The 101383-nt window shown below is 61.3% G+C and carries 101 protein-coding genes and 7 pseudogenes (1 of these 108 running past the window's edge); 55 read left to right on the top strand and 53 right to left on the bottom strand.

Features of this window, described 5'->3' with window-relative positions:
- The 5 genes and pseudogenes from blh to NKJ40_RS01390 form a co-directional block, all read left to right on the top strand.
- Nucleotides 1-743: the 3' portion of a bifunctional sulfur transferase/dioxygenase Blh gene (blh, locus tag NKJ40_RS01370; protein WP_352464090.1), read on the top strand. Its footprint begins 553 nt before the window's first position; only the last 743 of its 1296 coding nucleotides appear in the window; its start codon lies beyond the left edge, outside the window; the stop codon is at nt 741-743.
- Between the two features lie 26 nt (nt 744-769).
- On the top strand, nt 770-1081 hold the full coding sequence (gene bigR / locus NKJ40_RS01375) for a sulfite-sensing transcriptional repressor BigR (RefSeq protein ID WP_352464265.1): 312 nt from the start codon (nt 770-772) through the stop codon (nt 1079-1081).
- The gene (locus NKJ40_RS01380; protein ID WP_352464092.1) at nt 1078-1488 is read left to right on the top strand and encodes a YeeE/YedE family protein; all 411 of its coding nucleotides are present in this window, start codon (nt 1078-1080) and stop codon (nt 1486-1488) included. The genes bigR and NKJ40_RS01380 overlap by 4 nt, the downstream gene beginning before the upstream one ends.
- A 20-nt stretch (nt 1489-1508) precedes the next feature.
- Nucleotides 1509-1915 (top strand): annotated as a pseudogene (locus tag NKJ40_RS01385) (DUF6691 family protein).
- Entirely contained in the window at nt 1912-2694 is a 783-nt protein-coding gene (locus NKJ40_RS01390; RefSeq protein WP_352464093.1) for a sulfite exporter TauE/SafE family protein, read from the top strand. The pseudogene NKJ40_RS01385 and the gene NKJ40_RS01390 overlap by 4 nt, the downstream one beginning before the upstream one ends.
- A gap of 415 nt (nt 2695-3109) precedes the next feature.
- On the opposite strand, the pseudogene NKJ40_RS01395 reads toward NKJ40_RS01390, so the two are convergent.
- The 9 genes and pseudogenes from NKJ40_RS01395 to NKJ40_RS01435 all read right to left on the bottom strand — a co-directional run.
- Nucleotides 3110-3314, bottom strand: a pseudogene (locus tag NKJ40_RS01395) (hypothetical protein); the annotation flags it as partial.
- Nucleotides 3315-3494: 180 nt separating this feature from the next.
- Nucleotides 3495-4187, bottom strand: coding sequence for an amino acid ABC transporter permease (locus tag NKJ40_RS01400; protein WP_352464095.1), 693 nt, complete (start codon nt 4185-4187; stop codon nt 3495-3497).
- Nucleotides 4188-4205: 18 nt separating this feature from the next.
- Entirely contained in the window at nt 4206-4922 is a 717-nt protein-coding gene (locus tag NKJ40_RS01405) for an amino acid ABC transporter permease (protein ID WP_352464096.1), read from the bottom strand.
- 69 nt (nt 4923-4991) lie between these two features.
- Entirely contained in the window at nt 4992-5819 is an 828-nt protein-coding gene (locus tag NKJ40_RS01410; protein ID WP_352464098.1) for a transporter substrate-binding domain-containing protein, read from the bottom strand.
- Nucleotides 5820-5843: 24 nt separating this feature from the next.
- On the bottom strand, nt 5844-6584 hold the full coding sequence (locus tag NKJ40_RS01415) for an amino acid ABC transporter ATP-binding protein (protein WP_352464100.1): 741 nt from the start codon (nt 6582-6584) through the stop codon (nt 5844-5846).
- Nucleotides 6585-6638: 54 nt separating this feature from the next.
- Nucleotides 6639-7202: a peroxidase-related enzyme gene (locus NKJ40_RS01420; RefSeq protein ID WP_352464102.1), complete on the bottom strand. Its 564-nt coding sequence runs from the start codon at nt 7200-7202 to the stop codon at nt 6639-6641.
- Nucleotides 7199-7678: a CMD domain-containing protein gene (locus NKJ40_RS01425; protein WP_352464104.1), complete on the bottom strand. Its 480-nt coding sequence runs from the start codon at nt 7676-7678 to the stop codon at nt 7199-7201. The genes NKJ40_RS01420 and NKJ40_RS01425 overlap by 4 nt, the downstream gene beginning before the upstream one ends.
- On the bottom strand, nt 7678-9147 hold the full coding sequence (locus tag NKJ40_RS01430; protein ID WP_352464106.1) for an NAD(P)-binding domain-containing protein: 1470 nt from the start codon (nt 9145-9147) through the stop codon (nt 7678-7680). The genes NKJ40_RS01425 and NKJ40_RS01430 overlap by 1 nt, the downstream gene beginning before the upstream one ends.
- Nucleotides 9144-10127: a LysR family transcriptional regulator gene (locus tag NKJ40_RS01435; protein WP_352464267.1), complete on the bottom strand. Its 984-nt coding sequence runs from the start codon at nt 10125-10127 to the stop codon at nt 9144-9146. The genes NKJ40_RS01430 and NKJ40_RS01435 overlap by 4 nt, the downstream gene beginning before the upstream one ends.
- Before the next feature lie 11 nt (nt 10128-10138).
- Between NKJ40_RS01435 and NKJ40_RS01440 the strand changes: the two genes are divergently transcribed.
- The 7 genes from NKJ40_RS01440 to NKJ40_RS01470 all read left to right on the top strand — a co-directional run bounded on the left by NKJ40_RS01440 (nt 10139) and on the right by NKJ40_RS01470 (nt 18031).
- Entirely contained in the window at nt 10139-10354 is a 216-nt protein-coding gene (locus tag NKJ40_RS01440) for a hypothetical protein (protein WP_352464107.1), read from the top strand.
- Nucleotides 10345-11415: an NAD/NADP octopine/nopaline dehydrogenase family protein gene (locus tag NKJ40_RS01445; RefSeq protein WP_352464109.1), complete on the top strand. Its 1071-nt coding sequence runs from the start codon at nt 10345-10347 to the stop codon at nt 11413-11415. The genes NKJ40_RS01440 and NKJ40_RS01445 overlap by 10 nt, the downstream gene beginning before the upstream one ends.
- Nucleotides 11416-12120: 705 nt before the next feature.
- Complete coding sequence (locus NKJ40_RS01450; protein WP_352464111.1) at nt 12121-12969, top strand: aminoglycoside phosphotransferase family protein; 849 nt, start codon at nt 12121-12123, stop codon at nt 12967-12969.
- Between the two features lie 433 nt (nt 12970-13402).
- Nucleotides 13403-14401 carry a LacI family DNA-binding transcriptional regulator gene (locus NKJ40_RS01455; RefSeq protein ID WP_352464112.1) on the top strand — a complete coding sequence of 333 codons (999 nt, stop codon included), beginning with the start codon at nt 13403-13405 and terminating at the stop codon, nt 14399-14401.
- Nucleotides 14398-15915, top strand: a complete 1518-nt coding sequence (locus NKJ40_RS01460; RefSeq protein WP_352464114.1) for a sugar ABC transporter ATP-binding protein — start codon at nt 14398-14400, stop codon at nt 15913-15915. Before NKJ40_RS01455 ends, NKJ40_RS01460 begins: the two co-directional genes overlap by 4 nt.
- Nucleotides 15915-16964, top strand: coding sequence for an ABC transporter permease (locus NKJ40_RS01465; protein WP_352464116.1), 1050 nt, complete (start codon nt 15915-15917; stop codon nt 16962-16964). The genes NKJ40_RS01460 and NKJ40_RS01465 overlap by 1 nt, the downstream gene beginning before the upstream one ends.
- A 77-nt stretch (nt 16965-17041) precedes the next feature.
- The gene (locus NKJ40_RS01470) at nt 17042-18031 is read left to right on the top strand and encodes a substrate-binding domain-containing protein (protein WP_352464118.1); all 990 of its coding nucleotides are present in this window, start codon (nt 17042-17044) and stop codon (nt 18029-18031) included.
- On the opposite strand, the gene NKJ40_RS01475 is transcribed toward NKJ40_RS01470, so the two are convergent.
- The gene (locus NKJ40_RS01475; RefSeq protein WP_352464119.1) at nt 17994-18422 is read right to left on the bottom strand and encodes a dihydrofolate reductase family protein; all 429 of its coding nucleotides are present in this window, start codon (nt 18420-18422) and stop codon (nt 17994-17996) included. The genes NKJ40_RS01470 and NKJ40_RS01475 overlap by 38 nt on opposite strands.
- A gap of 293 nt (nt 18423-18715) precedes the next feature.
- On the opposite strand from NKJ40_RS01475, the gene NKJ40_RS01480 reads away from it, so the two are divergent.
- The gene (locus tag NKJ40_RS01480; protein ID WP_352464121.1) at nt 18716-19105 is read left to right on the top strand and encodes an antitoxin Xre/MbcA/ParS toxin-binding domain-containing protein; all 390 of its coding nucleotides are present in this window, start codon (nt 18716-18718) and stop codon (nt 19103-19105) included.
- On the top strand, nt 19102-19620 hold the full coding sequence (locus NKJ40_RS01485; protein ID WP_352464123.1) for an RES family NAD+ phosphorylase: 519 nt from the start codon (nt 19102-19104) through the stop codon (nt 19618-19620). The genes NKJ40_RS01480 and NKJ40_RS01485 overlap by 4 nt, the downstream gene beginning before the upstream one ends.
- A 121-nt stretch (nt 19621-19741) precedes the next feature.
- On the opposite strand, the pseudogene NKJ40_RS01490 reads toward NKJ40_RS01485, so the two are convergent.
- Nucleotides 19742-19921: pseudogene (locus NKJ40_RS01490) on the bottom strand (integrase); the annotation flags it as partial.
- A gap of 311 nt (nt 19922-20232) precedes the next feature.
- On the opposite strand from NKJ40_RS01490, the gene NKJ40_RS01495 reads away from it, so the two are divergent.
- The 5 genes from NKJ40_RS01495 (at nt 20233) to NKJ40_RS01515 (ending at nt 24987) form a co-directional block, all read left to right on the top strand.
- Nucleotides 20233-21501, top strand: coding sequence for an amino acid ABC transporter substrate-binding protein (locus NKJ40_RS01495; protein WP_352464125.1), 1269 nt, complete (start codon nt 20233-20235; stop codon nt 21499-21501).
- Nucleotides 21502-21663: 162 nt separating this feature from the next.
- Entirely contained in the window at nt 21664-22536 is an 873-nt protein-coding gene (locus NKJ40_RS01500; RefSeq protein ID WP_352464127.1) for a branched-chain amino acid ABC transporter permease, read from the top strand.
- An 8-nt stretch (nt 22537-22544) separates the two neighbouring features.
- The gene (locus tag NKJ40_RS01505) at nt 22545-23531 is read left to right on the top strand and encodes a branched-chain amino acid ABC transporter permease (RefSeq protein ID WP_352464129.1); all 987 of its coding nucleotides are present in this window, start codon (nt 22545-22547) and stop codon (nt 23529-23531) included.
- Nucleotides 23528-24274, top strand: a complete 747-nt coding sequence (locus NKJ40_RS01510) for an ABC transporter ATP-binding protein (protein ID WP_352464131.1) — start codon at nt 23528-23530, stop codon at nt 24272-24274. The genes NKJ40_RS01505 and NKJ40_RS01510 overlap by 4 nt, the downstream gene beginning before the upstream one ends.
- Nucleotides 24271-24987, top strand: a complete 717-nt coding sequence (locus NKJ40_RS01515; RefSeq protein ID WP_352464133.1) for an ABC transporter ATP-binding protein — start codon at nt 24271-24273, stop codon at nt 24985-24987. Before NKJ40_RS01510 ends, NKJ40_RS01515 begins: the two co-directional genes overlap by 4 nt.
- Before the next feature lie 237 nt (nt 24988-25224).
- Here NKJ40_RS01515 and NKJ40_RS01520 read toward each other — a convergent pair whose 3' ends face one another.
- Nucleotides 25225-25635 (bottom strand): helix-turn-helix transcriptional regulator, encoded by a 411-nt coding sequence (locus NKJ40_RS01520; protein WP_352464135.1) that lies wholly within the window; start codon nt 25633-25635, stop codon nt 25225-25227.
- On the opposite strand from NKJ40_RS01520, the gene NKJ40_RS01525 reads away from it, so the two are divergent.
- The 6 genes and pseudogenes from NKJ40_RS01525 to NKJ40_RS31855 all read left to right on the top strand — a co-directional run.
- Nucleotides 25598-26053 (top strand): SRPBCC family protein, encoded by a 456-nt coding sequence (locus NKJ40_RS01525; protein WP_352464137.1) that lies wholly within the window; start codon nt 25598-25600, stop codon nt 26051-26053. The two genes, NKJ40_RS01520 and NKJ40_RS01525, sit on opposite strands and share 38 nt — an antisense overlap.
- Before the next feature lie 204 nt (nt 26054-26257).
- A complete protein-coding gene (locus NKJ40_RS01530; protein WP_352464139.1) occupies nt 26258-27316 on the top strand; it encodes an adenylate/guanylate cyclase domain-containing protein in 1059 nt (352 codons plus the stop codon).
- A gap of 860 nt (nt 27317-28176) precedes the next feature.
- Nucleotides 28177-28605, top strand: coding sequence for an SgcJ/EcaC family oxidoreductase (locus NKJ40_RS01535; protein WP_352464141.1), 429 nt, complete (start codon nt 28177-28179; stop codon nt 28603-28605).
- Nucleotides 28606-28675: 70 nt separating this feature from the next.
- Complete coding sequence (locus NKJ40_RS01540) at nt 28676-28894, top strand: hypothetical protein (protein WP_502903675.1); 219 nt, start codon at nt 28676-28678, stop codon at nt 28892-28894.
- 611 nt (nt 28895-29505) lie between these two features.
- A complete protein-coding gene (locus tag NKJ40_RS01545) occupies nt 29506-31251 on the top strand; it encodes an adenylate/guanylate cyclase domain-containing protein (RefSeq protein WP_352464143.1) in 1746 nt (581 codons plus the stop codon).
- Nucleotides 31252-31413: 162 nt separating this feature from the next.
- Nucleotides 31414-31551, top strand: a pseudogene (locus NKJ40_RS31855) (integrase); the annotation flags it as partial.
- Nucleotides 31552-31730: 179 nt separating this feature from the next.
- Here NKJ40_RS31855 and NKJ40_RS01550 read toward each other — a convergent pair.
- Together NKJ40_RS01550 and NKJ40_RS01555 are read right to left on the bottom strand one after the other, a co-directional pair.
- Nucleotides 31731-31880, bottom strand: coding sequence for a hypothetical protein (locus NKJ40_RS01550; protein WP_352464145.1), 150 nt, complete (start codon nt 31878-31880; stop codon nt 31731-31733).
- 26 nt (nt 31881-31906) lie between these two features.
- Nucleotides 31907-32062, bottom strand: coding sequence for a hypothetical protein (locus NKJ40_RS01555; RefSeq protein ID WP_352464147.1), 156 nt, complete (start codon nt 32060-32062; stop codon nt 31907-31909).
- 175 nt (nt 32063-32237) lie between these two features.
- Between NKJ40_RS01555 and NKJ40_RS01560 the strand changes: the two genes are divergently transcribed.
- From NKJ40_RS01560 to NKJ40_RS01575, 4 genes and pseudogenes are all read left to right on the top strand, one after another.
- A complete protein-coding gene (locus tag NKJ40_RS01560) occupies nt 32238-32960 on the top strand; it encodes an SDR family NAD(P)-dependent oxidoreductase (RefSeq protein WP_352464149.1) in 723 nt (240 codons plus the stop codon).
- Nucleotides 32957-34093 carry an S-adenosylmethionine:tRNA ribosyltransferase-isomerase gene (locus tag NKJ40_RS01565; protein WP_352464150.1) on the top strand — a complete coding sequence of 379 codons (1137 nt, stop codon included), beginning with the start codon at nt 32957-32959 and terminating at the stop codon, nt 34091-34093. Before NKJ40_RS01560 ends, NKJ40_RS01565 begins: the two co-directional genes overlap by 4 nt.
- 445 nt (nt 34094-34538) lie before the next feature.
- Nucleotides 34539-34886 carry an AbrB/MazE/SpoVT family DNA-binding domain-containing protein gene (locus NKJ40_RS01570; RefSeq protein ID WP_502903676.1) on the top strand — a complete coding sequence of 116 codons (348 nt, stop codon included), beginning with the start codon at nt 34539-34541 and terminating at the stop codon, nt 34884-34886.
- A 115-nt stretch (nt 34887-35001) separates the two neighbouring features.
- A pseudogene (locus NKJ40_RS01575) lies at nt 35002-35487 on the top strand (ABC transporter ATP-binding protein); the annotation flags it as partial.
- A 167-nt stretch (nt 35488-35654) separates the two neighbouring features.
- Here the strand turns inward: NKJ40_RS01575 and NKJ40_RS01580 are convergent.
- The gene (locus NKJ40_RS01580; protein WP_352464151.1) at nt 35655-36533 is read right to left on the bottom strand and encodes a GNAT family N-acetyltransferase; all 879 of its coding nucleotides are present in this window, start codon (nt 36531-36533) and stop codon (nt 35655-35657) included.
- Nucleotides 36534-36775: 242 nt separating this feature from the next.
- Here NKJ40_RS01580 and argE point away from each other — a divergent pair, with 242 nt between their 5' ends.
- The 5 genes from argE to NKJ40_RS01605 all read left to right on the top strand — a co-directional run bounded on the left by argE (nt 36776) and on the right by NKJ40_RS01605 (nt 41923).
- Nucleotides 36776-37900 carry an acetylornithine deacetylase gene (gene argE / locus NKJ40_RS01585; RefSeq protein WP_352464271.1) on the top strand — a complete coding sequence of 375 codons (1125 nt, stop codon included), beginning with the start codon at nt 36776-36778 and terminating at the stop codon, nt 37898-37900.
- Between the two features lie 17 nt (nt 37901-37917).
- Nucleotides 37918-38841 carry a 2-hydroxyacid dehydrogenase gene (locus tag NKJ40_RS01590; RefSeq protein ID WP_352464273.1) on the top strand — a complete coding sequence of 308 codons (924 nt, stop codon included), beginning with the start codon at nt 37918-37920 and terminating at the stop codon, nt 38839-38841.
- Between the two features lie 14 nt (nt 38842-38855).
- Nucleotides 38856-39212 (top strand): cupin domain-containing protein, encoded by a 357-nt coding sequence (locus tag NKJ40_RS01595; RefSeq protein WP_352464152.1) that lies wholly within the window; start codon nt 38856-38858, stop codon nt 39210-39212.
- A 173-nt stretch (nt 39213-39385) separates the two neighbouring features.
- Nucleotides 39386-40429: a tartrate dehydrogenase gene (locus NKJ40_RS01600; protein WP_352464153.1), complete on the top strand. Its 1044-nt coding sequence runs from the start codon at nt 39386-39388 to the stop codon at nt 40427-40429.
- Nucleotides 40430-40447: 18 nt separating this feature from the next.
- Nucleotides 40448-41923 carry an NAD-dependent succinate-semialdehyde dehydrogenase gene (locus NKJ40_RS01605; RefSeq protein WP_352464154.1) on the top strand — a complete coding sequence of 492 codons (1476 nt, stop codon included), beginning with the start codon at nt 40448-40450 and terminating at the stop codon, nt 41921-41923.
- 151 nt (nt 41924-42074) lie between these two features.
- On the opposite strand, the gene NKJ40_RS01610 is transcribed toward NKJ40_RS01605, so the two are convergent.
- Nucleotides 42075-42764 carry a haloacid dehalogenase type II gene (locus NKJ40_RS01610; protein ID WP_352464155.1) on the bottom strand — a complete coding sequence of 230 codons (690 nt, stop codon included), beginning with the start codon at nt 42762-42764 and terminating at the stop codon, nt 42075-42077.
- A 426-nt stretch (nt 42765-43190) separates the two neighbouring features.
- On the opposite strand from NKJ40_RS01610, the gene NKJ40_RS01615 reads away from it, so the two are divergent.
- Complete coding sequence (locus NKJ40_RS01615; RefSeq protein WP_352464156.1) at nt 43191-44567, top strand: aspartate aminotransferase family protein; 1377 nt, start codon at nt 43191-43193, stop codon at nt 44565-44567.
- A 450-nt stretch (nt 44568-45017) separates the two neighbouring features.
- On the opposite strand, the gene NKJ40_RS01620 is transcribed toward NKJ40_RS01615, so the two are convergent.
- From NKJ40_RS01620 to NKJ40_RS01670, 11 genes are all read right to left on the bottom strand, one after another.
- Nucleotides 45018-45353 carry an HVO_A0114 family putative DNA-binding protein gene (locus NKJ40_RS01620; protein WP_352464157.1) on the bottom strand — a complete coding sequence of 112 codons (336 nt, stop codon included), beginning with the start codon at nt 45351-45353 and terminating at the stop codon, nt 45018-45020.
- Nucleotides 45307-45846 carry a ribonuclease toxin HepT-like protein gene (locus tag NKJ40_RS01625; RefSeq protein ID WP_352464158.1) on the bottom strand — a complete coding sequence of 180 codons (540 nt, stop codon included), beginning with the start codon at nt 45844-45846 and terminating at the stop codon, nt 45307-45309. Before NKJ40_RS01625 ends, NKJ40_RS01620 begins: the two co-directional genes overlap by 47 nt.
- Complete coding sequence (locus tag NKJ40_RS01630; RefSeq protein ID WP_352464160.1) at nt 45833-46153, bottom strand: nucleotidyltransferase domain-containing protein; 321 nt, start codon at nt 46151-46153, stop codon at nt 45833-45835. Before NKJ40_RS01630 ends, NKJ40_RS01625 begins: the two co-directional genes overlap by 14 nt.
- A 307-nt stretch (nt 46154-46460) precedes the next feature.
- Complete coding sequence (locus tag NKJ40_RS01635; RefSeq protein ID WP_023718597.1) at nt 46461-46937, bottom strand: Lrp/AsnC family transcriptional regulator; 477 nt, start codon at nt 46935-46937, stop codon at nt 46461-46463.
- Between the two features lie 10 nt (nt 46938-46947).
- Nucleotides 46948-48021: a tartrate dehydrogenase gene (locus tag NKJ40_RS01640; RefSeq protein ID WP_352464162.1), complete on the bottom strand. Its 1074-nt coding sequence runs from the start codon at nt 48019-48021 to the stop codon at nt 46948-46950.
- 83 nt (nt 48022-48104) lie between these two features.
- Nucleotides 48105-49430: an NAD(P)/FAD-dependent oxidoreductase gene (locus tag NKJ40_RS01645; protein ID WP_352464164.1), complete on the bottom strand. Its 1326-nt coding sequence runs from the start codon at nt 49428-49430 to the stop codon at nt 48105-48107.
- A gap of 203 nt (nt 49431-49633) precedes the next feature.
- The gene (locus NKJ40_RS01650; RefSeq protein WP_352464165.1) at nt 49634-50959 is read right to left on the bottom strand and encodes an NAD(P)/FAD-dependent oxidoreductase; all 1326 of its coding nucleotides are present in this window, start codon (nt 50957-50959) and stop codon (nt 49634-49636) included.
- Between the two features lie 18 nt (nt 50960-50977).
- Nucleotides 50978-51697, bottom strand: coding sequence for a cupin domain-containing protein (locus NKJ40_RS01655; RefSeq protein WP_352464167.1), 720 nt, complete (start codon nt 51695-51697; stop codon nt 50978-50980).
- Between the two features lie 60 nt (nt 51698-51757).
- On the bottom strand, nt 51758-52822 hold the full coding sequence (locus NKJ40_RS01660; protein ID WP_352464168.1) for a cupin domain-containing protein: 1065 nt from the start codon (nt 52820-52822) through the stop codon (nt 51758-51760).
- A 21-nt stretch (nt 52823-52843) separates the two neighbouring features.
- Nucleotides 52844-53836 carry a 4-hydroxythreonine-4-phosphate dehydrogenase PdxA gene (pdxA, locus tag NKJ40_RS01665; RefSeq protein WP_352464170.1) on the bottom strand — a complete coding sequence of 331 codons (993 nt, stop codon included), beginning with the start codon at nt 53834-53836 and terminating at the stop codon, nt 52844-52846.
- Complete coding sequence (locus NKJ40_RS01670) at nt 53833-54885, bottom strand: four-carbon acid sugar kinase family protein (RefSeq protein WP_352464172.1); 1053 nt, start codon at nt 54883-54885, stop codon at nt 53833-53835. The genes pdxA and NKJ40_RS01670 overlap by 4 nt, the downstream gene beginning before the upstream one ends.
- Here NKJ40_RS01670 and NKJ40_RS01675 point away from each other — a divergent pair.
- The 6 genes from NKJ40_RS01675 (at nt 54884) to NKJ40_RS01700 (ending at nt 63182) form a co-directional block, all read left to right on the top strand.
- Nucleotides 54884-55846 carry a LysR family transcriptional regulator gene (locus tag NKJ40_RS01675; RefSeq protein ID WP_352464173.1) on the top strand — a complete coding sequence of 321 codons (963 nt, stop codon included), beginning with the start codon at nt 54884-54886 and terminating at the stop codon, nt 55844-55846. The genes NKJ40_RS01670 and NKJ40_RS01675 overlap by 2 nt on opposite strands.
- Before the next feature lie 667 nt (nt 55847-56513).
- The gene (locus tag NKJ40_RS01680) at nt 56514-58178 is read left to right on the top strand and encodes an ABC transporter ATP-binding protein (RefSeq protein ID WP_352464174.1); all 1665 of its coding nucleotides are present in this window, start codon (nt 56514-56516) and stop codon (nt 58176-58178) included.
- Between the two features lie 23 nt (nt 58179-58201).
- Entirely contained in the window at nt 58202-59872 is a 1671-nt protein-coding gene (locus NKJ40_RS01685; RefSeq protein WP_352464176.1) for a peptide ABC transporter substrate-binding protein, read from the top strand.
- 84 nt (nt 59873-59956) lie between these two features.
- A complete protein-coding gene (locus NKJ40_RS01690) occupies nt 59957-60907 on the top strand; it encodes an ABC transporter permease (protein ID WP_352464178.1) in 951 nt (316 codons plus the stop codon).
- Between the two features lie 32 nt (nt 60908-60939).
- Nucleotides 60940-61818 (top strand): ABC transporter permease, encoded by an 879-nt coding sequence (locus NKJ40_RS01695; RefSeq protein ID WP_352464180.1) that lies wholly within the window; start codon nt 60940-60942, stop codon nt 61816-61818.
- A gap of 32 nt (nt 61819-61850) precedes the next feature.
- Nucleotides 61851-63182, top strand: coding sequence for an NAD(P)/FAD-dependent oxidoreductase (locus NKJ40_RS01700; RefSeq protein WP_502903677.1), 1332 nt, complete (start codon nt 61851-61853; stop codon nt 63180-63182).
- Nucleotides 63183-63383: 201 nt separating this feature from the next.
- Here the strand turns inward: NKJ40_RS01700 and NKJ40_RS01705 are convergent, their stop codons facing one another.
- Nucleotides 63384-64322 carry an ornithine cyclodeaminase family protein gene (locus NKJ40_RS01705; RefSeq protein WP_352464182.1) on the bottom strand — a complete coding sequence of 313 codons (939 nt, stop codon included), beginning with the start codon at nt 64320-64322 and terminating at the stop codon, nt 63384-63386.
- Nucleotides 64323-64343: 21 nt separating this feature from the next.
- Between NKJ40_RS01705 and NKJ40_RS01710 the strand changes: the two genes are divergently transcribed.
- From NKJ40_RS01710 to fghA, 6 genes are all read left to right on the top strand, one after another.
- Nucleotides 64344-65498 carry a GNAT family N-acetyltransferase gene (locus tag NKJ40_RS01710; RefSeq protein WP_352464184.1) on the top strand — a complete coding sequence of 385 codons (1155 nt, stop codon included), beginning with the start codon at nt 64344-64346 and terminating at the stop codon, nt 65496-65498.
- A gap of 11 nt (nt 65499-65509) precedes the next feature.
- On the top strand, nt 65510-66688 hold the full coding sequence (locus NKJ40_RS01715) for an alanine racemase (RefSeq protein ID WP_352464185.1): 1179 nt from the start codon (nt 65510-65512) through the stop codon (nt 66686-66688).
- A 55-nt stretch (nt 66689-66743) separates the two neighbouring features.
- On the top strand, nt 66744-68018 hold the full coding sequence (locus tag NKJ40_RS01720) for an NAD(P)/FAD-dependent oxidoreductase (protein ID WP_352464187.1): 1275 nt from the start codon (nt 66744-66746) through the stop codon (nt 68016-68018).
- Complete coding sequence (locus NKJ40_RS01725; RefSeq protein WP_352464189.1) at nt 68015-69469, top strand: aldehyde dehydrogenase family protein; 1455 nt, start codon at nt 68015-68017, stop codon at nt 69467-69469. The genes NKJ40_RS01720 and NKJ40_RS01725 overlap by 4 nt, the downstream gene beginning before the upstream one ends.
- 281 nt (nt 69470-69750) lie before the next feature.
- A complete protein-coding gene (locus tag NKJ40_RS01730) occupies nt 69751-69969 on the top strand; it encodes a hypothetical protein (protein WP_352464190.1) in 219 nt (72 codons plus the stop codon).
- Nucleotides 69970-70400: 431 nt separating this feature from the next.
- The gene (fghA, locus tag NKJ40_RS01735; RefSeq protein WP_352464192.1) at nt 70401-71252 is read left to right on the top strand and encodes an S-formylglutathione hydrolase; all 852 of its coding nucleotides are present in this window, start codon (nt 70401-70403) and stop codon (nt 71250-71252) included.
- Between the two features lie 21 nt (nt 71253-71273).
- Here the strand turns inward: fghA and pqqE are convergent, their stop codons facing one another.
- From pqqE to NKJ40_RS01770, 7 genes are all read right to left on the bottom strand, one after another.
- A complete protein-coding gene (gene pqqE / locus NKJ40_RS01740; protein ID WP_352464194.1) occupies nt 71274-72395 on the bottom strand; it encodes a pyrroloquinoline quinone biosynthesis protein PqqE in 1122 nt (373 codons plus the stop codon).
- Nucleotides 72392-72688, bottom strand: a complete 297-nt coding sequence (gene pqqD / locus NKJ40_RS01745; protein WP_352464196.1) for a pyrroloquinoline quinone biosynthesis peptide chaperone PqqD — start codon at nt 72686-72688, stop codon at nt 72392-72394. Before pqqD ends, pqqE begins: the two co-directional genes overlap by 4 nt.
- Nucleotides 72685-73443, bottom strand: a complete 759-nt coding sequence (gene pqqC / locus NKJ40_RS01750; RefSeq protein ID WP_352464198.1) for a pyrroloquinoline-quinone synthase PqqC — start codon at nt 73441-73443, stop codon at nt 72685-72687. The genes pqqD and pqqC overlap by 4 nt, the downstream gene beginning before the upstream one ends.
- Nucleotides 73440-74378, bottom strand: coding sequence for a pyrroloquinoline quinone biosynthesis protein PqqB (gene pqqB / locus NKJ40_RS01755; RefSeq protein WP_352464200.1), 939 nt, complete (start codon nt 74376-74378; stop codon nt 73440-73442). Before pqqB ends, pqqC begins: the two co-directional genes overlap by 4 nt.
- A gap of 462 nt (nt 74379-74840) precedes the next feature.
- On the bottom strand, nt 74841-75704 hold the full coding sequence (locus tag NKJ40_RS01760; RefSeq protein WP_352464202.1) for a substrate-binding domain-containing protein: 864 nt from the start codon (nt 75702-75704) through the stop codon (nt 74841-74843).
- A gap of 1 nt (nt 75705) precedes the next feature.
- A complete protein-coding gene (locus NKJ40_RS01765; protein ID WP_352464204.1) occupies nt 75706-76230 on the bottom strand; it encodes a c-type cytochrome, methanol metabolism-related in 525 nt (174 codons plus the stop codon).
- Nucleotides 76231-76385: 155 nt separating this feature from the next.
- On the bottom strand, nt 76386-78287 hold the full coding sequence (locus NKJ40_RS01770) for a methanol/ethanol family PQQ-dependent dehydrogenase (protein ID WP_292654917.1): 1902 nt from the start codon (nt 78285-78287) through the stop codon (nt 76386-76388).
- Nucleotides 78288-78957: 670 nt separating this feature from the next.
- Here NKJ40_RS01770 and NKJ40_RS01775 point away from each other — a divergent pair.
- Entirely contained in the window at nt 78958-79308 is a 351-nt protein-coding gene (locus NKJ40_RS01775) for a hypothetical protein (RefSeq protein ID WP_292655032.1), read from the top strand.
- Nucleotides 79309-79443: 135 nt separating this feature from the next.
- On the opposite strand, the gene NKJ40_RS01780 is transcribed toward NKJ40_RS01775, so the two are convergent.
- A complete protein-coding gene (locus NKJ40_RS01780) occupies nt 79444-79839 on the bottom strand; it encodes a hypothetical protein (protein WP_352464206.1) in 396 nt (131 codons plus the stop codon).
- Nucleotides 79840-80288: 449 nt separating this feature from the next.
- On the opposite strand from NKJ40_RS01780, the pseudogene NKJ40_RS01785 reads away from it, so the two are divergent.
- Nucleotides 80289-80414: pseudogene (locus NKJ40_RS01785) on the top strand (c-type cytochrome); the annotation flags it as partial.
- Between the two features lie 66 nt (nt 80415-80480).
- On the opposite strand, the gene gph reads toward NKJ40_RS01785, so the two are convergent.
- The 10 genes from gph to NKJ40_RS01835 all read right to left on the bottom strand — a co-directional run bounded on the left by gph (nt 80481) and on the right by NKJ40_RS01835 (nt 90455).
- A complete protein-coding gene (gph, locus tag NKJ40_RS01790; RefSeq protein WP_352464208.1) occupies nt 80481-81182 on the bottom strand; it encodes a phosphoglycolate phosphatase in 702 nt (233 codons plus the stop codon).
- The gene (locus tag NKJ40_RS01795; RefSeq protein ID WP_352464210.1) at nt 81179-81736 is read right to left on the bottom strand and encodes a thioredoxin family protein; all 558 of its coding nucleotides are present in this window, start codon (nt 81734-81736) and stop codon (nt 81179-81181) included. The genes gph and NKJ40_RS01795 overlap by 4 nt, the downstream gene beginning before the upstream one ends.
- Before the next feature lie 22 nt (nt 81737-81758).
- Nucleotides 81759-82445: a ribulose-phosphate 3-epimerase gene (rpe, locus tag NKJ40_RS01800; protein ID WP_352464212.1), complete on the bottom strand. Its 687-nt coding sequence runs from the start codon at nt 82443-82445 to the stop codon at nt 81759-81761.
- 63 nt (nt 82446-82508) lie between these two features.
- Complete coding sequence (cbbX, locus tag NKJ40_RS01805; protein WP_352464214.1) at nt 82509-83447, bottom strand: CbbX protein; 939 nt, start codon at nt 83445-83447, stop codon at nt 82509-82511.
- Between the two features lie 8 nt (nt 83448-83455).
- On the bottom strand, nt 83456-83890 hold the full coding sequence (locus NKJ40_RS01810; RefSeq protein WP_352464216.1) for a ribulose bisphosphate carboxylase small subunit: 435 nt from the start codon (nt 83888-83890) through the stop codon (nt 83456-83458).
- Nucleotides 83891-83908: 18 nt separating this feature from the next.
- Nucleotides 83909-85402 (bottom strand): ribulose-bisphosphate carboxylase large subunit, encoded by a 1494-nt coding sequence (locus tag NKJ40_RS01815; RefSeq protein ID WP_502903678.1) that lies wholly within the window; start codon nt 85400-85402, stop codon nt 83909-83911.
- 21 nt (nt 85403-85423) lie between these two features.
- The gene (fba, locus tag NKJ40_RS01820; RefSeq protein ID WP_352464218.1) at nt 85424-86503 is read right to left on the bottom strand and encodes a class II fructose-bisphosphate aldolase; all 1080 of its coding nucleotides are present in this window, start codon (nt 86501-86503) and stop codon (nt 85424-85426) included.
- Between the two features lie 10 nt (nt 86504-86513).
- The gene (tkt, locus tag NKJ40_RS01825; RefSeq protein WP_352464220.1) at nt 86514-88520 is read right to left on the bottom strand and encodes a transketolase; all 2007 of its coding nucleotides are present in this window, start codon (nt 88518-88520) and stop codon (nt 86514-86516) included.
- A gap of 10 nt (nt 88521-88530) precedes the next feature.
- A complete protein-coding gene (locus tag NKJ40_RS01830) occupies nt 88531-89403 on the bottom strand; it encodes a phosphoribulokinase (protein WP_254819812.1) in 873 nt (290 codons plus the stop codon).
- Between the two features lie 5 nt (nt 89404-89408).
- Nucleotides 89409-90455, bottom strand: a complete 1047-nt coding sequence (locus tag NKJ40_RS01835; RefSeq protein WP_352464222.1) for a class 1 fructose-bisphosphatase — start codon at nt 90453-90455, stop codon at nt 89409-89411.
- A gap of 123 nt (nt 90456-90578) precedes the next feature.
- Between NKJ40_RS01835 and NKJ40_RS01840 the strand changes: the two genes are divergently transcribed.
- Nucleotides 90579-91538 (top strand): LysR family transcriptional regulator, encoded by a 960-nt coding sequence (locus NKJ40_RS01840; RefSeq protein WP_352464224.1) that lies wholly within the window; start codon nt 90579-90581, stop codon nt 91536-91538.
- Nucleotides 91539-91750: 212 nt separating this feature from the next.
- Here the strand turns inward: NKJ40_RS01840 and NKJ40_RS01845 are convergent, their stop codons facing one another.
- A complete protein-coding gene (locus NKJ40_RS01845) occupies nt 91751-92209 on the bottom strand; it encodes a nuclear transport factor 2 family protein (RefSeq protein ID WP_352464226.1) in 459 nt (152 codons plus the stop codon).
- A gap of 346 nt (nt 92210-92555) precedes the next feature.
- Complete coding sequence (locus NKJ40_RS01850; protein WP_352464228.1) at nt 92556-92918, bottom strand: hypothetical protein; 363 nt, start codon at nt 92916-92918, stop codon at nt 92556-92558.
- Nucleotides 92919-92999: 81 nt separating this feature from the next.
- Here NKJ40_RS01850 and NKJ40_RS01855 point away from each other — a divergent pair, with 81 nt between their 5' ends.
- The 4 genes from NKJ40_RS01855 (at nt 93000) to NKJ40_RS01870 (ending at nt 96302) form a co-directional block, all read left to right on the top strand.
- Complete coding sequence (locus NKJ40_RS01855; protein WP_352464230.1) at nt 93000-93578, top strand: TetR/AcrR family transcriptional regulator; 579 nt, start codon at nt 93000-93002, stop codon at nt 93576-93578.
- 45 nt (nt 93579-93623) lie between these two features.
- Nucleotides 93624-94928, top strand: a complete 1305-nt coding sequence (gene fabF, locus NKJ40_RS01860) for a beta-ketoacyl-ACP synthase II (protein ID WP_352464232.1) — start codon at nt 93624-93626, stop codon at nt 94926-94928.
- 63 nt (nt 94929-94991) lie between these two features.
- Nucleotides 94992-95807 (top strand): oxidoreductase, encoded by an 816-nt coding sequence (locus tag NKJ40_RS01865; RefSeq protein WP_352464234.1) that lies wholly within the window; start codon nt 94992-94994, stop codon nt 95805-95807.
- 294 nt (nt 95808-96101) lie between these two features.
- A complete protein-coding gene (locus tag NKJ40_RS01870; protein ID WP_023678847.1) occupies nt 96102-96302 on the top strand; it encodes a hypothetical protein in 201 nt (66 codons plus the stop codon).
- Between the two features lie 27 nt (nt 96303-96329).
- Here NKJ40_RS01870 and NKJ40_RS01875 read toward each other — a convergent pair whose 3' ends face one another.
- From NKJ40_RS01875 to NKJ40_RS01895, 5 genes are all read right to left on the bottom strand, one after another.
- Nucleotides 96330-96959: a hypothetical protein gene (locus NKJ40_RS01875; protein ID WP_352464236.1), complete on the bottom strand. Its 630-nt coding sequence runs from the start codon at nt 96957-96959 to the stop codon at nt 96330-96332.
- Nucleotides 96959-97819 carry a lanthanide ABC transporter permease protein PedC gene (locus tag NKJ40_RS01880; protein WP_292655027.1) on the bottom strand — a complete coding sequence of 287 codons (861 nt, stop codon included), beginning with the start codon at nt 97817-97819 and terminating at the stop codon, nt 96959-96961. Before NKJ40_RS01880 ends, NKJ40_RS01875 begins: the two co-directional genes overlap by 1 nt.
- Before the next feature lie 11 nt (nt 97820-97830).
- On the bottom strand, nt 97831-98619 hold the full coding sequence (locus NKJ40_RS01885) for a lanthanide ABC transporter ATP-binding protein PedB/LutE (protein WP_352464238.1): 789 nt from the start codon (nt 98617-98619) through the stop codon (nt 97831-97833).
- 98 nt (nt 98620-98717) lie between these two features.
- Entirely contained in the window at nt 98718-99689 is a 972-nt protein-coding gene (locus tag NKJ40_RS01890; RefSeq protein WP_352464240.1) for a YVTN family beta-propeller repeat protein, read from the bottom strand.
- Between the two features lie 21 nt (nt 99690-99710).
- The gene (locus tag NKJ40_RS01895; protein ID WP_502903679.1) at nt 99711-100886 is read right to left on the bottom strand and encodes an ABC transporter substrate-binding protein; all 1176 of its coding nucleotides are present in this window, start codon (nt 100884-100886) and stop codon (nt 99711-99713) included.
- 330 nt (nt 100887-101216) lie between these two features.
- Between NKJ40_RS01895 and NKJ40_RS01900 the strand changes: the two are divergent.
- A pseudogene (locus tag NKJ40_RS01900) lies at nt 101217-101383 on the top strand (S-(hydroxymethyl)glutathione dehydrogenase); the annotation flags it as partial.

Here is a 101383-nt window from a genome sequence, read left to right on the forward strand (position 1 = left end):
CGACCACAACATCCAACGCCGATGCGATGCTTGATTATATTGCCGAAAAGGGACTGTCCGTTGAATGGATTCTCGATAGCCATCCTCATGCCGATCACTTTTCTGCTGCGCAGTACCTGAAGGGGAAGACCGGCGCGCCAACTGCGATAGGAGCGAGGGTCGTCGACGTCCAACGTTTGTGGCAAGGCATCTACAACCGACCTGAACTTCACACAGACGGCTCGCAGTGGGACAGGCTGTTTTCGGATGGAGACACTTTCAAGGTCGGTTCAATCGAGGCGCGCGTAATGTTCTCGCCCGGTCACACCCTAGCCTCGATCACCTATGTGATCGGTGATGCGACCTTTGTTCACGACACCATCTTCATGCCCGACAGCGGAACGGCTCGCGCTGATTTCCCTGGTGGTGACGCTCGCACGCTGTGGAGATCGATCCAGGCCATTCTGACGCTTCCAGACGAAACGCGGTTGTTTACTGGGCACGACTACCAGCCAGGCGGACGCGAACCCAAGTGGGAAAGCACGGTCGGCACTCAGAAGCGTACCAATGCACATCTGGCCGACATGACCGAAGAGGGCTTCGCCGCACTGCGTCAAGAGCGAGACCGTATGCTGCCTATGCCGAAGCTGATCCTCCATGCCTTGCAGGTCAACATCCGGGCTGGGCGTTTGCCGGAGCCGGAAGCAAACGGTAAGCGCTACCTAAAATTTCCCCTCAACGCATTGGGAGAAGCAGTGTGGTGAGCGAAATCCTTATCGATGAAGCCGAAATGGAGATGTCGCTTGCCGCAATGGAATCCCGCGCCGGCGAAGTTGCAGCTCTTCTAAAGACACTGGCGCATCCAATGCGACTGATGCTCGTCTGCACCCTTGTTAAAGGAGAGCATTCGGTTAGCCAATTGGAAGATGAGCTCAACATCCATCAACCAAACCTATCCCAGCAGCTGACAGTGTTGCGGGACGCCAAAATTGTGGAAACCCGGCGCGACGGAAAACAGATCTTCTACCGGTTGACCGCCGAGAAGGCTGCTCAATTGGTTTCGGCGCTCTACACGATCTTCTGTTCGGACGGTCCGTCATGACCTCTTATCTTCCTTCGCTTTTGGGCGGGGCTCTGATCGGGCTTTCGTCTATGATGCTCTTGATCCTGAACGGTAGAATTGCCGGCATCAGCGGGATTGTTGGCGGGTTGCTCCAAGGCAACAATAGGTGGACAAACGCTGCCTTCGTCGTCGGGTTGCTGCTTGGTCCGGTCGGTTATTTCCTAACTTTTCATCATTGGCCGACCGCAACCATCACTGCGTCACTGCCGCTGGTTATGATAGCTGGTTTTCTGGTCGGTTTCGGATCCCGCATGGGTTCGGGTTGCACCAGTGGTCACGGAATAATGGGGCTGGCGCGGCTATCGCCGCGGTCAATTGTCGCCGTTGTGACGTTCCTTCTGAGCGGCGCTCTAGCCGTCGCGCTTCTCCACGGAGCAGTCTTGTGAGACACGCTAAATTACAGGTCATGGCGGCCCTGGCCGCGGGCACCATCTTTGGCTACGGTCTGGCGTTGTCGGGTATGCTTGATCCTGTCCGTGTACAGGGCTTTCTCGACGTCTCTGGCGCGTGGGATCCGAGCCTCGCATTCGTGTTGGGCGGCGCCGTTGCAGTTGCAACGGGAGGCACAGCCTGGATGGGGCAGATGTCACGACCATTTCTGGCGGAGACCTTCCATTTGCCTGTCAGTTCGCGGATTGACGCCCCCCTGGTTCTAGGTTCGGCGATTTTCGGCCTTGGATGGGGACTGGGCGGTTCTGTCCTGGCCCTGCGGTAGCTTCGTTGTCTCTGGGATTATCGCCGGTACTTTTCGTAGCCTTAATGCTGGCGGGGATGGTTGCTCATGACCGCTGCTTTGTCCGAAGAGCATCATGACAGGTACTTTGTTTTCTGCTGTGGGCTCAGGGAGTCTGGTGGGCTTCACTCTTGGTATGGTCGGAGGCGGCGGATCGATCCTTGCCACGCCGCTCCTGCTCTATGTTGTCGGTGTCGCTCAGCCGCATATTGCCATCGGCACGGGCGCCCTGGCGGTGGCCGCCAACGCATTGGCGAACTTTGGAGGCCATGCCCTCAAGGGGCACGTCTGGTGGCGTTGTGCTATCGTATTTGCAGGACTGGGCTCGGTTGGGGCGCTCGCAGGTTCGACCTTGGGAAAGTCAATCGACGGGACGCATCTGCTTTTCTTTTTTGGGCTGCTTATGCTTGTGGTCGGCGCACTGATGCTTCGCCCGCGGCGCCGTTCTTCGACAGCAGGCCGACCTGTCGATGCCAAGATGTGTGCGATGACTGCTGCAGTCGCCGCCGTCGCCGGTGCGGCCTCTGGCTTCTTCGGAATTGGCGGCGGCTTCCTCATCGTTCCCGGATTGATCCTGGCGACCGGAATGCCGACGATCAATGCAATCGGCACGTCTTTGCTTGCCGTCGCAGCTTTCGGCCTCGCGACGGCCTTCAACTACGCCCTGTCGGGAATGGTCGACTGGCAACTGGCCGCAGAATTTATTGGAGGCGGCATTGGCGGCGGGTTGATCGGCATGTTTGTGGCGACACGCCTCGCTTCGTACAAGAACATGCTCAATCGGATCTTTGCCGTACTTGTAATTGTCGTCGCGGGCTATGTTCTCCACAGGAGTGTCGGTCAACTGGCAGGCGGATAGTTTAGAGTTGCAGCTTGATAGATTCGCCGATCGGAGGTGAGGTTTTTTCGCCTCGTGCGTTCATCACCCGGTCTTTGCTAGTAATGTATGCCCTGCAGCATGAGCCCAGAGACCAAGTAGTCTGTGGTCACGGCCGTCACTGTCCGACGCGCCGCGTCCCGAACGGTCCCCAAATGACATTGGCTGGTGCCGATACTGATCGCCTCCGCCACCTGGCTTTCGTTCGGCGAGTATTCCTACGGGCCTTTCGGGAAGCGACAGTATGATCCTGCCGGAACATGAACGACGGGCAGCCGTGCAGACAGAACTGGCCAATCACCCTATCCGTCGAATTGTGGCTCCTCGTCGGCCTACGCATCGAACGAAGCGACCGCTGCGAGCTGGCCTCGACCCCGGCAGCGCGTCGAGCGCGACTTCAGGCAGCGCCGGCCATTTCCCCGGGCAGTTCGCCTCCGCGGACATTGACCTGCAGCGCATGCAAAATGAGCTTTGGCATCGGCAATGTCCTGTCGCGGGCCTCTCGAAGCTTGATGAAGTCCTGCTGCGATTGGCCGGCGACATGCGCATTTTTTGCTTTTTGTTGTTCCACTGCTCTCCCACAGTGACCCGCGCCCGCCCGGCGTTGCTGGCCGTCGAGCAAGCCCTCGGCCGCAGCTTGCGCCAGGGTTCGGAGTCGTCGTTTACATGAGCCCGCAGATCCTTTGCAGACACGCCCGATGCTCGTCGTCAGTTGTTTGCAGGCCGTACTGCGCGGTGAATTCCCCCGACCTCGATGCTTTAGAATTCCGAGGAGGTTCCGCTCAGGTCCGCACCCTCAGCGCCCGCTCCAGCCTGTCGGCAATCTGTGTGACGATATAGGCAATCACCATGTAGATCACGACGGCAATGACGAAGGCTTCGAGGTAGTAGTAGTTCAGCGCGGCGGTCAACTGGGACTGGGCGAAGATATCGACAACCTCGATGGCGAATCCGAGCGAAAGCGCCTTCATGATGACCATCATCGAGGTTGTCAGGTCGGGAATTGCCGTGAGGGCCACCTGGGGAAATAGGATACGTCGGAACAGTTGGCCGCCCGTATAGCCCAGCGAATGGGCTGCGTCCGACTGACCGGTATCGAAGGCGTTGAGGGCTCCTTTGATGATCTCCGCTTGGAACGCCGCAACACAACCGGTGACTGCAATGACAAGGATTACCCAATTGGGCGTTTCGTGGGCGTTGAAGTTGATCCCGAGCAACGAGAGCAGGAACTGGAGTGCCGGGGGCAGACCGAAATAGGCGAGGAAAATCACGATCACCATCGGAACGCCCTTGAAGACGACCTTATAGGCCATGATGAGCTCTCGCAGCACGGGGATCCGCCTATATTCGACGAGCGCAAAAAGGCTGCCGACGATCGTGGACAGGATGAAAATCGTGAAAGCCATGCCGAGCGTCACGGGTACGGCGCCCAGAATTTCCTGCGAGTCCTGGAGCAGAATTTCGGTATCAAACATGGTCGGATTACCCTTTCGTCACACGCTCGCGACGGCCGCGTTCTTGATCTGAGCTGTTGTCGTCGCCTCTGGCGCTTGCATTGGTGAGCGGAGCTCGAAGAAGCGCACGACGAGCCACGCGACAAGGCACATCAGCGAATAGATGACCGCCAGCACCAGGTAGGTTTCGAACTGGTACTGGTTATAGTCGCGCTCCATGATCAAGTGCGCGGTCGCCATTACGTCCGCAGCCCCGATGTACATGACCAGCGCAACGTTATGGATCAGGTAGATGATGGAGTTTCCATAGCCCGGCAATGCGAAGTGCACCGCTTGCGGGCCGACTACGCGGGTGATCTTCTGTCGGAAGGTATATCCCAGACTGTCGGCCGCATCATGCTGGCCGCGATCGACGGCCAGGTATGCAGGTCGCATGACTTCCGACAGATACCCTCCATGATAGAGGCTCAGCCCCACCATCGCAGCGATCGTTGCAGAAATAAAATCCTCGGCGCCGAACAGGATCACCAACAAGGGCAGCCCGTAGAACGCGACGAACAACTGCAGGACGACGGGAACACTCCGGGCATAGGACACGTAGAGGTCAGTCAGATGACTGATCACCGGTATCCTCCGAACCCGGAGTGTTGTCGCGACGAGAGCCAAGCAAAAGCCCACGACCATAGCGGTAAAGGTGATGGCGAGCGTTAGCGGCAACGCCGAGAGCAGCTCGGGAATCATAGCAGAAACATCCACTTTGAAACGCTCCTTCTTTCAATTCAGCCTTACCGCTGGCTATCGCTACATCTTTGGGGAAATGTCCTGTTACTTCATGTATTTGACGATGTCCTCGCCGAACCATTTCTGCGAGAGTTTTTCGATCGTGCCATCGTCTTTTAATTCCTTGAGAACCTTGTTCACGTCGTCGGCTAAAACCTTGTTTTCGTCCGACCTGTGAATCAGCATGTAGGTGTTGTTGCTGAAGACCGGATCGGACGCCACAATATCGAGCTTCTTTTCCTCGATGACGGTCTGCTCACCGAGATTCGAAGGCAGAACAAGCGCGTCGAATTTGCCGTTCTGAACTTCGTCCAGTCGGTTCGGATAGGGAATACCGGCGCTAGATGCCGTTACATCAAGCTTGTATTGTGGATTTTCTTTTTGCCAGTTCATAATGAACTTGTATGTTCCACCGCCGGCCGTGGTCGGAACGATTCTCTTGCCGACCAGGTCCTTCATTTCCTTTATGCCGCTGCCTTTTTTGCTATAGATCTTCATCAGGCTGGCGCCCATGGGGTTTTCCGGAATGAAGAACTGCTTGGCGCGCTCAGGCGACTTGTAGTAGCCACCGACCGCGATGTCGTATTTGCCCGTGGCCAGGCCGGTTTCCTGCGCGATATCCGAAACACCTTCCATTTCAAACTTGTACTGCGGGAGCTTTGCGTTGATCGCTCTCAGAAGATCGGGCTCATAGCCTTGCGGCTCGACGCCGATCGCGCCCCATGCCAGCGGCTTGGATTCGGCAGACGTCGCGATCTTGATCGTGCGAACGGTCTGACCATAGCTGATCCCTGCGGTTGCAAGGGCAATTGCGATGCCGCCGGCAACAGCCAGGGCAGCGCGACGGGAGAAACTGGATGTGATTGCAGACATTTCTTTGGTTCCCTTCTTGTTGAGCTATTGAAAAGCGAGTTCTGACTGCAGGAATTGAGCAAGTCGTGGGCTGGATGGCGCATCGAAGATCTCAGTTGGACTGCCATCGGCGGCAATCACGCCACGATCCATGAAGACGATCCGGTTCGAGATGTTCTTTGCGAATTGCATCTCGTGGGTCACAAGCAGCGAAGTGATCCCTGACGACGTGACATCCTTGATCACCTTCAGAACTTCACCGACGAGTTCAGGATCCAGCGATGACGTGGGCTCATCGAAGAGCATCACGTCGGGACGAACCGCCAGCGCACGCGCGATGCCGGTGCGTTGGAGCTGGCCGCCCGACAGCTGGGACGGATAGCTGTCCCGCTTCGCTGAGAGGCCGACCCGGTCAAGCTCTCGCAGCGCGATTTCACGCGCCTCGTCCGCGGACTTGCGCTGCACGACGACAAGCGGATCCATCACGTTCTGGAGGACTGTCATGTTCTTGAAGACATTGAATTGCTGAAAGACCATCGCTGTTCGAAGCCGGATCGCCTGGACAGCGGTCTTGTCGGCGCGCTGGTAGTCCATCCGAATCTGGTCGAACGCGATGGTTCCGGACGACGGCTTGGCCAGGTAGTTGATGCATTTCAGCAGCGTGGTCTTGCCGGTGCCGCTGGGGCCGATGATCGACACCACGTCACCCCGCTTTACCGAGAGATTGACGCCGTTCAGGACCTGCGTGCTTCCGTAGGACAGCCTTATATCTTTGAGTTCAAGCATTTCTGGTTAGCCCTTCAGAGTGTGGGACGGACTGCCTTGACATGTGGGTCATCATCATCCGCTCTCCGCGTGGCCGAGAACGTGCATCAGCCGGTTTGCCCAGCCGAAGATCGCTATGGCGTGGATCAGGTCGATGATCTCAGCATCATTCATGCCGACGGCACGCAGCGAGGCGATGTCGTCCACCGTTGCTTCCGACGGCGCCGCCGACAGACGGCGGGCAAAGCTGTAGATTGCTGCATCGCGCAGCCCAAGCTTTTCGGGTTTGTCGAGGTAGAGCGCGGTGACCACTTCGTCGCTCTTGGTCAGCTCTGCATGGCGGCGGGCGTGAACCACGGCGCAGAATTTGCAGCCATTGACGATCGAGGCACCCAATGCGCCAAGTTCGCGGTCGGGACGGGCAAGCCCGCCTTCGACATACATGATCGCGTTGAACAAGACGGTGCGGGCAAGATAACTCTCGGGATCATGCACAAGGGTGCGCACATATTCCGAAACTTTCTTGGCCGACGGCGTTACCTTCATCGCTTCGAGTTGTTCCGGCGTGGCCTCGGATAGCTCGACCGGTGCGATGTAGGGACGCCAATTCAGCGGCTTCAGGCGAACCGAGGAAATCATGCCGATCTCATCAATCGCAGGCCGGTCGCAACCCGCGTCTGGAAGTTTACGAAAGCAATCAGTTCGGAGAGCGCGACGATCTGAGGATTGTTCAGTCCGGCCGCGGCGAGGAGGGCGATGTGGTTCGCCTCCGCCTTTTTCGGCGTAAGGGTGATCAGGTCAACATGACGGACGATGGTCGCCAGGGGTTCATTCAAATCCGTTTCCCCCCGAGCCAAGGCCAGAAGCGGCTCCGTCGGACCAAGCTGGGCCAGCTGCACATCATAGTCGGCCATCAGGACGGGATCATCATTCAGAGCCGCCATGCGACGGGCCAGAGCAACCCGCAGGTTCGGGGCCAGCCCCTGATCGTTTGCCGGCTGTAGGACGGAGAGGCGACATTCCTCGCCCCCTTGCACGAATTCGGGCCGAAACCGCCGCGCGGTGAAAAGAGCATCATTCGGGGAAATCCCCGCGGCCTTGTCCATGGCGTCCATCACAGCGCGGCCTCCTTATGCAGCAAAGGTGTTGAATCGACCCATTCGTCGCCCAGAAGCTCGGGCGTGTCGTAGGCGATCAGATTGGCGAAGTGGCTTTCGACATCTTCGGCAAACAGCGACGCGGCAATGCCGCGGACCAGACGGTCGGCCCCGGCACTGACGGCTGGGATATCGCCGGAGACCTTGCCGTGTGTCAGCATGGCGGCGTCATTGAAGCAGTGAATATGCGCCAGCATCAGACAGGAACCGGGAACACGTTCGCGGAACTCGAAGGCGGGACCGAGGTCCGGCGCCTCCACCATGCCTGCGCGCGGCGGCCCCATATCCGGCGTATATCGACCATCCGACCAGGTGCGGATGTGTGGGGCGAGTGCTGCAAATTCCGGGCGGTCGCTGAAGTCGTTCGAAAAGCCGGTTGCCGCGATCAGGAAGTCGTAACGCATCGGTCCCTGCGTGGTTTCGACCAGCAGGCCTCCCGCATCTTCCTTCACCGCAACTATGCCGCAGTCGAGAAAGAACCGGGCATTCGAGTGGCGATACACGCGAAGCGTCGATGAACGCGGCGGCGGTGTCTGGGTCGAGGCGGTATAGTCGAAGAATTTCCACTTCCAGGCATCGGGCAGGTGGTAGATGCCGAGGACGACACCCTGGCTACCTATGCCGGTCAGCTTGTTGATGCGCGGCATTTCCTTGCGCCGGATTAACATGTCGACAGAGCCGGCACCCGCTTCGAGTGCCGTTGCGGCATTGTCCATGGACGAGGCACCAGCGCCGATAACCGCTACACGCTTACCTTTCAGCGCGTCGAAATCGATGTCGTCGGCAGAATGGGCCCAATAGGCGCGATCGATGCCCCTGAGGAAATCGGGCACGGCAAAACCGCCGAGACCGGACCGACCGGTGGCCAGAACGAGGCGACGGGTGAGAACCCGGCCGGCTTCCGCGCCCTCGATATCGATTGCAATCAGATCACCAACGGCTGCGACGCCGGTCATGCGTACACTGTTGCGCACCGGCAGACCAAGAACCTTCCGGTACCAGACCAGGTAGTCCATCCACTGGCCCTTGGGGATTTTGTCCAGCGACTGCCAGGCCTCAGGTCCCCATTGTGCCGTAAACCAGGCGCGGAACGTGAGCTGCGGCAGCCCGAGCGACGGACCGTGGAGGGTCTTCGGCGAGCGCAGCGTCTGCATACGCGCAAACGTTACCCATGGTCCTTCGAGCCCGGCCGGAGCCGCATCGTAGGCAACGACATTGGTTATCCCGGTCAGCACAAGCTTTGCCGTGGCAGCAAGTCCGCACATGCCGGCGCCGATCACTACGACGTCACGGACTGGGGCGCCATCGTGCGTGCGCTTGGGGACCCAAGGCTTGGCGGGCAGCTCGAGAAAGTCGAGATCCTGCGCGAGCTGGGCTTCCAGCGCGGCAAGGCCGCTCGAAGCTGCCGGGGTGGGAATATGCTTCATATTCCCGTCCCGTTATTTGTGCCCGAGGCGGGATCGGTGACCAATTGGCCGGCCAAAGCTGGATCGAGTTTCCTGAAACCGGCAATTGACCGTTCAGCCACCGCTTCGACCGCATCCATCAGCGCCTGCGCAACTGGACGGAGGGGACGGTTTGCGGCAGCCACAACACCCCAATAAAAGAGAACGGTTACGTCGAGAGGGCGAATGACGACACCGGGCAGGGGAACGCCATAGGCGGTGAGGGGATCGATGACAGCCGCTACCCCAGTCTGACGCACGATCTGCAAGGCGCCATAGGCAGTATTGGTCCGGATCACTGGGCCAGTGTCGATGCCGCGAGACGCCAGCGCTTTGGCGACATGCAACTGAAAACGCAGTGGATTGAGCAGCGTGGCGACGCGGCGACCGGCAAAACCCGAAAGCGGCACGACATCAAGTTCAGCCAGCGGATCGTCCTCCCGCACGGCAGCCACGTCAGGCGCCGAGTACAGCCGCAGGACATCCAGACCGGGCGTATCGAGCGGCAGGCTTGAAAATCCGATCTCGGCGCGTCCGCTGCGCACTTCCTGGGCGACGATCGAAGGAAGAAATTGCCCGAGATGCGTCTCGTGCGGAAGCTCGGCACCTTGGAGCTCAGCTAGGGCCGTCGGGATCAAGCCGGTCCCGATCGCAGAGGTTGTGACAATCTGCAGGATCCGTCCCCTGCCGGCGGCGATCATTTTGGCTCGCGCTGCGAGTTCGGTGAAGGACATCAGCAGGCGCCGCGCTTCCTCTTCAAAGGCGACTCCCTCTTCAGACAGCTGCACCCGTCGACCGATCCGATGCAGCAATTCGAAGCCAAGCTCGGCCTCGAGATCCTGAATGGTGCGCGTCACCGCAGGCTGGGAGCGCCCGAGCATGTCAGCCGCCTTGGTGATGCTGCCGCTGGCAGCAACCGCAAGGAAGGTCTGAAGGTCTCGGGTTTCCATGCTCTCCTTCATGCGCAATCCGTATGATTGACATCGTCTCATTCGTTTTTGATATATGTCAAGCGGAAACCAATGTTCGTTACGGCTTTTGCATTTGGCCGGCTTCAGAGCCGGAATCCCTGGCGGAGGCGGACGAGGACGGCAGACGCGGGCTCCAACCTGATGAAAAACTTTCAGGTGACGACGGCAAGAATTCTCAAACCACAAAGCCTGCAACAGGAGGAATATTATGCGCGTGAGTATTCTGGGCGCCGGAGCAGTTGCTTATGGCCTTGCCGCCTATTTGGCAGGATCGGGACATTCGCCAATGCTTTGGTCACCCTCGGGACACCGCACCAGGGCTTTGGCTACTGGCGAATTGTTAAAAGCGACGGGGGATATCGCGGCGACGGTACCGGTGCGCATTGCCAAGGATTGCAAAGACGCCATTGTCAACGCGGACGTGGTGGTGATTGCGCTTCCGGCTTACGGCCACAAGATGGTGATGGATGCGGCGGTCCCTCACCTGGCTGATGGAATTCCCGTCATCATCAGTTCGCATTGTTCCTTCGCGGCGCTGTATCTCTCCAAGCGGTTAGCCGAGCGCAAGGTCAGGTTGCCGATCGTTGTTTGGGGCACGACGCTCCTATCTGGCCGCCAGCTCGGACCAACTGAAGTCCATGTCACCACCATTCGCCAGAAGCTTGATGTTGCGACGCTGCCTTTCAGTTGCCAGGATCAAGGACACGAACTTTGCACGACCGTGTTCGGCGATCGTTTTGTCAACCGCGACGGGATGCTTGCGATCGCACTTAGCAACCTCAATCCGCAAAACCATCTAGGAATTGCCCTTCTTAATCTGACACGCATGGAAAAGGCCGAGCAATGGAGCCAGGGGGGAAATGTCACTCCTGCCGTCGGCCGCCTTATCGAGGCTCTGGATGCCGAGCGGTTGGCCATCGCTGCCCATTTCGGCATCGCCGTTCGCACCGTCAAAGAGCATTTTTCATTATCGTTCCATGTTCCGATGGGAACGGTTTCGGAGATGAACCAGGAGATGGACCGCCAAGGCCGCGGCGGCTTTGGCCCGACAACCATCGAAAGCCGCTACATTCTCGAGGATGTCCCGTTCGGATTGCTGTCGACCGTACTATTGGGCAAGATTAGCGGGAATCCGGCGATACTCCACGAGTCTGGAGTTTCGATATTATCGGCGGCCTATGGTCGCGACCTCAAGGAAGATAATGATATTCTTCCTGCCCTTGGGATCGAAGGGTTATCAGACGTGGACCTCGCGAACCTTTCGCGTGAGGGATTCTAGACCGGGTGAATTGGTAAATGCCCACCTCAGCCAGGAAGAAATCCGCAACTTACGGATAATGTCGATGTTGCCGGCCGGGCCGCTGAGCCTAGTCGTGCGCAGTACGGTTTGAGGCCCACTGGTTTGGCGCTCAACGAGCAGTCCTTGGATATGATGGTCTGCTCACGGAAGCCGCGAGTAGTATGTTAAGATGCCTCGTGGTTTCTCTGAATGTCTCCCGTACGGCGGGCCAACTTATTCGAAATCTGAGCACTTCAGTTGGACCTCCTGCCGGGCTGATTCGGCGTGTCGCTATAGTTCCGACTAATTCCTGGTTTCCTGCACCAAAGTTTGGCATTTGCAACATCTGCCACGGAAAGCGGATGGACAAGCCGCTTGCCCGAAGGAGACGCCGGCTGCCAAGACGCCGTCAGCAAAAAGGAAGGGAAGGGGTGAAATTGCGCGTTCCCTCCGCCAATGAAGACGGCCTGAAGAAGTTCCCACCAGGGCCGCAACATGAAGCGGCCGCTTCCGTCCCCATACCGGCCGGGCGACAATGCGCGCGTTGCAGACATATTGGGATCTGACTGCGAAGACTAGAAAGCGGACATTGTTCCGTCCAATTGCTACAACGAACAACTATTTGCCCTTCATACCGAGCTCGGCAGGACACGAACTCATGATGCATGACGATCAAGTGAATATCGACATCGATATCGCCGCCAGTTGATCCGCGATCAATTTCCCCAGTACCGTCATGAGGACCTCACCACAGTCACATCGTCGGGAACCGTCAATGCGATCTTCCGCGTTGGCTCGAAGATCACTGCCCGGTTCCCGCTGAGGGCGATGAATCCGACCGAATGCGCCGATATGCTTCGGTCAGAGGCCGCTGCTATTGTTGAAATTGGGGAACATTGCTTGTTTCCGACGCCTCAACCAATTGGGCTCGGCGAGCCAGGTCCTCACTATCCAATGCCATGGGCATTACAAACGTGGATCGAAGGCGAGGTTGCCACGCCGCACGGGCTAATTGGTTCTTCGGCGTTCGCGCTAGACCTTGCACACCTCGTGGCATCGTTGCGCCAAGCGGACACACGGGGCCGACGCTTCGACGGGCAAGGACGTGGTGGACATCTCTCGGATCATGACGATTGGATGAGTGTTTGCTTTGAAAACAGCGAGGGTCTTCTTGATGTGGCTCGACTGCGCAATTTGTGGACTCGCTTCCGGGAGTTGCCATCCGCTGGGTCTGTCGTGATGAGTCATAGGGACCTTATCCCAGCAAACCTTCTCGTGCAGGGCGGGCGTCTTGTCGGAGTGCTTGATGGCGGCAGTTTCGGGCCAGCCGACCCGTCGCTGGATTTAGTAGCCGCGTGGCATCTTCTAGACCGCGAGCGAAGGGCGACCTTTCGGCGCGTCCTTCAAGTTGAAGATCTTTGGTGGAAGCGCGGTGTCGCTTGGGCATTCCAGCAGGCAATGGGTCTCGTCTGGTATTACCATCGCACCAACCCCGCAATGAGTGCGCTGGGGTGCAGCACGATCTCTCGCATTCTCGATGACCCGGACATCTGAATCGAGCAGACGGTCACCGGGTGGAGTACAATGCGGCTGCGGCCGGCAGGTCGATAACCGATGTTCGCGTCTTCCTACGAGGAGTCTCTGGGAACTAGGGTAGGTGGGTCGTCTCCTGGCCAGATCGGGCTCTGTAAGTCGCCCATCGTAAGGGTCGCCAGTGTCGACTTCCCCACCCTTCCAAGACATTCGCACGAAACCAAGCAGCTTCCAAAGCAGCCGATGAGGTGACCGCCGCTCCGGTTTCCCTTAACAGCGTCATTGGACAATCACCTGGAACGGCCGCTGATCTCGTTTGCGGCATGTTGAGCATCGAAACGATTGCGCAAACGTTTCGATTGCATTATCGTTTCGCCTAATCGCCAATCAGAACAAGAGCGGATGGGAAACACAGTGAGGGAGGAGCGCTTGCGAGCACCCCATTCGAGCCGCCATGCCGACAATGGCTGAAGTGGCGCGCCGCGCGGGCGTGTCGGTTTCGACCGTGTCGCATGTCGTCAACCGCACCCGTTTTGTATCGCCCGAGAAGGCGAAGCTCATCAACGACGTGATTGCCTCGATGGGCTATCAGCCTAATGAACTGGCGCGCTCTCTCAAGGTCTCGACGACCAACAGCGTCGGCCTGGCAATCTCGGCAATTTCCAATCCCTATTTCACCGACATCATCTGCGCAGTGGAGGCCGAGTGCGCGCGTCTCGGCCTCATGGTTTTCCTGTCCGACACCCAGGACGACCCGGATCGCGAGCTTTCGGTAGTTCGTGCGTTCCATCAGCGGCGGGTCGACGGCGTCATTCTGGCGCCATCGGGCGCGCCGCAGCGAGCGATCGACTATCTGGCCGAGAAGAAGCTGCCCTGCGTCTTGATAGACCGCTTGGCCGACGAGCGCTTCGACCAGATCGGCGTTGAAAACCATTCGGCAATGCGAGCCCTTATCGATCACGTCGCCTCCTTCGGCCACAAGCGGATCGGCTTCGTCGCTGGCCAGCCGGGCTTGGCGACGACCCGCGAACGCGTCGAGGCGTTCCGGTCTTCCCTGGCCGCCAACGGACTTGACTGCCTGCCGCGCTATTTGTCGGTCGGGAACGTAGACACCGCGTCCGCGACAGCATCGACCCGCGTCATACTGTCTTTGCCGTCGCCGCCCACGGCCTTGGTCACCGGCAACAACATGACGACGATCGGAGCAGTCCGCGCGATCCGCGAAATGGGCCTGGCGATACCGGGCGATCTTTCGCTTGCCGGCTTCGACGACTTCGAGTGGGCCGATTGTTTCGAGCCGCGGCTGACGCTGGTGGCGCAGCCTTGCGCCGAGATCGGCCGGCAGGCGGCCGCTTTGCTCAGCGCTCGTATCGCATCCTCCGCGACGGAGCCGCGCACCGTCCGACTCCAAGCCACGCTTCATGCCCGCCAATCCTGCGCGAGGCCGAGATGAGCGCGCCGCTGCTTTCGGTCACCGGCGCGGTCAAGCGCTTCGGTGGTGTCCAGGCTCTGCTCGCCGTCGACTTCGAGCTCAGGGCCGGTGAAATCCACGCCCTTCTCGGTGAGAACGGCGCCGGCAAATCGACATTGATGAACCTGTTGTCGGGCGTCTATGCGGCGGACGAAGGCACGATTGAGATCGACGGCAAGCCAGTGCGCTTCAGCAATCCGCGCGAAGCGCAGGGTGCCGGCATTGCCACCATCTTCCAGGAGCTCGATCTCGTACCGACGCTCGATGTGGCGTCGAACCTCTTCCTGGGCCGCGAGTTAATGCGCCCGGGCGGCTTGCTCGATGTGGCGGCGATGCGCCGCGAGGCCCACAGGCGGCTGGAAGCGATCGGACTCGCCATTGACCCGGCACGACTGGTCGCCGATCTCTCGATCGGCCAGCGCCAGGTGGTGGCGATCGTCAAGGCGCTGTCCTACGCGTCGCGCGTGCTGATCATGGACGAGCCGACGGCGGCCCTGACGGTGGGCGAGGTCGAAAGGCTGTTCGACATCATGCGCAAGCTCGCCGCCAGCGGCATCGGCATCGTCTATATCTCGCATCGGCTGGAGGAAGTGCCCGAGATCGCAGACCGGGTGACGGTGATGCGCGACGGGCGCGTCGCCGGCGTCACCGAGCCGCACGCGCCGCAAGCCGAGTTGGTGCGGCTGCTGGTCGGGCGTCCGCTCGACGAGCTTTATCCCCAGCGCGCTAAAGCAGTCGGCCGGGCACTGCTCAGCTTGCGCGATGCAAGCTTCCGGCTGGCGCGCGACAGTGCCGGCTGGCAGGCCCCGACAGGGCTTTCGCTCGATGTGCATGAAGGGGAGATCGTCGGACTGGCCGGCATCATGGGGGCAGGGCGGACCGAACTTCTCAGCGCGCTTTACGGCACCGGCCTCTCCGGCCACTGGGAGGGCTGTGTCGCCCTCGACGGCCGTCAGGTGAAGCTCAATTCGATCAGGGCGGCGCGAGCGGCCGGCATCGCCTTCGTCACGGACGACCGTCGCGGCAGCGGCCTAATGCTGAGGATGGCTGTCGGCCTCAACCTGGTCATGTCGGTGATCCGCCGCCTCTCGCCGGCCGGACTGATGTCGCCGGGCCGGCAGGCGGAGGCGGTGAAGCAATCCTTCGGTCAGTTCGACATCCGGCCGAAGAACCCCGACATCGCCGTCGGCGCGCTTTCGGGTGGCAACCAGCAGAAGGTGGTATTGGCTAAGGAAATCTTAGGCAATCCGCGTCTGCTGCTGCTCGACGAACCGACGCGCGGCGTCGATGTCGGTGCCAAAGGCGAGATCTATGCGCGGCTGAGGCAACTGGCCGCTCAAGGGTTGGGCATTCTGGTCGCCTCCAGCGAAATGCCTGAGCTGATCGGCCTATGCGACCGCATCGTGGTGCTGCGCCAAGGGCGCAATGTGGCGGAATTCATCGGCGGCGTCGACGAGCACACGGTGCTGGCCGCAGCAAACGGCAAGGAGGCCTAATGTCTGACGAGACGACTTCGGTTGCAGGCGGCCCGTTGGCGGCAGCACCCGTGCATCGCGATCCGCTCGCTTTGGTCGTGCGCTTCCAGAGCTTGATCGGCCTGGTGCTGGTGGCGATCGGCGGCGTCATCTTCTCGCCGAGGCGCCATGGCGAGATCCTGTTTCTTGCGCCCGACAACATGGCCAACATCGTGCGCGCGGTGTCTGAGACCGGCATTATCGCAATCGGCATGACCTTCGTCATCATCACCGCCGGCATCGACCTCTCAGTGGGCGCCGTGCTCGGTCTCTCCAGCGTGGTTACCGCAACGATGATGATCTCCGGCGGCTTCGGGCTTATCCCGACCGTCCTCGCCGTGCTGGTAATGGGCACCGTCTTCGGCATGATCCAGGGCATGATTTCCAGCCGCTTTCGCCTCGAGCCGTTCATTGTCACGCTCGCCGGCCTGCAGGCGGCGCGGGGGCTCGCGCTGGTCGTTTCGGGCAACCAGTACATCAACATTTCCTATGGCGACGGTCCCGGCCTGGCGCCACCTGTTTTCGCGGTGCTGGGCGAGCGTCTGTTCAACAACACCGTGCCGGTGGCGACCATTGTCTTCATCGTCTTCGCCGCCATTGCCACCTTGGTACTGAACACGACGCGCTTCGGCCGCTATGTCTTTGCCGTCGGCGGCAACGAGCGGGCGGCGCGTATTTCCGGCGTGCCGGTCTCGGTGGTCAAGATGTCAGTTTATGCCATCACCGGCTTTGCCGCCGCCCTTGCCGGCATCGTTCATGCCGGCCAGTTCAATTTCGGCAGCGCCAATGACGGCATGGGCTATGAGCTCACGGCAATCGCAGCAGTGGTCATTGGCGGGACAAGCCTGTTCGGTGGGGCCGGCTCTATGGTCGGCACCGTCGCCGGGACTATCATGCTCGGCGCGCTCGCCAACATCCTTCAGCTCAACAACATTACCCCGGCCATGCAGTTGCTCGCGACCGCCGCGATCATCGTGCTGGCGGCAGTGCTTCAATCCCTTGTTCGCCGCCGCGAGGGTTTGGGCAGATAGCAGGCAGACGGCGAGCAAGTGGAAGGCGTTAAAAACCAAGGTCTGGCCGCAGCGGCCCCAAAAGGAGGAGAGAGAGCATGAGAACCATAGAACGAGGATCGTGGCGTGCCTGGCGGCTTGGACTGCTCGCCGGCACGTGCCTGTGCATGGCGGGCACCGCAGAGGCCGCCGACCCTATGGTCAAGGCCTGCGCCAAGGACGGCCAGTTCATCATTGGCTTTTCGCAGGCAAACAACGCCGAGCCCTACCGCCAGCATGTCAATGACGAACTGAGCGCGGCGGTCAAGGAAGTGTCTCAGTTCACGCTGCAGATCGCCGATGGCGCCGGCAACGTCAACACCCAGACATCGCAGGTCGACAACTTCATCACTCAAAAAGTCGATCTGCTCTTGATCTCGCCCTTCGAGGCAGCGCCCCTGACCCCGGCGGTGAAGCGCGCCATGGATGCCGGCATTCCTGTGATCGAGCTAGACCGCAAGACGGTAGGCGACCCAGGTAAAGACTACACCGCCTTCATCGGCGGCGACAATTACAAGATCGCGCTCGAAGCGGGCAAATACACCGCAAAGACCCTGCTCCCGGAAGGCGGCGAGGCAGCGGTGCTTGAAGGCCTGCCAAGTTCGACGCCGGCGGTGGAGCGACTCAACGGCTTCAAGGATGGTGTGAAGGAAAATGACAAGATCCAGGTGGTGGCCGAGCAGGCCGCCGACTGGGTGCCCGACAAAGCTCAGACCGCTTTTTCTGCCATGCTGCAAGCGCACCCCGACATCAAGGTGCTCTACGCCTCGAACGACATGATGGCAGCCGGCGCGCTGCTTGCAGCCAAGGGCGCGGGCAAGCAGGTCAAGATTATCGGCACCGACGGCCTGCCGGGCCCAGCCGGTGGCATCGAGGCCGTGGCCAAGGGCGACTGGGCGGCAACCTTCACCTACCCGACCGGCGCCAAGGAGGCGATCGAGATGTCGAAGAAGATTCTGCTTGATTGTGCTTCGTCGGTGGAGCCGACGGTGACGGTGGCCACGACCGCGATCACGCCAGAGAATGCCAAGCAGTTGATGGGGAAATGAGTTCAGAGCAAAAGTTGACAGGACAAGGCCCCCGTGAGGGGCCTTGTTGCGTATTGGGAGACGCCATGCAGCGCACGCACCGTGCCGAAGAGCCTGCCGATTCATCGCCTGGGAAATTAGCTAGTCTGATGGAAGGGTGGCACGCGCCGAATGAATAAGTTGTCCATGAGTAGATAGATTGCCGGCAACCGGACTTTCGCCAGGGCTCACGCCGGCCGATAGATCTGCGCCACCGCGCCCCCGGAAATGCCTTCGAGCTTGTCAGCTTGAGAGACATCGGCGCGGCGACTTCGGAGAACAGCGGCAGGCCTTTGCCCAGCGCCACGGGCACCACCATCAGGGCGAGCTGGTCGACCAGTCCCTGAGCGGCGAGACTGCGGGCAAAGCTCACTCCGCCGTGCGCGATGATCGGCTTGCCCTCTTGGGCTTTTCAACTTCCCGATTTCCTCCGCCATGTCACCGCTCGCCACATAGGCCTCCGCCCAACTTTCACCACCGGGCTGCAACTCCGCAAGCTGTCCTGTTCCCGCATTGACGGCGCGCGCCTCATCCAGCGCTGCCGTCGTGTTCGGAGCTGTGCAAAGACCGGTTCTCGGGGCGCCATGCGCTTGGAGCTTGAAACCAGTCGAAAAGCGCCATATGTTTTGCACAGTAAATGCGGCTGCTAATATGACAAGGAACTCCATGGGGCAGGTCCTCAAGAAATCCGTGCAGAAGGAACCCCTGGTTTTGTCCTATATGGACCGGGCCGGGAAAATTGCCGTTGACCAGGTGGCCGACAGCTTTGGAATGTCCAAGGCTCAGTTGGCTCAGACGGCCGGGCTTGCCCGCGAAACCCTCTATCGGCTGGAGCGCAGCCGAACGGCCAAGACGCAGGGCCGTCTGCGCGAGATGCTCGAGATCATCAGCCGCGTGACGGATTGGGCGGGAGGCAAGGAACAGGCCATGGCCTGGTACCGAGCCCAGCCGCTGCCGGCATTCGGTGGACGGACCGCCGAAGCCCTCGTGAAGGACGGCAAGGCCGCTGCTATTCGCGACTACCTCGATCACATGGCCTTGGGTGGCTTTGCTTGAGGTTTGTCGGAACCTGCTACCGGGCGCATCATCCACGTTGGGCATTCAAGCCGAGTTCCGGTGATGGAGCGGCGATCAGGGGCGCTCGATTCAATCCCAAAGGTGTGCCCGCGCTATATCTGGCGCTGACCGTCATGACAGCTGTCAAGGAAGCCAACCAGGGCTTCGCGCATCGCATCGACCCCTGCGTGCTGTGCTCTTATGAGGTGGACTGCGAGGACATCACTGATCTGACAACCGAGCGGGGGAGGGGAGAATCTTTTGTCACGCTTGCGGACATGGGCAGCGCCTGGGCCACGGCTCTCAGCAACGGAGAGCGACCTGCATCCTGGTCCATCCATGACCGGCTGCGGCCTGAAGGCATCGCTGGAATTCTGGTGCCGAGTTTTGCTCCGGGCGCGGAGACGGAAGACCGCAATCTGGTGCTATGGTACTGGGGCCCCGATCTTCCGCACAAAGTGAACGTGTTCGATCCGAGCGGTCGGTTGCCGAAAGACCAGCTGTCCTGGCGATGAAACAGGCCTGGAGGCTCCGGGGCTGCCCGAATGGCAGAAACCAGTCTGTTGGCGCTCAGGGTGAAGGCGTTCGCGCGAACCTGAGCGGCGGAATAACGGCAGAGGAGGGGTTTTTTGCCTCGAGGTCGGAAGCCCTGGTCAGGTTGATGCGGAAGCGATGTCTGCGGCGCTGACAGCGGCGGGTCATCTCCGAGGAGGTATGGCCGAGCTGTTTTTGCACATCGCGTTCGTCGACCTCGGCCGACGAGGCGAGGTCAGCGCGCAGCGAGTGGCCGGCGAATTTGACGATGCGGGCTGGCTCCCACGCCCTGCATCGCCAGCGACCGATCGGGAGCACCTGCTGCTCTGTCTAGGTGCAGAATAGGAGCCGCGTCTACAACTGCTCGCGGCGCCAATGGCGCCCAAAAGGCATTCGTCGACGAAGCTGGTGCACGACGAGGCATTGAGCATCCACGGCCTGCGGCGCCTCTACGCGTTGGTGACCCGAAGCCGCCTTACGCATCGCCTGTTGACCCAGGCATATCTTCTCTGTCCGCACAAAAGGCATACAGTGGTATAAACAAGAGATATCGTCGGTTTCCAATCTGATAACCGGATGAAGGGAGTTGAGTGATGTTCACGAACAGCAAACGTTTTTCGCGCCGTCGGTTCCTCGGCGTCAGCGCCGGCGCCCTCGCAGCCGGCCCGTTGGGCCCGTTTGTGCGAGCGGCACGCGCGCAGGTGACGACATTCAAGGCCGGCGTTATCACCTCGCTGTCGGGCGAGAACATCCTCGGCGGCAACCTGACCAAACGCGGTTACGACCTATGGGCCGAGGCCATCAACGCCAAGGGTGGGGTTGAAGTCGCCGGCGAGCGCTTCAAGGTCGACATGTTCTACGGTGACGACCAAAGCAACCCCGCGACCGGCGCCGATGCCGCCGAGCGCCTGATCGTCCAGAACGAGGTCGACGTGTTATTCGGCCCCTACACCAGCGGCTCGACTATCGCCGTGCAGCCGATCTGCCAGAAGTACCAGGTGCCGATGATTTCCGGCTCCGCGGAATCGCCAAACGTCTGGAAGGCCAAGCCGGAATTCAACTTCGGCATCATCCCGGCCGTGGACACCACTGCGGGCAAATCGCTGGCCGTGCTGGCGAAACTGTCTAACCCTATGGCCAAGACGATTGCTGTGATCGGCGTCAACGAACCCTTCTCGAAGGAAACCGGCGAAGGTTTTCGCGACGGGGCCAAGGAGGCCGGATTGGAAGTCGTCGCCTACGAATTGGTGCCGGCCTCGGGCGACCTTACCCCCGTCATCTCCAAGATCGCAGCGCTTAATCCCGATATCGTCGCCGTCGGCGGCCATGAGGAGCCGCTGATCAATGTCGTCAAGACGTCCAAGTCGCTGAATTTCCGGCCCAAGGCGCTGATAATGCACTATGGCGTCACCGACCCGGCCTTCGCCCAGGCGCTCGCCACGGACGCCGACGGCACCTGCGGCGTCTCCGTGTGGCTGCCGTCAGTTCCATATAAGGACGACCTCTTCGGCACCGCAAAGGAGTTTGCCGAGATGGCGCAAAAGAAGTCCGGGCACGAGCCCGACTATACCGAAGCGGCCTGCGCGGCCAGCGGTCTCGTTTTCGGCGATGCCGTCAAGCGGCTTGGCAAGAAGCCGGGGCTCACGCCTGAAGACAGGGTGGCTCTTAAGGACGCGATAGCCGCGACCGACATCCAGACCTTCTACGGACCGATCAAGTTCGAGAAGGAAGGCATCCACTACCACGACAACGTCCAGCCGGTGCCGGTGCTGATCCAGATTCAGGGTGGCAAGACCGTAGCGGTGGGGCCGAAAGAGGCCGCGGCAGCGGACCTCACCTACCCGCTGCCAGCTTGGAAATAGCCGGTTCTGGGCAGGGTGCGGGCGGGCCTCGTCGCCATCACCCTTGCCCGGCGCAATGACGGTGGTTGCGCGTGCTCGGAAAATGACGGACCATGCTATCGTGTGTACGGCCGCTTTGCCGCGGCACTCCGCTCTTTCGTTGGCTGACGGACGGTTCCCGCGTTGGATCTATTCCTACAGACCTTGCTGAACGGCCTTCTGATCGGCGGCGTTATCGCCACTTTTACGATCGGTTTCCAGCTCGCTTTCGGCGTGCTGCACGTCATCGATTTCGCGGTGGGCGGCTGGGTCGTGCTGGGCGGCTATCTCGGCTACTACATGGGTGCCGGACTGGGTGTCGACGGATTCCTGGCGATCCCGGTGGCCTTCGTGCTGTTCGGCGCCATCGGCTATCTGATCGGGCCGATCCTCTACAATGTCCGCAACAGCCGCACGGCGCGGCCGGAATTGATGGCGCTTGCGTTGACCTTCGGCCTGTTCACGCTGCTGCGCGGCGGCATGCTGACCGCGTGGGGCTTCAATACCCACAGCGTGCCGACCGTGTTGAGCGGCGAGAGCCTCGCCGTCGGGCCCGTGACGGTGCCACTGATCCGCGTGGCCGCGGCGGTCTTCGCGATCGCCATCGCCGGCGGACTGTTCCTGTTCCTCTACCGCACCCGCTATGGGTTGGCGATCAGAGCGACGGCTGAAAACCGGCAGAACGCCGCACTGATGGGCGTCAACATCCGCCGCCTCAGCGCCACTGTTTACGGGCTCTACGCAGGCATCACTGCCATGGCCGGCGTACTAATGGGTGCAATCTTTTCAGTGAACCCGGAAGTCGGCCTGCGCTATACTCTGTTCGCATTTTTCGTGGCTGTGCTTGCCGGCTTGGGCTCCGTCGGCGGTGCCCTCGTCGCCGCGCTGCTGCTCGGCGTCATCGAAGCCTTCGTCGCGACCTATGTCGGGTCGAGCTATTCGCTGCTGGCGATCTTCGGCACCCTATTCCTCGTCCTTCTCGTGTCTCCGCGCGGGATCCTGCGGCACGGCTTGTGAGGCGGGACATGAAGCCAAGCTGGGCCGGCCTCCTCCTGCTGATCGCCGTGATCGTTGTGCTGGCGCTGCTGCCGATGCTGGTCAACAACTACTGGCTGCGCATTGCCACTGGCGCGCTGATGTGGGCGGGGCTGGCCTGCTCTTGGAACATGCTCGGCGGCTATGCCGGCTACATCAATTTCGGGCATTCGGCCTTCTTCGGGCTCGGCGCCTATGTTACGGCGCTGCTGATGGGCGACAGGCTCGCCTGGCCCTTCTTCGCCACCCTCCCGGCCGGTATCGTGGTGACGGCGCTGTTTGCCATCATCATCGGCGCGCCGACGCTACGCCTGCGCGGCGCCTATTTCGCCATAGCCACCTGGGCCTTCGCCGAGGTGCTCATACAGTTCGCCTCGGTGATGGACTTCACCGGCGGCATTGGCGGCGTTGGGCTGCCGCCCTTTCTTGACGAGCGCTTCTTCTACTTCGCCATGTTCGGCGCGGCTGCGCTCACCTATCTTATTACGTGGGCGCTGTTCGAGCGCTCGCGTTTCGGGCTGAAGGTCAAGGCGCTGCGCGATCATGAGCCGGCGGCCGAGGCTATCGGTATCAACACTTCGCTGGTCAAGCTGCAGACCTTCGTGCTCAGTGCCGTCACCGCCTCGGTATTCGGCGCGATCTTCGCCTACTGGGTCACGTTCATCAATCCGAAAAGCGTCTTCGGCGGCGACATCACCGATCAGATGGTGGTGATGGTGCTGCTGGGCGGGCTGGGCAGCTTGTGGGGGCCGGCATTGGGCGGTGTGGCGCTCTTTGTCGTAAACCGCATCATCTGGATGTACTGGGGTGACACCGCCTTCTATATCGCCATATTGGGCGCGGCCATCGTGCTGGTGGTGCTGTTCCTGCCGAACGGCATCGCCGGCATGTTTTCGAGGCGCGTGGCCAAGTCTGGCGCCGTGCTGGACAAGGCGGTCGGCAATCTTGTCGGCGGCGGCCCGGGACGGCCCAGTTGAGCGCCGCCGAGGGCAAAACGGCTGGCACCGGCGAGCCTATTCTCGTCGTGCGCGAACTCCACTGCCATTTCGGCGGCATCAAGGCCGTCAACGGTGTCTCCCTTGACGTCGGTCGGCGCGAGATCGCCGGCCTGATCGGACCTAACGGGTCTGGCAAGTCGACTCTGTTCAACCTAATATCGGGCACGGTGACGCCGGATCGTGGCCAGATCCGCTTCGACGGTCACGAAATCGGCGGCCGAAAGGCTCACGCGATCGCGCGGCTGGGGCTTGCTCGCACCTTCCAGATTCCGGCCATGTTCGACAATATGAGCGTCACCGAAAACCTGCTGGCGGCTGCGGCCGAGGGCCACTGGCAGGGCGCGCGCGAACGGGCGGCCGATACGCTGGCGCTGCTCAAGCTGGAGCATGTCGCAGACAACCGCGCATCCGATCTTTCGGGCGGCCAGCAGAAACTGCTGGAGTTCGGGCGCGTTGTGATGCGCCAGGCCTCGCTCATTCTGCTCGACGAGGTGACAGCGGGCGTGCATCCCACCATCCGCAGGATCATCGTGGATGCCATCGCGCGGCTGCGCGAGCGCGGCACCACAGTCCTGGTCATCGAGCACGACATGGAAATGGTGCGAAACGTGTGCGACCGCATCATCGTCATGGATGCAGGCCGTGTCGTGGCCACGGGGCCTTTCAACGACATCGTTCGCAATTCGGAGGTTATGCAGACCTATCTGGGGCGGCCGCAATGAGCACCACGCTCATCGCCGACAACATCGTTACCGGCTACGGCAGGCAGGAGATCGTCCATGGCGTCTCGCTGAGCGCGGAAGCTGGCAAGATTACCTGCATCTTCGGGCCGAACGGCAGTGGCAAGTCGACCCTGCTCAAGGCCATTGTCGGCGCGCTGCCGGTGTGGAGCGGCACGGCGAGCCTGGGCGAATCAACACTTTCCAACCTTGCCGTCCATGAAGTGGTGCGCCAAGGGCTGGTGTTGATGCCGCAGGGCGGCGGTGTGTTTCCGCGCCTGACAGTGATGGAGAATTTGCGCATGGGTGGCTACGCCATCGCGGACCGGCGGATAGTCGAGCAGCGCATCGAGGCGCTGATCGAGCAATATCCCTCTTTGGCACGGCGGCGCCGTACCGCGGCCGGTTCGCTTTCGGGCGGCGAGCAGGCAATGCTTGCGCTGGCGCGGGCGCTGGTTTCGGAACCGCGCTTCATTCTGCTGGACGAGCCTTCCGCCGGATTGTCGCCGGCCATGGTCATCGAGACGCTCGAACGCATTACCACCCTCACCGCGCACGGCATCGGCATTGTGATGGTGGAGCAGAACATCCGCGAGGCGATGCCGATTGCGGACAAGCTTTACATCCTGGCGGCCGGCGAAAAGCGCTTCGAAGGGACGCGTCGGGACGTGCGCGACGACCGGCAGATCATGGAAATCTATATGGGGGGAGCGTGAGAGAAGCGGTCGACACCCCAGCGCGAGTTGCAAGTGCCAAATCTCGCTTGGCGGTTAATTGTAAGAAGGCGGTGATTGAGGGCGCAGCAAACCGTACCGCCACAAGCCAGGGGCCGCTTCGGGCAAACTCCCCAATCTCACGTCGGAACTATGGGGAATTTCACCCACGGCCGCGTTGCATTCAGACAAGCTTGTGCTCGTAGGCCCAATCGGCTGCGGCGGTGCGCGAGGAGACGTCTAGCTTGTTAAAGATTTGCAGAGGTGCCGGTCGATGGTCTTTCCGCTGAGGCAGAGCTCATGAGCGATCACCTTATTCGACCTGCCGGTCGCCACCAGCCGCAGCACGTGCAGCTCGCGTGGCGTCAGGCCGAAACCAATCTCCGGTGATGCAACTGATGTCTGAGAATCGATCCTCGGGATATCGGATGCGGCACCCAACGCTTCGAACGCCTCCCGAAGCGGAGCGCATGCACCGCGGCCGTGATCGGCGAGTGCCCATGGGAATCTCGCCACACTTGTCACTCCAGTGTCGATGTCCGATCCTATTCTATCGCACGAGCAGCCAACTGGTTTACAATTGCTCCAACTGTCGCAACTATGGAGGAAGCCGATGCAAGAGGCCCTCGTCGTCCGCCGCGAGACACACATCCCGGCGCCCCCCGCTGCGCTGTTTGCCCTCCTGACCGATCCGGAGAAGATCCTGCGCTGGATGGGAACGGAGGCGCAGCTCGAGCCGCAGCCCGGCGGGCTCTATCTCGTCAATGTTACCGGGGCACGCGTCGCTCGCGGCTCCTTCCGGGAGGTGGTGCCGGTGCACCGTCTGGCATACAGCTTCGGCTGGGAAGAGAGCGATGAGGTGCCGCCGGGATCGAGCCTGGTCGAGATCGATCTGATCGAGCAGCCGGACGGAACGCTGCTGCGCCTGACCCACACCGGCCTGCCCAATGCCGAGCAATGCGCCGGCCATGCGGAGGGCTGGGCTCATTACCTCGGCAGGCTGGGCGAGGTTGCAGCCGGGCGTGATCCCGGCCCGGATCCCAAATACGGCCACACGGGCAGGGGGTGAGGGCCTTCCGCGCGCGATATCGCCGCCCGTGAGCCCGTTGCAATTTGACGGCGGACGCCGGCTCGCAGGGCGGGTCGAACGCGGCGCCATCGAGGATCGGACCGTACCAGCGCCCGGGGGCGGGGGGAGGATAGATCGGCGGGCCGGCTGCGCATCGTCACGGCGCGGATGACAGGCCGGGCGCGGTGGCCGCATAATCGCGCCATGGATCTGCCCGCGCCTCTCGCCTGGCTGGTGGACGAGGCCGGCGCCTCGGCCGCCCCCGACCGGTTTCTGGCCGAGCTCGGCGGCCGACTTCTGGCTGACGGCCTGCCGCTGGCCGGCGGCGCGCTGACGCTCGCGGTGCCGCATCCCATCATCACCCGCCGCACCTGGCTTTGGCGGGCGGAGACCGGGGCGGTGATCGAGGCGCTGAGCTTCGCCGGCGGTCCGCTCGGCCAGGCCGGGCGCGACTGGCTGGCGAGGCTCGGCCCGGTGCAGGAGGGCCCGGTTGGCCGGGCGCCGGATAGTCCGGTGCTGGGCTGGGCCGGAACCCGGCCGTTCGGCCCCGCCGAGTCTGCCCGGCTGCGCCAGGCCGCGCGCTTCGCCGCGGCGCCCCTTGCCGCACTTGCGGCGCGGGCGGCGCTGACAGCGCTGCTCGAGGCTTATCTCGGCCGGCGCAGTGCCGCCCGGGTGCAGGGCGGTGCCCTGCGCCGCGGCACCGGAGAAACCATTCACGCCGCGCTGCTCTATGCCGACCTGCGCGGCTTCACCGCCCTGTCCGAGGCAACCGAGCCCGCGGCGGTGATCGCCGTGCTCGACGCCTGGTTCGACCGCGTCGCCGGTGCGGTGCACGCCTTCGGGGGCGAAGTGCTGAAATTCATCGGCGACGGCATGCTGGCGATTTTCCCAGTCACCGCTGCGCCGGCCGAGGCCTGCGAGGCGGCGCTGCGCGCCGTCGTCGCCGCCCGCGCCGGCATGGCCCATCTCGATGCGGGGCGGCAGGCGCAAGGCCTGCCGCGGCTGCCGTTCGGCGCGGCGCTGCATCTCGGCGAGATGCTGTGGGGCAATATCGGCGCGGTCGACCGGCTGGATTTCACCGCCATCGGCCCCGCGGTCAACCTGGTCAGCCGGCTGGAGGGGCTCTGCCGACCGCTCGGCCGCTCGGTGCTGATCTCGGGCGCGGTCGCCGCCGAGACCACCACACCGCTGGTGCCGCTGGGCGAACACGTGCTGCGCGGCATCGCGGCGCCCTGCACCGTCTTCACCCTGCCGGATGCGTAATCGCGGTCCTGCGGGGCGGCAGCGTCAACCGCAGATTTCGTTAGCTTGATTTTGGCCATCTAATCGTCTCCGAACGTCCATTGCTCCGGGCTACTGCCGCGTGCGTGCTAGGAGAAAAGGTCGAAGGCTCAAGAACGCAAGCTAAGTCATTGCATCGCAGTGGCTTTTCGCATTTTTACTTGCAAATGGCGGACATGAACTTAGACGAAATTGGCGGGCTCTCAGTCGGCTTCCGCCCCCTTCGGCGTCTTCATCCGGTACGGTTTCATCAAAGATGACCGACCAGACAACATCCATCAGCCTGCAGCGCCTCGACGCCATGATCGTCGCTTGGGGGGAAGGCCGGACTGGCGCCCTGAGCATTTGTGGCGCAACTGCGACCCATGGCATGTGCATGGAATGGCGCGAAGACACCGTCCTCGGGCAAGGTGCGGCAATGCTATCAAGTCACGATGATAGTCATCAATTCGCCCTTCTGCCGTGCAGACTTTGGTCTTCCGCTTGATTGGCGCGAACGCGACTTCCTATTCCAAGCGCGCTCGAATGCTTAGGCTCAGGTTTAAGGTGGCGGCGCATTGCGGTCTGGGCAATCAAGGGTTGAGCCTTCCTCACATGGAGAAGGCTGATCGCCAACGCCGCCATAACGTTCAACGAGTTTTGCGAATCCGTAGGCGAAGGCGGAAAGAAGCGCCAGGATAACCACTATTCGGATGGCCATAGGGGATCGTAACAGGATCCCACATTGGATGTCGCAATTCCTCCGCTGCCGGTAGTGCGTCAGTTTGAAATTTGACCTTTGCCGTGTCGCATCCGGTCCCGGCTCCTATATGCTTAGCGGAGGTACGCAGGAGACGTGGGTCATGAGCGTGACGTCTGGTAAGCCCGAGCATGTCGCTACCGCTTTTGCGAACGCTTGGAACCGGCATGACATGGATGAGTTTGCGTCTCTGTTCGTTTCCGATGCTAATTTCGTTAACGTGGTAGGTGTTTGGTGGAAGAACCGATCCGAGATCGAAGCGGCGCACCGAGCCACCCATGATACCATGTTTCGGGATAGCCGATTAGAAGGCGATATCTCGTCGGTTGTGGAATTGGCTCCGGGGCTTGCTGCTGTTCATTACACTTGGACCCTTACGGGAGCATTTGCTCCTGACGGGTCCCCGGCCGGGGTTAGGAAAGGCATATTGCTTCTGATTGCCCAAGAAGGGCAGTCGGGATGGCGAATCAAGGTGGGTCAGAACACGGATATTGTTCCAGGCGCAATCGCGCCAGCCGGCTCAAAAGGCTAGCTCGCGCCAACCGGAGGCGGAACAGGGCGTCCACCAGCGAGTCTGACCACCAATACGTATGCGTGTCGGAATGCCGAATTCGACTGCTTTGATCCTCATCACCGAGGCCGTCAGCGCCACGCGTGCCGAATTCCTGGTCTTCGCCAAGGCCCATGGCGCCATGGACCTGAGGGTACCGGCCGAGGTGCGCGTCGTTGCGAAAGTGCCTGTCCTCAGCTCAGGCAAGCTCGATTACTCCGCCGCGACCAAAATGGTGAGCGGCGACGACATGAAAACCCGAGCGGCTTGACATAGCCGACTGAGGAAGTCGGCCTGTTTGCCCAATCACATGCAACTAAGGTCGTCTTGGCTCAAAGGTAGCCTTTGGCCGAGGTCGGTTCTGAATTGAAGCCGGCCTACATCTATCATGAAGTGAACGGCAGTTTTGCGCTTCAATATCGGCCGCAGAGGCGGATTTTGCTTTCGCCCAAAGCAGACATCGCAGCTGACCATGCTGAAGGTCGCGCTCGCACCACCTGCCGACCTCAGCACCTCTAAGCGCAAACGTCTGGTGTGATGCACCGATGCGCGCCCGTAGGGCATCTCGCTGTTACATCGCCGTGACAAAAGCACCGCCACAGTGGCGTCAACCGGTTACACAGGGCAGGAAATATCTCCGGCCTTCTGGGAGTGACGTGTCCGCGTCTCCAGAGGCTGCGTGGGCGCGGCGACTGGAACGCTCCACGCCTCGCAAGTGGGATAGCGAAATCTCGTGAAGGCAAGGTCAAGCTGCGTTCTCCGTTCTGTATCGGCAACGGCCGGCGACTGGGAAAGATAGATACGATGCACGTGGCGCGTCGGGAAGTTGGCAGGACACAGACGCGGGGCGGCCCCCGTGCAGGCGCTTGGCTGAGCGGTGCAATGACCACGCAGCGCCACCTCGCAGCGATCCTGGCTAGCGACGTGGTCGGTTATTCGCGCCTGACGGAGCGCGACGAGCGCGGCACGCTCGAGCGGCTGAAGATCTACCGCAAGGACCTCCTCGAACCGCTGGTCTCCGTGCACCAGGGTCGGATCGTCAAGCTCACCGGCGACGGCATGCTGTGCGAGTTCGCGAGCGTCGTTAACGCGGTGACCTCGGCGATGGCGATCCAGCAGGCCCTGGCAGAACACGAGGCGGAGATGCCCGAGGAAGAGCGGATTCGCTTGCGCATCGGCGTCAATCTCGGCGACGTGGTCTGCGAGGAGGACGGCGACCTCTACGGTGACGGGGTCAACATCGCCGCCCGACTCGAAAGCATCGCCGATCCCGGCACCGTGGTCGTCTCGGGCACCGCCTACGACCACCTTCAGGGCAAGCTCGATTGCGGCTTCACGCCGCTCGGCAACCTGCGCCTCAAGAACATCGAGCGGCCCGTGCGCGCCTACCGCGTCGACACCGACGCCAGCGCCTCGGTGGCTGCACCGCCTCCGCTGCCCGAGAAACCCTCGATCGCGGTTCTGCCTTTCACCAATATGAGCGGCGACCCCGACCAGGAATACTTCGCCGACGGGCTGGTGGAGGACATCATCACGGGATTGAGCCGGGTGAACTCGTTCTTCGTGATCGCCCGCAACTCGTCCTTCACCTACAAGGGCCGGGCGGTGGACCTGCGCCAGGTCGGGCGCGAGCTGGGCGTCCGCTACGTGCTAGAAGGCAGCATCCGCAGAGCAGGATCGCGGGTGCGCATCAGTGGGCAGTTGGTGGACGCGATCAGCGGACACCATGTCTGGACCAACCGCTTCGAGGGCGACGTGAGCGACATCTTCGACCTGCAAGACAAGGTGACCGAGAGCGTCGTCGGCGCAGTCGAACCGAGCATCCGGCTGCAGGAGATCAAGCAGGCGCGCATGAAGCCGACCGAGTACATCAGCGCCTACGACCTCTACCTTCGCGCGCTGCCGCGCTTCTACAGCATGACGCGCGAAGGCTTTGCCGACGTGCGCCGGCTCACCAACGAGGCGCTCAGCATCGACCCTGGCTTCACCTTGGCGAAGGCACTCGGCGCCTATATCCGCAGCCTATCCGTGAGCCAGTGCTGGCACGAGCCGGACGATGTCCGAGTCGCCGCGCGCATGGCGCGAGAGGTACTGGCGGAAGCGCGCGACGATTCCACGACCCTACGCTTCGCCGCGCAGGTGATTGCCTACAGCGCGAAGGACTACGAGATGGCGCTGCGCACGATCGAACGATCCCTGCTGCTCAACCCCAATTCGGCGCAGGGCCATACGGGCAGCGGCTGGGTGAACGCACATTCCAGCCGCCCGCTCGTCGCCATTGAGCACTTTCACAGGGCAATGCGGCTGAGCCCGGTCGACCCCGAGAAGGGCATCGCGCTCTCCGGCATCGGGATGAGCTACCTGATGCTCGAGCGCTACGAGGAAGCGCTGGCATGGGGAGAACGCGCGCTGCACGAGATGCCGAACTACGGCTCCTCGCACCGGGTGGTGATCATGGCGCTGGTCAAACTCAACCGGCTGGACGAGGCGCAGGCGGCGGCGCGGCGGCTTATGAAGGCGTTCCCGACCTACACGCTCACCCTGCAGAGACAGATCAACCCGTGGCTGGACGAGGTGTTCGCCGAGCGTTACGTCGAGGCGCTGGGCATCTCCGGCGTGCCGGAGTGATCGTCGCGGTTGCAAAGATGCCCGGCGAGGCGACGTTCCCTTGACCCGCGTCGCTTCTGGAAGGCCAGTTCTCTGGCGGCTTGTCTTAGGACTGAGCGCGTAGAGCAGCCGTGAACAGCCGGCGAGCTCTCTGTTGAATTCGCGTCGAACTTTCGGTTTCGATCCGCTTCTTATAAGGCAAGAGGCAACCTCCGGGCGGTTCAGATCCTGCTTGGGCACACCGAGATCGAGAATACGGTTCGCCATCCGGATGTCGAGGTCGGGGACGCGCTCACACTCGCCGAGGGAACCGAGATCTGATCACGATGGCCTCTCGACTTCGCCGAGAGGCCATCGTGTTCTGAAAAGCCACCGCTCAGTTACGGGGCTGGATTTCAGCAGTGCGCCGCATCACAGCCGTTCGGTAGGGAAGACGGTCATCCCGAAAGCCGCCGGTCCACTGTCGCCCATCAAAAGCGGAACCATGCGGCGTTGAGGCGCTAGGCGAGTTTGCGCCTCGTCTCGGCCGTTGCGACGAGCTCTGCCACTTCCTGAAAGCGCACGCTAACGGCGATCACAAGCCAGATCCGGCCGAGCACCCAGAAGGAAAGCGCCGACCGGAGCAGCAGCCAGAGATGCGGTGTTGGCATTTTCAGGCCCCCTGAATTCGGCCCGGCTAAGTTTGATGGAAAAGTTCGAACAGGCGCCAGGCATTGATCGGCAGCAGCATCAGTTCCAACAGGCTCAGGGATAAGCTGCCGATGGAGGCGCCATAGGCAAAGCACAAACAGCTCAGCACCGCCGTGATGTGCAGCCACAGCATGGCTTTCATTGAGTAGGTGAGAACGGCGAAGAACCTCCGAGGAAGTCGATCGTCTCGGGCCGACAAGGCGAAGGTGCGCCGCGATACGTGAGTCTGGTCGGCATCGATCCACGGAATGAATGCTTGACCTCAAGTTAACTTCAGCTTGTACCAATGGGTTGTACGGATTGAAGGAGTATCGTCAATGCTGATCAACATTGATCTTCAGGGACTTCGTGTAGCAGTCACCGGCGGCACGTCCGGCCTAGGACTGGCGCTTGTCCGGCAACTTGCCAGAGAAGGTGCGTTCGTCGCCTTCGTTGCTCGCACTGCCGCGAACGTCGAACGCATCGCTGACGAGACGGGCGCACATGGCATTGTCGGCGACGTCGGCAAAAAGGACGACATCTACCCGATCGCGTTGCAGGTCACCGCGAGCCTAGGCGGGCTCGACGTTCTGATCAACAATGCGTCGAGCCTCGGGCCCGTTCCACTGGCGCTCCTTGCCGATACCGAATGCGAGGAGCTGGAAAAAGCGCTCGCGGTCAACCTCGTCGGCGCGTTCCGGCTGACGAAAGCACTGCTCGGTGCACTTGCCGCGTCCGCGCGCGAGGGCCGTGGCGCGCTGGTGATCAACATCTCCAGCGACGCGGCGGTGAACGCCTATCCCGGCTGGGGAGCGTATGGCGCGAGCAAGGCCGCTCTTGCTCACCTGACGGCGATTTGGGACGAGGAGGCGAAGGCCGACGGCATCCGGCTCCTCGCGCTCGACCCCGGCGATATGGACACCCCGCTGCACGCGCTGGCGCTTCCTGACGCCGATCCGTCGACATTGAAGCGTCCCGACGTGGCTGCTGCCGAGATTATCGACCAGATGCTCGACACGTTGCCGGCAGGCGCAAGGCTACTCGCCGAGGCACGTGGATGATTGCCGCCGACCGTCCGGATCGGCGCGCCGCCCGGCTGCTCGTCGTCGAGGCGGACGGCGCGACGCGCGACCTGCCGCGCACTGAACTCGCGTCACTGTTGGATGCCGGCGATCTGGTAATCGCCAACGACGCCGCGACCTTGCCTGCCAGCTTGCGCGGCACGCATATCCCCAACGACAAAGCGATCGAGATCCGCCTGGCTGGCTGGCTGTCACTTCCCGATCCAACCCGCTTCGTAGCGATTGCCTTCGGCGCAGGCGATCACCGCATGCGCACAGAAGACCGGCTCCCTCCGCCTCGGTTGTCACCAGGCGATCACCTTCGGCTCGGTCCGCTTGAAGCCATCGTAGAGCGCCTTCTCGATCACCCCCGCCTTATCGAGTTGCGCTTCCCAGGCAGCCGCGCAGCGGTGCTTGCAGGACTGGCGCAGCACGGCAGGCCGATCCAATATGCGCATGTTCACGAACCGTTGGCACTTTGGAATGTTTGGACGAAGATTGCCGCCGGGCCGGTCGCGTTCGAGGCGCCATCGGCAGGCTTCGCACTCGACTGGCGCACGCTCCAGGCCTGGCGTCGGCGCGACGTGGGCTTCGCAACACTCACCCATGCCGCGGGCGTGTCTTCCACCGGCGACCCCGCGCTCGACTTGCGCCTCCCTTTCGACGAGCCGTATCGCATCCCCGAGCGCACCGCGGCGCAGGTCGCGCGGGCGAAGCTCCGCGGAAGCCGCATCATCGCAATCGGCACGAGCGTGGTGCGCGCGCTTGAGGCAGCTGCCTACCCCGACGGCAATGTGCCTGCCGGAAATGGCATTGCGACAGGGCGCATCGCGCTGGGCACGCCACTTCGCCTGGTCGATACAATTCTGACAGGCGTCCACCAGCCCGGCGAAAGCCATTTCGAGCTCCTGCGAGCCTTTGCCGACGATGCTCTGCTCGCCAAGGCTTCCGCATCCTTCGCCGAGCACCGATATCGCACGCACGAATTCGGCGATTCCATGCTGCTCAATCGCCAACGGCTGGATCGATCGTGCGAACAGAAGCGATCGAAGTGCGCGAAACGATGTCTCAACTCTAGGCGATCCGTCGCCGGAGACGCGGATGGGCCCGCACCCAGTGCCGCCCGGCGGTGACCGCCACCACGTCACCAATACCTACTCCCCGCGCCAGGGACTGAGTCGGGAGCGAGGATGTCGATATTCAAGTTGACGCTAATACAATATTGCCCACGCTCCAAAATTGGGCGACAGTGTGCGCCGGGAGGCAGGAGGCCATAGTTGGCTTTTAGCTCAAACCTTGCCCAAATCACGAGAGAATACCTGCAGCTCGTGAACCAGCTCGACGCAGCAGCTTGTGGTTCAGCCTAGGCCGAAGGACCCAATAGCGGACCGACAACTTACGGCCCCTTAAACGCGACGTAGAGTATCTGCTCGGCAAAGATCGCTCCTGTGCAACTCCAACGTCGCAGGGCAGATCAACCGGTTCGGCCAACATCAGAATCTGCCGAACGAGGGGCGAGAGCGAATCCACAGTGCCTGGCGGCTTTCTAAAAGGCATCGAATGCGATTCTGTCGTCGCATGGACGCCAAGCTTGGCCCCGATAATAATAATAATGCAGATTTGCATCGTCTTATCGCGATGAACAGGAAACGTTTTAATATGAAAACGTTGACAGTGACGACAAGGGGACAGGTGACGTTCCGCAAGGACGTGCTGCAACATCTGGGCATCAAGCCGGGCGAGAAGATCGAGCTTGATCTGCTGCCCGACGGCCGGGCGGAATTGAAAGCGGCACGGGCGAAGGGGTCGTTCCGGGACCTCCACGGCTTCCTCAGAGGCAAGACGAACGGCCGGGTGCTCAGTATCGAGGAGATCAACGAGGCGATAGCGGAAGCGGGCGCCGCGGCCGGGTCCGGCAAGGAATGAGGTTACGACCGACACGAATGTGCTGCTGCGCGCCTATGTCGACGATGATGAGGGGCAGGCGGCCATTGCCGCCGACCTGCTGGCCAAAGGGAACATCGTGGCCGTGAGCTTGCACGAGTCAGTGTTGCTCGCCCGTAAGCAGGGTATGGGCTGGTCTGTGGGCGACGATGATCTGGCTCGCATCGACGAGACGCTGGCGGCGCTCGGCATCGCCGACATCGCTTTCCGCAACATTGGCGAGCTTTCCGGCGGCCAGCGGCAACTCGCCAGCCTGGCACAAACGCTGGTGCGCGAGCCGGAGATCCTGCCGATGGACAAACCGACATCAGCACTCGATCTGTCGCGGCAGGTGGAAGTGCTCGGCCTCATGCGGGAACTTGCTCAGGCGCGACGCATGGTCGTGCTGGTTGCCCTGCACGACCTCAATCACGCCCTGCGCTTCAGCGATCAGACAATGGTCATCGCGGACGGCCGGCTGGTCGCATGCGGGTCATCGCCGGACGTCATCACTTCCGATCTGCTGCGGGACATTTATCACCTCAACGCGCGCATCGAGCCGTGCTCGCGCGGCATCGGCCATGTCATCGTGGATGGCGTGGCGGATGGGCGTCGGACGGTCATAATGCCGGCAGCGGAAACCGAATCCGGGACTAGGAGCAGATCCGAAGCCGGCCGCGTGACGGCAACCGCATCATGCCGGTTGATCGACGCGCGCACTGATCGACCTGATCCTCTGACCGCTGGTTGAAGGCGACAGCGTGCTTGCATTCAACTCAAGGCGTGGCCGGCCAATCCATAGACCCAAGGCCCATTGTCTTCCCGGTTCAGAAAGCGGCGCCCTTTGGACATGGTCGTAACGGTCTCGGCAATGCCGAGGCCGCACTGCTGGAGAAACGCGGCAAACACGCCATCCTTCTCGCGGCTGTCGACGCGGGCGAACCGTCCTGCCAGGTCCTTCAGATGCACGGCTGTGAGGTGGACCGCGTCTAGATCGTTGCGCGCGACCATGGGGCCGATCACATGGCCACGTCCGAACTCGCGACACATGGAATAGCCGACGATCTCGCCGCCGCGGCTCAAAATGCAGATTGAGGCATCGGCCGCGAGCAACGCGAGCAGCCTCTCGCGGTTTGTCCCAAACGCGCGCGTATCCAGCGCCGTGATCTCCTTCAGCCTGTCGCTCGATAACGCCTGCATTTGACCGTCCAGGGCCGGCAGTGTTGGGAGCGTCTGTGGGACCTCCCCCTGGCGCATGTATACGATCGCCTCGGTCGTGAAGCCGAGTGAGACATAAAGAGGATAGGCAGCATGGGTAGCATTGAGTGCCAAGTTGCGATCGCCGCACTGCTCGAGCACCAAGTCCATGAGCCATCGGCCGCCTCCTTGCGCTTGCGTGCGGGGCGTTGTGATCACTACGCCGATGGTGGCGAAATCGTCTCCGTGGGGAAACCACATCGCGCTGCCGAAAACGCGTCCAATACCATCAACGGCAACAATGCCGCGGCCGGCACGGCGCAGAAAGTCCCAATCCTTTGGCCGATGAGGCCAGCGGACTGAGATCGACAACGCGTGCAGTAGCTTGACGTCGACATCATCAATGTCCCGCGCAACCAGTTCGAAGGATTTCAGGCGTACTGATCTCTGCATCTCAGTCGATCCGCTCCTTCAACGAATGCGCAAGGCACGCGGTCTTGATCCTGTCATCGATCGCCATGTTGCGAAATGCCTCTTTTGCCGCAGCATTATACGGAAAAGCCAGCAGGTTTCGCTGGTTCGAGGTGCTTTTTCGCAATCTTCGGCCAAAGCACGACGCGATTCGGCAGGGAACACTGCTGCCTGTGGATAGGCTGGTTGCACCCGGTGATAGTGTGCAAGCAGAGCGGACCGCCATGAACGTGGAAGAAATCCTCGCGACACTGATTGGATTTCCCTCTGTTGTGGGCACGCCAAACGGCGCGATCGTCGATTGGATCCGCGACTACTGTCAGGCAGCCGGAGCCGAGGTGACGGTTCTCCCCGGTCCCGAGGGCGACCGGTCCAACCTTTTCCTCACGATCGGCCCGCGCCAGGGTCGGGGCTACATCATCTCCGGACATATGGATGTCGTGCCGGCCGGCGAGCCGGAATGGAGCTCGGACCCGTTCGTCCTGCGCCGCGAGGGCGGCAGGCTATACGGCCGCGGCGCCACCGACATGAAGGGCTTCCTCGCCTGCGCATTGGCCGCGCTCCCAAGACTTGCGGCGATGAACCTGCGGCAGCCAGTTCATCTCGCATTCTCATATGACGAAGAGGCGGGGTGCCGTGGTGTGCCGCATCTCCTAGCCGCGTTGCCGAGCTTATGCGAGAGGCCGCTTGGCGCGATTGTCGGCGAGCCGAGCCGGATGCAGCCTGTGCGCGCGCACAAGGGGAAGGCCGCCGCGCGGCTCGAGGTGATCGGGCGATCAGGCCACTCGTCACGCCCCGATCTCGGACTCAATGCCGTGCACGCCATGGCCGGGGTCATCACGCACGCCGTGGCCTACGGCCAATCGCTCGCGGACGGACCGCTCGATCAAAATTTCGAGCCCCCGTATTCTTCCTTGCAGGTGGGCGTCATCGCCGGTGGACAGGCAGTCAACATCGTCCCTGGCCACTGCACAGCCGATATTGAGGCGCGCGCCGTGCCCGGCGTTTCTCCAGCCTCCCTGCTTGAGCCGGTCAAGGCCCGGCTTTTCGCCCTGCGAGATAGCGGCTTCGATGTGGCGTGGCACGAACTGAGCACCTATCCCGCCCTTGCGCCCGCGAACGGGAGCGCGCTGGCGGCCGTTCTGACGGAGCTGACCGGGCAGGAGCCGCTCACAGCCGTCAGCTTCGGCACGGAGGCCGGGCTTTACCAGCAGGCCGGCATCGATGCGATCATTTGCGGTCCTGGCGACATCGGCCGTGCCCATCGTCCAGACGAATATATCGAGATCGGTGAACTCTCCGCTTGCCGGAAGATGATCGAGGGGCTCGGCGCGCGTCTTGCAGCCTGAAGGAAGGGGCGGTCACCATGGCGTTTCTTTTCAATTCCGATACCGCGCGTGCTGCGGTCTTCCGCGAGATCTTCGCGCGCCAGCTCCCGGATCTGGAATTCTTCCATTCAGGAGACGAGATGGAGCCGGAGAAGGTGCGCTATCTCATTACCTGGACGGTGCCGGACGAGATCTCGCGCTATCGCAATCTGGAAGTGCTGTTTTCGATCGGCGCGGGCGTTGACCAGTTCAAGCAGGACGTGGTGCCAAGCCATGTGAAGCTGGTGCGCATGGTCGAGGACGGCATCATACGCATGATGCAGGAATACGTCGCGCTCGGCGTGTTGGCGCTCCACCGGGAGATGCCCGCCTATTTCGACCAGCAGAAAAGGTGCCTTTGGCAACCGATTGTCGCTCGACAGGCGGCCGAACGCCGGGTTGGCTTTCTCGGCCTTGGCATGCTGGCCCAGGCGGCTATCGAGCGCTTGAAGCCGTTCCAGTTTCCGCTTGCCGGGTGGAGCCGCAGCGAAAAGCGGATAGAGGGCGTCGCCTGTTTTCACGGCATGGACCAACTCGCGGGCTTTCTGAAGCAAACGGATATTCTTGTCTGCCTGCTCCCCCTCACGGAACAAACCCACGGCATGCTCGATGCAGAGTTCTTCGACTTACTGCCCGTCGGGGCGACGCTGCTGCATGTCGGCAGGGGTCCGCAACTGGACCAGGCCGCACTGCTCGACGCGCTCGACGCCGGTCACGTATCTGCGGCGATGCTTGATGTCACCGATCCAGAACCGCTCCCGCAAGACCATCCGCTGTGGTCGCATCCGAAGGTGATGATAACGCCGCACATCGCCTCGGTGACGCAACCGCATACGGCGGCACAATCCGTCGTGGACAATATCCGGCGCCACCGCACCGGAGAAGAACTGATCGGCCTCGTCGATCGGACACTCGGCTACTAACCAGGAAACATCACATGTCACTTCTGATCACGATCGACACAGTTCCAGACTTCGCGCCGAAGGAGGCATTACCGGCCCCGGAGCGGCTCATTTCCGGCAATCCATCCTTCAAGACCTGGGCGCAGGATGCCTCGAAAGGTGAGAAGGTTCTGACCGGCGTCTGGGAGGCGACGCCCGGCGAGACGCATTCGATCAAGGGCACTATCTACGAGTTCTGCCACATCGTTTCGGGTCTCGTCGAAATCGAGGAGAGGGGCGGTGAGACCAAGACCTACCGCGCCGGCGACAGTTTTGTGATGAAGCCCGGTTTCGTCGGCGTCTGGCGCACTATCGAGACCGTGCGCAAGATCTACGTCTGCGTTTATGACTGAGTTCAGTGCTCAAGGTCCGGCCGAATAGAGCGCGCGGCGGTTCCAGAACAATCGGCTTTCCAGGTTCCGCCTGACGTGATTCGACGCCGTCGGGCGGCTCATCCTCGACGGAAAATGCGGCGGGCGGTCCACTATTGTTCCGATGACGTTAGTGCGAATGAGGACCTCCATCAATGAAGACCTACAAGATAGCGCTCATCCCCGGCGACGGCATCGGCAAGGACGTAACGCAGGCGGCATGGCAGGTGCTGCAGGCGGCGGCTAAGCGGGGCGGTTTCGCCCTTGATGACACAAGATTCCCGTGGTCGTGCGCCTACTACCTGGCGACCGGTGCAATGATGCCGCTAGACGGCATCGAGACACTTCGAAAATTCGATGCGATCTATCTCGGCGCTGTGGGCTGGTCCGCGGAAGTGCCCGACTCAGTATCGCTTCACGGACTGCTCCTGCCGATCCGGAAAGGGTTCACGCAGTACGCCAACATACGACCGCACCGGCTGTTGCCGGGCGTTCAGGGGCCCCTCCGCTCTGATGGTTTCGATATCCTGTGCATCCGCGAGAATACGGAAGGCGAATACTCCGGCGCCGGTGGGCGCGTTCATTCCGGCACGGCCGATGAGGTCGCGGTCGAGACTGCGATCTTCACGCGTACGGGTGTCGAACGGATCATCCGTTTCGGTTTCGAACAGGCGCGGTCGCGTCGCAAGAAGCTCGCATCTGTCACCAAATCCAACGCGCAGAAACACTCCATGGTTTTCTGGGATGAGGTCACGCGCGAGTTGGCGAAAAACTATGCCGATGTGGAGGTCTCGCACTACCACGTCGACGCCATTGCCGCCCGCATGGTCCTGGCGCCTGAAAGCCTCGACGTAATCGTCGCATCGAACCTTTTCGGCGACATCCTCACGGATATTGGAGCGGCCATTCAGGGCGGGCTGGGTTACGCCGCCTCCGCCAATATTAATCCCGATCGCAGCGCGCCTTCCATGTTCGAGCCGGTTCATGGTTCGGCGCCCGACATCGCGCATCTCGGCACCGCCAATCCGATCGCCGCGATCTGGTCCGGTGCGATGATGCTCGAGCATCTGGGCGAGGGGCATGCTGCGGCAGAAGTGATGTCGGCAATCGAGTCCGCAACCGCGCGGGGGATTGGCACGATCGCAGGCAAGGACAGGACTGAAACAATCACGCAGGCCGTGCTGGCAGGATTAAGCTGAAGGAGCAGAGGAAAGACCATGAATGCGATGACGAAGATTGGTTTGTTCAACGATTCCGACCTTTTTCGCCAGCAGGCGCTGATTGGCGGTGTCTGGTGGGATGCGGAAACGAAGGGCGTGGTCGACGTCATTGACCCTGCCAGCCAAAGTATACTCGGCACCGTTCCCGAAATGGGGGAGAGCGAGACGAGAGCCGCAATCGACGCTGCGGCCGAGGCCTTCAAAGGCTGGAAGAAAAGGACCCATGCCGAGCGTGCAGGATTTCTGGAGCGCTGGCACGACCTCATCCGCCAGCACGAACAGGATCTCGCGCTCCTGCTGACGCTGGAACAGGGCAAGCCGCTTGCCGAGGCGGTGGCGGAAATCCGCTACGGCGCATCTTTTGTGAAATGGTTTGCGGAGGAGGCGCGCCGGATCGGTGGCTCGACCGTTCCGTCACCCACGGCCGATCGCCGCATTCTGGTGCTGAAAGAACCCGTCGGGGTCTGCGCCATCATCACGCCGTGGAATTTCCCCAACGCGATGATCACGCGCAAAGTAGCACCGGCGCTGGCCGCAGGTTGTACGGTTGTCATCAAGCCGTCGGAATTTACGCCATTCTCGGCGCTGGCGCTCGGCGTTCTGGCGGAACTGGCAGGTATCCCTGCCGGCGTGATCAACATTGTGACCGGTATGCCCATCGAAATCGGCAACGAACTGATGGCCAACGAGACGGTGCGCAAGATCTCGTTCACCGGTTCGACCCGCGTCGGTGCGCTGCTCATGCGCGGCGCGGCCGATAGCATCAAGCGGCTGAGCCTGGAGCTTGGCGGCAATGCGCCCTTTATCGTCTTTGACGACGCCGATCTGGATAAGGCAGTTGAAGGGGTGATCGTATCCAAGTTCCGCAATGGCGGTCAAACCTGCGTCTGCGCGAACCGGATTCTCGTGCACGAAGGCGTTTACGACGCTTTCGCCGAAAAGCTGAGCCGGCGCGTGGCGCGGATGAAGGTTGGCGCAGGGACCGACGAGGGCACTGAGATCGGCCCGATGATCAACGCCGCCGCGATCGACAAGATCGAGCGTCACATCGCGGATGCACAGGCGAAAGGTGCGCAGATCATCGCCCAAAGCGAGACGGTGCCGGAGGGCAAGCAATATGCACGGCCCGTCGTGCTGGGAGAGGCTACTACCGAGATGCTCCTGGCATCGGAAGAGACGTTCGGTCCGGTGGCGCCGCTTTTTCGCTTCGAGACGGAGGAAGAGGCCATCGCCATCGCGAACGGTACGCCGTTCGGCCTTGCCGCCTACTTCTACACCGACAACCTCAAGCGCTCATGGCGTGTTGCCGAGGCGCTGGAGTTCGGTATGGTAGGGCTCAACACAGGCATGATCTCGACCGAGGTTGCGCCTTTCGGCGGTGTCAAGCAGTCGGGAGTGGGGCGCGAAGGATCGCAGCTCGGCATCGAGGAATATCTCGAGGTCAAGACGCTTCATGTTGGCGGGCTTAATTAATTATATTGCATGCAGGTGTAAACACTTGCAGCCTAAAACGTTGGAACGACAGGAAAGGGGCGGTGAAAACCGCCCCTTTTCTATTGCGACCAGTGATTATTAACGTTTGGGAGTGCCTAAGTCTGGTGCGACTGCGCTAGCAAACAGACGTTCAGGCGAATTCCCGAACAGGCTCCAGTCCGACGGCGCCGGCCAGACCGCCGATATCCTTGATCTCGGTATATTCGTAGAAGGGGTTCGCAGGCTCGTGGCCGCGGTTCACCCAGACCTTGCTCTTGATACCGAGATCATAGGCGGTCATGAGATCGTAGCGAAATGAGGACGACACGTGCGTAATGTCCTCCGGGCCGCAGCCGAGCTTCTCGAACATATATTCGAAGCCCTTCATTAAAGGCTTGTAGGCGCCGGTCTCCTCCGCCGTGATGACCATGTGGAACGGTGCGCCGAGTTTCTCCACGTTCGACATGATCAGGCTCTTCATGGAGTTCGACAGGATCACCAGCGGAATCTCCTTGGCGACCTTGGCCAGGCCCGCCGGGACGTCCGGGTGCGGACCCCATGTCGGCACTACCGCATAGATGCGCTGGGCATCCTCGGGCCGGAATGCGACGCCGTTGCGCTTGCAGGTTCGTTCCACGGAATTGTGCACGACCTCGCTGTACGGCTTCCAGGCGCCAAGGACCTCATCGAGGCGATAGGCCGAGAAATCCTTGATGAATTGCGCCATCCCAGCTGGGGAGAGCTGCGCGCCGTATACGCGTCTCGCCGCGCCGGCCATGTCGAAGTTGGTCAGTGTACCGTAGCAGTCGAAGGTGATGTACTTCGGTCTGAACTGGGTCATAGGCGTCGATCCTTCCAATCCTGTCGGCACTGCGTGCCTTTAACAGCAAGGATCATAATGAGGGCCGGAGAAGACTAGTCGCCGCATTCGATGCGCCCTGAAGCAGATTGTTTTGTATTGCGTGAGAGCTTTGGCAGAGAGTTGCGCCTGAGTTCGTTTCGGGCTTCGGCGGGCGCGCGATCTCTCAGCCGTGCGTGGCATAAGATGCGGTGCCAGCGGCAAAGGAAAGTCAAAACGCCTATCGCTCAGCTTCTGGTCGGGAGGAACTGCTGTCCGCGGCAGCCTACCTTGGGCCTAGAGAATTCAGGCCCGGCATGAACCATGACCGCGCAGCAGATCACGCTGAAAACGAGCTGAAGGACGAAAGCACACCACACCGGACTTATGCTCTTGTCAGTCAGGCACTACGCTGAATCGGAGGAAGAAATGCTGGCAAACTCACTGATCGAACTCGATCGCGCACATCTGGTTCACCCGTTTTCATGCTATCGGAGCCACGAGGAGACGGGCGTGCGGGTGCTCAAATCCGCCAAGGGCGCAACCGTGACCGATGCAAGCGGGAAAACCCTTCTGGACGGATTCGCCGGTCTATGGTGCGTCAACATCGGATACGGCCAGGAAAGCGTTGTTGAGGCGGCGGCAAAGCAGCTAAGAGAGCTTCCCTATGCGACGGGATATTTCGGGCTGGGATCCGAGCCTGCCATTCGCCTTGCTGCCAGGCTTGCCGAACTGGCGCCCGGCGATTTGAACCATGTCTATTTTACGCTTGGCGGCTCCGACGCGGTCGACAGTACGATCCGCTTCATTCGCTATTACTACCATGCCAAGGGTACGCCGCAAAAGGACCAGTTCATCTCCGTCGAGTATGGCTACCATGGATCCTCGACGGCAGGGGCAGGTCTGACAGCGATCCCAGCATTCCACGCGGGTTTCGGCGTGCCTTACGACTGGCAGCACAAAATTCCTTCGCACTACGCCTATCGCAATCCGGTCGGTTCCGACCCGCAGGCGATCATCGATGCATCGGTCGCGGCCCTGCGGGCCAAAATCGCGGAACTCGGCGCCGGCCGCGTTGCGGCTTTCTACGCCGAACCCATCCAAGGTTCGGGCGGTGTCCTCGTTCCACCGACAGGTTGGCTGAAGGCTCTGCACGCCGCGTGCAAGGAACACGACATTCTGTTCGTTGCCGACGAAGTTATCACTGCCTTTGGCCGTACCGGCCCGCTCTTCGCCTGCGAGGAAGACGAGGTCGTGCCGGATTTCATGACCACGGCGAAGGGACTGACCTCGGGCTACGTGCCGATGGGCGCCGTCTTCATGGCCGACCATGTGTACAATACGATTGCGGACGGAGCCGGCAAAGCGGCCGTCGGCCATGGCTATACTTATTCGGCCCATCCCGTGAGCGCGGCGGTCGGGCTCGAATGCCTGCATCTCTATGAAGACGGCTTGCTCGAGAATGGGCGCAAGGCGGGGAAGCGCTTGCTGGAAGGCCTTCGCTTGCTAGCCGACCACCCGCTGGTTGGCGACATTCGCGGTCGCGGCATGCTGGCAGCAATCGAGTTGGTCACCGACAAGGCACGCAAGACGCCGCTGCCCACGGCGGCCGATCCGGGGCGCCGCGTGTTCGAGCGCGCGTGGGCGAACGGCCTCGTCATCCGTGCCTTCAACAGCGGCATCCTCGGCTATGCGCCGCCGCTCTGCTGCACAGACGACGATATTGATGGAATCCTCGAACGCACGCGGATGACGCTGGACCAAACTCTCGAAGATAAGGATGTGCGGGCAGCGATGAAGGGATGATCAGCGGGCGCACTGCATCGACCAGGGCTAAACTCACCCCGTCCGGGTCTTTCGCATGATTGCCGGCCTAAGTATTAGCTAGACGCTTCGTTCTCCCGAAGCAAAATCCCGAAGTGATGCACCAACAAGGCCGAGCTGGTCACCGTCCCCGCTCGGCCGGGAATCTTCTCTATATCAGCGGCTCCGAGAACGACATTCAATGCCAGGTCATCCGGCGCAAGATTTCCGGCGAAACCCGCTTACAGGCAGGAAGCGCCTGTCGTGATACCTTCCCGGGCCCAATGGAAACCGCTAAAAGCTCCGGCCCTCCTTCTTGGCGATCGGCTCGGCGTCACCGAGGCTGCACGCCAATACTTGCCAAACCTCGTCAGCGGCGGCTTCGAATCCCACTGATCGACTTTGCCCCTGTTACCCATGGCGCAGCAAAGATGATGGTCCGGCGATTTGTTTTCACGAATCGTCGACCTCGCATCGGCCATTCTGAAGCTCAGCGAGTTCGATCGTGACTCGTTGCACGGCGAGTTCGGGTCTCTTCGGCCTGGAGCCCACCATTGAGACAATTCCCGCCCGCTCAAGGGCCGCCAAGGAGCGGGATACGTTCGGCTGCGGACGCGCCGCCAACCTGCACAGTTCCGTGATGCTTTGCGGTCGATACCGATGGATCAGCGCCACCAGCCGACAATTCTCAGGGGTCAACGCCCGCAGAATCTCTTCCGGCGCACACGACTGAGCCGTTGGTTCAGGGACCACCAGATGCTCCGCCTCCTGAGCCGTCGCCGCCGCCATTACTGTCGTGCGTGTTTTCCTCAGTAAGATTGCGTTCCAAGTAAACAATGGCCTCGACGAAAGACGGAAATGCCTCTTTTACCCTGTCGAGGTTTCCCTGCACCCTGTCGGTTTTCAGGTCAAAACCGTACCGATGCCTCACCAGGTGACGGACTCCCTTTAACTCACTCAGGGACTGATAAAGCTCGGGGTCGAGCACAGCCGGGCGGACGCCTGCTATTTCCGCCGACATCTGATCGAGCACGTCCTGGCGCATCGTAGGCCCTTGGGGAACGAGGCCGTCTATGTCGTTGGACAGGCTGAGCAGGATGTCCTCGATGCCGTTGTAGACATTGTGGACTCCCAGCGAAACAGCTGCGACCGCTCCCCATTCGCCGAGTGACATCTCACTCCCATGAGCAGACAGATATTCCTCGATTTGCTGCAGTTCCTTCGCAGCGCGGGCGATTTTTGGCGACAGTTTTGCGAATGCCGGATGCTTAAACGCTGTCATCAAGCAATTCCTGCACTCGTTCGGACGAAACGTCTGAGGCAAAGATCAGGTCATAGGGAATGTTCGTTCCCCGAAGCTGGTCTGCGACCAAGCGCTCTAACATGGCCCGGTGCGCAGGATCAGTGCTTCCGTGAACCAGCAGATCTACGTCGGAATGGACGCGGAAACGGTCTTTCGCGAGGGATCCGACAACGGAGATATCGACACCGCAGGCTTTGGCGTTCCGGAGAATGCGCGATACACAGACTTGCGCGGTTTTCCGGCGATCGTCAGCTCGTCGGCGGATCAAAGCGTCGATCTTCTTCATCTTTTCGCCTGTTGCCTTTGGTCCAACTGTGACCCGAGGCTAGACTGTCGCAACTCTGCGAGCATCTGTGCGTGCAGACTTATCATCGTATAATATATTTATTTAGTCATTTGACGACGATAAGCCGACAGCAGGCGTTCGCTGGAAGTCTCCAGATGCAGTCGAAGTTTAGCCTAAGCGCCGTTCAGACGAGTGCAATGACGGCCTCCCCCGAATCGTGACATCGTCATTCGACAAATGCCGCGCGCAACAAGATGGAGCGTGGCGCGAGCGCACGCCGCTTGAGGATCGAGCCGGAGCTGCCTTCTCATTTGTCGAAAATGATGTCGAGAGGCAAATGGGATTTCACGATCGGTGACTTCAGCACGACGAAGCTGAAATATTTGTCGATTCCGATATCCAATTCGATCATGCGCTCCATGATCGTCTGGTACTCGCTGATGCCCGCTGTGACAAACTTCACAAGATAGTCGTAACCGCCTGAAACCAGATGGCATTCGATGACAGAATCGACTTTCTGAATTGCGGTGAGAAATCTCGCGAAGTCGTTCTGTTGATGGTGCTTGAGCGTGACTTCAGTGAAGATCGTTAGAGTCTGCCCGAGCTTGGACACATCGATCTGGGCGGAATAGCCGGTGATGAAGCCTTCCGCCTGAAGCTTCTTCACCCGCATCAGGCAAGGGCTCGGCGAAAGGTTGACCAGGTCGGCAAGCTCGACATTGGTGACCCGCCCGTTCTTTTGCAGTTGGGATAAGATCTTGATGTCGATCTTGTCGAGCTTCATTGGAAACCTGTCACACGTTCGAACCGCGGATCGTCCGGCAGACGGCGTCCGTCACTTCCTGCGTGGTCGCTGTCCCTCCCACGTCGGGCGTTAGCACGCCTTCACTCGTCACCGTTTCCACAGCGCTCATCAATCGGACGGCCGCTGCGCTCTCGCCCAGATGTTCGAGCATCTGGGCAGCGGTCCAGAAGGTGGCGACCGGGTTGGCAATACCCTTGCCGGCGATGTCGAATGCCGAGCCGTGAATTGGCTCGAACATCGAGGGATAGCGCCGCTCGGGATCAATGTTGGCGGTTGGTGCAACGCCGAGACTGCCCGCGAGCGCGCCTGCAAGGTCCGACAATATGTCGGCGTGAAGATTGGTGGCGACGATCGTATCAAGGCTCCGAGGTTTCAACGTCATACGCACTGTCATAGCATCGACTAGCATCTTGTCCCACGCGACGTCCGGGAATTCCCGCGCCACCTCGGCTGCGATTTCGTCCCACATTACCATGCCGTGACGCTGCGCGTTGGATTTCGTAACAACGGTCAGGAGCTTTCGCGGCCGTGACTGCGCCAGCCGGAATGCATAGCGCATGATGCGGGTGACGCCGACGCGCGTGAAGATCGCGACCTCGGTTCCGACCTCCTCGGGGAGGCCGCGATGGGCGCGGCCGCCGTGGCCCGAATACTCGCCCTCGGAATTCTCACGCACGATCACCCAATCCAGATCGCCAGGGCCAACACCCACCAGCGGCGAAACAATGCCGGGCAATATCCTGGTCGGCCGCACGTTCGCGTATTGATCAAAGCCTTGGCAGATCGGCAGCCGGAGGCCCCAGAGCGTGATATCGTCGGGCAGATCGGGAGCGCCTACCGCGCCAAAGAAGATGGCGTCGAAGCGCTTCAATTGCGCCACGCCATCTTCGGGCATCATGCGACCATGTGCCTTGTAGTAGTCTGAGCCCCAGTCGAAGTGCTGGACGCGCAGCTTGAAGTCGCCGCAGCGCTGTTGCAGCGCCTCAAGCGCCTGGAGACCTGCGGCAATGACCTCTGGGCCGATCCCGTCGGCAGGAATGGCGGCAATCTCATATTCGCGCAACGTCACTTCCCTGTTTTTTGGTGCTGGTTGCTTCGTGGCCCCAATCTCGTGTGCGACCGATGGTAACTCGGCAAACGGTCTTCTCAGAATTCAGCGACCTTGCCCCACGCAGCAGTCTTCAGGCGCTCGGGCCTATAAGGACGCGGATCGACAATAGGCTCGCTGCCTGTGATGATGTCGGCGATCATATGCCCCGCGCCGGGGCCAATCCCGAAGCCGTGACCACTGAATCCCGCCGCCAGGATGAAGCCCGGAATCCCCTCCACTTCACCGACTGCGGGAATGCCATCGGGTGTACTGTCGATATAACCCGCCCAGACATCGGAGATCGCGACGCGTTGGAGTTCGGGGATCAATTCGCAGGCTCTTCGATATGTCAGCCGAATCTGTCCCATGTCGGGCTTCGGGTCGAGAATCCGGTTCCGTTCCATTGGCGTGATGTCGTCGAGGGTCCATTTGCGCAGGCTTTCATGGCCTTGACGCCAGCCCTCGAAGGCGCCTGGGGCGAGATTGCGCCAGCGGCGGGCGAACATAGGTACAAACTCGCGGCTGAACCTGAACTGCTGCGGCGTTGGATCGACACGCGCCCGCCCGCTGATCGCCAGCGCGTATCCACCGTTGCTGCGCCGCGTCAGAGAGACGCGCGCGGTATGCAGGGCATCCGGCAGGCCGTTTGCGCCTGGCGCCACGGCTAGAATGGACTGACGCACGGCAGCTTGCGGGAAGCGCATGCCAAGCTGGTTGCAAAAGGAAGAAGCCCACGCGCCTCCGGCCATGACAACGGTCTTTGTCTGGATGGTGCCAGCTTCGGTCACCACAGCGCTCACCCGGCCGGCGCTCAACTCCAGCCCGCGCGCCGCGCAGTGCTGATGTAGGGTGCCGCCCGCCGCCATGATGCCGCGCGCCGCAACCGGCACTGCCTTGGAAGGGTCCGCCGTTCCGTCAGTTGGCGAGAACACGCCGCCTTTCCATTTGCGGCCCGTCGCTTTGCCCCGTTCGGTGGCTTCTTCTGCGCTCAGCATGTGCGTCGTAACGTCTACTGTCCTGGCGAAGTCACGCCACTTCGCCCAGCCTGCCAGCTCATTTTCGTCCTGTGAGAGATACAGAAGCCCGCAACGGCGAAATCCGGTATCCTCGCCAGTTTCCTGTGCCACCTTCTCCCAGAGATCGAGGCTCTTGGTTGCCATTGGTAGCTCGCGCGCATCGCGGTTCTGCTGGCGGCACCAGCCCCAGTTTCGGCTGGACTGCTCGGCGGCCACGCGCCCTTTCTCGACCAGGGCGACGCTGACGCCGCGGCGCGCGAGATAATACGCCGTAAACACGCCCACCACGCCGCCGCCGATGACGACGACGTCCGCCTCGCGGGGCAGGGAAGGGCTGCACTCGATGTGCATGAGCGGCGCGGGCATGTGCGGAACTCCGGTAATTTGAAGCATTCTAACCCGCGCCGTGAATGGACAGGCTGCGGAGTTTTGTGCCCGGACGGAATATCGTGCGGTTAGCGGCCCTTAGGACATGCAAATGTTGCGTGAAAAGCCTCACAGAGGGGAGATAAGCTGAAGCTCGCTTCCAAGCCATCTCATGTGTAGGGGCGTCGCGTTGCGTGTGCGGCCTAAAACTCAGCGACCTTGCCCCATGCCGAGTTGCTAAAGCGTCCCGGTTGATACGGAACGGGGTCGACGATCGGTTCGGCTCCGGTGGCGAGATCCGCGATTAGGTGGCCAGCGCCGGGGCCAATCCCGAAGCCGTGCCCGGAAAAGCCTGCGGCCAGGATGAAGCCTGGTACGTTAGGCACCGCGCCGATACTGGGAACACCGTCCGGCGTGCAGTCGACGAAGCCGGCCCACGCGTGCGTGATCTTTGCTTCGCGGAGTTGCGGCAGTAATTCGACAGCACGGCGGTGGGTCTCCCTGACCGTCGACATATCGGGCTTCGGATCAAGGATGCGCACCCGCTCCATGGGCGTCGGCGCATCGAGCCGCCACCGCTTCAGCGTTTCGTGCCCACCGCGAATGCCTTGTAGGCCGCCCGGCAGAAGGCTGCGCCAGCGCCTGATAAACATGGGCACGAACTGCGGGGCGAATCGCAAAAACTGCGGCGTCACGTCCACGCGTGCGCGGCCGCTGATGGCCAGTGCGTAGCGTCCGTCGCTGCGGCGCGTGGCGGACACGCCCGCCGTAAACAAGGCGTCCGGCAAGCAATGTTCCACGGGGGACACGCTAAGGATCGATTGGCGGATCGATGCCTGGGGAAAACGGATGCCAAGCTGGCGGCAGAACGAGGAGGCCCAGGCCCCGCCGGCGAGCACAGCCGTCCTGGTCTTGATGACCCCGGCTTCCGTCACGACGCCGCTGACCCGCCCGCCTTTCGTCTCGATGCCGCGGGCAGCACAATTCTGGTGGATGCTGCCACCGAGCTTCATAAACGCAGCCGCTACGGCCGGTGCAGCCTTGCCAGGATCTGCGGTGCCATCGGTGGGCGAGAAGACGCCGCCCTTCCAGGCACGGCCGGTCGCATGCCCCCGTTCGGCGGCCTCGCGACTGCTCAGCATGTGGCTGGTTACGCCCGCAGTCTTCGCAAAATCATGCCAGCTGGCCCAACCGGACAATTCGGCCTCGTCGTTACTGAGATACAACAGCCCGCAGCGATGAAAACCCGTGTCTTCGCCGCTCTCGGTGGCAAATCGTTTCCAGAGATCGAGGCTCTTGATCGCTATCGGCAATTCGCGAGCGTCCCGGTTCTGCTGGCGGCACCAGCCCCAATTGCGGCTGGACTGCTCGGCGCCGATCCTTCCCTTTTCGACCAGGGCGACCGAAGCCCCGCGCTGGGCTAAGTAGTAGGCGGTAAAGACGCCGATAATGCCGCCGCCGATCACGACGACATCAGCGGAGGCCGGCGGCTTGGGCGATGTGTCGATGTGCTTCAGCGGAGGGGACATGGTGGATCTCGCTCTACGTCAGGCCTGGACGCTTTGGACCACGAAAAACTTCGCCACGCGATCGTTGCTTTCCCATCCGATCGATGCGCCCTGGGGCACGAAAAGCGCATCGCCGGTGCCCGCCGACAGCACGCTGCCATCGAGCGCGGCGAATCGTACACTCCCGGCCAGCAGATGCATGAACTCGTTCTGGCGATGCGGGCGAATAACCCGGTGGTATGGGGTCGAATCCCAGGTGCCCGCGCGGTAATCCGCGCCGTCGCTGGAGAAGACGCTGTCGCTGCGGCATTGCGGGGCCGGGCCAAGCAAAGCCTCGGCCGGTAGCGAAGCAGACGGCTTGAAGTCGGCGTCGGAGCGCAACTGGACAAGGCCGGGCTTCGTCGGTTTGTCGCAAGCGGCCGCGCAGAACGAAAACCGCACGCGTGATTCGGTCTGGATGCGAAGCGCGGTGCCGCATCCGATGACAGCACCCGCTTGCGGACAGAGCACCAGCGGGGCCGTCCCGGCCGCCGTCAGGATCAGCTCTCCTTCCACCACGACGATGGTTTCGAGGTGGGGGAAGCTTGCGACTTCGAGCTCACCAACAAAGCTGGTTCGGCCCACGATCATCGAGTCCGGTCCTTCCCAAGCGATTTCGCGATGCCCCACAAAGGGATCGTCCGTGCCGAACGCTGTCCTGCGGAAAGGGGTTGCAACGGGTGCGCCGTCGGCGCGATGCAGCACTATAGCCACGGTCATGATTGCTCCTGCGCGTTGCGCCATGATTTCACTGAAAACCTAGCAGACGGCACTCTCGCCTTAAGCAGTCACCTGGGATCGCTCAGAGTGAGTGAGATCATTTCCCGCGGCCGGGCAGCAGGGTCGCGCGGTTGACGTCGCCAGCAACACTTCACACTCCTCCCCGCCCAAAGCCACCGCACAGTGCTCAACGCCATAGGGGATGACGATGAACTCTCCGGGTTCGATAATCTCTTCACGGTCACGAAATTTCATGAGCAGGCGTCCCCGGTGAACAAAGAACAGTTGATCATCGTGCTGTCGAAATGACCAGCTGGAGGCTCCCCTGAACATGGCGACCTTGATTTGCATGTTGTTGACATGCACCTCGACTTTAGGCTCCCAAGGCGCGTGTAGCCCGGCAAACTCAATTGACAAATTCTTCTTGTGAATTGGCGAAAGGTGCTTGTTCAGGGCAGCGACGTCGCGAATGATTGCGGTGAGTTGGCTTGGTAGGTCATTCCCATTGGCCGGGTACCTGCCATCCAAAGCCGCAGTCCCAATCGTAAAACCAGCTGCGCCGGCGCTTTGGACGACTGCAATTCGTTCAGGGGTGTCGATCGAACCTGCAATGTAGACAGGCTTGGCGACTGCAGCGCAGACGGCCTTCATCAAATCGGGCACGTTCTGCGCCGAACGGTATGCCAATAGGTCCAGGCCATGCACTCCATCGCGCCCTGCAACCGTCTTGGCACTTTCGACAATTTCGTCGATGGCGCCTTCAAGCACGCTCGGATGACCGGTAATCCGACCCGGAAACGGGAAGTACTGGATGCCGGTGCGCTTGATGATCGGCAGCACGTCGTCGACCCGCGTGCCACCAAGAAGAACGTCAACGCTGATTTCGGCAGCTGCCCTTGCCGAAGCAATTTCGCTTTCGCGGTCCAATGACACGACTTCCAGATAGGAGGTTGCACCGCCCGTCCTGATGGCCGCATTGAGGCCTTTCAGCTGCTCGATCGGCAAGCCGATATCCTTGAACCCGATGTGCCGCACGCCGAGGCTGAGCGCGGTTTGAAGTTGCTGCGACGCGTCCGGAACCGTGCGGTCGTTGCGCGTAAGCATGAAGATGAAGCGTAACCCCATTGGTCGTGGTTCCTTTCGAATCTAGTTCGTCTTGGTTCGCGCCGCCACGAGGCGCTTGGCGTAGGCAAGCGAGGTTTCCAGGCTTGTGTGGTCTGCAATTCCCCGGCCCGCGATGTCGAACGCCGTGCCGTGATCTGGGCTGGTGCGGACGAACGGCAGGCCAAGCGTGATGTTCACGCCCTTTTCCAGCCCGAGATACTTCACAGGGATCAGCCCTTGATCGTGGTATTGTGCCACCACAACATCGAATCGACCTTGACGTGCTTGCATGAATACGGTGTCGCCTGGATAAGGGCCGGTCGCATCGATACCCTCGGCGCGGGCCGCGCCGATTGCAGGTCGTATGATCCGGATCTCCTCGTCCCCGAAAAGGCCGCCTTCACCTGCGTGCGGATTGAGACCCGCTACGGCGACACGCGGGGTTGCGAAGCCGAGAGCCTTGCCACCCTCGTGGGCAAGCCGAATGGCGGAAACCTGAGCGTCGAAATCGCCCTGTTCGATCGCCTTGCTCAGCGACGTGTGGATCGTGACGAGCACCGTGCGGATGTCATCGTTCGCAAGCATCATCGCCACGCGCTTGGCGCCGCCGTAGTCGGCCAGAATTTCAGTATGGCCGGGGTAGCGGATTCCCGCGCTGGCCATCGCCTCTTTGTTAATCGGCGCCGTGACGATGCCGCTCACTTCTCCCGACTTCGCTGCTGCGATCGCTGCCACGATGGCGTCGAAAGCCGCCTGCCCGGAGATCGCGCTGATACGCCCGATTGGTGGGGACTCGGTAATCCGCGTGGTTTCGATGACTTCAATTCGCCGCGGCTCGAATTGAGCTGCATCGGCAGCGTTGATGCGTCGCACCTCGATGTTCAACCCGAGCCGGCGCACAATGTCCTGCATGACAACATAGCTGCCGAACACGACGACCCGTTCGCCGCCCTTCGCAAGCACCTTCGCCACGATCTCCGGCCCAATTCCGGATGCGTCGCCCATCGTGAGAGCAAGCGGGGGAATATTCTTCATTGGACTGCTCCACGTATCCGCGCGACAGCGCGCTTCACAGCGTCGTCACTGCCAAAGCCACCGGCCTTCATGGCGAGCAGGAGCGAGCGTCCATCGCCAAGCCTGGCGAGACCAAGTGGGAATCCGGGATCGAGTTCTTGCAGGATCTCGAACTCACGGACGTTGAGAAGGTCTAGGATCGCGTCCATCGTGTCGCCGCCGGTGGCGATTAAAGCGCCGAGGCGTGAGCTTTGAAGCTCTCGCGCTGCGTCCTGTGCCAGACGGCGCAGCACCGCTGCCGGGTCCCGCTCGCGCGCCTTTGGTCCGCGCAGCAGCATGACACCGCTGACCTCCTGAAGTTGATCGGCCTGCCGATGACTGCGCGGATTTGCGCTTCCAATGACGACCAAGACATCGCTGCTGATGCCGTCGATCAATGGCGGTAGGGTCTTCGCCTGCACAAAACGCCGCGATAGGGCTGCAGCCATTCCGGGAGAACCAACCCAAAGGATCGACTCTGGATCCTCTATGGAAGCAATCTGCGAGTCGAGTTCTTCCTGCGTTACTGCATCAAGCAGCGTGACATTCTTGATGCAGTTCGGGACCAGGTCGACTAGCGCGGACTGCCGCACGGGATGCACGGGGTCATGGCCATACGCGCTTTCCGAGACCGGGATGCCGTCAACGAAATGAATGCCCCTCACTGTCGTACGTCCGGCCTGGGGGAACGCCGGCGCAAAAAGCAGTGATTTGCGGCCGCTCGCCGCAAAGCATGCTTCAAGCTCCTCCGCTATGTGGCCGCGTAGCGTGGAGTCCACGGTTTTGTAGAGCACGGCACGGCTGGCAAGTCGGGCGGTCAATCGAGCGACCCGCTCGAACGCTTGCGACGGAGTAGCAGACCGCGAACCGCTATCGACTGCGATTACCGCCGCCGCTTCCGCTTGGCGCGGAAGCTGGCCCCTGCCGATCGACGCAGTCAAGCCGCGGGCGACGAAAGGTGATGCACCATCTGCCGCGCTAGTGAGGTCATCGGCGAGGACCGCTATACTGGGTTGATGATTGGTGCGCATGCATCAATTAACAAAATCCCATCGAGGACGAATAGCGATAGTTTCTGACGAGATCGGTGATAGATTGTCACTGATGGATCGCTCAGACATACCTTCACTCGATGACCTGCGAGCGTTCGAAGCAACAGCGCGGCTGGGCTCGGTCCGGCTCGCTGCAGACTCGCTTGCGCTCACGCACGGCGCCGTCAGTCGCCGTATCACCAAACTCGCCAATGACATCGGGGTCAGGTTGTTTGAAAAGAATGGGCGAGGCCTGCGGCTCACCCCGGCCGGCGAGACGCTCAACCTCACCCTCAGCAGGTTTTTCGGCGAGTTGGCCGCCACAGTGCAAGGCCTGCGTGCTACCAATGCCGGGAAGAATGCTCTAGTGCTCTCCTGCGAGCCTTCAGTTGCAATGCGTTGGCTTATTCCGCGGCTGGGGGCGCTTCAAGTGGCGCATCCGAACATGGCCCTCCACATCTCCGTAGGTGGTGGGCTTGTGGACTTTCGTAAGAAACAGATCGATCTCGCTATCCGACGGCTAGACTTCGCTGTGCCCGAGACATGGAACGTCCGGACCCTTTTCCCCGAAAAGGTTGGGCCCGTCATGAGGCCGGAACTAGTGCCAGAGTTCGAACACGGCGACTATCTCGCTCTTGGGTCGAAGACACGACCTGACGCGTGGGCGCAATGGCTGAAGACCCATCCGTCGGCGCGTCGACCCACAGAAGTCCGATATTACGACAATCACGCCCTGATCGTCGAAGCTGCATCTGCAGGTCTGGGTGTAGCGCTCAGTCCGTTCGTACTCGCGATTGACGATGTGGAGCGAGGAAGCCTGGCGGCACCTGCTGGCTTTGACCCTGACGGCAGTCAATACGGGTTGATATGGTTGGGGTCGAGTGAACTACAAGGTGTGGAGTTTGAACTCGCAGAGTGGCTCCAGGCGCAGTTCAGCCGCCTGGGCCCAAATCGCCTTTGAAGGAGCGCCCTGCAGCTCAATTCGGGCACCAGGCTGAGTGGAGTTCTGCTACCTGTTGGCAGGCAACATAGAGTTGACCGCCGGGACGGGCGCAGTCCGCTTGAAACTTCTGGCGCGGGCGGATCCTTCAAATTTCCTGGGGCAAGGAATCCCGTGCCCGCCTGACACGGCGGCACGGCCGCTGGCGTCATTGCTCAGTCTTTTTTTCGGCCAATCACTCTTAGACTCTCGCCTATGCCGCGCAGATTGTGGGACTTACGCTACCATCATCATGCCAAACAGAGTGAAATGCCAATTCGGACGTTCTTTTCAGAAGTTCCTGCTGCCCGAGAGCCAAGTTTCGATGACTCTGCGGAAACAGAACAGTCAAACTGGCTGAAAGAACGGAGCCACCCTCCTTATGGCGGGCAGGCCCCAGAGGACATCCGATAGGCACGGTTTGCCCCATCGGTGAGTTCTCCAAGAAAAGGGAACACAGTCCGGTACACGGACCGGATTTTCATAAGGGAGTCGCCTGGATGAGCAGAACCCGTCTCTCGCAGCCTCAGCGCGCGAAGCGCCGAAATGGCCAGGCTACGGGCGCTGCGGTGAGGCGCTTCTGTTCAAAGGGCGATGAAGCGGTCCGCAACAGGGTGGACGCGCTCGGTTGAAAGGGGAGGTGATCTCGATGGTCGCAAGCATCCAGGCTGTAGCCCCCCACGATGTGGCGCTTTCGGTGCGCGACCTCACGGTGAATTTGCCGCAAGGCATGGAACGGACCCATGCTGTCAAGAACATTTCCTTCGATCTGAAACGCGGCCAGATCCTTTGCATCATTGGCGAGTCCGGATCGGGTAAGTCGGTTACGGCGAACGCGATCATGGGGCTACTGCCCAAGGTGATCCGCGTCTCATCGGGTGTCATCCAGTTGGAGGGGATGAACATCATCGGCATGTCACCCGACAAACTGCGCAATTTGCGTGGACGGGTCGTGTCGATGATCTTTCAGGACCCGCTTTCGGCGCTCAACCCCCTGATGACGGTGGGTGCGCAGATTGACGAGGTCATGGCCGCGCATGGCTTCGGCACGTCAGAAGCCTGTCGAAACCGCGCTATTGAGCTGCTCTCTGAGGTGGGCTTGCCAGATCCCGAACTCATGTATCACCAGTACCCTTTCCGGCTTTCGGGCGGGCAGCGGCAGCGCGTCATGATTGCCATGGCCCTTGCGCTCGAACCGACGGTGCTTATTGCGGATGAGCCAACCACCGCCCTCGACGTGACCACCCAGGCACAGATCCTGGAACTCATCAGAGACATTCAGCGGCGCAAGGGCATGAGCGTGATGTTCATCACCCACGATTTCGGCGTGGTGGCCGAGATCGCCGACACCGTCGTGGTGATGGAAAAGGGCAATGTCGTCGAACAGGGCAGCGCCGAACAGGTGCTGAAGTCGCCCAAGCACCCTTATACCCAGCGCCTGATTGCAGCCGTACCGCATTTGACCGGCGAAGATCGCCCCCGTCCGGAGGCTGCCAGCAAGGAGCCGATCCTGAAGGTTGAGGGTCTGGTGAAGACCTATCGCGGCGGCAGCGCACTGTTCGGCGCGCAACGAGTTGTGACAGCGGTCAACGAGGTTTCGTTCGAACTGGCGCCCGGCCGCACGCTGGGGGTCGTAGGCGAGAGCGGTTCGGGGAAATCGTCGCTGGGCCGGCTGCTGATCAAGCTGCTGGACAGTGACGGCGGCGGGATCTTGTTCGAGGGCTGTGACATAGCCAAGCTTTCCGAAGCGAAGTTCCGCCCGCTTCGACCCCGGATCCAGATGATCTTCCAGGATCCCTTCGCTTCTCTGAACCCACGCTCGACGGTCGGTCACATCATGACGGTAGGCCCGATGGCGCACGGGATGCCTTATGCCCAAGCGCGCGATGAAGCGCGTGCGCTTCTGGCCCATGTCGGTCTCGATGCCGGCGCTTTTGGCCGCTACCCGCACGAGTTCTCGGGTGGGCAACGCCAGCGCATCGGCATCGCTCGTGCGCTGATGTTCAAGCCGAAGCTGTTGATTGCCGACGAGGCGGTCTCCGCACTCGACGTGTCGATCCAGGCGCAGATCTTGCAGCTTCTGGATCAGATCCAGCGCGAGACCGGCGTGTCGATGGTCTTCATCACACACGACCTGCGCGTCGCCAGCCAGATCTGCGACGAAATCGCTGTGATGCAGAAGGGCCGGATCGTCGAGCGCGGGCCGCCCTCGCAAATATTCCTGAACCCGCAAGCAGCCTACACGCGCCAACTCGTAGCGGCGATCCCAGGGGAGCGGCCGGGCAGTGCCCGTCCAGTTGCAGCAAACGCATAACAGATAACAAGAGAGGAACTACCATGACCAAAAATTCATCGACCACGTCTAACTACTCGAGGCGCGAAGCGCTGCGACTGATGGCGCTAGGTGGGGCTGCAGGCCTCATCGCGCCCAATCTGTTGGGCAAGCCCGCCTTCGCCAAGACTCCTCCTGCAGGCCCGGCCGGTCGCGTCGTCGTCGGCCTCTCGCAAGAGCCGACCGTATTCAATCCGCTGATGGCGCATATCGAAGTCGATGACGCGGTCCATTTCTCGGTTTTCGACGCGCTGGTCCGCATGGATCCCCAAGGTGGCCTACATCCAAACCTCGCAGCCGAGGTGCCAAGCCAGAAGAACGGCGGCATTTCGGAGGACGGTCTCAACTGGCGCATCCGGTTGCGTGACAATGCCCGCTGGCACGACGGTGAGCCCTTCACAGCCGAGGACGTGAAATTCACCCTTGAACTCATCACGAACCCGAAGTTTCGCGCTTGGCGCACGAGCGGCCATTCGCTCGTGCAGGACATCACAGTGGTTTCGCCCACAGAGATCACATGGCGGATGAAGGAGGCTTTTGCGCCCTATCTTTCGTTCCTGGCCGAAACCTTCATTGTGCCCAAGCACATTCTGGAGAAAGAGGCCGATCCGAATACAGCCGCGTTCAACCAGGCGCCGGTCGGCACCGGCGCATTCAAATGGAGCCAGCGCGTCGCGGGCGATCATATCGAGCTCGTCGCCAATCCTGAGTACGCCGGCGAAGGTCCCTATGTCGAGCAGCTCATCTTCAAATACATCCCCGACATGACGGTGCTCTACACGCAGTTCAAGAGCGGCGACGTGGACCTGGTCGATCAGTCGTTCATCACCGCCGACCATTATACTGAAGCCCGCGAACTACCAGACCGCGTGGTGACACTGGAGACAGGGGCATCCCTGGAGTCGATCTACCTCAATTTGGGCCGCCCGCAGTTCAAGGACCTGGCAGTGCGCCAGGCGCTCTACGCCGCCTTGGACAGGAAGGCGATTGTCGACACGATCTATTACGGCGTGGGCACCCTCACCGAGACCTTCATGCCGAAGGAGTCCTACTACTACGACCCGAACCTGCCGGTTCAGGAGTTCAATCTGGACCGGGCGCGCCAAATCCTTGACGAGGCCGGCTGGGCGCCGGGGCCGGATGGAATCCGCGCCAAGGATGGGGTGCGACTGTCCTTCTCCAACTCAACAACTTCTGGCAACAACCTCCGCGAGCAGACGCAGCAATTCCTGCAGCAGACGTTTGCCGAGATCGGCGTCGAGATGACGATCTCGAATTTGCCGGCTGCAGTCATGTGGGGCGAGTTCTGGCTGAAGTCGCAATTCGACACCGCCATGGTGGGCGTCACCTATCTGATTGCCGCGGACCCCGACGCCACAAACCGGCTCCATACGAAGGCAATCGCCGCTCAAGGCGGACACGGTTCGAACACCGGGCAATATTCCAATCCTGAGGTCGATGCCCTGCTCGAAAAGGGTGCTCGCAGCTTCGATCCGGAAGAACGGCGCGGGATCTATAATCGTGTGCAGGAAGTGGTGCGCCACGATCTGCCCTTCCTGCCGCTGTTCGCGTACACAATCGTCCTCGGGCGCAAGAAAGGGTTGGACGGCTTCGAACCCAACGCCAACACCCGCACCGCGTCGTGGAATGCCGCGGCCTGGCAGTGGACGGCCTAATCCACGCAGTTGCCGCCGCCCCGCCCGATTCCGCCGCGGCGGCGGCAACAGACTAAAATGGTAAACCCACAACGGAGGACTCGAATGCGCGGCTTCCTGCTCAATCGCCTCTCGCAGAGCCTGGTGCTGCTTGTGATCGTTTCGATCATCGGCTTCGGCATTCTGAACCTCCTTCCCGGCGGCCCGCTGGCGCAATTCGGGCTCGATCCCGGAATGACCCAGCAGGATATCGAGCGTCTCAAGGGGCTGCTGGGCCTCGATCGGCCTATATGGATCCAATATCTGGACTGGGCATGGCGGCTGGTGCGGGGCGACTGGGGTCACTCGTTCCGTGACGGAGCGCCGGTATTGGACGTCATCGGCAGCCATCTCTTTGCCACGCTGCTGTTGATGGGTTCCTCAACCGTGATTGCAATTTCCATTGGCGCCTGGATCGGAATCCGCGGCGCCACGCGCCGCTACTCGCTGTTCGACTATCTCGCAACTGTCGGCGCCATGGTCGCGTTGTCTGTCCCCACCTTCTGGTTCGGGCTCGTCGGCATCTATATCTTTTCCCTGAAGTTGGGCTGGCTGCCCGCGGGCAATATGTCCGAGATCGGCGACACCTCGATCCTGGGCTACCTCCGCCATCTGATCCTGCCAAGTATCGTGCTGTCGCTGGTCCATGTCGCGATCTGGAGCCGCTACATGCGGACGGCGACTCTCGACGCCATTAGCCAGGACTTCGTCAAGACGGCGAGGGCCAAGGGGTTGAGTGAACGCCGGATTCTGATGAAGCATGTCGTCGGCAACGCACTTTTGCCGATGATTACCTTGGCCGGGATGCAGCTTCCCAGCGTCCTCACTGGCGCGCTCGTGACCGAAACCGTCTTTACCTGGCCAGGAATGGGACGGTTGTTCCTCGATAGCCTTGGTTACAGCGACTATCCGGTTGTGATGGGGCTGCTGATGTTCTCCGCCATGCTCGTTCTGCTTGGAAATCTGATCGCCGATATTGTCGTCGCTATTGTCGACCCGCGCATTCGTCTGGCTTGAGCGCGCAACTTCCCCGACAGGAGACAGCCGATATGACCGCTCTCACCGCAAATGCAGCTCCAAGCCGATGGAGAAACAACCGCGCGGCACGTCGTTTCATGCGGCATCGCTTGGCGCTGCTCGGGTTGGCGATGATCATCTTCCTGAGCCTTGCTTGCGTCCTCGGCCCCCATCTCCTGCCTTATGACTCGCTGTACATCGATCTGCGGGCCCGCTTTGCCTCCCCGCTGACGGGCTACCACTTTCTAGGCACCGATCCGCTTGGCCGCGACGTGGCGGCAAGGCTTTTGATGGCGGGACGAATCTCGCTGCTGGTCGGTTTCTTTGCCATGGTTTTGTCGACGCTCATCGGCACCCTGGTCGGCGTAATTGCCGGCTATCGGGGCGGCTGGGTCGGGGCCACGCTGATGCGCACGGTCGATGGATTCCTGTCATTCCCATCGATCTTTCTGCTGCTGGCGCTGGCTGCCGCACTGAAGCCCAGTCCTGTGATGATCACCGTCATTATCGCCCTCACCAGTTGGATGGAGGTTGCCCGCATCGTCGAAGCGGAGGTCCGCTCCTTACGCGAACGCGAGTTCGTCCTGGCCGGCCGAATGCTGGGGTTGAGCGGCACCCACATCATGTTCCGCGAGATACTGCCCAACGCCATGGGGCCGATTATCGTCGCTTCCACCTTGACGGTCGCGCGCGCCATTCTCATGGAAGCCTACATCAGCTTCCTCGGCTATGGGATCCAGCCGCCATTGCCTAGCTGGGGCAACATGCTCAATGGCGCCCAGCAATATCTGGGCAGCGCACCTTGGCTGGCAATCATTCCCGGGGCTGCAATCACCATTGCGGTAACCAGTTTCAATTTCATCGGTGACGGGCTGCGTGATGCGCTCGACGTCCGAGACGACCACATCTGAAGTTTCACCGACCGCAGATCTTTACCCCTGCAATGCAGCGAGAAGTCAGCCACGTGCAAGAGCCTCATATCGCCGACAAGAACACACCCTACTGGTGGGAAGCAGCGCCCGTCATGCCGCTGCCGCGGCAGCCAGTCGCAAAGAAGCTTGACGTGGCAATTGTCGGCGCCGGTTATGCCGGGCTTTCGGCCGGGCTTGTGCTGGCGCGCGAAGGACGCTCGGTCGCAGCTTTTGATGCGATGAATCCGGGCGAGGGCGCTTCCACCCGCAACGGCGGGATTACGAGCGGGAGCATCCGGCCGGACTATGCCACGATCACCCGGCGCTTCGGGGAAGAGAAGGCCATGGCGATCGAGGCCGAGGGCAAGGTCGCACGCGAATTCCTCTACGACTTCATCAAGACCGAAGGGCTCGACTGCGACTTCCGACTGGTTGGCCAATTCAAAGGCGCTTTCGGATATGAACAGTATGAGAAGATGGCGCGCGGCGCCGAGACGCTGGCGAAGAAACTGGGGATCGAGTCCTACCCGGTTCCGCATGCCGAGCAGCGAAATTATATCGGCACTGACTTCTACCGCGGCGGAACCGTTCGGATGGACATTGGCGGGCTGCACCCCGCAAAATTCCATGCTGAGCTCCTGCGGGTGGCGCTCGCATCCGGGTTGACGGTCCATTCGCATACAGTGGTCAAGTCGATCGAGAGGAACGGTTCGGAGTTCCGCGTCGCGACTTCGGCAGGGACGGTGGATGCACGGCAGGTTCTGGTCTGTACCAACGGCTATACCGACGGTGCCGCTCCCTTCCTCCGCCGCCGCCTGGTTCCGGTCCGCAGCCGGATCATTGTCACCGAAGAACTTGCGCCTGATGTCATGGCGCGACTGATGCCGAAGCTGATGACGATCACCGAGAACCGGCAACTCGGTTTCTATTATCGCCCCTCGCCCGACGGAAAACGTATCCTGCTGGGGGGCCGTGACAGTTCTCGCGTCGGCGATCCCGCAGCGCCGAAACGTCTCCTACGCAAGGGCCTCGTAAACCTTTTCCCGGAGTTGGAGAACGTGCGCCTTTCGCATTGCTGGTTCGGCAACGTGGCGATGAACCGAGACATGCTGCCCCGCATCTTCGAGAAGGACGGTGTGGTCTATGCAACCGGCTTCTGCGGTTCGGGCGTGGTCTGGGCGCCATGGATTGGCATGCGTGCGGCCCACAAACTGATGGGGCATGGCGAGCAGTCGCGCACTGCGTTCGACTTTCGACCGCCTTCGGCCGTCCCGCTCTATCGTGGCAATCCGTGGTTCATGCCGGCGATTATCCAGGGCTATCGGTTGCAGGACCGTCTCGCCTTCTGGCGCGCCAGCCGCTGATCGCCGGAAATATCAGGACATTCTCCAGGCTGGATTCGGCCTGGATTGTAGCTGCCCTACCGTGGCTGGAAGAAACGCATTGCTGAACTACGACACGCAGCGATCCCGATCGCAAGCAGTTTTGCGACACCTTGTTGCCGGAGAGCACTCCAGTGGTGTCGAAAAATCCGTCGAGGCTGGGGCCTGTCGGTGCGAAGCTGATCAGCGGTGGGTCGCCTTTGCGCGGATCAGCGCGTCGGCCATGTAGAGGTCCTGCAGGGAGATACCGGAACTGTCGAAGACCGTGATCTCATTGTCGAAGCGGCGTCCGGGCACACGCTTTTCAATGACGTCGCCGATTGGTGTTACCGCAAGCATGCCGGCGTCGATCTCGTCGCGCACGTGTTGGAACTCGCCGATCTGGACGGACTGGGAAAGCAGATCACAGAACAGACATGCCTTGGGAAATAATTCGCTCGGCAATTCGCGCTTGCCCGGAGCATCCGACCCCATGCTGACGATATGGGTTCCGGATCCGACCCAAGCGGCATCGAACAGCGGTTCGCGTGAGGGTGTCGCCGTGACCACGATGTCGGCCGCTCGCACGGCTTCTTCAGGCAAGGCAGCGCGCGCCTTCAGGCCCCTTTCGCCGATCTGATCGACAAGAGCGTCGCGCCGCGGCGAAGGCCGCGCCACGACCAACACTGTTTCGATTGGGCGGATGCGTGCCAGCGCCATCACTTCGAAGCCCGCCTGATTGCCGGCGCCGAAGATTGCCAGAACCTTGGCTTGCTTGCGCGCAAGAAGATCAGCCGCAACCGCGTCGGCGGCGGCTGTCCTGTAGGCGTTGACCCTCCCGGCCTCTACTACGGCGCCGAGCCGACCTGTATGCTGATCGAGCAGCACGATGGTCGAGTTGTGGCGGGGAAGGCCACGTGCCGGGTTGCCCGACCAGAAGGAGCCAATTTTCACTCCGGTCAGGTCGTCCGACGAACCGGATTTGATTGAGAAGGTATTGGTCGCCTCCTGTGTGCGTCCGAGAACAGCGGGAAAGACCCAGCTCTGCCGCGATGCTGCCGCCACGAGAGCCTCCCGCGCCGCCTCGAAGGCAAGTTCATGGGTGACGAGGGCGGCTGACTGCTCTTCGCTGATGTAGATCATCAAAAATTCCTTCTGAGCATCATGCGTTTTATCGCTGGGGAGTGTTGCGGCTATGCCATTGCAGAGGCTGAGATCACATCCATTGGGGATGGTGCGGACGTCACGCCGACCGCGGGGGACCACGAGGGGCGATTCAAGGTGCCAGGTATTCCTCGCCCGATTTGCGCGATTTGGCATGCCGAGGAACTGCTTAAAACGAATAATCCCGCTGATTTGAAGGGGCAAAACAGCAGCGAAATCTGTCCCCGGGGCGCGACTCTAAGGTCCGACTTCAATCCGACTCTGGATCAAGTGACAGCGTTGCACCTTATGGCCTTTGAGCATGACAGAGATATCGTCAGCGCCGCGACCGAGCTGATGAAATTGGAACCCCGCCATTTGCCGGGCGCGCTGAAGCTGTCGCAGGAGATGGGCTGGCCCTACCGTCAGGAGGATTGGGAATTTGCCCTGAGGGTCGGCAATGGCCTGGTCCTCGAGCGGGCAGGACAGGTGATTGGCACCGCCATGTCGTGGAATTACGGACAGTCCTATGCCACGGTCGGGATGATCATAGTTACTGGCTCCGCGCAAGGCGGTGGCAACGGCGCCCGGCTCTTTGATGGATTGCTTGAGGCGACACACGGTCGCAACGTGCTGCTCAACTCAACCGAAGAGGGGCTGGCGCTCTACAAGCGACGCGGCTTCACTGCCTGGGGCACGGTGCTTCAGCACCAGGGCTCGCTGAGTGCCGCCGTGACGCGGAGTACCCGCGACGACATCCGTCAAGCGACAGCCTCCGACCTCGCGGCGATCCAGGCCTTCGACGAATCGGCCACGGGCATGCCCCGGCTGGCGATGGTGGCTGCGCTCGCCGATGTGGGCAACGCATTGGTCATCGAGCGCAGGGGACGGATTGCAGGCTACGCTATCGCGAGGAGGTTTGGCCGTGGCTATGTCGTCGGCCCTTGTGCAGCCGAGAGCGACCGAGACGCGCGGCTTCTGATACTGGCCCAGCTTTCGAAGCTTCACGATCAATTCATTCGCATCGACGTCTATGCCGAGGATGGATTGGGCGACTGGCTTGAGAGCCTTGGCCTTCAGCGGTCCGGCAGTGCGACCGCCATGGTCAAAGGCCAACGACCCGTCTCCGAGCGGCCAGCCCATATGTATGCATTGGCAAACCAATCGTTCACTTAGGAAACGAACTTATGAACACGAGGGCGGCAAACCTGGCGGTGAGCGAGACGGCTCGGACGATCGACGCCTTGGTCACTCCGGCGCTGCTTCTCGACCGTGGGCGGCTCGAGCGCAACATCCAGGGTCTGGCCGAGCGCGCCAAGAAGCTTGGCGTGGTGCTGCGCCCGCATATGAAGACGGCCAAAAGCATCGACGTCGCCCGATACGCGTTCCACCGCGAACCGGCTCCGATCACGGTGTCGACCATCGCCGAGGCGGAGTATTTTGCGGGCCATGGCTTTCGAGACATGACCTACGCGGTCGGCATCTCGCCGGCTTCGGCCATCCGCGCCATGGAGCTTTGTCGCCGCACCGGCGCTGATGTGAAGCTGTTGCTCGATTCCGTAGGGCAGGCCGACGGCTTGGCCGACGTCCGCGAAGCCACCGGTATGACACCATCTGTTTTCATCGAACTGGACTGCGATGATCATCGCGGTGGATTGAAGCCGGACGATCCCAAGCTGCTCGAGGTGGCCAACAGGGTCGTCGAAGCGGGCGCTAATCTCGTCGGCGTCCTCGCCCATGCGGGCGAGTCCTATAGCCTGAGCACGCCCGATGCGCTGGTCAAGGCAGCCGAGAACGAGCGTTCGGCCACCGTGCGCGCGGCCGAAACTTTGCGCGCTCACGGCCATGCCTGCCCGATCATCAGCCTCGGTTCGACGCCGACAGCGCATTTCGCCAGCAATCTTGAGGGGGTCACGGAGCTGCGCGCTGGAGTCTACATGTTTTTCGACCTCGTCCAGCACGGGGTAGGGGTGTGCGAACTGGACGACATCGCGATTTCCGTACTGGCCACGGTGATCGGGTCAAAGCCGGAAAAAGGATGGGTGCTGGTCGACGCTGGGTGGATGGCGCTTTCGCGCGACCGGGGAACCGCAAACCAGCAGATCGACCAGGGTTACGGCGCGGTTTGCGACGAAAAGGGGCGGGTGCTTGAAGATGTGATAGTGGCCCAGGCCAGCCAAGAACACGGTATCCTCGCCATTCGTGCCGGCTCTGGAAAGTCCATGCCCGAGCTGCCGCTCGGGTCTCGGGTCCGGATTCTGCCTAACCATGCGTGTGCGATGGCCGCCCAGCATGATTTCTACAGCGTCGTCAACGGGGACAGCCCCAAGATTGAAGCGCGTTGGGAGCGGATGCGCGGCTGGTAGGCGCGCAACTACGCTCGGATGTCGCCCCACTCAAACCACACTGGTGGTCAAGAAAATGAAGTTTACCTCTTATTGGCTGGATACGTCTCAGCCGTTCAATGAAGGGTCGTCCAAACCGCTCGAAGGCCACTACGACGTGGCGATTGTGGGCGGCGGCCTGACCGGCTCCTCCGCCGCGCTGGCCCTTGCCAAAAAGGGCGCCCGGGTTGCCCTGTTGGAGGCCGAAACAATCGGCAACGCCGCGTCCGGCCGCAATGGCGGGATGTGCAACAACGGCTTTGCCCAGAACTATGCAATCATGGCTGGCAAGCACGGCAAGCCGGCCGCAAATGCGCTCTACAAGGCTTTCGACGCTGGCGTCGATATGGTCGAGCGGTTGGTGCAGGAAGAAAAGATCGACTGCAGCTTCTCCCGCGTCGGCAAGCTCAAGCTCGCCGCCAAGCCCGAACACTACGACATGCTGGAGCGCAGCCAGGAACTGCTGGCGGCCAATGTCGATCCCGACACCAGGATGATCGCGCGCTGCGACCTGCGGGCGGAAGTCGGGACCGACCGCTACCATGGCGGGCTGCTCTTTCCCAAGAGCGCGGGCATGCATGTCGGCCGGTTCGTCCGGGGCCTCGCGACCGCCGCTGCCCGGCGTGGCGCAGAGGTCCATGAACGCTCGCCCCTCATGGCGATGCGCAAGGTTTCAGGCGGGCATGAGGTAACGACGCCAAAGGGCAAGATCGTCGCGCGGCAGGTTCTGTTGGCGAGCGGCATTTCCCAGGTTGGCCCGCTCGGCTGGATCCGTCGGCGCATGATCCCGGTCGGCGCATTTCTGATCGTGACCGAGCCGCTGTCGCCCGACCACCTTAAGCGTCTCATGCCGACCGGGCGCATGGTCGTCGACACGCGCAATCTCGTTGTCTACTGGCGGCTCACGCCGGACAACCGCCTTCTGTTCGGCGGGAGGGCGCGCTTTGCCGTGTCCAATCCTCAATCCGACGAAAAAAGCGGCCGGATACTCAAGGCGGCGATGGTCGAGGTCTTTCCGGAACTGGCCGGCACCCGCATCGACTACTGCTGGGGCGGCATGGTCGATATGACCCGCGATCGCCTGCCGCGCGCCGGAGAGCGCGATGGCATCTATTACTCGATGGGCTATAGCGGACACGGGACCCAGATGTCGACGTTGATGGGCACCATCATGGCCGACGTCATGGACGGGCACCGCGAGCTCAATCCGTGGAAGGATTTCGACTGGCCAGCGATCCCCGGTTATTTCGGGCGCCCCTGGTTCCTGCCGATTCTCGGCGCCTATTACCGCATGAAGGACCTTGTAGGGTGATGACGCCCCTCGAACATCTGTCCCGCAACGGCCACCTGGACAAGTTCTTCATCGACGGTCAATGGGTCGAGCCGAGCGGCACCGCGACGGGCGTTGTCGTCAATCCCGCCACAGAAGAGGTTGTGAGCCAGTTTTCGCTTGGAAATGGCGAGGACGTGGACGCGGCCGTTGCAGCGGCTCGCAGGGCATTCGCCACCTGGAGTCGGACCACGCCAGGAGACCGCGCGGGTCTGCTCGATCGCCTGCAAGCGCTGCTCGAGGCGCGCGGCGAACTGCTGGCTCAATGCCTGAGCCTCGAAATTGGCGCGGCGATCAGCTATGCGCGCAGCGCGCAGGTGCCGCTGGCGATCACGCATGTTAAGGTCGCTCGCGATGTGCTGACAGACTTTCGCTTCGTCAAGCAACGGGGGCAAACCGCCGTCACCCACGAACCGATCGGTGTCTGCGCCCTGATCACTCCGTGGAACTGGCCACTTTACCAGATCACCGCCAAGGTTTCGCCGGCGCTGGCTGCAGGATGCACGGTCGTGCTGAAGCCGAGCGAGCTTTCTCCCTTGGACGCCCTTCTGTTCGCCGAAGCGATCGAGGAAGCCGGCTTCCCGGCCGGGGTGTTCAACCTCCTGCAAGGTGATGGTCCAGGCGTGGGTATGGGTCTCGCCTCCCATCCAGATGTCGACATGATCTCCATTACCGGGTCCACCCGCGCGGGCATTGCGGTGGCCCAGGCGGCAGCGACCACGGTCAAGCGTGTCGCGCAGGAGCTCGGCGGCAAGTCGCCGAACGTGATCCTGCCGGACGCAGATCTGGATCGTGCCGTTTCTCTGGGGGTAGCCGCCGCCTTCCGCAATCTCGGTCAGTCATGCAGCGCCCCGACGCGCATGATCGCGCCACGCTCGCTGCTCCCCGAGATCGAGGCAATCGCCGAAAGGGCCGCAGCCCAGATCGTCATTGGCGATCCTCTTTCGGAAGCCACAACTCATGGTGCAATCGCAAACCGTGCCCAATTCGACCGCATCCAAACCATGATGGGCGTCGGCATTTCCGAGGGCGCCAAGCTCCTCACCGGAGGACCGGGTCGCGCGCACGATCTGAACGTTGGGTTCTATGTGAAGCCGACCATTTTTTCCGACGTGCGCACGAGCATGCGTGTTGCCCAAGAAGAGGTCTTCGGGCCAGTTCTCTGCATCATCCCCTACGACACAATCGAGGAGGCCGTCACCATCGCCAACGACACGGTCTACGGTCTGGGGGCCCATGTGCAGGGCCAGGATGTGGACGCCGTCAGGGATGTGGCCTCGCGGATACGCTCCGGTCAGGTGCATCTCAACTACCCGGCCTGGGATCCGCACGCCCCGTTTGGCGGTTTCAAGCAGTCTGGAAACGGACGCGAATATGGGATCGAGGGCATGTTGGAGTATCTCGAGGTCAAATCCATCCTCGGCTATTTCTAGGCGACATCTTCGCCAAGCACAGGGGCATGCGCCCGTGGGCCGAGCCGAGGTCCTGGACCGGGCTCGCGTACGAACCTGGCAATTTGCCATGGCTCCGCAGCGCGCGGGAAATCTGAAAAACCGGTCGAGGCCCGGTTGCCAGGCTTGGTCGGTCTAGAATGCCGTCGAAATTAGAGATGTCCGGCCGTAACGGTTCAGCCGATCTGTACGTTTCATACATCGAATTGAATACAACCGTGGATAGATTACCATCGCCCTGGGCCGCATACGGGGAGGGTTGGATGAGTAAGGTGCAGAGGGTCAGTCCGGTAGTAGAGCAAGCAATCGCCGCAGTCCTCAATAGGGAGGATCGTGGTGACACCATTTCGATCACAGCGACATTAAACGCAGCACGGCAAGCCGCCCCTTATCTGGTCGCATCCGACGAAGAGCTAACCGAGGCGATCGTCGAGGCAGCAACTGCCCTGGGCCTGTCCGTCGCTTTCGACGGTCGTGAATAGCCGTCGGCTCACCAGTTCTTGCTCGGTACCCGGGCGCGCTTGCTGCGAGCCCGCGCGATGACGCGTGCGTGCTCGTCCGCCATAGCCGCTTCGAAGCTGCTGTCGCCGCCGAAAGCCATGGCAAGTGCATTTGCGCAGAGCTCGGCGTCCCGGAAGCATCGCTGATGCCCTGCGCAGTGACTGCGTCCTTGTCATAGCCAGCATCGCCAACGATCGCCCAGCCTGGCCCGCATGGCTTGCGAAAGACGTTGGGCAACGCTGCGCCAGCGAATGGCCTCTCGCGCCTTGCTGCGCCAAAACGGTCGGCGAAGGCAGGCCATCCCGGCTCCGATCAAGAGCCCTGCGCGCCAGCCGGCCCACCAAGGTTGCAGCGATCACCCTCGATGTCGTAGACCCTACGGTCGGCGGTTAAAATTGGCGGAGAAGAATATATGCCAGAGCACCCGAAACTCGTCTCGACTGCCAAGTCGCATGGCGGCGCCCAGCATGTTTACTCTCATCTGTCGACGAGCTGCTCGTGCGAAATGACGTTTGCCATTTTCGTGCCTCCGCAGGCACGGGAACGGCGTTGCCCGGTGGTGTGGTACCTCTCCGGACTCACCTGCACCCATGCGAATGTAATGGAAAAAGGCGAATACAGACGTATTGCCGCCGAACTTGGCTTGATCGTCGTCTGTCCCGACACCAGCCCGCGTGGTGCCGACATTCCGGATGAAAAGGACAATTGGCAGTTCGGCAGCGGCGCCGGTTTTTACCTCGACGCGACGCAAGAGCCGTATGCCAAGAACTATCGCATGTATTCCTATATCGTCGAGGAGTTGCCAGCGGTGATCGGGCGCGAATTTCCCGCCGATATGGCGCGCCAGTCGATCTTCGGCCATTCGATGGGCGGGCATGGCGCGCTGACGATCGCGCTGAAAAATCCCGCACGTTTCAGGAGTTGCTCGGCATTTGCGCCGATCGTGCAGCCAAGCACAGCCGGCTGGTCGAAGCCGGCTTTCGAAAAATATCTCGGCCTGGATGAGGCCTCGTGGCGGCGCTACGATGCCACTTCGCTCATCGAGGATGGACACCGTTTCCCGGAATTCCTGGTCGATCAGGGAACGTCAGACGGTTTCCTCCAGGAGGGCCTCAGGCCTTGGCTGCTCGAAGACGCCTGCTCCAAGGCCGGCATTCCGTTGAAATTGCGGCTGCAGGACGAATACGATCACTCCTATTTTTTCATTTCGACATTCATGCATGACCATATGACGTGGCATGCCGAACGGCTTTCACGAGCCTAGGCCGTAGGAATAGGTCGGCAGTCAGGCAGGCTCGGTGACGACGCCGATACGCCGGTAGACGAATGGTTCGTCCTTCGAAGGAACCGTCGCAGCGCGCTGGGCTTCGTCGATCAGCATTGCCATGCGCGCATGGATCGGCGATTTCGCGCAAGCCGGGTCCGTCGCGGCGGCATCGCCGGCGATTGCCATCGCCTGGCAGCGGCAGCCGCCCCAATCGATCTCGCGCCGCTCACAGTTGCGGCAGGGCTCCTGCATCCAGTCCGTGCCTCGAAAGGCATTAAATGCCGGGGAATCGGTCCAGATCGCGGCCAGGCTGCGTGGTCCAAAACGCTCGAAGCTGAGCGACGGGATGGTCTGGGCGGCATGGCATGGCAGTACGGTACCGTCCGGCGTCACCATGAAGGCGTCGCGCGCCCAGCCGCCCATGCACGGCTTGGGATAGATGGCGAAATAATCCGGCGTGACGAAATCGATGTTCATGATGCCGGTGAGCCGTTCGCGCGCCGCCGCGACGATCTCCGCCTGCCGGTCGACGGCAGCACGCTCGGGCATCAGTTGATCGCGATTGGTCAGCGCCCAGCCGGCGTACTGCACGTTGGCGATCTCGAGACGCTCCGCACCCAGCGAAAGGGCCAGATCGATGAATTCCGGTACCTCCTCGATGTTATGGCGATGGATCGGCGCGTTGATGGTAAGCGGCAAGCCGGCCGCGCGAGCGCGCCGTGCCGTTTCCAGCTTCTTTTCGTGGCTGCCCCTGTGATTGCCGATGCGCTCGGTGGTCGCCGACCGTGCGCCTTGAAAGCTCAGTTGCAGATGGTCGAGTCCGGCTTCGGCAAATGCCTCGATGCGGCCATCCGCAATGCCGACGCCGGCGGTGATCAGGTTGGTGTAGACGCCGCGGGCCGAAAGCCCGGCGATCAATTGCTCGAGATCGCGACGCAGCGTCGGTTCACCGCCGGACAGATGCACCTGGAGAACGCCAAGATCGGCCGCCTGCGAGAACAGGTCGAGCCAACTCTGCGTGTCGAGTTCGCGATTGGCCTTCAGCAATTCGAGCGGATTGGAGCAATAGGGGCATTGCAGCGGGCAGCGATGCGTCAGTTCCGCCAGCATGCCGATCGGGGGGAGAGGGGGCTCGCTCATAGCTTCACCAGCAGCTTGTCCGACCATTCCTGCAGGAAGGCGACGACATCGGCCGCCACAGCCTCCTGTTCGGCGTCATAATCTGCGGCAAGGCCGGCAATGATGTGGCCGACCGTGGACCGTCCATCGCAGCGGCGCAATATGTCGAGGCTGATATCGTTTGGCCAGAACACCTTTTCGGGCGAAAGCACGGCGAACGCCTGGCGCACGGGGTCGTACTGTATGCGCACGTGCTTCGGCAGCGATGGAACCGACTGCGGCGACACCATGGCTCTTTCGCGCAGTGCCATCATTGGGCTGCCTCCGGACGGAAGGCGCCGGGCGGGATATTGCCCGGCTCGCCATAGGCGTGTTGAAGCGCGTCAAGCATGGCCCAGAGTATATCGCATTTGAACACCAGTGCATCGATCGCCTGCTGCTGGCGTTCCGCCGTGTCGGCATGTTCGAGCACATAGGCAAGAGCGAAGTCGGCGTCGCGCGAGGCCTGTTCTGGCCGTCGGCTGAAATAGGCCAGCGTGTCCTCGGTGATATAATCGTATCTGGCCAGCATCGCGGGTACCCGCTCGCCGATGATGAGCGGCGAGAACATCTCGGTCAGCGACGACGCGACCGCCTCTAGCAGGGTCCGGTTCGTGCAAAAGGAGAGGTAAGCGCCAACCGCGAAACGTGTCGCCGGCAGGGCAAGCCTCTCGCTCTTCACCGCGTCGGCATCGAGACCGAGCGAGGTCGCCAGGTGCAACCAGCGCGCAATACCGCCGCTCCAGCCGTCCTCGCCGTCATGATCCTCGATGCGTTTGCGCCAGGCGGCGCGAAACGCCGGATCCTCGGCATGTGCGAGGATCATAGCGTCCTTGCGTGGAATGACGGCCTGATAGCAATAGCGGTTCAGCGCCCAGGCCTGCATCTCGGTCCGCGACAGCGCACCGCTGGTCATCCTGTGATGGAAAGGATGGCGGTTGTGATAGCGCTCGGCACCGACCTGCCGCAGCATGGCTTCGAGCTCGCTGGAGGACAGGCCGTTGCTGGCTGCGTCGTGGAAATCACTCAAAGGTCCATCTCCATCCCGTCGCGGGCCACTTCCCAGCCAGCCGCTTTGACTGCTGCATGCTCGGCAGAATTCTCGTCCAGAACAGGATTGGTGTTGTTGATGTGGACGAAGACACGGCGGCCGATCCTCACATCGGCCAGGCCGGCGATCGACCCCGCGTCTCCCGACATTGCCAGATGCCCCATGCGCGCACCGGTCTTTTGGCCGACGCCGGCAGCAATCATCTCGTCGTCGGTGAAGACCGTGCCGTCGAACAGAAGGCATGCGGCATCGGCTAGACGCGTTCGCAGGTTCGCATCGATGCGGGCGCAGCCGGGGATGTAGAAGACGGAGCCGCGACTGCCGGCACTGGCGATTCGAACGCCGATCGTGTCGCCGGCATCGGAGCTGAAATTCGCATCCGGCTGGCCTCTTTCTTCGAGATAGAGGGCTATCTTCCCGGGCACGGGAAAGCTCTCGACAGCCACCCCGGTGTCGTGGCCGTCTGCATCGCAGATCGCCAGTTCTTGCGCCGGCGGCAAGATGCGTCGCGGCACGAGCGCCGGATCGAGGACATTGAAAATCGAATTCGCCTCCAGCGTTGCCAGAACCTGTGTCGTTGCATAGACAGCGAAAGGCTGCCGCTCACGCAGGCTGAGCAGGCCGGCGACATGATCGACATCGGCGTTGGTCAGCACCACCGCGCGAATAGGGGTCGAGCGCAGCGGCGCATCGTGCGCGGGTTGCAATTCAGGCGTTGCCGCGATCTGCTGGCGAATGTCGGGCGAGGCGTTGAACAGAACCCAGCCGAGCCCATCCGCCGACGCGGCGACACTTGATTGGGTTCGTGAATGCACGCCAGCTACCCCCGTGCGAGCCGCACGGCTCAGACGATAATTGCAGTTCCATTGCGGAAAGCCACCGCCTGCCGCCGATCCGATGATTCTCAAGCGCATGAAAACGCCCGCCCCGCGGCTTCTCTGACCAGCAGCCGATTTGCAGCCGCAAAAAACGTCCCGCCCGCTTTGCGTGCCTCAAACTCTTTCACGAAAATCCCATGCGGCAAGGGGATGCGTGCCCCTGTTGCCAGGGACACGCACCTCTGCGGCCTACTTCTTGGGAGTAATTTCAGCAGGCAGATACCGCGAAATTTCAAAGCCCGCAGCAACCTGACACATGGTCGGTTTTGTCCAGCTCTTCTTCATAACATTTCTCCTCTTCTACCAGCCCGAAGGGGCCGATCCGGTGGTTAGCCAACCATTGCAGGGCACCGAAGCAATGGCTCGTCCATCACGTCTCAAAATGGACAAATGAAACACCAAGGTTTTGAAAGGCCGAAAAACAAAACTATCGAAAGTAGCTGTAGTTCTCTTCAATTGTTCATCGCGTAGGTTTTTTCTCCTCCTGACCCATCCCAACTATTGCGTAATCGGATTGTCGTGCTCGTCGATCAGCGGCACATTGTAATCCAGCAGGAGCTTGGTGATCTCCGCCTGGTTTTCCCTGATCACCCGGTTGAGCGTCCGCTTCCATTCCTGGTCGGACGGACGTACGCCCATGGTGATGCGGTAGGACATGCGCGAGCCGGTTTTTTCCTTCAGCAGCGGAACAATGGTGACATCGGCTCCGAGTTCCCTGGCATAGTAACCTGCCATCGGCCCCCACAGGACCGCCGCGTCAATCTTGCCGGCGAGCATGTCGTTGATCATGACCTCCCCTATGGAAGGGGTGACGCGCGTATCCACCGCCAGCGGGTAGATCTTGGCGGTCCGCAGAAGCTTGTTGGTGGCCATGTTGGCGGTTGGCGGCGTGCTTTCGACGACGCCGATTCTCTTGCCGGAAAGTTTTGGGTCTTCGATCGTCTCGATGCCTTTCATGCCGTTGCCTTTGGGGTATACGAGCACATAGGCGGAGCGGTAGTAGGCATTGGTGTTCTGCACCAGTTCATCACCTTGGGCGTAGCCCATGATGATGTCGCATCGGTTGGCCCCAAGCGTGTTGCGCACAAAGCCGGTGACAGTGGGAAACCACGTGTAAGCGACTGATTTCCGCCCAGTCTTCTTGGCAACCAGTTCAGCCAGCTTGTTTTCGAAGCCTTGGCCGTTCTTGTCGGTAAAGGGCATGTTCGAGGGATCTGCGCAGACGCGCAGAATGTCGGGATCGACCAGTTCGCCCGCAGCGCCAAGCCCGGCATTTTGTGCCAGAACATTCGACGGCAGCAAGGCGAGCGCGCCGAGGATCGGCAGAACGACGCGCAGCTTCGATGCAGTGCAGCCGGTCATATCATCCACCCATGCAGGATGCTTCGGCATCCTTGGCTGCCTGAGCCTTGTTTTCGTGCTTGGGCGGCCTGCCGCGGGGTGCCGCGCCATCGGCGCGCGCGCGCAGATAGACGTAGAGATCGTCCAGGTAACAATAGACGTTCTTGTTGTCGCCAAAGGCAGGCATGACATTTTCCTTGCCGCTGCCGACATTCTTGCGGCCCTCGGCGACGATCGACAGGAACGTGGCGTAATCCATGTTCTTCAGGCTATTAGCCAGGGCAGGCGCATAGCTCGAACCTGTGGCGTCCTGTCCGTGACAGACATGGCAATCTGAGTGATACCGGCGGTACCCGCTGAAGGTGTACCAATCGACGGTACCGTTTTCGATCTTGTAGGTCGGATTTCCGTCCGCATCTAAATATTTGCCTCCTTCTTGCTTCACCGCCTTGGCTTTTTCCATGCTGTCTTCGGCCCGTGCCAGACTTGAGCTGGCCAGAGGCAGCAGGACCAGGGCGAGAGCGGAAACTGCAATGCGAACGATCATTCAGACTCTTCCTTCATTTGCCAGAAACCCTGGCTGCCGTCGTGCAGCGGCATTGATCGGCGTTGGGTGGGCGGCGCAATCGAGAGCCCGGTTCCCGGCTTCGGGTGACCCGGGCTCTCGTTTTTCGAACCTAGTCGTAAGGCTCTTCCCGGCTATCAGTCCGGGAGGCCGAAGACGGTGAGCTGGCCGCCCAGCGTCGTATAGTCGGCAAGTGCAGCGTAACCGCCGACAGCACCCAGACCGGCGGTTCCAACGACCGCGGTCTGGTCGCCCTGCGCACGGCCCTGATCAACGGCGCCATGCCAGGCAGCGGCGTTATCGGGCGAAAGCAGCCCACCTGCCAGACCGATACCGGCCCATCCACCGACGCCGGACAGAACGGCGACGTACTGCTTGCCGTCATGTTCATAGGTCGTGATGTTGCCGATGATGCCGGACGGGGTCTTGAACTTGTACAGTTCCTTGCCGTCCTTATCGACCGCCTTGATGTAACCTTCGAGCGTACCGTAGAAGACGACGTCGCCATCGGTCGCCAACGCCCCCGACCACACCGAGAACTGCTCGGGCTTCGACCAGACGATCTCACCCTTGGCTGCATCCCAGGCAATGAAGTTGCCCATGTTGCCGTCACCGCCAGGCGCCGCATACATCGACACGGTGGCGCCCACATAGGGCTGACCGGCGGTGTAGCTCACTTTGTAAGGCTCATAGTCCATGCAGACATGGTTGGTCGGCACGTAGAACAACCCGGTCTTCGGCGAGTAGGCGGCCGGCTGCTGGTCCTTGGTTCCAAGCGCGGCCGGGCAGATACCGGTCGAGTTGGTGTCTTCGCCGTTCTGCTGGGTCGAATACTTGGCGACGACCTGCGGGCGGCCATACTGGTCGCTCTTGGGGTCCATGTTGACTTCCGTCGCCCAGTTCACTGCCGGATCGTATTTCTTGGCGACGAGAAGCTCGCCGGTGGCGCGATCCATGGTATAAGCAAAGCCGTTGCGGTCGAAATGCACCAGCACGTCGTGCTTGGCGCCGTTGACCTCCATGCCATCGACGAGAATCATCTCGTTGATGCCGTCATAGTCCCACTCGTCATGCGGGGTCATTTGGTAGAGCCATTTGGCAACACCGGTATCCGCATCGCGAGCCATGATTGTCATGGACCAGCGATTGTCGCCGGGGCGCTGGACCGGGTTCCACGTCGAGGGATTGCCGGTACCGTAGTAGACGAGGTTCAGCTTGGGATCATAGGAATACCATCCCCATGTCGTGCCGCCGCCTGTCTTCCACTGTTCGCCTTCCCAGGTGTTCGTGCCGGAATCCTTTCCGACAGGCTTGCCGAGATGGGTCGTCTTCTCAGGATCGAGAAGGGTGTCTGCATCAGGACCTTCCGAATAGGCTTTCCAGGCGAGCTTGCCGTCTTTCAGATTGTAGGCGGCCAGCCAGCCGCGAACACCGAATTCAGCACCGGAGACGCCAACGAGCACCTTGTCCTTGATGACTACGGGTGCCGACGTGCCGGATTCGCCCTTTCCGCCGTCGGTCTGGTCGCCGTTCTTGACAGACCACACGACCTTGCCGGTCTTGGCATCTAGCGCGACGACGGTGGTGTCGGCCTGGTTGAGAATGATCTTGCCGTCGCCATAGGCGACACCGCGATTGACCGTGTCGCAGCACATGATCGGAATGACGTTCGAGTCCTGCTTGGGCTCGTATTTCCAGAGGATCTTCCCGTCGTTCTTGAGGTCCAGAGCATAGACGTTGTTTGGGAAAGGCGTGTGGACATACATCACATCGCCGATGACCAGCGGCCCCCCTTCGTGACCGCGCAGCACGCCGGTGGAAAAGCTCCATTTGACCTGCAGGTTTTTCACATTGTCGGCAGTGATCTGGTTGAGTTTGGAATAGCGGGTGTTAGCGTAGTCACCCGTCTGCATCGCCCAGTTCTTCGCATCCGATGCGAGCTTTGCAAGGTCTTCATTGGCCGAAGCCGTATAGGCAGCGCCGAGCGATAAAAACGCCGCGGTCGTCAGAATGTAGGTAGTTTTCGCAAGTACACGCATCCAAAATCCTCCCGGGTTCACAGTGAAGAATCGACCATCAAGCCCCACAAGGGCTTGCCCAAGCAATTCATGTTGGGAAGTTATTTTCCGGCAGCTGTCACGACCTACCCCGAAGCAGAGGGCACCGTTACCGCCCGCCCCTTGGTCTTCGAAAGACTGCCGCCGCTCCCTGATGACGGTGGCGCTCTTGAAGCCGGAAACAGGAAAAAGCTATGTCATCGCAAAAGGCCAGGCAAGCAAAAACCTACAATGCATCGTTGCGCTGCAATATCGATTATGGTGCAGTGCAATAGTCAGAAACAATTAAAAGAAGCGTCTTGTGAAAAACTATTAATCAGATGAGCGTCCAGCCACGACATATATAAAATCCACATTTCTCTTGTATTCTCGAGGTGACACACATTTGAGTATATTTCGACATATTCTACGAGGCACCTCGGAGTAAGTATGCACGCATCTCGCTGCCTGCCGATAGTGGGCGAAGCATGAAATTAACGCGTGAAGGGGGGTGCACAGCGGGTCATGAAGTCGGCTCCTGTCGGCCGATAGGGCATTCCTCCTTTGGTCCTATACGCAGGCCATGGGAGCTTGACTGGCTTTGCGGCACGTCGCCAATTGGCGCGATGATCCCGTCTGGATGCATGGTGTCCAGGCCAACTGGAGGTTCGTCATGATAAGGTCTGTTGGATCTCTCACCTTGCCGCTGGCCTTTGCGGCGCTGGCCTTTGCGAACTCGGCCAATGCCGCGGGAGACTACCCGACGGCAACGATTGCCGACTACGTGCTCGGCTGCATGCAAACAAATGGCCAGACACGTCAGGCGCTTGAAAGCTGTTCCTGCTCGATCGATGTTATCGCCTCGATTGTTCCTTATGATCACTATGAGAGGGCGGAGACCTTCAAAAGCATGTCGTTGACGACAGGGGAGGCGGCAGGGTTGTTTCGCGAAAGCGCGCCAGCGAAGGCGGCGCGCACGGAACTGAAACGCGCGCAGGCGGAAGCTGACATACGTTGCTTTTAGTCAGGCGGAACAGGCACGCGTGGCCGAGTGCCTCACAGTCCTGCTGTTTCCATCGGCCAATGGCCGCGAAATACCATGCCATCCGTGTCTGTCGCCTCCACACGGATTTCGCCTTTGCCATCCGCCGTGATCAATTCATCCACGCCCTGGAAGCGAGGACGTTGTGGCGACTTTCCTGATCTTGAACGCAAGGTCGCCGGCAGCGGCGAGGGCGGCCCGCCCGAGGCAACAAGGCAGCATCGCGGCGCAAACCGCAGTGCAGGCGAAGCCGTTCACAAGCTTGCGTCGTACCCTGTCGATCGGCATGTCTCCTCCGATATGCATTCCGGACGGCAAGGCGATCAGGCCACACCCGGAAATTTTTGCTGGAACGACCGCAAAAGGTCGCCCATCACCTGTGGATTGCGATGTTGCCGCGGCAATCTTACGTCGAACATGCGAACCAGGAATGCCGATCAAATCGCTCGTTCCTTGCTCGGAAAGGCACATTTCCAGCGCACGACCTTGAGCCTCGGATGTTCCTGAGACCATTTTGCGATCTCGGCGGGCGCCAGGAACATGCATTGGAACAGAGAGCCGCTGCTCTCGAAATAGACATGTTCATCTCGGCAATTGCCCGGATTGGCGCTAAGGCACACCGTTAATATGAGATCGACCATGTCCATTTGGCACTTGTCGTCGCCTGCGCGGCGAACTCTCCAGAGTTCGTGCTTTGGAGTTGCAGCGGATTCCTGAAGGTGCCCAAACAGCAAACCGGTTGGAGTGAGGCTACGCGCTCGGCCAATAGGCGTCAATAATGTGAACCGCGTGTCGCTACGCACTTCCCCTTCGCGCAGTCGGGAAACGAAACAGGACCTTTGTACGATTGACTTCCGTCATCGGCAGTCTAGCTTTTCGAGGCGTGCAGGTGCTGCCAGTCCGGGGAGGAAGGACGAACGTTTGCTCTCCGGCGTAAAAGCGGATGCCGGCGGTCAAGGGCCACGTTGACCACCTACCTTCACGATCCGAAAGCGATGGTCAAAGGAACGAAGATGGCGTTTGTCGGCCTCAAGAAAGACGAGGACATCGCCAATGTCATTGCCTACCTGAAGCAATTCTCCAAATAACGCGGCTCTTCCGCCGGCCATTTGGACTGCGCCCGGCCGGCGTTGGCCTGGGCATTGCGCTTGAGGTCACGCAGCGTCTTGCAGCCTCTGCATCGCGGACGGCATATCGAACAGGCTGTCGCCAACGAGGTCGGCGCCAAGCTCTTCAACGGGAATTTGGCTGTATCCGCCACGCAGCAGAATGACTGCCATGCCGGCGGCGCGGGCGGCGGCCACGTCGGCGCTGCTGTCTCCGACCATCAGCGTGTCACGAGGTTCGACCTGAAGCTGGTCGAGCGCCAGCAACAGCGCGTCTGGCGCCGGTTTCAAGTATGTCACCGCGTCCCCGCCGACGATCGCGCCGAGATATTCCGTCAGCCCAAAATGGAGCAGGATTTCGCGAGCCGCCAACTGCGGCTTGTTGGTCACCACGCCCATGGCTATTCCGCTCAAATGCAAGTGCGTGAGAACCTCCCTGACGCCAGGCATCAGCCTCGTCCGGCCGGTCAGATGCCTGCGATAGATCGGCGCCATGACGCGGTTGGCCTCATCGAGCGCGCTGCCGAGGAGCGGCGTGCCGGAAGCCGCGAAGGCTCGTTCGACCAGTTTCCTGATGCCGCCGCCGATCATGGACTTGACCTGATCCAGGCGCAGCGGCGGCAGATCGCGGCCGGCCAGCAATTCGTTGACGGCGGCCGTTATATCAGGCGCCGAATCGACCAGCGTACCGTCGAGATCGAACAGGATCGCCTTGGGCGAGCGAAACGGCCTGCCTGCGCCGACGTTCATGCAGCACCCTTCCACTTGATCGAACAGCCGATCGAAGCGATCTGGTCGAGCGGTCCGTCGCCGGTTCGGGCAACCTGCTTCATCGCCTCGAACAGGTCGCGCCTCAGCCCGGGCGATTCGGCGTCGCGTCGCGACGCGTCAAGCCGGCCGCGATATTGCAGCGTCAACTCGCTGTTGAGCCCGAAGAAATCCGGGGTGCAAACGGCTCCGTAGGCACGCGCCACCGTCTGGCGCTCGTCGTGGAGATAGGGGAAAGTGAAGCCGTTCGTGCTGGCGAAGAGCTTCATATTGTCGAAGGAATCATCCGGATAGGCCCCGGCATCGTTTGAGTTGATCGCGACAAAGCCGATGCCTTCGGCCTTGAGGTCGTTGGCGTCGCGCACCATGCGTGAAATCACCGCCTTCACATAGGGGCAGTGGTTGCAGATGAAGGCCACCACCAGCCCGTTCGGGCCGGCGTGGCTTAAGATCGAATGCGATGGGCCGTCGACGCCGGGCAAAACGGCGGCGATGGCTCGCCAGCCGAAATCGCAGACAGGTGGAATTGCCGCCATGTTGCCCTCCGATGAAACGGTTTCATGCAGCGTTCCGGATCGCCCCGTCGGCTGCCTGCCTGATGGCGCCGATATTGGCGCGATAGGCCGCGTCGGTGCCACCCTTGAAGATGGCCGAGCCGGCGACCAGCACATTGGCGCCGGCCGCGGTGACCAGCGGAGCGGTTTCGGGCGTGACGCCGCCGTCGATCTCGATGTGGATCGGACGATGGCCGACCAACGCCTTGACCCGCCTGACCTTGTCGACGACCGCCGCAATGAAGGCCTGGCCGCCGAAGCCCGGATTGACCGTCATCAGAAGCACCAGATCGAGCCGGTCGAGCACATATTCGATGACGCTTTCCGGCGTTGAGGGGTTCAGCGACACGCCGGCCTTCTTGCCGAGATTCCTGATTGCCTGCAGCGAACGGTCGAGATGCGGTCCGGCCTCGGCATGCACTGTAATGATGTCGCAGCCGGCATCGGCGAAGGCGCCGAGATAGGCGTCGGCCGGCGCGATCATCAGGTGGCAGTCGAAGACCTTGTCCGTTCGATTACGGATCGCCTTGACCACCGGCGGACCGAAGGTGATGTTGGGCACGAAATGGCCATCCATCACATCGAGATGGATCCAATCGGCACCCGCCCGGACGACCGCTTCGACCTCGTCGCCGAGCCGCGAGAAGTCCGCGGAAAGCACCGAGGGCGCGATGATTGTCTTAGTATCCATGGTTCGTCGGCTCCCATTCTGTCGTCCGTTTCCGGTCGCTGCACACCAACCGCCGTCATCTTGTCAGCGCGCCTTCGTCTCCGGTTCGCCTTCGAGCTTACCTTCCGCGAATACGCGGCTGCCGCGAATATCGGATTCCTCGATGGTGATAAGGTCGGTTTTCGTCAACGCACGGTCGCGCGACGCGAAAAGCCGGCTGGCCTGGCGAAGCCGCGCCCGGTCGAGGCTATTGCGAACGGAGCGGGCGTTGGAAAAATGCGGCAGCCGCATGCGGATCGGGAGATACTCTTCGAGCGCCTTGGCCGCCGCTTCACTGAGACGGTAATTCTGTTCCGCCAGCATGATCTCGGCGATTGATTTGAGTTCGCTGACGCCGTAGTCGGGAAAATCGAGGTGATGGGCGATACGCGAGCGCATGCCGGGATTGCTGTCGAAGAAGCGGTCCATCTTGTCCTTGTAGCCGGCAAGAATCACAACCAGATCGTCACGGTTGTTTTCCATGCATTGCAGCAGGATTTCGATCGATTCCTGGCCGTAGTCGCGTTCGTTCTCGGGCTTGTAGAGATAGTAGGCCTCATCGATGAAAAGCACCCCGCCCATGGCGCGCTTGATCACTTCGCGGGTTTTGGGCGCGGTGTGGCCCACATACTGGCCGACGAGATCGTCGCGCGTCACCGCGACCATGTGCCCTTCGCGGACATAGCCGAGACGATGCAGGATTTCGGCCATCCTGAGCGCCACGGTAGTCTTTCCGGTGCCGGGATTTCCCGTAAAGTTCATGTGCAGCGTCGGCGCGCCCGAGGTCAGGCCGAACTTGCGGCGAAGCCGGTCGACCAGGAGCAGCGCGGCGATCTCGCGGATGCGGTTCTTGACGGGCTTCAGGCCAACGAGTTCGCGGTCGAGCTTTTCCATCACCTCGTCGATGTTGGATGCCTCGAACTCGGCCTGCAGATCAACCGATTCGCCCTGCGCGGCAGCGCCCTTTGCTATCGCGTCCAGCATGGTTTCGTCTAGCTCCGCTCGCCTTCGGGCTTGTCGGTCGCATAAGGCACGATCGAATAGCCCTGGCTGCGCCCGTCACGCTCCTGGCGCAGCAGCCGGAACCCGGGCTCATGGGGTGGCCGGTTGACGATAAATGACATGCGCGGCGCTTCCCAGCCCTTGGTCGAATCGAAGGCGGTGACCCGGACATACATGTTGGGCATGGCTTTCCGGCAATTGTTGATTTCAAGCAGGATGCCCGCCGGGTCCCTCAGGTCGAACATCGGGTTGCCGTACATTTCCCAATAGGTGTTTCGCGGATGCGGATCGTCCGTGTATTCGACGCTGACCGCCCAGTGGTTTTTCAGCGCGTATTTGATCTGCGCCGAAATCTGCTCGTCGGTCAGCTCGGGCAGGAACGAAAACTGTCCCTGCGTGACCTTGTTTCCGGGATTGGTCATCATGGCGACGGTTCCTTTCGTCTAGAAGCTCGGCGTTGCGGTTGGCACAAAGTCGGCCGTGTCTGTCGATTCGTAGTTGAAGGTGACGTCCTTCCACGTCTCCAAGGCCGCCTTGAGCGGCGTGCACCATCTGGCCGCCTGTTCGAGGATTTTGGTCCCTTCGCGCAGATAGTCACGGCCCTCGTTGCGGGCGAGGATCATCGCCTCCAACGCGACGCGATTGGCCGTCGCGCCGGCCTGGATGCCGTCCGGATGGCCGATCGTGCCGCCGCCGAACTGCAGGATGACGTCCTCGCCGAGATAATGGATCAACTGGTGCATCTGGCCGGCATGGATGCCGCCCGAGGCGACGGGCATCACCTTGTTGAGCGAGGCCCAGTCCTGATCGAAGAACAGCCCGGTTTCGAGGTTCTGCGGCGTGCGCTCCTCGCGCAGCGTGTCATAAAACCCCTTGATCATAAGCGGGTCGCCTTCCAGCTTGCCGACCACCGTGCCGGCATGGATGTGATCGACGCCGGCCATCCGCATCCATTTGCAGATGACGCGAAAATTCATGCCGTGGTTCTTCTGGCGCGAATAGGTCGAGTTGCCGGCCCGGTGCAGGTGCAGGATCATGTCGTTGCGGCGTGCCCACTTGGCCATCGACTGGATCGCCGTATAGCCAATGACGAGGTCGATCATGACGATGCAGGAGCCAAGCTGTTTTGCAAATTCGGCGCGCTCGTACATCTCCTCCATCGTGCCGGCGGTGACGTTGAGATAATGGCCCTTGACTTCGCCGGTGGCGGCCGACGCCTTGTTCACAGCCTCCATGCAGTAGAGGAAACGGTCGCGCCAGTGCATGAAGGGCTGCGAGTTGATGTTCTCGTCGTCCTTGACGAAGTCGAGGCCACCCTTCAGCGCCTCGTAGACGACGCGGCCGTAGTTGCGACCTGATAGGCCAAGCTTCGGCTTCGTCGTCGCGCCGAGCAGCGGCCGGCCGAACTTGTCGAGCCGCTCGCGTTCCACCACGATGCCGGTCGCCGGGCCCTGGAATGTCTTGAGGTAAGCCACCGGGATGCGCATGTCCTCGAGCCGCAAGGCCTTGACGGCCTTGAAGCCGAACACGTTGCCGATGATCGATGCAGTCAAGTTGGCGATGGAGCCTGGCTCGAACAGGTCGAGGTCGTAGGCAATATAGGCGAAGTACTGCTGCTCGATCCTGGTGCCTGGACCTGTGTTCGGCACCGGCTCGGATTTGAACGCCTTGGCGCGGTAGAGCTCGCAGGCGGTCAGCCTGTCGGTCCACACCACGGTCCATGTCGCGGTAGAGGATTCACCGGCGATGGCGGCGGCCGCCTCCTCGTGGTCGACGCCGGGCTGCGGCGTGATCCGAAACATGGCGATCAGGTCGGTCTCCTTGGGCCGGTAGTCCGGCTCCCAGTAGCCCATCTTCTTGTAGGGGATGACGCCCGACCTGTAGCGTTCCTTGCCTTCCTTGAGCGTGCCTGCTGACTGCATGTCGATCTTGTTCATGGCAGGTCTCCTGTTTGCCGCTCAGGCGGCTTTCGCGGTTGCGATATGGGGGTCTAGCTTTCCTGCGGCGTAACGTTTCGCCATCTCATCCATCGCGATCACCCTGATCTTCGACGCATGGCCTGCGGTGCCGAAGCGTTCGAAACGATCACGGCAAAGGTTGCGCAGCGCGTCCATGGCGGGTTTCAGGAACTTTCGCGGATCGAATTCGCGCGGGTCCTCCGTCGCGACGCGGCGGAACTGCCCGGCCATGGCCATTCGGCAATCGGTGTCGATGTTGACCTTGCGCACGCCGTAGCGGATGCCGCGCTCGATCTCCTCGACTGGGACGCCAAAGGTCTGGGGCATCTCGCCGCCATAGTTGTTGATGATGTCCTGCAGTTCCTGCGGCACGGAGGAAGAGCCGTGCATGACCAGATGCGTGTTGGGCAGCTTTTCGTGGATCGCCTCGATCACCTGCATGGCCAGGATGCCGCCGTCGGGCTTGCGGCTGAATTTGTAGGCGCCGTGCGAGGTACCGCAGGCGATCGCCAGCGCGTCGACCCGGGTGGCGGTCACGAAGTCGACCGCCTGATCGGGATCGGTCAAAAGCTGGTCGTGGGAAAGCGCACCTTCGGCGCCGTGCCCGTCCTCGGCCTCGCCCTGGCCGGTTTCCAGCGAGCCGAGCACGCCGAGCTCGCCTTCGACCGAGGCGCCGACCCAATGCGCCATGCGTGCGACACGTTCGGTGATGGCGACGTTGTAATCGTAGCTCGCCGGGGTCTTGGCGTCCGCCATCAGCGACCCGTCCATCATCACCGAGGTGAAGCCGTGGCGGATCGCCGACAGGCAGGTGGCTTCGTTGTTGCCGTGATCCTGATGGATGCATAGCGGAATGGCCGGATGGATTTCGGTCAACGCCTCCATCATCTTGGCCAGCATGATGTCGTTGGCATAGGAACGGGCGCCGCGCGAGGCCTGGATGATGACCGGCGCATCGCAGGCCCTGGCGGCCTCCATGATGGCGAGGCCCTGTTCCATGTTGTTGATGTTGAATGCCGGCACCCCGTAGCCGTGCTCGGCGGCATGGTCGAGAAGCTGGCGAAGGGTGATGCGGGCCATGGTCGTCCTCCTAGATGATGAGCTTCAGCGCCGCTGCCGCGACGGCTTCGGGCGTGATGTCGAAATGCCGGTAGAGATCCGGGGCAGGGGCGCTGGCGCCGAAACCGGCCATGCCGACGAAAATGCCGGTGTCGCCTATCCAGCGGTCCCAGCCGAGCCGTGCTGCTGCTTCGACGGCAATGCGTGGCGCCGAACCGAGGACGGACTTCCGGTAGTCCGCATCCTGTTCCTCGAAAAGCTCCCAGCACGGCATCGAGACGACCGCGGCGGCGATGCCGTGCTCGGTCTCCAGCCGTTCAGCGGCGGCAACGGCAATCTCGACCTCCGAGCCGGTGGCGATCAGCGTCACGGCGCGGTGCTCGGGCGGCTCGCGCAGGATGTAAGCGCCCTGGCTCGACCGGTTCTCGTCGCTGTCTGTCTGGCGCAGCATCGGCAGGTTCTGGCGGGAGAGCACCAGCACGCTCGGCCGGTTCTCGCTCTTCAGGGCCAGTTCCCAGCACTCCGCCGTTTCGATGATGTCGGCCGGACGGAAGACGTTGAGGTTCGGCGTGGCCCGCAGCATCGCCAGGTGCTCGACCGGCTGGTGGGTCGGGCCGTCCTCGCCGAGACCGATGGAATCATGCGTCATCACATAGATGATGCGCTGGCCCATGAGCGCCGAGAGCCGCATCGCGCCGCGCGCATAGTCGGCGAAGCACAGGAACGTGCCGCCATAAGGCACGAAGCCGCCATGCAGTGCGATGCCGTTCATGGCCGCGGCCATGCCGTGCTCGCGGATGCCATAGTGAATGTAGCGGCCGGCATAGTCATCAGGCGCTATGCGATCCATGCCCTTGGTGATCGTCAGGTTCGAATGCGTCAGATCAGCGGAGCCGCCGACGGTCAGGTCGGTTGCGGCGTTGATGGCGCCGAGCGCCATTTCGGAGGCTTTTCGCGTTGCAACCTTGGTCGCCTTCTCGACATGCTCCTTGCGGAAAGCGCCGAGCGCTTCGAAGACCGCGCCGGGCAGGTTGCCGGCGACCGCGCTCTCAAAGGCCTGGCGCCGCGGCGAGGCGGCAAGCCGCTGCTCCCAGGCGTGCCGTGTGGCTTGCCCGCGCTCGGCAATTTCGCGCCAGGTGAAAAGGATGTCGTCCGGCACCTCGAACGGCGCGTAGGCCCAGCCGATGTTTTCGCGCGTCGCGGCGATCTCGGCATCGCCGAGCGGCGCGCCATGCGTCTTCTCCGAGCCGCCCAGATTGGGCGCGCCCTTGCCGATCACCGTGCGGCAGGCGATCAGGGACGGCCGATCCGACTGCTGCGCCGCTTCGATTGCCGCCGCAACGGTTTCGGTGTCGTGGCCGTCCACCGATTGGACATGCCATCCGGCGGCTTTGAACCGTGCCGGCTGGTCCATCGATGTCGACAGCGAAGTCGGTCCGTCGATCGAGATCGCATTGTCGTCCCAGAAGACGATCAGCCGGGAGAGCTTCAGGTGACCGGCAAGGTCGATCGCTTCGTGGCTGATGCCTTCTTGCAGGCAGCCGTCGCCGGCGATCACATAGGTGAAGTGGTCGACGAGATCGGCACTGTAGCGGGCAGCAAGCATGCGCTCCGCCAGCGCCATGCCGACAGCGGTCGAAATGCCTTGTCCAAGCGGGCCCGTCGTCGTCTCGATGCCAAGCGCATGGCCATATTCCGGATGTCCGGCGGTGCGGCTGCCCAACTGGCGAAACCGCTGCAACTCCTCGATCGGCATGTCCTCGTAGCCGAGCAGGTAATGCAGCGCATATTGCAGCATCGAGCCGTGCCCGGCCGAAAGCACGAAGCGGTCGCGATCGGGCCAGTTGGGGGCCGACGGATCGATATTGATGAAGCGGCTGAACAGCACCGTCGCGACATCGGCCATGCCCATCGGCATGCCCGGATGACCGGAATTGGCCTTTTGGACGCTGTCCATCGCCAGCGCGCGAATGGCGTTGGCCATATCGCGTTCCGAGACGGCGGCGACGGGTTTCAGTGCTGCTGTTTGGCTGTTCATGGCGTCCTCCTCACGACACACGGTTCTTGCGTTCGATCAATTGCAGGATGAGCGGCGTCAGGATCAGCTGCATGGCGAGGTCGAGCTTGTTGCCGGGCACCACTATGGAATTCGGCCGCGACATGAACGAATCGTGGATCATCGAAAGCAGGTAGGGGAAATCGATGCCACGGGGATTGGCGAAGCGGATAACCAGCATCGATTCGTCGGGCGTCGGAATCCAGCGCGCGATGAATGGATTGGACGTGTCGACGATCGGCACGCGCTGGAAGTTGATGGCGGTCTGCGAAAACTGCGGGACGATGTAGCGGACATAGTCCGGCATGCGGCGCAGGATCACGTCCATCACCGCCTCGGTGGAATAGCCGCGCGTTGCGCGGTCGCGATGGATCTTCTGGATCCATTCGAGATTTATGACCGGCACCACGCCGATCCTAAGGTCCGCGTGCCTGGCCAGGTTGATCTTATCGGTGACGACGCAGCCATGCAGGCCCTCGTAGAAGAGCAGGTCGCTCGGCGGAAATTCGCGCCATTCGGTGAAATGTCCTGGCGGCGTGCCGTACTGCTTCTCCTCATCCTCGTCATGGATGTATGTGCGGGTCTTTCCGGTTCCCCGGCGGCCATATTCCTCGAATACCTCTTCGAGGATTGCCAGTTCATTGGCCTCGGCGTGGAAGTGGGTGAAGTTCGGATTGCCCGCCTTTTCCTCCTCGGCCACCTTCGCCTTCATCGTGGCGCGGTCGTAGCGATGGAAAGCATCGCCTTCGATGAAGGCGGCCCCGATGTTCTCGCGCCGGAAGATCAGCTCGAAGATGCGCTTGACAGAGGTAGTGCCTGCGCCCGACGACCCGGTGATGGTAATGATGGGGTGCTTTGCCGACATGGTATTCAGGCTCTGAAAAGGCCGCGGCGGCTGAACAGCGGCGCGCGCTCGCCGATGGCGCTCGGCTCGGTGTGGTAGCGGGTGATGCGCGCGACTTCCCGCGCCGATCCGAAAATCATGGGCACGCGCCGGTGCAGGCTCTCGGGTTCGATTTCGAGGATGCGGGTGATCGTGTCGGTGGCCCCACCGCCAGCCTGTTCGACGAGATAGGCGATCGGGTTTGCCTCATAGACGAGGCGAAGTCGCCCCTGCCTGTAGCCCTTGCGCTTGTCGCCTGGATACAGGAATACGCCGCCGCGCATCAATATGCGGTAGCAGTCGGCGACCAGGGAGGCGATCCAGCGCATGTTGAAGTCCTTCTCGCGTGGGCCTTCGGTGCCTTCGAGGCAGTCGTCGATGTAGAGCCGCACCGCCTCGTCCCAGTGCCGGTAGTTGGCGGCGTTGATGGCAAATTCCTGGGTACGCTGGGGGATGACCCGGCTCTCGTAGGCCTGGACGAAGGTGCCGAGCCTGGCTGAGAGAACGAAGACATGCGTGCCGCTGCCGAGAGACAGAACGAGCGCCAGCTGCGGCCCGTAGATGAAGAAACCGGCGCCCAGTTGGTTCACCCCTGCCTGCAAAAATGAGGCGGCCGGATTCCCATCCGGCGCGCCAGTTGCAGGGAGAAGCGAGAAGATCGTTCCAATCGACACGTTGGTGTCGATGTTGGAAGAGCCGTCCAGCGGGTCGATGGCGATGGCAAGAGGCGCTTGCCTGTCGAGAAGCACTGGCTGGTCCAGTTCCTCGGAAGCGTAGAGCGCGACCGGAGCGTGGCGCATGGCATCGAGAAAGATGTCGTCGGCGAAGACATCGAGATCCTTCTGAACATCGCCGTCAGCATTGGCGCCACGGGTTCCGGCAAACGCGGTACCGAGTACCCCTTGATTGATGGTGTTGCGGATCGTGGTGGCCGCCTGCGTCAGCCGACGGACGGTCATTACGACCGCGGAACGCAGTTCGTCCGGCTCGCCGAGATAGGAGTTCAGAAAAGCGTCGAGCGTTGCCGCTGGCATCGTAACCTCCCGATCCTGCCGCCTCTCCTCGGATCGGCCGGATTGCGGAATGAAAACAAACGATGCTGGATAAGTAAAATTCAATAACTTTACTTTAGCACTAAAAAAATTTTAGTATGCGGCATGAGAAACCTCACGCTCAAGCAGTTCAAGACCGTTCAGGCAATCGTCGCCCACGGGAGAATCGTCAGTGCGGCCAAAGTGTTAGGCCTGTCTCCTCCAGCGGTGACGATCCAGTTGCGGCAGGTTGAGGAAGAGTTCCAGCTGGCCCTGTTTGACCGGACGGCCGACGGTATGCGTCCCACTGCCGCAGGTCTTGCCTTCGTCGAGACCGCACAGGCCATCGAGGAGCGGCTTCGTCTGCTCGAAGACAAGATGGATGCAATCAAGGGCGTGCGCGCCGGCAGCTTGCGGCTCGGTGTCGTTTCCACGGCCAAATATTTCGCACCGCGGCTGATGGCTGCCTTCATGAAGGAACATCCCGACATCGACATGCGGCTTGCCATTGGTAATCGCGCCGAGACGATCGACAATCTGAAGAATCACGACATCGACATCGCGCTGATGGGACGCCCGGCGAAGGAAGTCCCGGTGCGTGCCTCGGTCTTCGGCGATCATCCGCTGGTCATCATCGCGCCGCCGGACCACCCGCTGGCCTCGGTGCGCGAGATATCCAAGGAGCGGATCGCCCAGGAACATTTCCTCATTCGCGAGTCCGGCTCCGGCACGCGCATCTCGCTGGAAATATTCTTGAGCGACGTGCCTGGCCGCATCGACGATCTCGGCGTCGAGATGGGCTCGAACGAGACGATCAAACAGGCGGTGATGGCCGGGCTCGGCATCGCCTTCATCTCTGCCCACACCATCGCCGCGGAAATCGAGGCTGGCCGGCTGGTCATCCTCGACGTTGTCGGCATGCCGATCCGCCGGCAATGGTTTTCGGTGATGCGCAGCGATCACGCGATCTCGCCGGCGATGGCGACCTTCCACGATTTTCTGATGCGCAAGGGCGCGATGTACCTGCCGCTGTTCGGCAAGCTCTATCCGCACGAGGAACCGAACACTAGAGGCCGCGCGAGTTAGGGCGCGCGGTCCAGGCAAACACTTTCCACAAACGATGGCGTGCGTCAGCTACTGATCGGCTGTGACCTGTAGACCGATGTTCATAAGCCGAGGATCGGGAGGCATCGCTGGTGGCACGCATTTGCGGAGCCGAGGCGACCGCCATCCAAGCGGTGAGGGCCACGGGGTGCGCACCGCGTTCACGGAACGGGTGGGCTTTGACTGAGCTTCTGCTAGCCTACAATTGGTTCGGCGACAGCTTCTTCGAGGCCAGCTGCCGCTTGGTTGGCAAGACCGCGGGCCGCTGCTTGTGAATCGTAAAATTCCTCAAGTGCATAGACTCTGCCCCATCGCAGGGTGAACACGTGGAGACCACGGTTGACGTACGACGCGTCGCCATTGAGCAGCGTTGCGGTGCCGTCCCACTGGGCAAACACGGTGGTATGCCACGGCCAGCCCTTCACCCAGATGTGGTTGACCGTGAGATGGAGATTGGGCAGGACGCGGCCGAGGCGCTCAAACCAGCGGCGCATGGCTTCTTTGTCGTGGCGCTCACCACCAAGCGCGTGGGCGCCGGAAACGCGGTGATGGACATGCGGCGCGAGTGCCTTCACCGCCTCATCCCAGCGATGGTTGTTGACGTGGTCGAAGCTGTCTCGAATCGATTTCTCGACAAAATAACTGTATAGCATTTGACCTCTCCTCAAGCTTATTCGATGGCGTGATCGAAGGCACCGTGGCGCTCCGTCCGCTGATTCTGATGATGCTCGCCGCCCTTGGGGAACGCTGGCGTTGATCCGGTGGAACCTTATTGGTATCTGTCCGGTGGCTGCTGCTGTGGCGGTCTCTAATGCGGCTTTTGCCTGCTCCTAGCGCTCTCGGGAGGACCATCCGAACAGGACGCCCGCCAGCACAATGGCGGGTCTCGTTTTCATGCCCATCTCCTCATATCGAGTAGATTGCGTTCGACCTCTACGTCGGCGCGCGGACGCGAGAGCCCACGGTCCGCAGCACGCAGGTCGCGGTCTGCACGTCGGGTCAGCGCATTGTCGCGTCGGCTCGCAGATCCATGTCAGTCTCGGTCGAGACCGTCACCTGCTCGCCGGACCTTGAGAACGCGTAAAGCGAGCCCTGGTGGCCCGGCATGGAAAAGGCCACGGAGTCATCGTTGGCGAGACCCATGACGACGCGCAGGGGATCGCCCCCGGTCTTCGGCGCAAAGGTGGCGGTGACCTCCAGGAGGTCGCCGTCGACCGAGACGTAGTAGACCACCATGTCAAGGTGACCCTCGTGCAGGCTGCCGCCTTCGATCGTGCGTCCGATGGTGGCTTCCTCGGCAAAAGCCGGGGTCGCAAGAAACAGCGCGGGCAGGAGCGATGCGCTCAGGGTTTTGCGGATCATTTTCGTATCTCCTTTTTAGATTGCGTTCGAACTCTATATAGGCTATAGATTACGAACGCAATCTAAAAAAAGAGGTCAACGATGCGCGTAAGTCGTGCTCGGGCAGCGGAAAACCGCGAAACCGTAATCAACGTGGCAAGCCGCCTTTTTCGGGAGCGCGGCTTTGACGGTATCGGCCTTAAGGATCTGATGAAGGGTGCCGGACTGACCCAAGGCGCGTTTTACAAGCAGTTCGCATCCAAGGACGACCTGGCGGCGCAGGCGTCCAGGCGGGCGATGGAGAGCGCCACGTATCGATGGTCGGCCGCGACTGCGGCAAACCCCGATGATCCGCTTGGCGCGGTGATCGCGTTCTATCTCAGTATGGATCATCGCGGAGAAAAGATGGACGGCTGCCCGATCGTGGCGCTCGGCTCGGATGCCGCCAGACAGGGCATGGACGTGAAGGCGCCGTTCGAAGCCGGGATCAAGGAGCATCTCGAGATCCTCGGCCGTTTCGTTGCCGAGGCCAATGGCGGGGAGTTCGATGGCAAGGCCATGGCCATTCTCTCGACGATGGTCGGTGCGCTGATGTTATCGCGCGTTATCAACGATCCTGACCTCGCGCAGGCCTTTCTGGATGCGGCGGCCAATCAGGTTCGTGAATCAGCCGGCGCTTGAACGGCGTCGCGGCGCCGGCGGCGCGCCAAACTGATAGGAAAATAGATGCGACGGATTGTTGTTACGGGCATGGGAGCGGTCACGCCCCTTGCTGCCGATGTTGAAACGTCCTGGTCGCGTCTCCTGGCGGGCCGCTCGGGCATCCGGAGGCTTCCGGATAATGTGGTGGGCGACCTGCCGGCGAAGGTCGGCGGGGTGGTGCCCTCCACAGAAGAAGATCCGGACGCTGGTTTCGATCCGGAAGCCGTCCTTCCGCTGAAGGATCAGCGCAAGGTAGACCGGTTCATTCTCTTTGCGCTGGCGGCGGCACAAGAGGCGCTCGCCCAAGCAAGATGGGCCCCCGCCTCGGAAGCGGATCGCTTGCGCACGGCCACGATCATCGCCTCGGGCGTCGGCGGGTTCCCGGCCATAACCGAGGCGGTGCGCACAGTCGACCGGCGCGGCGTCCGCCGTCTATCACCTTTTACGGTGCCGTCCTTCCTGGTGAACCTCGCGGCAGGCCACATCTCGATCCGCTATGGCTTCAAAGGTCCGCTCGGTGCACCGGTGACGGCGTGCGCGGCCGGCATTCAGGCGATCGGCGATGCGGCTCGCCTAATCCGCGCCAATGAAGCCGATATTGCCGTGTGCGGCGGGACGGAAGCATGCATGAATCTTGTCAGCCTTGGTGGGTTTGCCGCGGCACGCTCTCTTTCGACCTCCTTTAATCACCGTCCTGATGAGGCCTCCCGACCGTTCGACAAGTCGCGGGACGGCTTCGTCATGGGCGAAGGAGCCGGCATGCTGGTCATCGAGGAATTGAGCCACGCGCTGGCCCGCGGCGCAAGACCGCTGGCCGAGCTTGTCGGCTACGGCACGACGGCGGATGCTCATCACGTCACCTCCGGTCCCGAGGACGGCGACGGTGCGCGCCGGGCCATGGAGATCGCAATCGCCCAAGCAGGGATTTCGCCCCGCGAGGTTCGTCATCTCAATGCCCATGCGACCTCCACGCCGGTAGGCGATCTGGGTGAGATCGAAGCGATCAAGAGCGTGTTCGGGCGCGATTTCGCGATAGCTGTCAGTGCAACGAAATCGGCGACCGGACACCTGCTCGGAGCCGCCGGCGGTCTCGGAGCAATCTTCGCAATCCTGGCGCTCAGGGATCAGATGGCACCGCCGACCCTCAATCTGAGCGCTCCCGATCCGGCCGGCGACGGGATCGACTTCGTCGCAAACCGGGCCCGGCCGATGGCGATGGGCTATGCAATCTCCAATGGCTTCGGCTTCGGAGGCGTTAATGCCAGCGCGCTGTTCCGGCGCTGCACGGATGATCTGGCCGGCGCGAGCACCGGAGGCGCTCATGATTGACGCCTTTCGCTCCGACCTTTCGTGCTTCTCCCACGCCAATCCAATACGAAGAAAGTGACCTCCATGAACAAGACCAATCTAGGCGTCGCCCTGGTGACCGGGGCATCCAGCGGCATCGGGCACACAACGGCCAAAGCCCTGCAGAACGCGGGCTTTCGCGTGTTCGGAACCAGCCGTCGCGCGGTCGCCGACCGATCCGACGGCGTTACCATGCTGGCCTGCGACGTGACCGATGACACGTCCGTGGCGAAACTTGTCCAGGACGTGCTGGCCGAGACCGGGCGCATCGACCTGCTCGTCAACAATGCCGGCGTTGGCCTGCTTGGTGGCGCGGAGGAGTCCTCGATGGCCCAGGCCAAGTCGTTATTTGACGTGAACGTCTTTGGCGTTATGCGAGTAACCAAAGCAGTGTTGCCGACAATGCGCCGTCAAGGCAAGGGCAGAATCGTCAATTTGAGCTCGGTGCAGGGGTTCATTCCAGCTCCCTATTTCGCGCTTTATTCGTCGACCAAGCATGCCGTTGAGGGCTATTCCGAATCGCTCGACCACGAACTGCGTACTTTCGGAATTCGCGTCGTGTTGGTGGAGCCCGCCTATACCCGCACCTCATTTGAAGAAAATCTCGCCAGGCCGGATCAGTTGCTTGATATCTATGACTCCGCGCGCGCTGGCATGAATGCAGCTGTGCGGAAAGCCATGGAAAAAGGCGATGCGCCGGAAATGGTAGCCAGGACCGTTTTGGCGGCTGCGACCGATCCCGCTCCGAAGAGGCGCTATGCGGCTGGAAAAATGGCGCGCCAGGTCAGTTTCCTGCGCCGTTTCGTCCCCGCATCCGCATTCGACAAAAGCCTGCGAAAGCAGAACGGGCTGCCGGTCTGAGGTCGACAACAATGATATTCCTGTTTCGGTCGAACCCGTGGGAGAGCGCGTTCCACGAGTTCACTTTTTTGGCATTGGCACAGCCGGACGCGCATGTTCGATGCGCCCGCGTCCGCGACTGAGCCCTGTGGTCGTTGGCGTTAGATTAGCGTCATGTTATATTGCGGCGCGAAAGAGCGGGGGCCACGTTCTTTTCACACCCGTAAGCGATCCGTATGTGCGACCCCTGCAGACTGGTCGGTATCACGGAAACTCCCGGGCATGGGGTTCGGGATTCGAGGGGGACTAGGGGTAATGCTTTACACGCTCGTTATGATGGTCTGCCTGACGGATGTGCCGCAGACCTGTGAACAACGCGAACAGATGGTGGACGGCCTGGCAATGAATCCCGGGACCGCCTTCATGCAGGCGCAATCGCTGGTAGCCCAGTGGATCGAGACGCATCCCGGTTATTTCGTTCAGCGCTGGCGCGTGCTGCCCGGCCGTGGATCGTGATATCCGCCGCAAAGATCGAATGAGGTCCTACTTCTTCGCGGCGAGCGTTTCCGAGACGACCTTGGACAATTGATAGAGCCGCTGCTCGATTATCGTCGGCACTTCACAGACGTAGGTCAGTGATTGGACGCGCTCATTGAAAATTCGCGTTGCGAATTTCAGCTGTTCGGTTCGCCGATCGATCTCTTCGGGATCTGGATCCGGCTTTGCCCGCAACGCATCGACATCGGACGCTTCCTTGCGCAAGGCGGCGGCCATTTCGAGCTGCTTGTGGGCGTAACGGGAAATGCCGGAGATCACCTGCGAGCGCTCGGCGTCCATGTGATCGAACATGCCTTGCACCAGCATCGCCATTTTGGGTGCAAGTTGCTCGGCCGGCAAGGAGGCGGCGAAATCCTTGATCTTCTTTTGAGCTTCCGCAATCGGCATCCGGCGAGCTGCCAGCTCCTCGACCAGGGCGGAGATGGTGGGGTCGTTCAACCAGTCCTTCGCCGCTGAAGGAAGGTCCGGTCCACTCCAGATCTGGCCGAGCGAGAGTTGCGGCACCTTGCGCTGTATGCAGGGCCAGTCTGGATCGGGGTTGGCTGCCATGGCGTTGACGCCCGGCGCGAGCATGGCAACCAGAGCCAGGCCGCGAACAAGGCTCATTCGTGCCATCAGGCATTTCCTCCCGTGTCCTGTTTGCGGGTCATCAGGCCGCGCGAAGGGTCGTAGGCGATGATGGCGGCGGCAAGGAACAGCAGCGTGCAGCCGGCAACGACGCCCAGCGACAGCCACTCAACCTGGCCGTAGAAGGCGAAGCGGATCAGTTCGACAGCGTAAGTAAACGGATTGGCGAGGCAGATTTTGTAGAGCAGGGGGCTAGCCTCCTGGATACGCCACAAGGGATAGAGTGCCGGAGAAGCGAAATAGCCGGGAAAGATGACGAAGTTCATGATGCCGGCGAAGTTTTCGAGCTGCTTGATCATCGAGGACAAAAGCATGCCGAGCGCGCACAGCATCATGCCTGACAGGAACAGCGCCGGCAGTACGGTGAGATAGCCAAGCGGCGGCGCCTTGACGCCCCAGAACCAAGCAACGATCAGGAACGCGTAAACCTGCGCGATCGACACGGCGACACCGGCGAGCATCTTCGAGATCAGTAAAAACCAACGCGGGAAGGGGCTGACCAGCAGGGTGCGCATGTTGCCCATTTCGCGGTCATAGACCATCGACAAGGAAGACTGCATACCCGAAAACAGCAGAATCATGCCGCACAGGCCCGGCGTGATGTAGACCTCGTAGAGCACGTAGGTCTTGTAGGGCGGGATGATCGATACACCGAGCACCTGCCGGAATCCGGCTGCAAAAATGAACAGCCAGACGAGCGGCCGAACCAGCGAGGATATGAAGCGCTCGCGTTGGTGCAGGAAGCGCAGGCACTCCCGCACGACGATCCCTTTGAGGCAAATGAGGTAGTGGCGGAGCCCAAATTGTTCGAACTTCACCGGCGTGAGGGCGGCGACTTTTGCGGGCATTGCGGGAGCGCTCATGGCGACATCTCCGCGATGCCGCTTGTTTCGATGCGGTTGAGCCTGGAAAAGGCGTCGCGGATCGAACTGGCACCGCTCGTCCCAACGACATCGGCCACCTTACCCTTGGCAACCAGGTCGCCCTGCCGCAGCACGACGACATGGTCGCCGTCTTCGACCTCATCGATCAGATGCGTCGCCCACAGCACGCCGATGCCCTCGGTTTCGACGAGCTTGCGGATGGTGGCCAAAATGCCCGCACGCGACTGGATGTCGAGACCGACCGTCGCCTCGTCGAGCAACAGCAGGGAAGGGCGGTGGAGCAGCGCCCGCGCGATCTCGATGCGCCGCATTTGGCCGCCGGAAAGACTGCGTGCCTTGTCATGCTGACGGCCCTGCATGTTGACTATGTCCAGCAGCGCGGCAATGCGCTGCCGGGCTTGGTGTCCGCCAATGCCATGCAGCGAGGCGTGGTAGGAGAGGTTCTGGTGGACGCTGAGGTCGAGGTCGAGCGTACGTGCCTGGAACACGATGCCGACACGTCTGAGCGCTTCGCCCGAAGCCCGGCTGACATCATGGCCGAAGATGCGGATCGATCCGCGGCGAGTGCCGTAAAGATGGCTGATCAGTGAGAACAAAGTTGTCTTGCCGGCGCCGTTGAGGCCGAGCAGAACGGTGAAAGTTCCCGGCGCGATCGAGAATGAGACGTCGTGGAGCGCCCGCTTCGGACCATAGGAATGGCTGATACCGGCAAGATCGAGCGCCGCCACCTCCTCTCCAGGTCCGCTTGTCCTTACATGCTGCATGCCGCTGGCTCCTTCGGGGCGCGCTGGTGATCTAGTGCACTTGCAACATCCCCGCGGCAAAGATTTGTCATGTCGGCCTCCCTGATAATCGCTGCGGTCTAGTGGGGCGATATGGCCACGCCCCAAGGCTGCTGGCCCACCGTGACCGATTGAACCGGCTCGTCCGTCGCCGTATCGATGAAGGTAATGTCGTTGGAATTGCCGTTGGTGGTGATCAGCGTCTTCTGATCGGGGGTGAAGTCGAGATGCCAGACGCGCTGGCCGACCAGGATATATTTTTCCACCTCGTAGGTTTCGGTATTGATGACGGCGACGTGGTTGGCTGGGCCGAGCGCGACATAGGCTTTCTTGCCGTCGACGCTGATCGCGATGCCGACCGGCTGGATGGTTTCGGGCCGCAGTCCCGCAATCGCGAACTGGATCTTCTTCACCACCTCGCGTTTGAAACTGTCGATGACGCTGACGGTGCCGCCGATTTCGGCACTGACCCAGATCTGTGATCCGTCGGGCTTGAATTGCGCAAAGCGCGGACGCGTGTCGACCAGAACATTGTCGGTCACCTCATGGCTGTCGGTGTCGATGAAATGCGCCATGCTGGTGGTTTCGGAGGTGTTGACCATGGTTTTGCCATCGGGACTGACGGCCATGCCTTCAGGCTCCACCCCAACGGGAATCTCGGTCATGACCTGCTTGCTCTCGATGTTGATCGCGGTGACGAGATTGTCATCCTCGTTGGCGACGTAGAGCGTCTTGCCGTCCGGCGAAAGCACGAACAGTTCGGGATCTGGGCCCGATGGCAGCGTGCCCACGATCTGCAGCGTCGCGGTATCGATGATTTCGATCGTATCGTCATCGCTGGCGCACAAATAGATGAACTTGCCGTCGTGCGAGATGGTGATACCGCGCGGCCTCTGGCCGACTTCGACGGTCTTCACCACTTGCATCGTCGCCGTGTCGACGACGGTTATCGTATTGTCTTTCTCGTTGGAGACATAAACGGTGTAAGCCCACGCCGGATTGGCCATGAAGCCGGTCGCGAGAATGGCGAGTGCGCAAGCTCGTCTCTGCACGAAAATTCCTCCCGATTGGTTCTACTTAAGGACGCATTTCGTTTCCGGCTGATCGACGCCGAGCGTATCGAGCTCGGAGATTTGGTGGAGATAACCCTCCTGTGGCGATGTCGAGACCACCGATTCGGTGTCGCCGAGCAGGATTGGCTGGCGAAGCTGATGGTTCCACTTGCGGAAGGTCAGCTTCTGTCCCTTGAAGGCAGCGACCGAGAAATCGTCCGAGCGGATGTAGTCGCTGATCTTCTTCGGATCGTCGCCATTGGTCCGCGTGCTGGCTTCGCCCACCGCCCGCACCGCCGTCCAGGCCGACATATCCTTGGACAGCATTCGCCGGCCGGTCGTCCTCAGGAAACGGCTCTGCATTTGAATGCCACCCCATTGCTCGCTCGCGGGATGCCAGGACGATGCGACAAGACCGGCCGTGCCACCGACCAGCCGCGGTGTCCAGGTGCGGTAGGGCACATAGGTTCCGAACACCTCGCTCTCATCGGCGACAAGCACCACGTCATGCTCCGGCAGATCCTGCGTGAACACGGAAATCTGCTGCTGTATCTGCGTAGCGCCGGTGTCGGTGCGGCGCGCCGTGCCAGTGTCTTTGAATTCCTTCTCGGCGACGATCTGACCGCCGAAGCGAGCCGCCGCGCGGCGCAACGCGGCCGCATAGAGATGATCCCGCTCATGCGAACCGTAGAGCAGCACCCAATTCGGCCATTTCTTTACCACGAGATACTGCGCCAGCGCGTCGGCCAGCATGCTTCGCGTCGGCGCCACATGGAAAATGTTTATGCGGCAGTCTTCCTCGCGCAGGCTGTCGTCAGTGGCACCGACATTGAAGACCAGAACGCCCTTGTCGCGGGCGATGTCGGCGATCGACAGCAATTGCCTGGCCGAGAGGTCCGCGACAACATAGCGGTCACCTTTGGCAATCAGCTCGTTGAACGCCTGAGCCGCGTCGGCCTCCGGCTTGACCTCGGCTATGTCGAGGCCGAATTTCTGGCTGAGGAACTTTCCTGTCGTATTGTTATCGCTGATCGCCACATTGGCGCCGGCGACACCTTCGTCGCGTGGCGGCAGGTCCAGCAGGGAAAGCGCCAGTTGCGGTGCGTAGGCCCGCAAATAACCTATTCTGATTTCGGTTATCTTTCTTTCCGGCCTGTGGGTTGCGACCGGTTGCTTGCCCGTCGCTTCCTGGGCCATCACGTCCGCAACGTTGGCGGTCTGGAAAAAAAAGCACAAAAAGGCCGCGAGAGTGCCTGGCACCGCGCTCGTCATCGATAAAACTGCCCATTCTTGCACTAAAGTCCGATTGTTCCCGGACCAGCGCGAATTCAAGGTGCCCATAATGAGCTTAGCGGACCCCACAAGATTTATCAAAGCCCTGCAAGTGGACTTACGTGTCTGCTTTAGTCCTATGGCTTTTCGCTGAGATACGGCGGTGAATGAGCGTGTTGCGGTCTTCGACTCCGAGATCATCCGCAGCAATGCCGGAATGTGAAACTCTATGGGTTGTCTTGGGAGGATTGCCTGATGAAAACGCGCGCCGCTGTCGCCGTCGCCGCCGGAAAGCCGCTGGAGATCATGGAGGTCGACCTCGAAGGCCCTCGTGATGGCGAGGTGCTGGTCGAGATCAAGGCAACCGGCATCTGCCACACCGACGAGTTCACGCTGTCGGGCGCCGACCCGGAAGGCCTGTT

Origin of the sequence: Mesorhizobium sp. M0119 (genome assembly GCF_040322615.1) — a bacterium.
Lineage (GTDB): Bacteria > Pseudomonadota > Alphaproteobacteria > Rhizobiales > Rhizobiaceae > Mesorhizobium.

Excerpts from the sequence above, each read along its gene's own strand:
- NKJ40_RS01775 (WP_292655032.1), top strand. The coding sequence starts at position 78,958 with ATGATAAGGTCTGTTGGATCTCTCACCTTGCCGCTGGCCTTTGCGGCG.
- NKJ40_RS01645 (WP_352464164.1), bottom strand. The coding sequence starts at position 49,430 with ATGCCCGCGCCGCTCATGCACATCGAGTGCAGCCCTTCCCTGCCCCGC.
- NKJ40_RS01760 (WP_352464202.1), bottom strand. The coding sequence starts at position 75,704 with ATGACCGGCTGCACTGCATCGAAGCTGCGCGTCGTTCTGCCGATCCTC.
- NKJ40_RS01465 (WP_352464116.1), top strand. The coding sequence starts at position 15,915 with ATGTCTGACGAGACGACTTCGGTTGCAGGCGGCCCGTTGGCGGCAGCA.
- NKJ40_RS01815 (WP_502903678.1), bottom strand. The coding sequence starts at position 85,402 with ATGAACAAGATCGACATGCAGTCAGCAGGCACGCTCAAGGAAGGCAAG.
- NKJ40_RS01655 (WP_352464167.1), bottom strand. The coding sequence starts at position 51,697 with ATGACCGTGGCTATAGTGCTGCATCGCGCCGACGGCGCACCCGTTGCA.
- NKJ40_RS01770 (WP_292654917.1), bottom strand. The coding sequence starts at position 78,287 with ATGCGTGTACTTGCGAAAACTACCTACATTCTGACGACCGCGGCGTTT.
- NKJ40_RS01650 (WP_352464165.1), bottom strand. The coding sequence starts at position 50,959 with ATGTCCCCTCCGCTGAAGCACATCGACACATCGCCCAAGCCGCCGGCC.
- NKJ40_RS01390 (WP_352464093.1), top strand. The coding sequence starts at position 1,912 with ATGACAGGTACTTTGTTTTCTGCTGTGGGCTCAGGGAGTCTGGTGGGC.
- NKJ40_RS01540 (WP_502903675.1), top strand. The coding sequence starts at position 28,676 with ATGCCGAATTCGACTGCTTTGATCCTCATCACCGAGGCCGTCAGCGCC.
- NKJ40_RS01615 (WP_352464156.1), top strand. The coding sequence starts at position 43,191 with ATGCTGGCAAACTCACTGATCGAACTCGATCGCGCACATCTGGTTCAC.
- pqqB (WP_352464200.1), bottom strand. The coding sequence starts at position 74,378 with ATGCGCTTGAGAATCATCGGATCGGCGGCAGGCGGTGGCTTTCCGCAA.
- NKJ40_RS01810 (WP_352464216.1), bottom strand. The coding sequence starts at position 83,890 with ATGATGACCAATCCCGGAAACAAGGTCACGCAGGGACAGTTTTCGTTC.
- NKJ40_RS01695 (WP_352464180.1), top strand. The coding sequence starts at position 60,940 with ATGACCGCTCTCACCGCAAATGCAGCTCCAAGCCGATGGAGAAACAAC.
- pqqE (WP_352464194.1), bottom strand. The coding sequence starts at position 72,395 with ATGAGCGAGCCCCCTCTCCCCCCGATCGGCATGCTGGCGGAACTGACG.
- NKJ40_RS01885 (WP_352464238.1), bottom strand. The coding sequence starts at position 98,619 with ATGCAGCATGTAAGGACAAGCGGACCTGGAGAGGAGGTGGCGGCGCTC.
- NKJ40_RS01685 (WP_352464176.1), top strand. The coding sequence starts at position 58,202 with ATGACCAAAAATTCATCGACCACGTCTAACTACTCGAGGCGCGAAGCG.
- NKJ40_RS01670 (WP_352464172.1), bottom strand. The coding sequence starts at position 54,885 with ATGCGCACCAATCATCAACCCAGTATAGCGGTCCTCGCCGATGACCTC.
- NKJ40_RS01880 (WP_292655027.1), bottom strand. The coding sequence starts at position 97,819 with ATGCCCGCAAAAGTCGCCGCCCTCACGCCGGTGAAGTTCGAACAATTT.
- NKJ40_RS01470 (WP_352464118.1), top strand. The coding sequence starts at position 17,042 with ATGAGAACCATAGAACGAGGATCGTGGCGTGCCTGGCGGCTTGGACTG.
- fghA (WP_352464192.1), top strand. The coding sequence starts at position 70,401 with ATGCCAGAGCACCCGAAACTCGTCTCGACTGCCAAGTCGCATGGCGGC.
- cbbX (WP_352464214.1), bottom strand. The coding sequence starts at position 83,447 with ATGCTGGACGCGATAGCAAAGGGCGCTGCCGCGCAGGGCGAATCGGTT.
- NKJ40_RS01435 (WP_352464267.1), bottom strand. The coding sequence starts at position 10,127 with ATGAAGGAGAGCATGGAAACCCGAGACCTTCAGACCTTCCTTGCGGTT.
- NKJ40_RS01400 (WP_352464095.1), bottom strand. The coding sequence starts at position 4,187 with ATGTTTGATACCGAAATTCTGCTCCAGGACTCGCAGGAAATTCTGGGC.
- NKJ40_RS01710 (WP_352464184.1), top strand. The coding sequence starts at position 64,344 with ATGCGTTTTATCGCTGGGGAGTGTTGCGGCTATGCCATTGCAGAGGCT.
- NKJ40_RS01550 (WP_352464145.1), bottom strand. The coding sequence starts at position 31,880 with ATGCCAACACCGCATCTCTGGCTGCTGCTCCGGTCGGCGCTTTCCTTC.
- NKJ40_RS01835 (WP_352464222.1), bottom strand. The coding sequence starts at position 90,455 with ATGCCAGCGGCAACGCTCGACGCTTTTCTGAACTCCTATCTCGGCGAG.
- NKJ40_RS01780 (WP_352464206.1), bottom strand. The coding sequence starts at position 79,839 with ATGGTCTCAGGAACATCCGAGGCTCAAGGTCGTGCGCTGGAAATGTGC.
- NKJ40_RS01865 (WP_352464234.1), top strand. The coding sequence starts at position 94,992 with ATGAACAAGACCAATCTAGGCGTCGCCCTGGTGACCGGGGCATCCAGC.
- NKJ40_RS01830 (WP_254819812.1), bottom strand. The coding sequence starts at position 89,403 with ATGTCGGCAAAGCACCCCATCATTACCATCACCGGGTCGTCGGGCGCA.
- NKJ40_RS01380 (WP_352464092.1), top strand. The coding sequence starts at position 1,078 with ATGACCTCTTATCTTCCTTCGCTTTTGGGCGGGGCTCTGATCGGGCTT.
- NKJ40_RS01690 (WP_352464178.1), top strand. The coding sequence starts at position 59,957 with ATGCGCGGCTTCCTGCTCAATCGCCTCTCGCAGAGCCTGGTGCTGCTT.
- NKJ40_RS01495 (WP_352464125.1), top strand. The coding sequence starts at position 20,233 with ATGTTCACGAACAGCAAACGTTTTTCGCGCCGTCGGTTCCTCGGCGTC.
- NKJ40_RS01605 (WP_352464154.1), top strand. The coding sequence starts at position 40,448 with ATGAATGCGATGACGAAGATTGGTTTGTTCAACGATTCCGACCTTTTT.
- NKJ40_RS01630 (WP_352464160.1), bottom strand. The coding sequence starts at position 46,153 with ATGAAGAAGATCGACGCTTTGATCCGCCGACGAGCTGACGATCGCCGG.
- NKJ40_RS01855 (WP_352464230.1), top strand. The coding sequence starts at position 93,000 with ATGCGCGTAAGTCGTGCTCGGGCAGCGGAAAACCGCGAAACCGTAATC.
- NKJ40_RS01620 (WP_352464157.1), bottom strand. The coding sequence starts at position 45,353 with ATGGCGGCGGCGACGGCTCAGGAGGCGGAGCATCTGGTGGTCCCTGAA.
- NKJ40_RS01410 (WP_352464098.1), bottom strand. The coding sequence starts at position 5,819 with ATGTCTGCAATCACATCCAGTTTCTCCCGTCGCGCTGCCCTGGCTGTT.
- NKJ40_RS01795 (WP_352464210.1), bottom strand. The coding sequence starts at position 81,736 with ATGGCGGCAATTCCACCTGTCTGCGATTTCGGCTGGCGAGCCATCGCC.
- NKJ40_RS01455 (WP_352464112.1), top strand. The coding sequence starts at position 13,403 with ATGCCGACAATGGCTGAAGTGGCGCGCCGCGCGGGCGTGTCGGTTTCG.
- bigR (WP_352464265.1), top strand. The coding sequence starts at position 770 with ATGGAGATGTCGCTTGCCGCAATGGAATCCCGCGCCGGCGAAGTTGCA.
- NKJ40_RS01515 (WP_352464133.1), top strand. The coding sequence starts at position 24,271 with ATGAGCACCACGCTCATCGCCGACAACATCGTTACCGGCTACGGCAGG.
- NKJ40_RS01520 (WP_352464135.1), bottom strand. The coding sequence starts at position 25,635 with ATGTGTGTCTCGCGGCGGACGACGAGGGCCTCTTGCATCGGCTTCCTC.
- NKJ40_RS01525 (WP_352464137.1), top strand. The coding sequence starts at position 25,598 with ATGCAAGAGGCCCTCGTCGTCCGCCGCGAGACACACATCCCGGCGCCC.
- NKJ40_RS01765 (WP_352464204.1), bottom strand. The coding sequence starts at position 76,230 with ATGATCGTTCGCATTGCAGTTTCCGCTCTCGCCCTGGTCCTGCTGCCT.
- NKJ40_RS01430 (WP_352464106.1), bottom strand. The coding sequence starts at position 9,147 with ATGAAGCATATTCCCACCCCGGCAGCTTCGAGCGGCCTTGCCGCGCTG.
- NKJ40_RS01595 (WP_352464152.1), top strand. The coding sequence starts at position 38,856 with ATGTCACTTCTGATCACGATCGACACAGTTCCAGACTTCGCGCCGAAG.
- NKJ40_RS01420 (WP_352464102.1), bottom strand. The coding sequence starts at position 7,202 with ATGATTTCCTCGGTTCGCCTGAAGCCGCTGAATTGGCGTCCCTACATC.
- NKJ40_RS01700 (WP_502903677.1), top strand. The coding sequence starts at position 61,851 with ATGCAGCGAGAAGTCAGCCACGTGCAAGAGCCTCATATCGCCGACAAG.
- NKJ40_RS01560 (WP_352464149.1), top strand. The coding sequence starts at position 32,238 with ATGCTGATCAACATTGATCTTCAGGGACTTCGTGTAGCAGTCACCGGC.
- NKJ40_RS01730 (WP_352464190.1), top strand. The coding sequence starts at position 69,751 with ATGAGTAAGGTGCAGAGGGTCAGTCCGGTAGTAGAGCAAGCAATCGCC.
- rpe (WP_352464212.1), bottom strand. The coding sequence starts at position 82,445 with ATGGATACTAAGACAATCATCGCGCCCTCGGTGCTTTCCGCGGACTTC.
- NKJ40_RS01425 (WP_352464104.1), bottom strand. The coding sequence starts at position 7,678 with ATGGACGCCATGGACAAGGCCGCGGGGATTTCCCCGAATGATGCTCTT.
- NKJ40_RS01635 (WP_023718597.1), bottom strand. The coding sequence starts at position 46,937 with ATGAAGCTCGACAAGATCGACATCAAGATCTTATCCCAACTGCAAAAG.
- NKJ40_RS01460 (WP_352464114.1), top strand. The coding sequence starts at position 14,398 with ATGAGCGCGCCGCTGCTTTCGGTCACCGGCGCGGTCAAGCGCTTCGGT.
- NKJ40_RS01590 (WP_352464273.1), top strand. The coding sequence starts at position 37,918 with ATGGCGTTTCTTTTCAATTCCGATACCGCGCGTGCTGCGGTCTTCCGC.
- NKJ40_RS01705 (WP_352464182.1), bottom strand. The coding sequence starts at position 64,322 with ATGATCTACATCAGCGAAGAGCAGTCAGCCGCCCTCGTCACCCATGAA.
- NKJ40_RS01715 (WP_352464185.1), top strand. The coding sequence starts at position 65,510 with ATGAACACGAGGGCGGCAAACCTGGCGGTGAGCGAGACGGCTCGGACG.
- NKJ40_RS01600 (WP_352464153.1), top strand. The coding sequence starts at position 39,386 with ATGAAGACCTACAAGATAGCGCTCATCCCCGGCGACGGCATCGGCAAG.
- NKJ40_RS01545 (WP_352464143.1), top strand. The coding sequence starts at position 29,506 with ATGACCACGCAGCGCCACCTCGCAGCGATCCTGGCTAGCGACGTGGTC.
- NKJ40_RS01565 (WP_352464150.1), top strand. The coding sequence starts at position 32,957 with ATGATTGCCGCCGACCGTCCGGATCGGCGCGCCGCCCGGCTGCTCGTC.
- NKJ40_RS01675 (WP_352464173.1), top strand. The coding sequence starts at position 54,884 with ATGCATCAATTAACAAAATCCCATCGAGGACGAATAGCGATAGTTTCT.
- NKJ40_RS01555 (WP_352464147.1), bottom strand. The coding sequence starts at position 32,062 with ATGAAAGCCATGCTGTGGCTGCACATCACGGCGGTGCTGAGCTGTTTG.
- pqqD (WP_352464196.1), bottom strand. The coding sequence starts at position 72,688 with ATGATGGCACTGCGCGAAAGAGCCATGGTGTCGCCGCAGTCGGTTCCA.
- NKJ40_RS01840 (WP_352464224.1), top strand. The coding sequence starts at position 90,579 with ATGAGAAACCTCACGCTCAAGCAGTTCAAGACCGTTCAGGCAATCGTC.
- NKJ40_RS01895 (WP_502903679.1), bottom strand. The coding sequence starts at position 100,886 with ATGGCCCAGGAAGCGACGGGCAAGCAACCGGTCGCAACCCACAGGCCG.
- fba (WP_352464218.1), bottom strand. The coding sequence starts at position 86,503 with ATGGCCCGCATCACCCTTCGCCAGCTTCTCGACCATGCCGCCGAGCAC.
- NKJ40_RS01720 (WP_352464187.1), top strand. The coding sequence starts at position 66,744 with ATGAAGTTTACCTCTTATTGGCTGGATACGTCTCAGCCGTTCAATGAA.
- NKJ40_RS01625 (WP_352464158.1), bottom strand. The coding sequence starts at position 45,846 with ATGACAGCGTTTAAGCATCCGGCATTCGCAAAACTGTCGCCAAAAATC.
- NKJ40_RS01535 (WP_352464141.1), top strand. The coding sequence starts at position 28,177 with ATGAGCGTGACGTCTGGTAAGCCCGAGCATGTCGCTACCGCTTTTGCG.
- NKJ40_RS01875 (WP_352464236.1), bottom strand. The coding sequence starts at position 96,959 with ATGGCACGAATGAGCCTTGTTCGCGGCCTGGCTCTGGTTGCCATGCTC.
- tkt (WP_352464220.1), bottom strand. The coding sequence starts at position 88,520 with ATGAACAGCCAAACAGCAGCACTGAAACCCGTCGCCGCCGTCTCGGAA.
- NKJ40_RS01580 (WP_352464151.1), bottom strand. The coding sequence starts at position 36,533 with ATGCAGAGATCAGTACGCCTGAAATCCTTCGAACTGGTTGCGCGGGAC.
- NKJ40_RS01480 (WP_352464121.1), top strand. The coding sequence starts at position 18,716 with ATGGGGCAGGTCCTCAAGAAATCCGTGCAGAAGGAACCCCTGGTTTTG.
- NKJ40_RS01610 (WP_352464155.1), bottom strand. The coding sequence starts at position 42,764 with ATGACCCAGTTCAGACCGAAGTACATCACCTTCGACTGCTACGGTACA.
- NKJ40_RS01570 (WP_502903676.1), top strand. The coding sequence starts at position 34,539 with ATGGACGCCAAGCTTGGCCCCGATAATAATAATAATGCAGATTTGCAT.
- NKJ40_RS01660 (WP_352464168.1), bottom strand. The coding sequence starts at position 52,822 with ATGGGGTTACGCTTCATCTTCATGCTTACGCGCAACGACCGCACGGTT.
- NKJ40_RS01680 (WP_352464174.1), top strand. The coding sequence starts at position 56,514 with ATGGTCGCAAGCATCCAGGCTGTAGCCCCCCACGATGTGGCGCTTTCG.
- NKJ40_RS01440 (WP_352464107.1), top strand. The coding sequence starts at position 10,139 with ATGATTGACATCGTCTCATTCGTTTTTGATATATGTCAAGCGGAAACC.
- pdxA (WP_352464170.1), bottom strand. The coding sequence starts at position 53,836 with ATGAAGAATATTCCCCCGCTTGCTCTCACGATGGGCGACGCATCCGGA.
- fabF (WP_352464232.1), top strand. The coding sequence starts at position 93,624 with ATGCGACGGATTGTTGTTACGGGCATGGGAGCGGTCACGCCCCTTGCT.
- NKJ40_RS01415 (WP_352464100.1), bottom strand. The coding sequence starts at position 6,584 with ATGCTTGAACTCAAAGATATAAGGCTGTCCTACGGAAGCACGCAGGTC.
- NKJ40_RS01505 (WP_352464129.1), top strand. The coding sequence starts at position 22,545 with ATGAAGCCAAGCTGGGCCGGCCTCCTCCTGCTGATCGCCGTGATCGTT.
- NKJ40_RS01445 (WP_352464109.1), top strand. The coding sequence starts at position 10,345 with ATGCGCGTGAGTATTCTGGGCGCCGGAGCAGTTGCTTATGGCCTTGCC.
- NKJ40_RS01530 (WP_352464139.1), top strand. The coding sequence starts at position 26,258 with ATGGATCTGCCCGCGCCTCTCGCCTGGCTGGTGGACGAGGCCGGCGCC.
- NKJ40_RS01850 (WP_352464228.1), bottom strand. The coding sequence starts at position 92,918 with ATGATCCGCAAAACCCTGAGCGCATCGCTCCTGCCCGCGCTGTTTCTT.
- gph (WP_352464208.1), bottom strand. The coding sequence starts at position 81,182 with ATGAACGTCGGCGCAGGCAGGCCGTTTCGCTCGCCCAAGGCGATCCTG.
- argE (WP_352464271.1), top strand. The coding sequence starts at position 36,776 with ATGAACGTGGAAGAAATCCTCGCGACACTGATTGGATTTCCCTCTGTT.
- NKJ40_RS01845 (WP_352464226.1), bottom strand. The coding sequence starts at position 92,209 with ATGCTATACAGTTATTTTGTCGAGAAATCGATTCGAGACAGCTTCGAC.
- NKJ40_RS01870 (WP_023678847.1), top strand. The coding sequence starts at position 96,102 with ATGCTTTACACGCTCGTTATGATGGTCTGCCTGACGGATGTGCCGCAG.